The following is a 115,343-nucleotide window of genomic DNA, read 5'->3' as shown; positions in this document are numbered from 1 at the left end:
AGATCCTCAGTCTTGCCCCTAAGGGTGCATTTAATCTGCACGGCTCGCTGCTGCCGAAATACCGTGGTCGCGCGCCATTGAACTGGGTATTGGTCAATGGTGAAACCGAAACCGGCGTCACACTTCACCGCATGGTCAAACGCGCGGATGCTGGTGCCATAGTTGCCCAGCAGCGCGTTGCTATTTCACCGGATGATGTGGCGTTAACGCTGCACCATAAGCTGTGCCAGGCTGCGCGTCACCTGCTGGAGCAGACACTGCCGGCCATCAACGCAGGAAGTTACTCCGAATTCCCTCAACAGGATGCAGATGCTACCTGTTTTGGTCGCCGTACGCCGGAAGATAGCTTCCTCGACTGGAACAAACCTGCTGCGGAGTTACATAACCAGGTCCGTGCCGTCAGCGATCCGTGGCCGGGCGCATTTAGCTATGTTGGCACGCAAAAGTTCACCGTCTGGTCATCGCGCGTTTGCACAAACGACATTGCGGCCCAGCCGGGTACCGTCATCTCAGTGTCTCCTTTACTGATCGCCTGTGTCGATGGTGCACTGGAGATTATTACCGGACAAGCTGGCGATGGTATTGCAATGCAGGGTTCACAACTGGCGCAGGTTCTGGGTCTGGTGCCAGGTTCTCGCCTGAACAGCCAGTCAGTGACCACCAGCAAACGCCGTACTCGCGTACTGATCCTCGGCGTTAACGGCTTCATTGGTAACCATCTGACAGAGCGCCTGCTGCAAGAAGATAATTACGAAGTGTATGGACTCGATATTGGCAGCGACGCCATTGGGCGTTTCCTGCAACATCCGCGATTCCATTTCGTCGAAGGTGATATCAGCATTCACTCCGAATGGATTGAATATCATGTGAAAAAATGCGACGTTGTGCTGCCTCTGGTGGCGATCGCAACGCCTATCGAATATACCCGCAACCCGCTGCGCGTATTTGAGCTCGATTTCGAAGAGAACCTGAAAATCATTCGTTACTGCGTGAAATACCGCAAGCGCATCATTTTCCCGTCAACCTCCGAAGTCTACGGCATGTGTACCGACAAAGTCTTTGATGAAGACAGTTCGAATCTGATCGTCGGTCCGGTCAATAAACCACGCTGGATCTACTCCGTATCCAAGCAGTTGCTGGACCGTGTTATCTGGGCATACGGCGAAAAAGAGGGATTGCGCTTCACCCTGTTCCGCCCGTTTAACTGGATGGGACCGCGTCTGGACAGCCTTAACGCCGCGCGTATCGGCAGCTCACGCGCCATTACACAGCTGATCCTCAACCTCGTGGAAGGTTCACCGATCAAGCTGATTGAAGGCGGTAAGCAAAAACGCTGCTTTACCGACATTCGCGATGGTATCGAAGCCCTGTACCGCATCATTGAAAACGAAGGCGGCCGCTGTGACGGTGAGATTATCAACATCGGTAATCCACAGAACGAAGCAAGTATTCAGGAACTGGCAGAAATGCTGCTTTCCTGCTTTGATAAACATCCGTTGCGTAACCACTTCCCGCCGTTTGCCGGTTTCCGTGACGTCGAAAGCAGCAGCTACTACGGTAAAGGTTATCAAGACGTTGAGCATCGTAAGCCTAACATTCGCAATGCAAAACGCTGCCTGAACTGGGAACCGACCATTGAGATGCAAGAAACGGTAGAAGAGACGCTGGACTTCTTCTTACGCAGTGTGGATATCACGGAACACACATCATGACCAAAGTAGGCTTGCGCATTGATGTCGATACATTCAGGGGGACGCGCGAAGGCGTGCCCCGCCTGCTGGAGACATTAAACCGACATAACGTTCGGGCAAGTTTTTTCTTTAGCGTTGGGCCTGACAACATGGGACGCCATCTCTGGCGTCTTGTGAAGCCGCAATTTCTGTGGAAAATGCTGCGTTCAAACGCAGCATCGCTCTACGGATGGGATATTTTATTGGCGGGAACCACATGGCCGGGAAAAGAGATCGGCCAGGCCAACGCAGCAATCATTGCACAAACCGCCCAGATTCATGAAACCGGTTTGCATGCCTGGGATCATCACGCCTGGCAGGCGCGAAGCGGAAACTGGAATGACAAACAGCTGATTGATGATATTTCGCAAGGTATCACCGCACTTGAAGCCATCATCGGTCAGCCAGTCACCTGCTCTGCCGTTGCCGGATGGCGTGCCGACAACCGTGTCGTCCATGCCAAAGAAGCATTCCATCTGCGCTATAACAGTGACTGTCGGGGAACGTCGTTATTTCGTCCGGTGCTGGAATCCGGGAAAACGGGGACGCCACAAATTCCCGTCACCCTACCAACATGGGATGAAGTGGTTGGTCAGGAGGTCCAGGCGGTGGACTTCAACTCCTATATTCTCTCCCACATCCAGATGAGCAGAGGAACACCGGTGTACACCATTCATGCGGAAGTTGAAGGTATCGCCTTTCATCAGAATTTTGACGAGTTGCTCATTCGTGCTGCCGATATGGGGATGACATTCTGCCCGCTTGGCGAGCTGTTACCTGACGACATCAGTACGCTGCCGTTAGGACAGATAGTACGTGGAAAAATACCCGGCAGAGAGGGATGGCTCGGCTGCCAACAACCGGTGAGTGTGACACCATGAAACCTGCTGCCCGCTACACTCTGGCATTTATCGCTTTAATCGCACTGTATTTTATTTTACCTATCAACAGCCGTATGCTCTGGCAGCCTGATGAAACGCGCTATGCTGAAATCAGCCGGGAAATGCTCAACTCTGGTGACTGGATCGTTCCACACTTTTTAGGGCTGCGTTATTTTGAAAAACCAATTGCCGGATACTGGTTGAACAGCATCGGACAATGGCTGTTTGGCGCAAACAATTTTGGTGTCAGAGCGGGGGCTATTTTTGCCACTTTGTTGACCGCATTACTGGTAGCCTGGCTTGCCATGCGACTGTGGCATGATAAGCGTACCGCCGTACTCTCCTCCGCTATCTTTTTAACGTTTTTTTCGGTTTACAGCATCGGCACCTACGCGGTACTTGATCCCATCATAGCGCTTTGGCTGATGGCGGGCATGTGCTGTTTTTGGGAAGGCATGCAGGCCACCACCAGAACACGCAAAATCATCGCTTTTTTGTTGCTTGGGCTGACCTGCGGTATGGGTGTAATGACCAAAGGTTTTCTGGCACTCGCCGTCCCTGTGCTTAGCGTATTACCATGGGTTTTTGCACAAAAGCGTTGGAAAGACCTCATTCTCTACGGTCTGCTGGCGGTGATCGGCTGCATCGCGATCGTACTACCGTGGGGTATAGCGATTGCACAACGCGAGCCGGATTTCTGGCATTACTTCTTCTGGGTTGAACATATTCAGCGCTTTGCGCTGGATGATGCCCAGCATAAGGCTCCTATCTGGTACTACATCCCGATATTTGTGGCAGGCACATTACCGTGGCTCGGTCTGCTTCCCGGCGCGCTGCGTACGGGCTGGCGTGAGCGGGATGTTCCGCGCAGTGCTCTGTACCTGTTAAGCTGGATTATTATGCCAATCCTGTTTTTCAGCATCGCGAAAGGAAAACTGCCGACCTATATTCTTTCCTGCTTCGCGCCGCTAGCGATATTAACGGCGCGCTTCGGCCTGCAGGCTGCGGAAAAAGACTCAGCATCCCTGCGCATCAATGGCTGGATCAACGTGCTATTTGGTGTCGTCGGCATCGTCGCTACGTTTATTGTTTCCACGCTGGGACCATTGAAGACGCCGGTCTGGTCGCATATCGAAACGTATAAGGTTTTTTGTGCCTGGGGCATCTTTATCATCTGGACGCTTTTTGGCTGGTATACGCTAAATAACCGCGAGAAGAACTGGAAATTCGCAGCACTATGCCCATTAGGGCTGGCGCTGTTATTTGGCTTCTCCATTCCTGACCGGGTGATGGAATCTAAACAGCCGCAGTTTTTTGTCGAGATGACCAAAGAATCGCTGGAGCCGAGCCGTTATATTCTCACCGACAGCGTTGGCGTCGCTGCGGGACTGGCCTGGAGCCTGAAGCGCGACGACATCATGATGTACGGACAAACGGGCGAGTTAAAATACGGTCTCAACTACCCGGATGCTCAAGGCCGCTTTGTCAGTCGGGAGAATTTTGCCGACTGGTTAGCACAACATCGTCAACAAGGAAACATTACGCTCGTGCTCTCTGTCGGTAAGGATGAAGATATTAATCAGCTTGCCATCCCTCCCGCTGACTACATTGATAATCAGGGGCGTCTGGTCCTGATTCAGTATCGGCCCAAATGATCTGGATAGCCTTAGTCCTCGCCAGCCTGCTCAGCGTCTGCGGCCAGCTATGCCAGAAGCAGGCGACCCGACCGGTGTCTGTTCGTGCGCGAAAACGCTACATTACGCAATGGATTGGGCTTGCTCTGGCAAGCCTCGGTCTGGCCATGCTGCTATGGCTGGCGGTTTTACAAAACATTCCTGTCGGTATTGCCTATCCCATGCTGAGTCTTAACTTTGTATGGGTAACTCTCGCGGCCTGGAAAATCTGGCGCGAACCCGTCACAACCCGCCACTGGCTGGGCGTTGGGCTGATCATTACCGGCATATTTATTCTTGGGAGTGCAGTGTAATGGGCGTATTTTGGGGATTATGTAGCGTGATGATCACCTCCATCGCCCAGTTGAGCCTCGGCTTTGCAATGGATAATCTGCCGCCAATGCTGCAGCCGCTGGCGTTCATCTCCGCCGTATTCTCTGTCAGTATTGGTGCGTTTGCTTTATATGCCGGGCTGGCAGGGTATTTGCTGTCGGTTATTTGCTGGCATAAAGCCCTACACCAACTCGCGCTGAGCAAAGCCTATGCCCTACTCAGCCTGAGCTATGTGCTGGTGTGGGTTGCCTCAATGATCCTGCCCGGCTGGCAGGGAACATTTTCAGTGAAAGCGCTGGCAGGAGTACTGTGCATCATGGCAGGGCTAATGACGATTTTTCTGCCTTCACGCAAACACCGGTCCTGAGATTATTTATCTTTAGACAGTCGTAACAGACGTTCCCATTCATCACAGATGTACTGTCTGGCATCAATGATCTTAATCACCCGAGATGTATCGCGGTTAATACAATACTGAGCATCCTTCAGCGGCGAAAGAAGATCGCCTGGCTTAATCCGCTCAGATGATTGCGCCTGGGCAAGCATCTTGAGCGAACCACCGCTATCGCAAAGTACGATATAGAGCCTCCCTGCTTTTTTGTGACAGCAGGTCTTCTTCACATGCCATTCCATAGCGCACCTATTGTTAATAAATTTCACAATAGGTTACACATTAGCTCATAAACAAAAGGACAATAGCTGCGGAATGACAATAACGAGAAATACTATTAATGTTTTCTTAATGTTAATGATGAAGCACTTACCCAATCCAATAACGCACGGCGCGAAATTTTAATTCCTCCTGCTTTGAGCTCAGGCGGCAATGTTAGCCAACAAATCGGCTGCTGAAAGCGGGCTAGCTTATCTTTTACCCACTCTTCGAGATTAGTTTCTCCAGCATTAGCGTCATACTCAATGACAGCCACCGGGCGATGTCCAAACTCTTTGTCTTCTATCGGCACAATGAAGGCTTGTAGAACATGCGGATGAGCTGCAATCACGCGTTCCACTTCTTCCGGCTGTATACCTTCCCCGCCGCTAAAAAACAGATTATCCATACGACCGACAATCGTTAACTTGCCGTCCTTCAGCACGCCGCGATCGCGGGTTGCAAACCAGCCTTCCGTGTTCATTAAAGGAATAAGCTGTCCGTTACGCCAGTAACCTTGCGCCATGCTGGCGGCACGTAGCCAGACTTCATCATCAACGATTCTGACTTCTCTGCCCACCAGGGGGGAACCCACATCTGCCATACCATCTGCCTCTTTCGCACAGACCGTAGAAGCAAACTCCGTTAATCCGTAACCGCACCAGCAACGAATCCCTTGCTCGCGCGCTTGCTCCGTCAATTCAACAGGAATTGCTGCACCTCCCAGCAGTACCGCTTTGAGCGTGACCGGCGTGTTGTTGACCAGCAAGCGCCACAGCTGCGTGGGTACCAGTGAAGCGTGGGTACATCCAGCCAGCATTTGCTCCAGCGGCTGCTTGTCGCGCACGGTCATTCGCGCTCCGGCGAACAACCAGCGCCACAAAATACCCTGGCCGGAAACATGAAACAGCGGCAGCGAGAGCAGCCAGTCATCCTCAGCACCAAACGGCATTAATGACAGGACGCCCTGCGCGCTTGCCAGATGCGCCTGACAGGTATGAACAGCCGCTTTTGGCAATCCGGTAGAACCTGAAGTTAACGTCATCGTGCTCAAACGTTCAGGCGACCACGCCGCGGCGTGATCGCCTGGTAACGACCGCATCTGTAACGGACTGAGTTCCGGAAGTTCGATAGCGGCCTCCAGATCCAGCGCAAAACGTAGCGTTAAGTCCGGGATAAGCGCATCAAGCAGCGGCTGAGGCAACTGTGGGTTCACAGGTAAAACCCGCGCCCCACATTGCAGCAGCGCGAGCCAGGCCAGCAAAGCGCGCGGATGATTCCAGGCGCGAAGCAGAACACCATCGCCCTCTTCCACGCCCTGAGCGGCAAAACCGCAGGCCAGATAATCTACACGTGTGCAGAGATCGCTCCAGCTTAATACCTCATCGTTGAGGCGTAAGGCTGGCGCCTTCGCACGAACCTGTCGCCAGTGACGCCAAGGCCAGTCACTGAACTGCACCAGGCCCGATAAGATCACGCTATCGGGCATTTCCTCCTGGGTCATAGCAGACGTTCCAGCGCATCAACGTCGATACACGGCAACGTGCTACCCGGCCAGGTGCGTACCTGCTGGCACTGCATCAGACTCAGGGTATCCAGACCCGGAATGGTCTGCGGCGTTAACCAGGCGGCAATTCTCGCCAGCTGGGTTAAGCCCAGACTCGACTCGATTGACGAACTGATAACGGCAGTCAGACCAAGCGCATGCGCCGCAGCCACCTGTTCACGGACTTTATCGAGACTGCCGGTCAGCGTAGGTTTGATAACCACGGCCCTGACGCCCTCTTCGGCCTCGAAGGTGAAATCCGCTTCACGCAAACTTTCATCCCAGGCGATGGCAATGCCGGTTTCACGCGCGAAGGCACGAGAATCATCGCGGGTTTTGCACGGCTCTTCGAGGAAGGCAATGCGTCCACGATATTCCGGATTAACGTATTTCGCGAACTGCTGTGCTTTCAACGGCGTCCAGGCCCGGTTGGCGTCAAGTCGCAAATGCAGCTCCGGGATCGCCTCAAGCAGCAGATTGGCTACCATGCCGTCGCGGACCGCTTCATACAGACCGACCTTGATCTTCGCCACTTTTTCGCCCGGCATATCCGCCAGTTGTAGCACCAGATCGTCAGGATCGCCCGTGCACAGCGGCGCAGCACGATAGTCCGCGTCCTGTGGCAATACGCCAGCCAGTTCGGCCAGCGCACAGCTTACGCCAAAGGCGACCGAAGGCAGTTGCGGTAAGGAGTCATCCCCTTGCAACCAGCCTTTCACCCAGGCCAGCAGCTCGGTTTGCGCCTCTTCCCAGCTTTCCTGACTAAAGCCCGGCAGCGGGGAGATCTCTCCCCACCCTTCGCGCTCGCCGTCACGAAGACAAACGTACAGCCCGTCACGCGTTTTTAACCGCCTGTCGCGCAGAATCACCCCCGCGTCCATGGGGATCTGCCAGCGGTATACCTGCGCGCTACGCATTACGGATTCCGTTTGAATTTGCTGAAATCAGGCTGACGTTTCTGGTTAAAGGCGTTACGGCCTTCCTGACCTTCTTCCGTCATGTAGAACAGCATAGTGGCGTTACCTGCCAGCTCCTGCAGGCCAGCCTGACCATCACAGTCGGCGTTCAGTGCGGCTTTCAGGCAGCGCAGCGCCATTGGGCTGTTTTGCAGCATTTCACGGCACCAGCGTACGGTCTCTTTTTCCAGATCCGCCAGCGGAACCACGGTGTTGACCAGACCCATATCCAGCGCCTGTTTCGCATCGTACTGACGGCACAGGAACCAGATTTCACGCGCTTTTTTCTGACCGACGATGCGCGCCATGTAGGAAGCGCCCCAACCGCCGTCGAAAGAACCGACTTTCGGGCCGGTCTGACCAAAGATGGCGTTTTCAGCCGCAATGGTCAGGTCACACATCATGTGCAGCACATGGCCACCGCCAATGGAGAAACCTGCAACCATCGCGACTACCGGTTTCGGACAGGTACGAATCTGGCGCTGGAAGTCCAGTACGTTCAGGTGATGCACACCGGAGTCATCCTGGTATCCGCCGTAGTCACCACGCACTTTCTGATCGCCGCCTGCGCAGAACGCTTTGTCGCCAGCACCGGTCAGAATAATTACGCCGATGTTGTCATCATAGCGGGCATCCGCCAGCGCCTGGATCATCTCTTTCACGGTGACCGGACGGAAGGCATTGCGTACCTGTGGACGATTAATGGTGATTTTTGCGATACCGTCGGTGGATTTCTCGTAAAGAATGTCGGTATAGCCTTCAGAGCAATCGTGCCATTCTACCGGTGCGTAAAGCATTGTTTCATCAGGATAGATCATAAAATGTCCTATAGTCAGCGACGCAGAATCTGAGCCAGACAGTCCACTACACCCACGGGGTTGTCCCGATGCGCGTTGTGTCCGGCATTACGAATCACATGGTTTGGTACTGATATTTCCGCCGCCAGAGCGCGGAATTTTTCGTCACGTTCACCACATAAATAATAAAACGGAAATGTGCGCGTCGTGAGTTGCGCACGTAAATCAGGCTGTACGGCAAGCGAGGTGGCCTCCAGCATTGCCGCCAGCGTTTGCCCATTATTCTGGCTACGCAGAGCGACCAGCGCCTCTCTTTGTGCCGCGTTCAGCGAGGAAAAAACGGGCTGTTGATACCAGTCATTAAACACCTCACGTAGCGGCTCTGCGCGAAAACGTGCAGCCCAGCGGCCATCCGAGAGACGACGCTGAACGCGCGCCTCCTCGCTTTGCAAGCCGGGATGTCCGCCTTCAACCACCAGACCACAAAGCCCAGGCATCTCCTGACAGGCCGCCATCATGGCGACTCTGCCGCCAAGAGAGTATCCCACCAGCCAGTAGTTAAGCATGTTGTAACTAAGTAGAGTGTTACGCAGCAAAACGCTGACATCATCGAACCCACTCACGCCGATGTCAGCGGAGCCACCGTGTCCCGGCAAGTCGATGTATAGCCGCGAATAATCCTGAAACGCTTCGCCGACCGTCTGCCATTCCTGGCAATCGCCAGAGAAACCGTGCAGGAAAACCAGCCAGGGAAATCCCGTCTGCCCCTCTTTCGCCTGCGCATGCAGGATCATAGATGACTTACCTGCGCCAGCAGTTGCTGCAAGGTTTGCGCCCCGTCAGTTTCGTTCACCACCAGCTCAATCACCGTGGCCGCAGGTGTACGCCACGCGTTAGTCAACGCGCTCTCCAGCTGCTCCCAGTTTTCCGGGCGCTGGTATTTAAGGTTAAACATGGCGGCAGCATGCTCGAAATGTACGTTCTGCGGCATCAGATAGAACCGTTCGCGTTCGCTGGCTGGCGTCGGCAGCAGGGAAAAAATCTGCCCGCCGTTATTATTGACCACTATCAGGACAAACGGTGCAGAAACCTGGCGCAATAACGCCAGCGCATTCAGGTCATACAACGCAGATAAATCGCCAACAATCGCCAGCGTCGATTTCGCGCTGGCACGCTGTACGCCAGCTGCCGTTGACAGCAGGCCGTCAATACCGCTCGCGCCACGGTTGCTATAGACCGGGTAACCAGCCGGAAGCTGCGACAGCGCATCAATCAGGCGTACCACCAGACTGTTACCCACGAACAGCTGCCCCTGCTCCGGCAAGTAGTCGCGGATACGGTGGGCTAATTGCGCTTCACCAAACGCCTCACGACGGGCTTCTACCGCCTGCCAGGCCTGTTGCGCCAGATGAGGGATCTCAATACACCAGGGCTGACGTTTCTCCGCCGGATGCAGCTCCAGCCAGTCGCCAACTTTCGCCACCAACCTGCGGCCGCGATGATGGGCCGGATCGAGGCGGCCTTCGATATTATCGACAATCCAGTATTCCTGCGGATCGCAGCTGGCCTGCCATTGCAGCAGACGTTTTCCAGTCAGGCTGCTACCAAGCTGCACCACAATCTGCGCCTGCTGCAATTCAGCTACAGCTTTCGCATTTCCCAGCCACAGGTCGGCGCACGGCAGCGGTTGTCCGGTTTGCGACAGAACATCGCCAATCAGCGGCCAGCCTAACGTCTGCGCCCACTGCGCAACCTTCTGACCTTCTTCCGCGCTCATGCGGCCCGCAATGACTACGCCGCGTTTTTGTCGCCAGAAAAACCAGTCGCGTTGTTTGTCGCTTTCCAGCCGACGCGCTTCTCGCAGCCAGGGTTTATCGTCCTGCCACCAGTCGCCGAGGCGCTGCTGCCAGGCAATCCCCGTTTCGTCCATATCGCCATACAGCGGTTCCGCAAACGGGCAATTGATATGAACCGCCCCGCTATGCAGGGCAGCTAACGCATTATCAATCGTGGACACCAGCCAGCTTGCCGGAATGTCCTGAGTCGGACGCGGTAAAGAGAGCGTTTGCGATGGATGCGAGGCAAACATTCCGGCCTGACGAATCGCCTGGTTCGCGCCACAGTCGATAAGCTCTGGCGGTCTGTCAGCGGTAAGTAAAATCAGTTTTTCACCGGTCAGGCCCGCTTCAATCAACGCGGGATATAAATTCGCCACCGCGGTACCGGACGTCACAATCACGGCGACAGGCTGCCGGCTGACTTTTGCCAGACCTAAAGCCAGATGCCCAAGACCGCGCTCGTCAAAATGGGTGTGGTGGATGAATGCGGGGTTTTCCGCTGCCGCCAGCGTCAACGGTGTAGAACGAGAGCCAGGGGCAATGCAGACATGCCTGACGCCGTGGCGAGTGAGTGCTTCCAGAATGACCGCCGCCCAGCGTCGGTTAAATGCGCTTACTGACATGAGATTGTCCGGTATCAATATTGCGACACAGTATAGAGAATCGAATAAATGGATTTTTGATATGAATCGGAAATATACACGAAATCACTATCCTTCCATCTGTAATAAAGTACGTAACCCTGCCGCTTTATTGTCTATTTCTTGCCATTCCTGCTCAGGATCTGAGCCACGTACAATCCCTGCCCCGGCATACAGGCGTACCACGTTTGCGCTAATTTTCGCCGAACGCAATGACACGCAAAACTCGCTTTGGCGCAAAGAAAGATAACCCGCTGAACCGGCATACCACTCGCGTTCAAAGGGTTCATTTTGCTGGATGAATTCACGCGCCAGCTCACGCGGAATACCGGCGACTGCCGCCGTGGGCTGAAGCTGCATCAGGCAAAGCATATCGTCGGCCTGATTCAGTTCCGTCCAGATGCAACGGCGCAGGTGCTGCACTTTACGCAGCCTGAGCACCTGCGGTGGCAGCACATCGAGAGTTTGCGTACAGCCTTGCAGGCGCTGGCAAATATCTTCGACCACCAGCATATTCTCGCGCTGGTTTTTATCATCTTTCATTAGCCAGTCGCCCAATTGCCAGGCCCGATGATCCTCAGGGTGATTGGCCACGGTTCCGGCCAGCGCCTCGGTGCGCAGCGCCGTATCACGTCGTCGATACAGACGTTCAGGAGAAGAGCCAAGAAAAGCGGTGTCGGCGGAGAATGCCATAAAGAAATGGTAGCAGTTCAGATTTAAGCGACGGCTGGAAGCCATCACGGCAGCGGCATTAACTGACTGAGAAAATTGTAAATCGGTCGCCCGCGCCAGCACGACCTTATCGAGGTCTTCTCCTGCGATCGTTTGAGTGGCGAGTTTTATCAGGTCTATCCAGCCAGCTTTCTCCGGCCAGTGCTGTTCTCCCGTCAAATTCAAACGCAATGCAGGGAGCGGTTTTACGGGAGCAAGCGATGAGATGAAGGCGATCGCTTGTGTAGCGTCTTCACGTAGCGACACGTCGCTATAGAGATGTAAGCGTAAGCTCGCCACTCCGGCGCAACGTCGCCACTCCAGCCGCGGCAGCAGTAAATTGCCACGCAGAGGCTCAAAGGCATTCAGGCCCCAGATGCGCAGGTCGGGATGATTATCATGCTGATGTAAAAATTGCTGGGCTGATTCCAGCGAGGAAAATGCGGCGACGGCCCCTAATACGGCGGCTTCTTCATCGCCGTTACGCTGCTGCCAGTAAAACTGGGGCCAGACGGGTTGACTGGCCAGCCATCCTAAAGCGTCAAACGCATCATTCAGTGGGAAAGGTATATCGTAAATACGAATTCCAGGTGCTGCTGGCATCTCTTGCGATAAATGACGCATCAGACTTTCCAGCGCAGTAGTGATTGAATGCACGCGGACCTCTCCCTGTTAAAAACCTCTCATTATACGGGGTACTGAGCAGAAAAAGCAGTACCCCCAGTTAGGGAGTACGTACAAATGCGATGACAGAACGGAATTTATCGCCGTGCTAACAATAATCCCATCACTAAACCGACTGTGGCGCCAACGCCGATTCCGCGCCAGGGTTTTTCGTGCACATAGTCATCCGCCCGACAAACGGCTTTTTTCGCACGGTAATAATAGCTATCAGAAGCATGGCTGACGCGATTTCTCACCTCTTCTAACGCCCGCTCTGCCCGCGCTTTTAACTCAAGGTATTTTTGATCTGCTGGGTCGCCAGAAGAACGTAGCACCTCTTCCAGCGTTTCACTTAATAATTCCAGATCATCATCGATACGTGATTCATAAGAATGAAAAGACATTATATTCTCCCTTTCTATTGACGTACCCGCTAACTATAGACAACCTGGACTGATTGCGCCTGTTTACGCCTGATGTGCTTCCCGCGCCATTCCGACGTGTGGAATGCCATCTTCGTCATAGATATCCGTCACCGGAACAAAGCCAAAGCGTGCATAGAATGATTGCAGATGCGCCTGCGCGCCCAGATACAACGCCTTGTGTGGCCAGTGTTGCGCGCAGGATGCCAGCGTCTGGGCCATCAGCTGTTGCCCCAGTTTTTCACCACGCAGCGTTTTGCTTACAATCACCCGACCAATCACTACCGGCTCCAGCTCGTCATCGCTTTTCAGAATCCTCGCATACGCCACCAGCTCATCGTTATGCCAGCCCAGAATATGCCGATTCTCTCCAGCCAGGTCATCGCCATCCACATCCTGGTACGGACACTGTTGCTCAACTACAAACACCGCGCATCGTAGCTGAAGTAGTGCGTACAGTTGTTGGGTACTCAGCTTTGCATGGTGGAGATCTTGCCAGTGAATCATTGTCTGCCCCTATGTTGTGATAACCTGAACACCCTGCCTTATTGATGGCGAAAAGTGTAACGCAAAGATGGAATTACTATTTTTAGGCACGTCTGCGGGAGTCCCCACGCGCTCACGCAATGTAACGGCAATTTTACTGAATCTGCAACACCCGACTCAGGCGGGGCTGTGGCTTTTTGATTGCGGCGAAGGGACACAGCATCAGATGCTCACCACGCCTTTCAATCCAGGAAAACTCGATCGTATTTTTATCAGCCATCTGCACGGCGATCACCTGTTTGGTTTACCGGGGCTACTGTGCAGTCGCTCAATGGCCGGCAATGTCCAGCCACTGACGCTCTACGGGCCAAAAGGGTTGCGAGAGTTTACCGAAACCGCATTGCGTCTGAGCGGCTCCTGGACCGATTATCCGCTGGATATTGTAGAAATCACCGCGGGTGAGATTGTGGATGACGGCCTGCGAAAAGTAACGGCGTACCCGCTGGTGCATCCGCTGGAATGCTACGGTTTTCGCATTCAAGAGCACGACAAACCGGGTGCGCTTGACGCTAGCGCCCTGAAGGCGGCAGGCGTTAAAGCGGGCCCGTGGTTTCAGGATTTGAAAGCCGGAAAAAACATCGTGCTGGAGGATGGTCGAGCGATTAACGGTGCCGATTTTCTTTCCCCGCCCACCAGGGGAAAATCAGTCGCTATTTTCGGTGACACAGGACCCTGCGCATCCGCCATTGAACTGGCACGGGGTGTGGATGTGATGGTACATGAAACCACACTGGACGCCTCAATGGAGGAAAAAGCCAACAGCCGCGGACACAGCTCGACCCGACAAGCCGCAAAGCTGGCGCTGGAGGCCGGAGTGGGACGCCTGATCATGACCCACGTTAGCTCACGTTACGATGAAAAAGGCTGTCAGCGATTACTCGAAGAGTGCAAAGCAATATTTCCAGACACGGAACTGGCTCACGATTTCGCCATTTTCACCGTTTAACGCTCTATTTTTCCGCCTCAGTGCCGATAACAGTGGAAAGGCTGGCTTTCACACTGAGGACAGGATGAACAATTTCCAGAAAGATATTGATGACAGGACAAACCTAACCCTGTCTAACCGTTTTGAACTGCTGCTGTTTCGCCTCGGCAAATCTGTTGAGGAGCAGAAATCAGAGCTGTTTGGCATCAACGTATTCAAGCTGCGTGAAATCGTGCCGATGCCGACCTTTACGCGTCCGGCGGGTATGAAGGCCCCGTTACTGGGTATGGTTAACATTCGCGATCAGGTGATCCCGGTGATTGACCTGCCCGCCGTCGCGGGCTGTAAGCCAGAGACCGGACTCAATATTCTGTTGATCACAGAATATGCCCGCAGCGTCCAGGCTTTTGCGGTGGAGTCAGTGGAAAATATTATGCGCCTGGACTGGCAACAGGTGCATACCGCCGAGAAAGCCGTCAATGGTCGCTATATCACCAGTATCGCTTGCCTGGACGACAACAAAGAGACCAACAACCTGGCGCTGGTACTCGACGTTGAGCAGATCCTGTACGACATCGTACCGGCGAACCACGACCTGCGCGCAACCGATCTGAAAACCAATAAATTCAACATCACGCCGGGTGCGGTGGCGATTGTGGCTGATGATTCCAAAGTGGCCCGCGCAATGCTGGAAAAAGGGCTTAACGCCATGGAGATCCCGCATCTGATGCATGTAACAGGTCAGGATGCGTGGGAAAAAATACAGCAGCTTTCCGCAGAAGCGCTGGCGGATGGCAAGCCTGTCAGTGAGAAGATCGCTCTGGTTCTCACCGATCTCGAAATGCCGGAGATGGACGGTTTTACGCTTACCCGTAAGATAAAAACCGACGAACGTCTGAAGAAAATCCCGGTCGTTATCCACTCTTCGCTTTCCGGTAGCGCGAACGAAGATCACGTTCGCCGAGTAAAAGCAGATGGCTACGTGGCCAAATTCGAAGTCAATGAGCTTTCTTCAGTGATCCAGGAAGTGATGGATCGCACAGCGAAAGGCATCAGCGGTCCGCTGGTGAGCCGTCAGCTATTAAACTGACCGTATTTCACGCATAAAAAAACCCGCCAAGGCGGGTTTTTTCGTTTCCGTATTTCTTTTACATCAGCGGAGTCGCTAACTGCACAATGCTGATCAGCGGTTGCGGGTAAATACCCAGCACCAGTACCAGCAGAGCAGAAATCAGCACCACGATACCGCCCGCGCTGTACTGCCAGTTGGACGGCGCATCGCGGTTCAACTGCTGCGGTGCGCTCAAGTACAGGCTCACCGCAACACGCAGGTAGTAGTACAAACCAATCGCGGAACCGACCACCACCGCGGCAACCAGCCACCACAGGTTAGCCTGTACACCGACGGCCAGTACGTAGAACTTACCGATAAAGCCCAGCGTCATCGGGATACCTGCCAGAGACAGCATCATCACCGTCATCACTGCCGCGAGGATCGGACGATGCCAGAACAGACCACGGTAGGAGAACAGAGAGTCTGCATCCGGACCGCGGTACGGGCTGGACATCAGGCTGACCACACCGAACGCGCCGAGGCTGCTGAACAGGTAACCGGCCAGGTAAACGCCAACCGCTTCCATCGACATCTCGCCGCTCTGCAGAGCAATCAGCGCCACCAGCAGGTAGCCGAGGTGAGAGATAGAAGAGTAACCGAGCAGACGTTTAATATTGGTCTGGCTCAGCGCCATCAGGTTACCGAAGATGATGGAAGCAAAGGCAATCACGCCCAGTACGATACGTACCGCTTCGCTATCTCCTACCGGTGCGTACAGGAACAGACGCATCACCACGCCGAAGATAGCGATTTTGCTCGCCGTCGCCAGGAAGGTGGAAACCGGAGCAGGAGCGCCCTGGTATACGTCTGGCGTCCACAGGTGGAACGGAACCAGCGAGAGTTTAAAGCCGAGGCCAACAATCATCAGACCGAAGCCCGCCAGCAGCAGCGGTTCGTGCAGCATGCCGTCGCCGAGGCTCTTACCGAGTGCAACAAACGACAGATTACCAGACTGCGCGTACACCAGCGCCATACCGAACAGCAGGAAGGAAGACGCTGCGGCAGACAGAATGGTGTATTTGATACTGGCTTCCAGCGAACGTTTCTGACGGAACGCATAGCCAACCAGACCAAACAGCGGCAGAGAGATCAGCTCAATACCAAGGAACAGCGCCGCCAGATGGTTAGCGTTAGCCAGCAGAATACCGCCAAGTGCGGCAATCAGCACCAACAGGTAGAACTCTTCCCGGTTGTCATCGTAGCCTTCCAGCCACGGGTAAGCGAAGGTACAGGTGGCAAGACTCGCCAGCAGCACCAGCCCGGTGTAGAGCATGGCGAAACCGTCAACCCGCATCAGCGGGGTGACGTCCATGGCGCCCGCCTGGCCAACAAACCAGAGCGAAACCAGCGCGGCGTTAAGCCCAATGACCGACAGCGTGGCATTGAGGAAGTGATTGCGTCGCCACGCAATGGAGAGCATCACAACCACCACCGTCAAGCCGACGATCAGCAGCGGTAGCAGCGCAATCAGGTGTTGTGGAGTTATTGTCATGGCGATTTACGGCCTTGTAGTAGTAACGGAATTAACAAACCACTGCTGGATGTTGCTCATCGCAGAATGCGAGGTATCCAGAATCGGCTGCGGATAGAAGCCAAGCAGTACCAGAAGCACGACCAGCAACAGGATGATAAACAGCTCACGCAGCGACATCCCTGGCAGTTCAACACTGGCAATCTGGCTCTTCGCTTTACCGAAGTAAGCGCGATGCAGCATCGCCAGCGAGTAAACAGAGGCAAACACCAGACCAAAGGTCGAGATCACGGTAATGACCGGAACCACCTGGTAGCTGCCGAACAGAATCATAAATTCGCCAACGAAGTTACCTGTACCCGGCATACCCAGCGTACACACTGCGAAGAACATCGACAGCGCAGGCAACCATTTCATTTTGCCCCACAGGCCGCCCATCATACGCATATCACGCGTGTGCAGACGTTCGTACAGCTGACCACACAGAATGAACAGACCGGCTGCGGACAGACCGTGCGCAATCATCTGGATAACAGCACCCTGGTACGCCAGCTGGCTGCCGGTGTAGATAGCAATCAGTACGAAGCCCATGTGCGATACGGAGGTGTAAGCGATCAGACGTTTGATATCGTACTGATTAAAGGCCATCCACGCGCCGTAGAAGATACCGATAACGCCCAGCCACATTGCGATAGGTGCAAACTCAGCCGACGCGTTCGGGAACAGCGGCAGAGAGAAGCGCAGCAGACCGTAAGCCGCGGTTTTCAGCAAGATCCCCGCCAGGTCAACGGAACCTGCGGTCGGCGCCTGGGAGTGCGCATCCGGCAACCAGCCGTGCAGCGGAACTACCGGCATTTTCACCGCGAAGGCAATGAAGAAGCCCAGCATCAGCAGATATTCCACACCGTGGGACATCGGGGTATTCAGCAGCTCTTCATAGTTGAAGGTCCACACACCGGTCGCTTTATAGTGCACAAACACCAGCGCCAGGATGGCAATCAACATCACCAGACCACTCGCCTGGGTATAAATGAAGAACTTGGTCGCCGCCGTGATACGCGTTTTACCGTCAGAGGCTTTATGCCCCCACAACGCGATCAGGAAGTACATCGGCACCAGCATCATTTCCCAGAAGAAGAAGAACAGGAACATGTCGATGGCAAGGAACACGCCGATCACGCCGCCTAAGATCCACATCAGGTTCAGATGGAAGAAGCCCTGGTATTTTTCGATTTCATTCCAGGAGCAAAGTACCGCCAGAACACCGAGCAGACCGGTCAGCACTACCATCAGCAGCGACAGACCGTCGATAGCCAGATGAATAGAGATGCCAAAACGTGGGATCCACGGCAGGACAAATTCAGACTGCCACTGCGGAATGCCAGCGGATTGCGTCAGTGAATAGCCGCCCTGCAACCACAGTTGCAGGCCAAGCGCCAGCGTCAATCCCATGGTAATCAGCGCGATCCAGCGCGGCACCTTCACGCCAAAGCGTTCGGTCTGCCAGCACAGGAAGCCACCGATAAAGGGAATTAATATCAACCAGGGTAATAACATAGCTAAGTATGTCCCTTATATTTACTCCTGCTCAGGCTATCTCACTCGTCAGCCCAAATCCCGGCAGTGCTCGCAATCTTCACGTACTTCAGTACGCTCCGGTTGCTCTGCGCTGGCGGTCTCCGGTCTGACTTCGCCGATGACGCCTGTACATCAGGAACAGATTTTCAACGAATTCTAAAAATTATTTTTGGGTTTGTAGGCCGGATAAGCGCAGCGCCATCCGGCAATCGTTCATCCAGCCAACAAACTCAACGCAGTACCATCAACAGTGCCAGCACAACGACGGCGCCGATGCTCATTGATGCAACATACCAGCGCAGATAACCGTTCTCGCTCAACAGCAGGCCTTTACCTGCAAAGCGGGAAAGGATCGCCGGAATGTTCATCATTGAGTTGAGCGGATCGCGTTTCAGCAACCAGGCAACACCCAGGAACGGCTTAACGAACACTTTGTCGTACAGCCAGTCGAAGCCCCAGGCGTTATACCACCAGGTACCCAGCAGGCGGCCCGGCGCACTGTTCGCAATCGACGTCACCAGTGTGCGTTTACCCAGCCACAGCCATGCTGCGATCAGGATGCCCGCAATCGCTACGATACCGGAGGTAATTTCCAGCGTCATGACGCGACCATGCTCAAGCTCGGTCGTCGCAGGCAGTACACCCTGCAGTGGCGGCACAATCAGCGCGCCAACGAAGGTGGACAGGATCATCAGCACAATCAGCGGCAGATGATGGGTAATCCCCTTCCCTGCGTGGGCATGAATTTGTTCTTTACCGTGGAACACGATGAAAATCATACGGAAGGTGTACAGAGAGGTCATGAATGCACCGACCAGACCTGCAACCATCAGATTAATATGACCATTCGCCATTGCACCGGCCAGAATCTCATCCTTACTGAAGAAGCCAGCGGTAATCAGCGGCAGAGCCGACAGCGCCGCGCCACCGATCAGGAAGCAGAGATACACCAGCGGAATTGACTTACGCAGACCGCCCATCTTGAAGATGTTCTGTTCGTGGTGGCAAGCCAGGATAACCGAGCCGGATGCCAGGAACAGCAGCGCTTTAAAGAAGGCGTGCGTCATCAGGTGGAAAATCGCCGCATCCCACGCCTGTACGCCAAGAGCCAGGAACATATAACCAATCTGGCTCATGGTAGAGTACGCAAGAACGCGTTTGATGTCGGTCTGTACCAGCGCAGCAAAACCCGCCAGCACCAGAGTGATAGCACCGATAATCCCCACCAGGTGCAGGATTTCAGGCGTCATCAGGAACAGGCCGTGCGTACGGGCTATCAGGTAGACACCAGCGGTAACCATCGTCGCGGCGTGGATCAACGCGGAGACAGGCGTCGGACCGGCCATCGCATCAGCAAGCCAGGTCTGCAACGGCAGCTGTGCAGATTTACCGACCGCACCGCCCAGCAGCATCAGGGTTGCCCACATCAGCATGTTGTTACCGTCTGCAAAGTGCGCAGGCGCCAGTTCCACCATTTCGCGGAAGTTCAGCGTGCCCAGCTCGTTGTAGAGGATGAACAGCGCGAACGCCAGGAATACGTCACCAACGCGGGTTACCACGAAGGCTTTCATTGCCGCAGCGCCATTCTTCGGATCGGTGTAGTAGAAACCAATCAGCAGATAGGAGCACAGGCCCACGCCTTCCCAGCCGAGGTACATCAGCAGCAGGTTATCCGCCAGTACCAGAACCACCATGCTGGCGATAAACAGGTTGGTGTAGGCGAAGAAACGAGAATAGCCCTCTTCTCCGCGCATATACCAGGAAGCGAACATGTGGATCAGGAAACCAACGCCGGTCACCACGGAGAGCATGGTCAGCGACAGGCCGTCCAGCACCAGGTTAAAACCGATGTTGAAGTCACCGACTGACATCCACGTCCACAGCGGCTGGCTGTAAGCCTGCTGACCATTGGCAAAGAAATCAACGCCAACAAACGCAGTCACCAGCGCGGCCAGGCCGATCGAACCGACACCCACGGTAGCGGACAGATTTTCTGACCAACGACCACGAGAAAACGCCAGTAATACAAAGCCAATAAATGGCAGAATAATGGTTAAGGCAAGCATGTTCATCCACGCATCTCACTTACTGAATCGATGTTCAGGTTCTGGCGACGGCGATGAAGTTGCAGCAACAGCGCAAGCCCAATGCTCGCTTCGGCAGCCGCAAGGCTGATGGCGAGAATATACATCACCTGACCATCGGTCTGGCCCCAGTAGCTTCCGGCGACCACAAAGGCCAGCGCGGAGGCGTTAATCATGATTTCCAGCCCAATCAGCATAAACAGCAGATTGCGGCGGATAACCAGACCGGTTAAGCCCAGCACGAATAAGATCGCAGCGAGGATCAGTCCATGTTGTAAGGGGATCATGCGTGCTCCTCCGTTTTTCTTTTCGCGCGGTCGTCGGTGCGATTGCTCAGCACTTCACCAGAACGCTCTTCACGCCCCACATGGAAGGCCACAACCAGACCCGCCAGCAGCAGCATCGATGCCAGTTCAACCGCCAGTACATACGGTCCGAACAGGGAAATACCGACTGCTTTTGCGCTAATTGGCGTGCCGTCGATGCCCTGATCGTTAACGCCCAGAATGGCGTAAACAATAACCACCAGCATAATGGCCGACAGAATCGCCGGACCAATCCACACCTGCGGTTTCAGCCACTGACGTTCCTGTTCAATTTCAGAACCACCAAGGTTGAGCATCATCACCACGAACACGAACAGCACCATGATGGCGCCCGCGTAGACGATAATTTCCAGCGCACCAGCGAAGTAAGCGCCTAACGAGAAGAACACCCCAGAAATCGCCAGCAGCGAAATAATCAGGTACAGCAACGCGTGTACCGGATTGGTGTGGGTGATCACCCGCAAGGTTGCGAGAATGGCTATCAGGCCACAGATATAAAAAGCGAACTCCATTGCCCCTCTCCTTACGGTAACAGGCTCTTGACGTCGATAGGCTTAGCTTCGTTCTCTGCTTCGCCCTTATCTTTGCCGTCGATTGCCATACCTGCCATCCGGTAGAAGTTATATTCCGGGTATTTGCCCGGACCGGAGATCAGCAGATCCTCTTTCTCGTAAACCAGGTCCTGGCGCTTGTACTCACCCAGCTCGAAATCTGGAGTCAGCTGAATAGCCGTAGTCGGACAGGCTTCTTCGCACAGGCCGCAGAAAATGCAGCGTGAGAAGTTAATGCGGAAAAACTCCGGATACCAGCGACCGTCTTTGGTCTCTGCTTTTTGCAGAGAGATACAGCCTACCGGACACGCTACCGCACACAGGTTACAGGCAACGCAGCGCTCTTCACCGTCTGGATCACGAGTCAGAACGATACGACCACGAAAACGGGGCGGTAGATAGACCGGCTCTTCCGGATACATCTGCGTTTCGCGTTTCGCGAACGCATGCAGGCCGATCATCCAGATACTGCGTACCTGGGTGCCGAAACCTACGAACAATTCTTTTAAGGTCATGGTCTTTGTGTCCCTTATTGCGCCTGCCAGAGAATGACAGCCGCCGTTACCAGCAAGTTGACGAGCGTCAGCGGCAGACAGACTTTCCAGCCGAAGGACATTACCTGGTCATAACGAGGACGCGGTAACGACGCACGAATCAAAATGAACATCATCATGAAGAACGCGGTTTTCAGCGCGAACCAGACGAATGGCGGTAAGAACGGGCCATGCCAGCCACCGAAGAACAGGGTAACCATCAGTGCAGAAATGGTGACGATACCGATGTACTCACCCACGAAGAACAGACCGAATTTCATACCGGAATATTCAATGTGGTAACCGTCGGCCAGTTCTTGCTCGGCTTCTGGCTGGTCAAACGGGTGACGGTGGCACACCGCCACGCCCGCGATGGCAAAGGTGACAAAACCAAAGAACTGCGGAATAACGTTCCAGATATCAGCTTGGTTGTTGACGATGTCGGTCATGTTAAATGAACCGGCCTGCGCCACCACGCCCATCAGGGAAAGTCCGAGGAACACTTCATAGCTCAGCGTCTGCGCAGACGCACGCATCGCACCGAGCAGAGAGTATTTGTTGTTACTGGACCAGCCGGCGAACAGTACCGCGTATACCGCGAGGCCCGCCATCATCAGGAAGAACAGGATCCCGATGTTCAGGTCAGCAACCACCCAGTTCGGACTCACCGGCACGATGGCGAAAGCCAGCAGCAGCGAGGTGAAGGCGATCATCGGTGCCAGGGTAAAGATGACGCGATCCGAGAATTTCGGGATCCAGTCTTCTTTAAAGAACATCTTGATCATGTCCGCAACCAGCTGGAGCGAACCGCCCCAGCCAACACGGTTCGGTCCGTAACGGTTCTGGAACAGACCCAGCAGACGACGTTCGCCAAAGCTCATGAATGCCCCGCAGGTGACCACCACCAGCAGGATCACGACCGCTTTGAGAATGCTCAGCAGGATCTCAATCAGATCGGGTGTAATCCAACTCATTGTTGTGCCTCCTGCAGATCCTCAAGACGCGCACCTGCCAGAACCGGCGCGATGCCAGGCATACCCATCGGCAAACCAACCTGCCCTGCCGTTAATCCTTCAGCGATTTCAACCGGCAGCGTAACCGTGTTGCCATCGTAGCTGAAAGAAACGCGCGTACCGGCATTAACACCCAACTTCGCGGCATCAGCCGGGTTGAGTTTGATGTACGGCTGCGGCATACGGGTCTGGAAGACCGGCGCACGCTGGGACATTTCGTCGCTGCCAAACAGATGGTAGTACGGCGCGATACGCCACTGACCATCCTGAGCCTGGAAGCTCGCCGGAACGGTAGTGAAGTAATCCATACCATCTGCAGAAGCTTCGATCAGACGCACGCCCGGATCGCCATGACGCAGTTTACCGCCCACTTCATCCTGGAACTTGTTCCACGCCTGTGGGGAGTTCCAGCCCGGAGCCCAGGCAAACGGAATTTGTGAACGCGGCGCAGACGGTTGGTTGTTCCCTTCCATAGAGAAGGCGAACATAGTGTCTTTGTCCTGCGGCTGGCGCGGTTCGTGTACGCTGATGTTGGCGCGCATTGCGGTACGACCGCTGTAGCGGTGCGGTTCACGTGCCAATTTCTGTCCACGGATACGGAAGCTTGCGTCCGGCGCGGCATCTTTGATACCCGCCAGTTGCGGCAGCTTCTCAACAACCGCGTCAATAACGTGGTCGAGCTGCGTCCAGTCCACTTCTCGGCTCTGCACGGTGCTGTGCAGCGAGTGCAGCCAGCGCCAGCTTTCCAGCATCACGGTGTTACTGTCGTAGTAGGACGGGTCGTAGACCTGGAAGAAACGCTGAGCGCGGCCTTCGTTGTTAATCACCGTACCATCGCTTTCGGCGAAACTTGCGGCGGAAAGCACCAGATGAGCGTTTTCCATAATTGCCGTACGCTGATGGTCAATGACCAGTACCAGCGGCGCTTTCGCCAGCGCTGCGTTCACACGGGTTGCTGAAGCATGGCGATGCAGGTCATTCTCCAGCACCACAACGGCGTCAGCACGACCTGTTTCCAGCTCGGTCAGCGCATCGTCAAGGGAACCACCGCCAATCATACCCAGGCCCATGCTGTTAACAGAGCGAGCAATCATGGTGATGCCGACGTCTGCGCCACGGCCTTTCAGCGCCTTCGCCACGTTGGCAGCCGCCTGAATCACTTCGGCGCTACCGGCGTTGGTGCCGGAAATAATCAGTGGTTTCTTCGCCCCGGCCAGTGCCTGAACGATAACGTCAATTTTGTTTTGCAGGTCACGGTCGATACCGTCAACCGCCGGAGCGTTGTTATCCAGCGCATGAGCGATAGCGAAACCTAAACGCGCCTGATCTTCAACCGGTGCACGATAGGTCCATGCGGCGATGTCATCCAGACGGGTGTTATCGACGTTGGTAACGAACAGCGGGTGCTTAGCACGCTGGCCGATGTTAAGGATTGCTGCGATTTGCCAGTCAGCCACTTTCTGTGCCGCCGCCATTTCACGCGCTTTACCTTTCACCGCCTGACGCACTGCCAGCGCAACGCGTGCGCCGGTCTGGGTGACATCTTCGCCCAGCACCAGAACCGCATCATAAGATTCGATTTCGCGCAGTGCCGGAGTATGAATCCCGCCGTCACGCAGCACGCTCAGTGCCAGTTGCAGACGTTCCTGCTCGCCCTGGGCGATACCGGTATAGAAGTTATCCGCACCCACCAGTTCACGCAGCGCGAAGTTACTTTCAACGCTGGCGCGCGGGGAGCCGATACCAATTACTTTCTTCGACTGACGCAGAATATCTGCCGCGCCCTGCATCGCCTGCTCGGCGTTCAGCGTGATCAGGTCATCGCCACGACGCTGTACTGGCTGACGCGGACGGTCTTTCAGGTTCACGTAACCATAGCCAAAACGACCACGGTCGCAGAGGAAGTAGTGGTTAACGGTACCGTTATAACGGTTTTCGATACGACGCAGTTCACCGTAGCGTTCGCCCGGGCTGGTGTTACAGCCGATGGAACACTGCTGGCAGATGCTCGGCGCAAACTGCATGTCCCACTTACGGTTATAACGCTCGGAGTGCGTTTTATCAGTGAAGACGCCGGTCGGGCAAATTTCTACCAGGTTACCAGAGAACTCGCTTTCGAGCGTACCGTCTTCTGGGCGACCGAAGTAGACGTTGTCATGTGCGCCATAGACGCCCAGATCCGCGCCATCGGCGTAATCTTTGTAGTAACGTACGCAGCGATAGCAGGCGATGCAGCGGTTCATTTCGTGAGAGATGAACGGCCCCAGGTCCTGGTTACGGTGAGTACGCTTCGTGAAGCGGTAGCGACGGAAGCTGTGACCGGTCATGACGGTCATATCCTGCAGGTGGCAGTTGCCGCCCTCTTCACAGACCGGACAGTCGTGCGGGTGGTTAGTCATCAACCACTCCACGACGCTTTCGCGGAACTGTTTCGCTTCTTCGTCATCAATAGAAATAAAGGTGCCTTCGGTGGCCGGTGTCATACAAGACATCACCAGGCGACCACGCGTGTCTTCCGCGTTTTGATATTGCTTCACCGCACACTGGCGGCAAGCACCGACGCTTCCCAGCGCCGGGTGCCAGCAAAAGTACGGAATATCAAGGCCGAGAGACAGACAAGCTTCCAGCAGGTTGTCCGCTCCGTTGACCTCATATTCTTTGCCGTCTACATGAATCGTAGCCATAGTCAGCATGCTTCCAGTTGGCTCGGTCGTAACCGAGCGTTAATCGAATTTCTTATCGCGACACAGGGCTAACCCTGTAATCACCAGCGCTCTTTCAGCAGGTTCGGCTGAATACCACCAATCTGATGGGTATTGCTGAAGGACTGCTTGATGCCAGCTTCGAATTCTTCGCGGAAATATTTAATGGCGCTCTGCAGCGGTTCCACTGCGCCCGGTGCGTGTGCACAGAAGGTTTTACCCGGGCCGAGGAAACGACACAGTTGCTCAAGTGTCTCGATATCCCCTGGCTGGCCTTCGCCACGCTCCAGCGCGCGCAGAATTTTCACACTCCACGGCAGACCGTCACGGCACGGCGTACACCAGCCGCAGGACTCGCGGGCAAAGAACTCTTCGAGGTTACGCACCAGAGGAACCATGCCAATCTCGTGATCGACAGCCATGGCCAGCGCGGTGCCCAGACGGCTACCTGCTTTACCAATGCTTTCGAATTCCATCGGCAGATCGAGGTGTGCTTCGGTCAGGAAGTCAGTCCCTGCGCCGCCTGGCTGCCAGGCTTTGAACTTCAGTCCATCGCGCATGCCACCCGCGTAATCTTCGAGGATCTCACGCGCGGTAGTACCGAAAGGCAGTTCCCACAGGCCAGGATTCTTTACGCGACCAGAGAAGCCCATCAGCTTGGTGCCCGCGTCTTTGCTCTTCGAAATGTTCTGGTACCACTCCACGCCGTTCGCGAGGATAGCCGGTACGTTACACAGGGTTTCGACGTTGTTTACGCAGGTCGGTTTGCCCCATGCGCCAGAGCTTGCCGGGAACGGCGGCTTGGAACGTGGGTTAGCACGGCGACCTTCGAGGGAGTTGATCAGCGCGGTTTCTTCACCGCAGATGTAACGCCCTGCCCCAGTGTGGACAAACAGTTCGAAGTCGAAACCGGTGCCCATGATGTTTTTGCCAAGCAGACCGGCTTCGGTCGCTTCGGCGATCGCGCGACGCAGATGCACGGCTGCTTCGATATATTCACCGCGCAGGAAGATGTAACCACGGTACGCTTTCAGCGCAAACGCGGAAATCAGCATGCCTTCCACCAGCAGGTGCGGCAGCTGTTCCATCAGCAGACGGTCTTTATAGGTGCCCGGCTCCATTTCATCGGCGTTACACAGCAGGTAACGGATGTTCATGGATTCGTCTTTCGGCATCAGGCTCCACTTCAGACCGGTGGAAAAGCCCGCGCCGCCGCGCCCTTTCAGGCCAGCGTCTTTTACCTGATTAACGATTTCGTCCGGTGACAACCCGGTCAGGGCCTTACGCGCACCTTCGTAGCCGTTCTTGCTACGGTATTCGTCCAGCCAGACCGGCTGTTTGTCATCACGCAGACGCCAGGTCAGCGGATGGGTTTCGGGAGTACGGATAATGTCTTTCATTTATACCGCTCCAGTAGTTCGGGAATGCCTTCCGGGGTCAGGTGAGCATGAGTATCCTCATCGATCATCATGTTTGGCCCTTTATCGCAGTTCCCCAGGCAACAGGTCGGCAGCAGCGTAAAGCGACCATCAAAGGTCGTCTGCCCCGGCTTGATGTTGAGTTTTTTCTCAAGCGCGGCCTGGATCCCCTGGTAGCCGTTGATATGGCACACCACGCTGTCGCAATAGCGGATCACGTGGCGACCTACCGGCTGGCGGAAGATCTGGCTATAAAACGTAGCAACACCTTCTACGTCGCTTGCCGGAATACCCAGCACATCAGCGATCGCATAGATCGCCCCATCCGGCACCCAGCCACGCTGTTTCTGAACGATTTTCAGCGCTTCAATGGACGCCGCACGCGGGTCTTCGTAGTGGTGCTTCTCGTGCTCAATCGCTTCACGCTCAGCCGCACTCAGCTCAAAAGCCTCGGTTTGTGGTTGTTGATTCTCGTGCATAATTAGCGGTCCACATCTGACATAACAAAATCGATACTACCCAGATGGACGATTAAGTCGGACACCAGGCTGCCACGTACCGCTACCGGGATCTGCTGCAGGTGCGCATAGCTCGGGGTACGGATACGGGTACGGTAACTCATGGTGCTGCCATCGCTGGTCAGGTAGTAACTGTTGATACCCTTGGTCGCTTCCACCATCTGGAAGGACTCGTTTGCCGGCATAACCGGACCCCACGAAACCTGCAGGAAGTGGGTGATAAGGGTTTCGATATGTTGCAGCGTGCGCTCTTTCGGCGGCGGCGTCGTCAGCGGGTGATCCGCTTTGAACGGGCCTTCCGGCATGTTATTGAGGCACTGCTCAAGGATGCGCAGACTCTGGCGCAGCTCTTCAACTTTCAGCATCACGCGGGTATAGCAGTCAGAAACGCCGCCGCCAACCGGGACTTCAAAGTCAAAGTTTTCGTAGCCAGAGTACGGACGCGCTTTACGCACGTCGAAATCAATACCGGTCGCGCGCAGCGCAGCACCAGTACAACCCCAGTCCAGCGCTTCTTTCTTACCGTAAGCGGCAACGCCCTGCGAACGGCCTTTCAGGATGGTGTTACGCAGTGCGGCTTTCTCGTAAGAATCCAGACGTTTTGGCATCCAGTCGAGGAAGTCACGCAGCAGCTTGTCCCAACCGCGCGGCAGATCGTGTGCCACACCGCCGATACGGAACCAGGCCGGGTGCATACGGAAACCGGTGATCGCTTCCACCACGTCATAGATTTTCTGACGGTCGGTAAAGGCGAAGAATACCGGGGTCATCGCGCCGACGTCCTGAATGAACGTGGAGATGTACAGCAGGTGGCTGTTGATACGGAACAGTTCGGACAACATCACGCGAATCACGTTGACGCGATCCGGCGTGGTGATACCAGCCAGCTTCTCAACGGCCAGTACGTAAGGCATTTCGTTTACGCAGCCGCCGAGGTACTCAATACGGTCGGTGTACGGAATGTAGCTGTGCCAGGACTGACGTTCACCCATCTTTTCAGCGCCACGGTGGTGGTAGCCGATGTCAGGTACGCAGTCGACGATTTCTTCGCCATCAAGCTGCAGCACAATACGGAAAGCACCGTGAGAAGACGGGTGGTTAGGACCGAGGTTGAGGAACATGAAGTCCTCATTTTCGGTGCTACGCTTCATACCCCAATCTTCAGGTTTGAAGGTCAGCGCTTCCATTTCCAGATCCTGTTTGGCTTTAGTCAGCTCAAACGGATCAAATTCGGTCGCACGCGCCGGGTAGTCTTTACGCAGCGGATGACCTTCCCAGGTATGCGGCATCAGCAGACGCGTCAGGTGCGGGTGACCTTCGATATCGATGCCAAACATTTCCCAGGTTTCACGCTCATACCAGTTGGCGTTCGGGAACAGTTTGGTGAAAGTCGGTACGCGCAGATCGTTTTCAGACAAAGCCACCTTGAGCATGATATCGCGATTGCGTTCAATGGAGATCAGGTGATAGAAAACGGAAAAATCCGCGGCAGGTAACCCTTCGCGGTGCGTACGCAGACGTTCGTCCATGCCGTGTAAGTCAAACAGCATGACGTAAGGTTTCGGCAGTCTCTTTAAGAAATCGCCAACTTCCAGTAATTGTTCACGCTTGACCCAAACAACGGGTACCCCGGTGCGAGTCGCCTGAACGGTAAAGGCATCCGGCCCAAAACGGTTGCGCAGTTCGCCAATGACCGGGTCATCAAGGTGATCCCGTGTTTGCCATACGGCGTCTTGCGCGGTTAAGTCGGTCATATTGTTCACCATTGCAAATGGTCCGTGGTGGTCGGCAGTGCTTCGCGCTATTTATGTAGTGATAAGCGAAGGAAGTGCTGCTGCCGACAGGCGCAAATTAAATCTCGTCTGGTGTACGAAGATTCGTTACAGCAATACGTTCGCCGCGTTTACGCTCGCGTTCTGACTGCATATTGGCGCGATAAACGCCCTGATCGCCAACCACCCAGGAGAGCGGGCGGCGTTCTTTGCCAATGGAATCTTGCAGCAGCATCAGAGCCTGCATATACGCTTCTGGGCGCGGCGGACATCCCGGGATGTACACATCGACCGGAATAAATTTATCAACGCCCTGCACCACAGAATAGATGTCGTACATACCGCCGGAGTTGGCGCATGCGCCCATGGAAATAACCCATTTCGGTTCCAGCATCTGATCGTAGAGGCGCTGAATAACTGGTGCCATTTTGGTAAAGCAGGTTCCGGCTACGACCATCAGGTCAGCCTGACGCGGCGATGCACGCAGTACTTCCGCACCAAAACGGGCCACATCGTGCACGGCGGTAAACGAGGTCACCATCTCAACGTAGCAGCAGGAAAGGCCAAAGTTATATGGCCAAATTGAGTTTTTACGGCCCCAGTTAACCATGTCATGCAGTTTGCCCATGAACACGTTTTTGTTAACTTCTTGTTCCAGGGGGTCGGTTACGATCTCCTGTTTTTGCAGGGGGTAACGGTCGTTCTCACCGTTAGGATCTATGCGGGTGAGCGTATAATCCATCTTAATGCCTCGCGGTTAGCGTTGACGATTAGCGATACTGTTCGTTTCCGGGTTCATACGCTCGCGGCGTGAACGCGCGGGCGTCCAGTCCAGCGCGCCAATACGCACCAGATAAACCAGACCTGCCAGTAACACAAAAATAAAAATTGCAGCTTCCACAAAGCCAATCCAACCGCTTTCACGGATAGAAGTTGACCATGCGAACAGATACAGCGCTTCAACGTCGAAGATAACGAAGAACATGGCTACCAGATAAAACTTGGCAGACAGGCGCAGGCGGGCGGTGCCGACCGAGTCGATACCTGATTCAAACGGCACGTTTTTAGATCTCGCGCGTGCGCGACCCCCTAAAAACCAGCCGCCGACGAGCATCAGGCAGCACAGGCCAATGGCAACGATAAGAAAGATAGCGAATGCCCAGTGATGAGCGATGATTTCAGTGGATGTTGACATACTCATTGCTTACTCATCAAAAGTAGCGCCAAATTCTCTGCTCTTTTCGGCAGATGAACGCCACATCGATTCATGGGGAGGAATAAAAAAAACCTTACAATCACTGTGAAAAATCATTTTATACAGCTAATTGATGGGGTTTTTTACTCCTTTCTATAACCTTTTGTCAACTTTAACAAAAGTTTCCTCACATTATTTTACACTATTCCAACTTCATTAACATAAAGTGCTCTTTAGACCCATTTCGATTGCATCATCGGTCATTTTTAATGTTGTTGAATCGTGTCCGTAGTGAAGTAAAAAAGATAATACACGTCTATTTTGACAGGAATTCACCCAGATGCCTCCCCCTAAATGGGAGTATTTTCTTGATCTGTGACACGCTTTTGTTAATTCACCATAAAAAACAGCAACAATTTCTCTAGTTTTTTAACATGGAAACATTTAGCAACTCAGCTGATTATTTTTCATCCTATTGTCAGTCTGTTTTTTTACCTGCTGATTTTGTTAAGTTTTAGTATATGAATGAACAGAAAGCAGTAATATTTGCATAAAAAAAGAGCCGCTGGATGTTTTTTCATCATCAGTGGCTCTTTTTTACACTTACATTTTAAAACGTTTTTTTGTGACGCTTTACTCAAAGTCGCCTTCAACAATCAGCGAGTCATCTCCCCCTTCAGGGGTAAACTGATTGTATTGCCAAGGATTTTGATATGTCTGCATCGACTTAAAGATAACCTGAGCTAATTCATTTTGCGTGGCCGGATCGCTGCACAGCAGATACTCGGTATCAGGCAGAGGTGGCAATCCGTCTGCCGCACCCAGTACGCGTAAATCCGGGCTCATCATTTCGACAGGACGGGCAGTAACGCCCAGCCCTGCTTTTACCGCCGCGCGGACCGCAGGCAATGTTGAAGCGACATAAGCCAGACGCCACGGGATCTGTGCTGCATTCAACGTCGCCAGCACGATATCGCGAAACGGGCTGGGATCGTCCAGCAGAACTAACGGCACCGGTTCCCCTTTTTGCAGGATATATTCGGCTGCGCAATACCAGTGCGTCGGTGAAGTCCGCAAATTCAAGCACTCAAAATCGCCAGGTCGGTTAGTGGTGACCACTAAATCCACTTCTTGCGACTTAAGCATCTCCACCATGTAGGCGTTGCGTTTCACTCTGACATCCAGTGCAAGTTTCGGATAAACCGAACTTATACGGTTAAGCAGAAAAGGGAGTATGGTATCGGCGGATTCATCAGAAGCACCGATAGTTAACACCCCCTGAAGATTGTTAAACATCAATGATGAGCATGCCTCATCATTAAATCGCAGTATTTTCCTGGCGTAACCCAACAGCTGGATACCATGCTCGGTCAGCAGTTTGTTGCGTCCATGGCGCGCGAACAACTCTTTCCCCACAAGTTGTTCAAGACGCTGCATTTGCTGACTTACCGCAGACTGAGTTCGACATACCGCAGCTGCCGCAGCCGCAAAGGTATTCAGGTCGGCAACAGCAACAAAGGTTCTCAGCAGATCGAGGTCGAGGTTAATTATCGGACGATTTGCATTTATCATAGTTTTTCACTTACTCGCGGGTCATACCGGGTTAATGCTGTGCATTCAGAATCAAACAACTCCATTTGTAATGTGCCTCCCTTCAGTTTCGCTTAGTGTAACCAAGTGAAAATAAGGATGTATTTGGTTTAACAAACGAAACAATTCTCTTTCTGAGCTATTTTAATACCCGTGATATTCATCGGAATATAGCAACGAGAAAGAGCCGTATTTTTAGCTGCTGGATGATTCTGACTAATGGGAAACATGTAAATTTTGTAAATTTAAAAAATAGTTAACGAACAATAATTTACACATTAAAAACTAACTTTTCAGGATGTTAGGAACAACCAACAAACATTTGAATTATCGTAAAATTCGTACTACACACCATTTCATAGGAGTTATCTTAACCTAAAACCACTATATTTATAAGTGTTATCGCGAATAATTCCGGGCAAATTGGTGTTATGTCAGTGCAACGGTTTTCGTATTATTGGCCCACTCAATTTGATGTCGTTTAAATAATAAATAATAATTAATTAAGAATCTCTCAATTCATTAATTATGCTTAACAATGGATTCACACCGCATCACGCAGGGATCAGACCGATAACAGATTTCGCAGGCCAAACCTCAGTATTTTCGAATTACGCCATTCAGCTGAGATCTCAGCTACTTTTTCTTTACAGGCCTAACTTTTTTTGACCAGACAAATCACCATACCCACGCTAACAAATCAAAATATAAAACACAAAAAACACAACAATCCAGATTATTACTCTACAAAAATCACATTATTTAGTTATTAACAGTGAATTATAATCTTCCTGCTTTCCAAAATCTTCTACTAAAGACCCTTCAAAACTCACCGTCGTGGGAGTACATTGTGCTGGGCTGACTTCCACGGCAGGGAGTGGCATTCACAGCTAAAAAGGTCAACGTTCATGTCCCCCATTGAAAAATCCAGCAAATTAGAAAACGTCTGTTATGACATTCGCGGCCCGGTTCTGAAGGAAGCAAAGCGCCTGGAAGAAGAAGGCAACAAAGTTCTGAAACTGAACATCGGCAACCCTGCGCCTTTCGGGTTTGAAGCGCCAGATGAAATTTTGGTGGATGTGATCCGCAATTTGCCAACTGCGCAAGGATATTGCGATTCCAAAGGCCTTTATTCAGCCCGCAAAGCAATCATGCAGCATTACCAGGCCCGTGGGATGCGCGACGTAACCGTGGAAGATATTTATATCGGTAACGGCGTATCTGAATTGATTGTGCAGGCCATGCAGGCATTGCTAAACAGTGGGGACGAAATGCTGGTTCCTGCACCTGATTATCCACTGTGGACGGCGGCGGTTTCGCTCTCTGGTGGTAATGCCGTGCACTACCTGTGTGACGAATCGTCAGACTGGTTCCCGGACCTGGATGATATCCGCGCCAAAATTACGCCGCGTACCCGTGGGATCGTCATCATCAACCCAAACAACCCTACTGGCGCGGTGTATTCTAAAGAGCTGCTGATGGAGATTGTTGAGATTGCCCGCCAAAACAATCTCATCATCTTTGCGGACGAGATTTACGACAAAATTCTTTACGATGACGCCGAGCACCACTCGATTGCGGCAATGGCCCCTGACCTGCTGACTATTACCTTTAACGGCCTGTCAAAAACCTATCGTGTTGCCGGTTTCCGCCAGGGCTGGATGGTACTGAACGGACCGAAGAAACATGCCAAAGGGTATATCGAAGGCCTTGAGATGCTGGCTTCTATGCGCCTGTGTGCCAACGTTCCGGCACAACATGCCATTCAGACCGCACTGGGTGGATATCAGAGCATCAGCGAATTCATCATGCCAGGCGGACGTCTGTATGAGCAACGTAACCGCGCCTGGGAACTGCTTAATGACATCCCCGGCGTCTCTTGCGTAAAACCGCGCGGTGCGCTGTATATGTTCCCGAAAATTGATGCTAAACGCTTTAATATTCATGACGACCAGAAGATGGTACTCGACTTCCTGTTGCAGGAAAAAGTACTGCTGGTCCAGGGGACGGCATTCAACTGGCCGTGGCCGGATCATTTCCGCATCGTCACGCTACCGCGTATTGACGATATCGAAATGTCGCTGAGTAAATTTGAGCGTTTCCTGTCAGGGTATCGCCAGCTGTAACCACGCAAAGTGCTGCCGGGTTTGCATCCGGTAGCACTCTCTGCGCAAAATACCGTTACTGAAGTCACTGAGTAAGGGTCGTTATGAAGCAGAGCCACTTTTTTGCCCACCTCTCCCGTCTGAAACTCATTAACCGCTGGCCGCTGATGCGCAACGTGCGCACCGAAAACGTGTCCGAACACAGTCTGCAGGTTGCCATGGTTGCCCATGCGCTGGCCGCAATTAAAAACCGTAAATTTGGTGGTCAGGTTAATGCTGAGCGTATTGCCCTGCTGGCGATGTATCACGATGCGTCAGAGGTATTAACCGGCGACCTCCCTACCCCAGTGAAATATTTCAACTCTCAGATTGCTCAGGAATATAAAGCGATAGAGAAAATTGCCCAACAAAAACTGGTCGATATGGTTCCCGATGAGCTGCGCGATATTTTTGCGCCGCTCATTGATGAACATGCCTTAAGTGAAGAAGAGAGGTCGATTGTTAAACAGGCAGATGCCCTGTGCGCGTATCTGAAGTGCCTGGAAGAACTCTCTGCCGGTAACAACGAATTTTTGCTGGCGAAAACACGTCTGGAAAAAACGCTGGAGTCACGACGCAGCGAAGAGATGGACTACTTTATGGACGTGTTCGTCCCGAGTTTTCACCTCTCATTAGATGAAATCAGTCAGGATTCTCCATTGTAAGTTTGCGGCGACATTGCCTTTGTAGGCCGGATGAGGCGTTAGCCGCCATCCGGCACATAAAAATCAAAACGGAAACAGCATCGGGATCATCACCACGCACACCACCATCACAATAATGGTAAACGGCACGCCAATTTTTACGAAATCGCTAAAGCTGTAGTTACCCGGCCCGAGTACCAGTGTGTTTACCGGTGAAGAAACTGGCGTCATAAAGGCTGCGGAAGCCGCCATCGCAATCACCATCGCAAAAGGATACGGCGAAACGCCCATCGACTTTGCTGCCGCCAGCGCAATCGGCGCCATCAGTACCGCCGTCGCAGTGTTAGAGATAAATAACCCAATGGTCGCGCACAGCACGAACAGGCAGCCCAGCATCATATACGGGCCGTACCCTCCACCAACGTCCATTAGCCCTTTAACCACCAGATCAACACCGCCCGTTTTCTGTAATGCCAGCGCAAAGGGCATCATTCCGACAATCAAAATAATACTTGGCCAGTGAATGGCTTTATAGGCGCTTTCGGCATCGATGCAGCGGAATTTTCCCATCAGCAAACAGGCGATAATCGCGGCAACCGTATTAGGGATTTCATCGGTGAGCATTAACGCGACCATCAGCACCAGACAGAAAATCGCATGCGGCGCCTGGCTGTGCGCCGGAGAAGCTTCACTGACTTCCACGGGCATATTCAGCACCACGAAATCGCGCCCTTTTTGCCCCAACAAAGTGATGAGTTTCCAGTTACCCACTACCAGAATGATATCGCCCATCAGCAGTGGTTCATCCACCACCGCTCCGGCCAGTGCCGTACCATCACGCTTCAGTCCGACGACATTCAGGCCATAACGCGTACGAAAAGCGATTTCCCGTACCGTTTTGCCGATCAATTCCGATTCAGGGATCAATGAAATCTCGGCCATACCCACGTCAAGCGCCTGCTCGGAGAAGTATTCACCGCGCAGCACCATCGGCTCCAACAGTTGCTCGCTGCAAAATTCACGCAGGTCGACGTCGGCCGCTGACATATCGATCAGCAACACGTCACGGGCACGGAACTCAGAAACCCCGTTAACATCGACAATCACGCGGCGAAAACGCCGCCAGCGTTCAACACCAATCACGTTTGCCCCGTAGCGCTCACGCAATTTCAGGTCATCCAGACGTTGGCCAATCATGGGAGAACCCGGGCGAATCGCCAGGCGGCGGGCACGCCCTGTCAGGCGATATTCTTTGATCAGATCGCGAAAGGTCCGGCGCTTCCAGCCGTCTCCCGGCTGCCCGGAGTCTTCACCTTTCAGCATAAAACGCATCACCAGCATATAAATTATGCCGAGTACCAACACCACCAGTCCCAGTGGGGTTACGCTAAAAAAGCTAAAACCGTTAAGTCCTTCACGTAACAATTCACTGTTGACGACCAGGTTCGGCGGCGTTGCCACCAGCGTCATCATGCCGCTTATCAATCCGGCAAAGCTCAACGGCATCATCAGCCGTGAGGGGGAGATTTGCATGCGCATGGAAACGCTTAAGACAACCGGAATAAAGATGGCGACCACACCGGTCGAACTCATGAAGGCACCGAGTCCGGCTACGGTTATCATCAGCAACACCAGCATTTTGACTTCACTGCTGCCGGCGACCTTCACCAGCCAGGCACCCATTACCGTCGCCACGCCGGTACGCACCAGGCCGTCGCCGATAATGAATAAAGCCGCTATCAAAATAACGTTAGGATCGCTGAACCCGGAAAAAGCCTCTGTGATGCTCAATGTTCCGCTCAGAACAAAGGCAATAATGACCAGCAAAGCGACCGCGTCCATACGCACTCTGCCAGTTGCAAACAAGACGACGGCAATCGCCAGCAATGAGAGAACCCATATCAATTCACCGTTCACAACATATCCTTGTTAAATGAGAGGGATGGACTGATTCTGCCATAAAAAAGCCCCAACAATCTGGGGCTAAATCATGATCAGGTATTTCTTATAACGACCACATTTCCGTTGGGTTGTTTGGTCACAGAAATATGTTCCAGACTGGTCAGCGAAAAATCAACTTCGTCCAGACGCGGCGTATCCGCTGGCGCGTTAACCGCGATGACATGACACCCAGCAGCCAGTCCTGAGAGCACCCCGGCGGGGGCATCTTCCACGACTGCACATTCCTGCGGTGCCAGGCCCAGAAGCTGAGCACCTAACAGATACGCGTCTGGCTCTGGTTTCCCTCTTTTTACCCGCTCGGCGGTGACAAACACTTCAGGAGCAGGAAGCCCGGCAACACGATGACGCGCACGTGCGACTGGCATAGAACCGGAGGTCACAATCGCCCATGGAATACCTGCTTTATTGAGATGGTTGAGTAAATCAACTGCCCCCGGCAGCGCGGTGATCCCGGCGGTTTCCGTCGCTTCGATCTGCTCCAGACGGGTAAATTCCGCGGCGATCTCTGCCTCAGACTTGCCCACCATAAAGTGTCGCAGGGAGGTAATGGCCTGCTTACCATGAATAAAGCCGAGTACCTCGGCGTGATCGAGGCCGAAGCGATCGGCCCAGTTGCACCACGCACGCTCTACTGCGGGTAAGGAATCGACCAACGTTCCATCCAGATCAAACAGAAAACCTTTGCACTGCACGCTCGCCCCCTCAGGCATTAATGATTTGGTTAATTTCATTCGCGCTCAGGTGATACTGACGCGGGCAAGAGTGCCAAACATTCAGCATACGCTGATATTTTTCCCACATTGGGGTCTGGGCGTTGAAGCCATGCGTACCCGCATCAAAGTGGGTGTAACGACCTTCCACATTGACCATAAAACGAACGTACCCGAGGAAACGGGCTTCCGTTGCGGCGTCAAAACCGAGGAAGGTCACGCGACGCTCATCAATAGCCTGCGCATCCTTAAGATTAGTCCAGGACACATGTAATGCGTGATACATCTCCATAATATCGATAATCGTACGACAGGTTTCTTCCGTCAGTTCACCAAACTCACGATCCAGCTCACGCATCTGCAAGCCGTAACCGCGTTCAATAATCGTCTGCAAACGACGATAACGCTCGGCGTTAGTTGGATCGAGCATAGTCATCATTTTGTACTGATTCGACAAAATCAGACGTTGAGCGTTGGTCATTTCCATTTGGGACTCCTGTATCACTACTACTGCGATGAAAAAAAAGAAGGCATCTTGTGCCTTCTTTTATATGCGTAATCAGGGGTCAATTACAAATCATCAAGGAAAGTTTTATCCAGTTGTTTGAAGGCGCGCTTAAGCGTGTCAGCCAGCGCCTGGTAATCCGGCTTTCCTTCTACCGGAGAGAGCGCCTGCCCAGCTTCTTGCAATTTACCCCGAACTTCGTAGAACCAATTGAGAATTGAAGGCGGCAGCGGCGTTACAGAACGTTTTCCCAGCCACCACATCCCCTGCATCGGCAGGCTAAGCGCAAACAGCGCAGTCGCCACGGCCGGGCCCAACTGCCCCCCTAACGCAATTTGCCAACATAAGGTGAAGACGGCGATAGGCGGCATAAAACGAATCGCGTAACGCGTCATGCGGATCACGCGGTTCTCAACAAACACGGGCGCAAGGCGCTTTTCCATTGGCCACGTCTTTGCATAGTGCTGCCCCCGGCGAAACAAGCTGAAAAAATTGACGGAGCGATTATCCGGTGTCGACATGGCGGTTACCTCAACTTCACATATAAAAATTAAAAAATTTGTGCAAAACAACAACTACAAGGGACATCGTTCAAAACATTTTGTCTTTGATACCCACATTCAGGTATCCTGTGCCGGCCTGTAAAAGGCCTGTAGTCCAAAATCATTGAGTCGTCAAATTGGCATACATTATGCCATTGCCTGAAAAATACGCAAAATGACATAGACTCAAAGGTATTTATTCCATCGTGCCCAAAAAGACTATGGCGCATGATGTTAATCATAAACGTCGGTGTCATCATGCGCTACGCTCTATGACTCCCTGACGTTTTTTTAGCCACGTATCATAAATAGGTACTTCCATGTCGAGTAAGTTAGTACTGGTTCTGAACTGCGGTAGCTCCTCACTGAAATTTGCCATCATCGATGCAGTAAACGGTGAAGAATACCTCTCTGGTTTAGCCGAATGTTTCCATCTCCCAGAAGCACGTATCAAGTGGAAAATGGACGGCGGTAAACAAGAAGCGGCTTTAGGTGCAGGCGCCGCTCACAGTGAAGCGCTGAACTTTATCGTTAACACTATTCTGGCACAAAAACCAGAATTGTCTGCGCAATTGACCGCTATTGGTCACCGTATCGTACACGGCGGCGAGAAGTACACCAGCTCCGTGGTTATCGATGATTCCGTTATTCAGGGCATCAAAGATTCTGCCTCTTTCGCACCGCTGCATAACCCGGCTCACCTGATCGGTATCGCAGAAGCGCTGAAATCCTTCCCTAATCTGAAAGACAAAAACGTGGCTGTATTCGACACCGCGTTCCATCAGACTATGCCGGAAGAGTCTTACCTCTATGCTCTGCCGTACAGCCTGTACAAAGAACATGGCGTTCGTCGTTACGGCGCGCACGGTACCAGCCACTTCTTCGTCACTCAGGAAGCGGCAAAAGTGCTGAACAAACCGGTTGAAGAGCTGAACATCATCACTTGCCACCTGGGCAATGGCGGTTCTGTATCTGCTATCCGTAACGGTAAATGTGTTGATACCTCCATGGGTCTGACCCCGCTGGAAGGTCTGGTGATGGGTACGCGTTCCGGTGACATCGATCCGGCGATCATCTTCCACCTGCACGATACCCTGGGCATGAGCGTTGACCAGATCAACAAAATGCTGACCAAAGAGTCCGGCCTGCTGGGTCTGACCGAAGTCACCAGCGACTGCCGTTATGTTGAAGATAACTACGCTACTAAAGAAGACGCTAAACGTGCAATGGACGTTTACTGCCACCGTCTGGCGAAATACATCGGTTCTTACACTGCGCTGATGGATGGTCGTCTGGATGCAGTTGTCTTCACCGGTGGTATCGGTGAAAACGCAGCGATGGTTCGTGAACTGTCTCTGGGCAAACTGGGCGTTCTGGGCTTTGAAGTTGACCACGAACGTAACCTGGCCGCACGTTTCGGCAAATCTGGTTTCATCAACAAAGAAGGTACCCGTCCTGCGCTGGTTATCCCAACCAACGAAGAACTGGTTATCGCGCAAGACGCGAGCCGTCTGACTGCCTGATTTCACACCGCCAGCCTAGCTGGCGGTGCTGTTTTGTAACCCGTCTAAATTGGCGGTAACGAAAGAGGATAAACCGTGTCCCGTATTATTATGCTGATCCCTACCGGAACCAGCGTCGGCCTGACCAGCGTCAGCCTTGGCGTGATCCGCGCAATGGAACGCAAAGGCGTTCGTCTGAGCGTCTTTAAGCCGATCGCTCAACCGCGTGCCGGTGGCGATGCGCCAGACCAGACTACCAGCATCGTCCGTGCTAACTCTTCTCTGCCAGCCGCTGAGCCGCTGAAGATGAGCCACGTTGAATCTTTACTGTCCAGCAATCAGAAAGATGTGCTGATGGAAGAGATCATCGCGAACTACCACGCGAACACCAAAGACGCTGAAGTTGTACTGGTTGAAGGCCTGGTCCCAACCCGTAAACATCAGTTCGCGCAGTCTCTGAACTACGAAATCGCGAAAACGCTGAACGCGGAAATCGTCTTCGTTATGTCTCAGGGTACCGACACCCCGGAACAGCTGAACGAGCGTATTGAACTGACTCGCAGCAGCTTCGGCGGCGCGAAAAACACCAACATCACCGGCGTAATCGTTAACAAACTGAACGCACCGGTTGATGAGCAGGGCCGTACTCGCCCGGATCTGTCCGAGATTTTCGACGACTCTTCCAAAGCGAAAGTGATCAAAGTTGATCCGGCTAAACTGCAAGAATCCAGTCCGCTGCCGGTTCTGGGCGCGGTGCCATGGAGCTTCGATCTGATCGCTACCCGTGCAATCGATATGGCGCGTCACCTGAACGCCACCATCGTTAACGAAGGCGATATCAACACCCGTCGCGTGAAGTCTGTGACGTTCTGCGCACGCAGCATTCCGCACATGCTGGAGCACTTCCGCGCAGGTTCTCTGCTGGTGACTTCTGCCGACCGTCCTGACGTGCTGGTTGCAGCATGTCTGGCTGCTATGAACGGCGTAGAAATCGGTGCTCTGCTGCTGACTGGCGGCTACGAAATGGACGCGCGCATCACTAAACTGTGCGAACGTGCATTTGAAACTGGCCTGCCGGTATTCATGGTAAACACCAACACCTGGCAGACCTCTCTGAGCCTGCAGAGCTTCAACCTGGAAGTTCCGGTTGACGATCACGAGCGCATTGAGAAAGTTCAGGAATACGTTGCTAACTACATCAACGCTGACTGGATTGAATCCCTGACTGCAACCTCTGAGCGTAGCCGTCGTCTGTCTCCGCCAGCGTTCCGTTATCAGTTGACCGAGCTGGCGCGCAAAGCGGGCAAACGCGTTGTTCTGCCGGAAGGCGACGAACCGCGTACCGTTAAAGCGGCAGCCATCTGTGCTGAACGTGGTATCGCAACCTGCGTACTGCTGGGTAACCCGGATGAGATCACCCGCGTTGCAGCCTCTCAGGGCGTTGAACTGGGCGCTGGCGTAGAAATCGTTGATCCAGATGTGGTTCGCGAAAGCTACGTTGCTCGCCTGGTCGAACTGCGTAAAAACAAAGGTATGACCGAAACCGTTGCCCGCGAACAGCTGGAAGACAACGTGGTTCTCGGTACCCTGATGCTGGAACAGGACGATGTTGACGGTCTGGTTTCTGGTGCAGTACACACCACCGCGAACACCATCCGTCCGCCGCTGCAGCTGATCAAAACTGCACCGGGTAGCTCTCTGGTGTCTTCCGTGTTCTTCATGCTGCTGCCGGATCAGGTTTACGTTTACGGCGACTGCGCGATCAACCCGGATCCGACTGCAGAGCAGCTGGCAGAAATCGCGATTCAGTCCGCTGATTCCGCAATTGCCTTCGGTATCGAACCGCGCGTAGCGATGCTCTCCTACTCCACCGGTACTTCTGGTGCAGGTAGTGACGTAGAGAAAGTTCGCGAAGCAACCCGTCTGGCACAGGAAAAACGTCCTGACCTGATGATCGACGGTCCGCTGCAGTACGACGCCGCTGTTATGGCTGACGTAGCGAAATCCAAAGCGCCGAACTCTCCGGTTGCAGGTCGCGCTACCGTGTTCATCTTCCCGGATCTGAACACCGGTAACACCACTTACAAAGCGGTACAGCGTTCTGCCGACCTGATCTCCATCGGGCCAATGCTGCAGGGTATGCGCAAGCCGGTGAACGACCTGTCTCGTGGCGCGCTGGTAGACGATATCGTCTACACCATCGCACTGACCGCGATCCAGTCTTCCCAGCAGCAGCAGTAATCTGCCGAGTGTGCCGGATCTCTTATCCGGCAACACATCTGCTTATCAAACCGGAAATAGCTGATATTTCCGGTTTTTTTATGTCTATTTCCCTTTTGGCATAATCTGAAACATTTGCCTGGATGCGCTGCATCAATGAATAACTATTCTTCTGTTCGCATACTTACTCTCTTTTGCGTTGCAACAGGGATAGTCTTTCATGTCAGCAGTAACAGAATCACAGCCAGCTAAAAAATGGGCGATGCCCGATACGCTGGTGATTATTTTTTTCGTCGCCGTTTTAACCAGTCTGGCGACATGGGTTGTTCCCGTCGGGATGTTCGACAGCCAGGAAGTGCAGTATCAGGTTGATGGACAAACCAAAACCCGTAAGGTGGTTGACCCCCATTCCTTTCGTATTCTGACCAACGACGCAGGTGAAGAGCAGTATCACCGGGTGCAGTTATTCACCACCGGAGATGAACGCCCAGGCCTGATGAATTTCCCGTTTGAAGGATTAACCTCCGGCTCGAAATTCGGCACTGCTGTCGGCATCATTATGTTTATGCTGGTCATTGGCGGCGCATTCGGCATCGTTATGCGTACCGGTACCATTGATAACGGCATCCTGGCGCTCATTCGCCATACGCGGGGCAACGAGGTCCTGTTTATCCCAGTGCTGTTTATTCTCTTCTCCTTAGGCGGCGCGGTGTTTGGCATGGGGGAAGAGGCTGTTGCCTTTGCCATTATCATCGCGCCTTTGATGGTACGGCTAGGTTACGACAGTATCACCACCGTGCTGGTTACCTATATCGCGACTCAGATTGGTTTCGCCAGCTCATGGATGAACCCATTTTGCGTGGTGGTCGCGCAAGGTATTGCGGGGGTACCGGTGCTCTCTGGTTCCGGGCTACGCATCGTGGTCTGGGTGATCGCTACACTAATCGGGCTGACCTTCACGCTGGCCTATGCGGCGCGTATCAAAAAGAATCCGCTTTTGTCCCGGGTACATGAATCCGACCGCTTCTTTCGCGAGCAGCAGGACGAAGTCGTGGAACGACGCTTCACGCTGGGAGACTGGTTAGTGCTAGTGGTGCTGACCGCGGTGATGATTTGGGTTGTCTGGGGCGTTATCGTCAACGCGTGGTTTATTCCTGAGATCGCCAGTCAGTTCTTCACGATGGGTCTGGTGATTGGCATTATCGGCGTCGTGTTTCGGCTCAACGGCATGACGGTCAACATCATGGCCTCCTCATTCACTGAGGGCGCACGAATGATGATTGCCCCTGCCCTGCTGGTTGGTTTTGCCAAAGGCATTTTACTGCTGGTCGGTAATGGAGAGGCGGGTGAAGCCAGCGTGTTAAACACTCTGCTGCACAGCATTGCCAATGGCATCAGCGGGCTGGATAACGCCATCGCGGCGTGGTTTATGCTATTGTTCCAGGCAGTATTTAATTTCTTCGTCACTTCCGGCTCTGGTCAGGCTGCGTTAACCATGCCGCTACTGGCACCGCTGGGCGATCTGGTTGGCGTAAACCGTCAGGTCACAGTCCTGGCCTTCCAGTTTGGCGACGGATTCAGTCATATTATCTATCCGACGTCAGCATCTCTGATGGCTACGTTAGGCGTTTGTCGGGTGGATTTTCGTAACTGGCTGAAGGTAGGTGCTAAGCTGTTGGGACTGCTGTTTATTATGTCCAGCGTGGTGGTGATTGGCGCGCAGATGATGGGTTACCATTAAAAAGTGTGCGTCCGGCCTACTCGATTTCTCGACGCAGTAGGCCGGATGAACAGAGTTTACTCAGCTTCTTCCTGCTTTTCGGCTTTCGCCCCTTCATTCTTGGCGTTGCGGGTCATCCACAGCGCCAGGGCTTTCAGGGAGTCCGGTGTAAATTCGTCGCAGCGCGCGGTAATTTCTTCCGGCGTCAACCAGCAAACTTCACTGACCTCATCTTCCTGAAGCGCAAACGGTCCGTGGGAAACGCAGCTAAACAACCCGCCCCATACGCGACAGTTCTGATCTTCAAAGTAAAACTGACCATGCTCGGCAAACGGCACGCCCGCAATCCCCAGTTCCTCTTCTGCTTCACGACGCGCTGATTCCAGCATCTGCTCGTCAGCCTGAACCACACCGCCTGCGGTGGCATCCAGCATGCCGGGCAAAAAATCTTTTGTCTCAGTGCGACGTTGAACCAGAATTTTGCCCATACCATCATGCACAACGATATACGTTGCACGATGGCGTAAGCGTTGCGCCCGCATTTGTTCCCGGCTGGACTGTGCAATGACTTCGTTGTCTTCATTCACAATATCCACCCATTCAGTACTTGCCAAACGACGCTGTTCCACCATCAGGAAACCTTCTTTTTTCTGGCGCTCTTACGGCGCGTTTATGTTTGTGGGGTAAATTACGGATTAATCTCGACCTGTGCAATAACACTTTGATCATTGAGTGCCATTACGCTGAGAACATTATCATCCAGAATCCCGTAACTTGCCGCAAAGCCCCCTTTCGGGATGCTTACCGAGCCGGGATTGAAATGATAGATACCCTCGCGCCGCTCAGCAACCGGCAGATGAGTATGCCCATAGACCAGAACATCGCCCGCATTGAGCGCCGGCATATTTTGCGGGCCAAAAAGGTGTCCGTGCGTCAAAAAGAGTCGCTGGTTTTCTGTCAGAATTTGCTGCCACGGCGCAGTCATCGGAAAATGCAGGAGCATCTGATCCACTTCGCTGTCGCAATTACCACGCACCGCAATAATTCGCGATGCCAGTTCATTCAACCGTTCAGCAACCTGCGCAGGTGCATAGCCTTCTGGAAGCGCATTACGCGGCCCGTGGTTTAAAACATCACCCAATATCACCAGCCATTGCGCGCCGCTTGCAGCAAACCGTTCGAGTACGCGTTCCGTGGCTGGCAACGAACCATGAATGTCCGATGCGAACATCAGTTTCATCACTCACTCCTCGCTGAAAATTACCTTGTAATGATACTGGATTACGGCCCGTTTTTCAGCAGGAACGCTTCGCTGAAAGCGCGATAAAACGCTGTACTGAAGCGCGCTGCCACTGGAAGGTGGCGTATTCCGCAAGCGCTTCTGGAACCTCATCACCATTCAGGACCAGGCGATTAAGCATTAGCGCTAAATCACAGTCAGCGATACACCATTCGCCAAATAAATTCTGCTTACCGTGGCTCAGTAAACTGCTCGCAGTAGCGAACAGTTTTTCCGCACTGGCTTTTCCCGCTTCGCTTAACGGTCCTTTCTTCACGCCAGCAAAAACGACATCTGTTGATCGTTCCTCACGGATAGGCATTAAATCGCTGCGGATCCACGCCTGAACCTGGCGCGCCCGAGCGCGCTTTTGTACATCGTGTGGGTAGATACGCTCCCACTGTGGCGGTGCAAAGCTCTCTTCCAGGAATTCCGTAATCGCTGATGATTCGCTCAGTTCAAAACCATCGATCTCAAGAACCGGTACGCGGCGCGTCAAGGCGTAACCTTGCCATGAAGGATGCAAGTGTTCACCACTATTGAGATCAACGGTTTTCAGCGTGAAAGGTAGCCCCTTCTCTTGCAGAGCGACATAAACAGACAGCACGTAGGGGGAGAAAAAATTGGCATCTGACCACAGCGTAATTGCAGATTTGCTCATAATGTCCTCTGAAGTGTATTGGCTTGCTTTCAAAATATAGAGTCTTTCTCTCGCTGTCACTTGATGAAAACTCACGCACGCCAACAGGCTCTATACTTGTAATGACCCGGTTCATGACAAAACGGATGCTGAAAATGATCGATCTCTATTACACGCCATCGCCAAACGGTCACAAAATCACGCTGTTTCTTGAAGAGGCACAGCTGCAATACCGTCTGATTCATGTCGATATCAGCAAAGGCAGCCAGTTTCGCCCCGATTTTCTGCTGATCTCGCCGAACAATAAAATCCCGGCCATTATCGATCATGCGCCGGAAGATGGCGGAAGGCCCATCAGCTTGTTTGAATCCGGAGAGATTTTACTCTATCTGGCGGAGAAGAGCGGTAAGCTGCTCAGCGGTGAATTACGCGAACGCCACACCACGCTGCAGTGGCTTTTCTGGCAGGTCAGCGGTTTGGGCCCCATGCTGGGACAGAATCATCATTTCAGTCATTACGCTCCGCAAACGATCCCTTACGCTATTGAAAGATATCAGGTTGAAACCCAGCGCCTGTACAACGTGATGAATAAACGTCTGGAAACGTCACCCTGGCTGGGAGGCGATCACTACAGCATTGCTGACATTGCCTGCTGGCCGTGGATCCACGCCCATCAGCGTCAGCGCATCGACCTCGACAATTACCCGGCGGTCAATAACTGGCACGAACGCATCCGTACGCGTCCTGCCACGGAACGCGCCATGCAGCAAGCACTGAGTGAGAAGCGGTGACGCAATTCGGTTCTCGTGTATCATGCAGAGGTTCATACATGGAGGAAACCTGCAATGTCACAACCTGACGCTATTATTCGTATAAAAAACCTTCGTCTGCGCACCTTTATCGGCATTAAAGAAGAGGAGATCCTTAACCGACAGGATATCGTCATCAACATTGCCATTCACTATCCGGCAGACAAAGCGCGTACCAGCGAAGATATCAACGACGCGCTGAATTACCGCACTATAACCAAAAGCATCATTGCCCACGTGGAGGGTAACCGCTTCTCATTGTTAGAAAAATTAACTCAAGATGTGCTCGATATCGCACGCGAACATCACTGGGTCACTTATGCTGAAGTCGAGATAGATAAACTTCACGCATTGCGTTACGCCGACTCAGTATCAATGACGCTGAGCTGGCAGCGCTAAAACGTAACCCGGGAGGCGACATGCAGATTCTGATTACCGGCGGTACTGGCCTGATTGGACGTCATCTGATCCCCTGCCTGCTGGAACTGGGGCATCAGATAATCGTAGTGACACGTACCCCTGATAAGGCTCGTCAGATTCTCGACTCTCGGGTCACGTTATGGAAAGGACTGGAAGAGCGGCAACATCTCAATAATATTGATGCCGTGATTAACCTTGCCGGAGAGCCTATTGCAGATAAGCGCTGGAGCGCACAGCAAAAGGAACGCTTGTGCCAGAGCCGTTGGGGCATTACGCAGAAACTGGTCGATTTAATCAATGCCAGCGAGACGCCGCCCTCAGTGTTAATCTCCGGTTCCGCTACCGGTTACTACGGCGATTTGGGCGAAGTTGTGGTTACGGAAGAAGAGCCACCGCATAACGAATTTACCCACAAGCTGTGCGCCCGCTGGGAGCAAATTGCCAGCACTGCGCAAAGCGAAAAAACCCGCGTATGTATGCTGCGTACCGGCGTGGTACTGGCCTCAGCAGGCGGCATTCTGGCAAAAATGGTACCGCCGTTTCGTCTTGGCTTAGGCGGCCCGATCGGTAACGGACGCCAGTATATGGCCTGGATCCATGTTGATGATATGGTCAACGGAATTATCTGGCTGCTGAATAACGATCTACGCGGTCCCTTCAATATGGTTTCGCCATACCCGGTGCACAATGAGCAGTTTGCCCACGCGCTGGGTCACGCTCTGAACCGCCCTGCCATTCTGCGCGTTCCCGCCACCGCTATGCGACTGCTGATGGGGGAATCGTCAGTACTGGTCCTTGGTGGACAACGCGCATTGCCCAAACGCCTGGAAGCTTCCGGTTTTACGTTTCGCTGGTACGATTTAGAAGAAGCGCTGGCGGATGTCATCCGATAATCCCTATGCACTATTCACAGTCGCCGTTGTGGTGGTAAGGTTATAGACCAGATTTCCGCAATGGCGACGTTATGGCGATAATATCGACTCCCCGACTTACCCTCTCTTTGTTTCAATTTTCTGACTGGTCATTTTTCCAGAAACTCCGTGAATGTCCTGAAGTCATGCGCTATATGGGCAACATCGCCCCGGCGAAAGATACGCGGCTGTTATTCGCCAGACGTCTGGCCGCACAGCACACTTTCGTCATCCGCGAACATAACAGCCCGATGCCACTTGGCGATATTGGTCTGCAAATCAGCCATCTTTACCCGCAGGAAGCCGACCTCGGCTACGCCATCATGCCACAGGCTCAGGGGAAAGGTATTGCCAGCGAAGCCGTGCGCGCGGTGTGCCAGTATGCCTTCGAGCATGCAGGTGTGACGGCGATAAACGCATACGCGCTGGCGGATAACAAGGGTTCAATCCGTATTCTGGAAAAGACAGGCTTTGTACGTACGCAGGTACTGGAAAAGGCGTATGAGATTGACGGCATCGCCTACGACGACTGGGTGTTTCGGCTGGAGCGCGACGCGCTAAAATTGTAAGCCCGGAAAGCGTAGCGCCTCCGGGCTGTTGACTTACTTCAGCGATCCTTTAAGGAACTGTTGCAAACGCGGGCTTTGCGGATTACCGAATACCTGCTCCGGGTCGCCCTCTTCCTCAATTTTCCCCTGATGCAGGAAAATCACGTGCGTGGAAACATGACGAGCAAACCCCATTTCGTGGGTCACCACCACCATGGTTTTCCCCTCTTCAGCCAGCTGTTGCATAATGCGCAGCACTTCACCCACCAGCTCAGGATCAAGCGCCGACGTAGGTTCATCAAACAATAACACTTCCGGTTCCATCGCCAGCGCACGGGCAATGGAAACACGCTGCTGCTGACCACCGGACAGGTGCACCGGATATTTGCCCTGTGCGCGCTCATCAATGCCCACTTTAGCCAGATACTTCACCGCACGGTCGCGAGCTTCCTGCTTGCTCAGCCCCAACACCTGAATCGGCGCTTCCATGACGTTTTCCAGCACTGTCATGTGACTCCACAGATTAAAGTGCTGAAAAACCATCGTCAGACGCGTACGCAGCAGGCGTAGCTGATTTTTGTCCGCAACCTTCAACTGGCCGTCTTTGTCGCGCACCAGACCAATGTTCTGACCGCTGACGACAATCGACCCGGCACTCGGTTTCTCGAGAAAGTTAATGCAGCGCAGGAAGGTACTTTTACCGGAACCTGACGAGCCAATAATGCTGATAACATCACCCGCGTTGGCCTGCAGCGATACCCCTTTCAGCACTTCATGTTCGCCGTAGTGCTTATGTAAGTCGATAACGTTTAATTTATTTTCAGACATCGTGTTACTCGAATCATTTAGAGGATACATGCTGCAACCAGCGTTTTTCCGCTTTACGGAACAGACTGATCAGGACATACGAAATAATCAAATACAGCACAGCGGCAATACCGAAGGCGGTAAACGGCTGATATGTTGCCGAGTTGATATCGCGAGCGATTTTCAACAAATCTGGCACAGTGGCCGTAAATGCCAGCGCCGTGGAGTGCAGCATTAAAATGACTTCATTGCTGTATGCCGGCAGCGCAATACGCAGCGCGGAAGGTAAAATAATGCATCGATACAGTTTGAATGACGAGAAACCGTATGCGCGCGCAGCCTCAATCTCACCGTGAGGCACGGAACGAATAGCCCCGGCGAAAATCTCCGTGGTATAGGCGCAGGTATTCAGCGTCAGCGCCAGCACGGTGCAATTCAGCCCGCTGCGGAAAAACGCGTTGAGGAAGTCCGTGCCTTTAACTATCTCCAGCGTATACATCCCGGAATAAAACACCAGTAGCTGAACGTACAGCGGCGTCCCACGAAAAATATAGGTGAACAGCCAGATGGGAAACTGGATAAATTTATTACTGGAAACGCGACCAATCGCCAAAAAGAGTGCCAGTATTCCGCCCATCACTACTGACGAAATCAAAAGCCACAGGGTGATAGCGACGCCAGTGTAGCGATATCCGTCGGTCCACAGCAGGGACTTCCAGTATTCCTGAATAATCTCGATCACAGGTCAGCCCTCTTCACACCCACGGAATAGCGGCGCTCAAGGTACAGCAGCACACCATTAGAAACAGTGGTAAACACCAGATAGATGACCCCGCACACGACGGCAAAATAGAACGGCTCCCAGGTACTCTTCCCGGCAAGCTGAGTCGCTTTCACCACGTCTTCAAGTCCAAGCAACGATACCAGCGCCGTAGCCTTAAGAATAACCTGCCAGTTATTGCCGATTCCCGGTAAGGCATAACGCATCATCGCCGGGAACATAATGCGACGAAATATTTGTGAGCTGGTAAAGCCAAACGCCGTCGCGGCTTCAATATGGCCTTTTGGTACAGCCATAAACGCACCGCGAAAAGTTTCGGTAAAGTAGGCGCCGTAGATGAATCCAAGGGTGATAATGCCCGCAACCATCGGATCAATATCAATCTGGCCGATACCGATGGCATCGGTAATGGTATTCAGCGCGATTTGTAATCCGTAGAAGATGAGCAGCATTAAGACCAGATCGGGCACGCCGCGGATTAGCGTTGTGTACCCTTCGAAAATAAGCCCCATTGCCCGGCTTTGCGACAGCTTTGCTGCTGCGCCGACAAGACCTATCAGAACCGCCAGTACCACCGAGCTGAGTGCCAGCTCCAGCGTAACAATTGCGCCCTGTAAAATAACACCTGAAAAGCCATACAACATGCTGCCTGTCCTGTCGTGTGTGGTGGAGTAGTAAGCCTCTTTTGATTTCAGACTAACCGTTAAATGCCGGATGGCGGCCTTGCCTTATCCGGCCTACAAAATCACCGTAGGCCGGATAAGCGCGGTGCCATCGGGCATAAATTCAACGCGTCAAAAATCTACGGGCTTTATCAGCACCTGCGGTAATTAACCGCCGTAAACATCAAAATCGAAGTACTTTTTCGCCAGCTTCTCGTAAGTACCGTCAGCTCGCATTTCGGCAAAGGCTTTATTCAGCGCTTCGCGCAGTTCGTTATCGTCTTTGCGCAGCCCCATACCGGTACCCACGCCGAACAACTTCTCGTCTTTCACAGACGGGCCGCCGAATTTGTAATCTTTACCGACTGGCTGTTTCAGGAAGCCTTCGCTGGCCGCAACTTCATCCTGGAACGCGGCGTCAATACGCCCGGCAGTCAGGTCAGAATAGATATTGTCCTGCCCCTGATAAGAGACAATCTCAATACCTTTTGGCGCCCAGTGTTCGTTGCCGAACGTTTCCTGGGTAGTGCCCTGCAGCACACCAACACGTTTGCCTTTCAGCGACTCAATGGTCGGCTGAATAGCAGAATCTTTAGCGACAACCAGACGCGAATCGGCTGCATAAAGCTTGTCGGTAAATGCGATTTCCTGCTGACGTTTTTCAGTAATGGAAAGCGAGGACATGATGGCATCGATTTTCTTCGCTTTTAGCGAAGGGATCAGAGCGTCCAGCGGGTTTTCCACGAAGGTACATTGCGTATTGATACGTTTGCACAGCTCTTTAGCCAGATCGATATCAAAACCGACTAATTCACCCTGCGCATTCTTCGATTCGAACGGCGCATAAGTAGGATCGGTACCGATACGAATTTTTTGCGGAATGGCTGCAAATGCTGCGGTAGCACTGGAGAAAGCCAGAACCAGAGAAAGAGACAACACCAGTTTTTTCATAACTATCCTCAACAGACTGTCTTTTATAGGGGATCTTTACAGGACCAGGTGCAGTTATCGTGCCATTAATCAGGCCGACAAGGCAAAGCATTCTACCCTGTCGGCGGTATTTATTTGCATGAAAAGCGCTTAAGTATGCACTCATGCTTATTAAGTCAGCGATAAAAGCACCAAAACAGTGCACTGAATTTATTATGCACCGAAATGGTTACCCGCAATGGTGCAGTCAATTCCCCACGCCGCTGTATTAATCGCCGTAGACATTAAAATTAAAATATTTGCTCGCCATTTTGTCGTAGGTGCCGTCTTTACGCAGTTCGCCCAGCGCTTTGTCGAAAGCGGCTTTCAGCTCTGCATCATCTTTGCGCAAGCCAATCCCGGTTCCGTCACCAAAGTATTTTTTATCTTTCACCGACGGACCGGCAAAAGCGTAATCCTTACCAGCAGGCTGCTTCAGGAAGCCTTCGCTGGCCGCAACTTCATCTTGCAATGCCGCGTCCAGACGGCCTGCCGTCAGGTCAGAATAGATGAGGTCCTGGTTCGCATAGGCCACCACGTCCACGCCTTTACTGCGCCAGTTGTCATTGGCATAGGCTTCCTGAGTAGAGCCTTGCAGGACGCCAACGTGTTTACCCTTGAGGGAATCCAGAGTCGGCTGAATTGGGGAACCTTTCGCGGCGATCAGACGTGAGTCTGCAGCGTAAAGTTTGTCTGAGAACGCAATCTCTTGCTGACGCTTTTCGGTGATAGAAAGCGAGGAGATGATGGCATCAATTTTTTTCGCTTTCAGCGATGGGATCAGCGCATCAAAGTCACTGGCAACCCAGGTGCATTTGATCTGCATGCGCTTACACATCTCATTTCCCAGATCGATATCGAAGCCGACAAAGTCGCCTTTGGCATCTTTAGAGGAAAAAGGAGCGTACGTTGTATCTGTACCAATACGAACCGTCTGCGGAAGTGCTGCGTAGCTGGCCGCGGTGGCGGAGAGTCCTACCAGCAAAGACAAAGCAAGAACCGTCTTCTTCATACATAACCCTCAAGTGGCGTAATTTTATTATGTTTTACGTTGTGTTGTGTGTTTGCAGACTTTTTCATGCATGTCTTATGCCATTTTCACGTCGATGAGGATATTCGACGTTAAATATGTTAATAAAACGTTGCAATAATGTCCTGATTTTGAAGATAGCAGGTCTGGCGGTTGAACCGCAGCGTTTCGTTGAGTTTTAACGAATTAAATGTTGAGGATATGATCGCGGTTACAAAATTGCCCTGAAACAGGGCAACGGATGATTCTTTGCACGCTGATGGAACGGCTTACGCCCCTTGCCAGCGGGTGAACAGGTCCTGCGGAAGGGTAATATCAAACTGGTCAAGCACGCGATTAACCGTTTGATTAATCACATCATCGAGCGTTTGCGGACGATGATAAAACGCCGGGACAGGTGGCATAATTACCGCCCCAATTTCTGCCGCCTGCGTCATCAATCGCAAATGCCCCAGATGCAGCGGCGTTTCGCGTACACACAGCAGCAGCGGACGACGTTCTTTCAACACCACATCTGCCGCACGGGTAAGCAACCCATCGGTGTAACTGTGGACGATGCCAGAAAGCGTTTTGATTGAACAAGGCAGAATAACCATTCCGGCAGTCTGAAAAGAGCCGGAGGAGATACTGGCGGCGATATCACGGGTATCATGATTCACATTTGCCAGCGCCTGCACGTCGCGCACAGAGAGGTCCGTTTCCAGCGCCAGCGTCTGTCGGGCAGCGGCACTCATCACCAGGTGGGTTTCCACATCAGTGACGTCACGCAATACCTGCAACAGGCGCACGCCGTAAATTGCCCCGCTTGCACCAGAAATACCAATGATGAGTCGTTTCATGTGTAATCGCCCTTACTTGCTCAGGGCCGACTTTGCAGGAAATTACGGTTAGTTGCAAGCAAGGGTGCAGGTTGCGCCCTTGCTTGCGAGCAAACATTAACCTTCGTTGTGCATCTCAAGGTTTTCTGCTTCGTTCTGACGCAACACCGCTTTGGCATCGTCATTACGCAGGGAGTCGAGGAAATCGAGATATTGCTGGTCGACGTCTTTGGTAACGTACACGCCGTTAAATACTGAACATTCAAACTGCTGAATATCCGGGTTCTCAGCACGGACAGCTTCAATCAGATCGTTCAGATCCTGGAAGATCAGACCATCTGCGCCGATTATCTGGCGAATCTCGTCCACTTCACGACCATGCGCAATCAGCTCCGTCGCCGTAGGCATATCGATGCCATAAACGTTCGGGAAGCGAATTTCCGGGGCGGCAGAGGCCAGATACACCTTCTTCGCTCCGGCTTCACGCGCCATCTCGATAATCTGCTCAGAAGTGGTGCCGCGCACGATGGAGTCATCCACCAGCAGCACGTTTTTATCACGGAATTCCGCACGGTTAGCGTTCAGCTTACGGCGCACAGATTTACGACGCAACTGCTGGCCCGGCATGATAAAGGTACGGCCCACATAGCGGTTTTTCACAAACCCCTGGCGGTACGGCTTACCGAGAATACGGGCAATTTCCAGCGCGATATCACAGGAGGTTTCCGGGATTGGGATTACTACGTCGATGTCCAGATCTTCCCACTCACGGGCAATTTTTTCGCCAAGCTTAGTCCCCATATTCACACGGGCGCTGTAGACGGAAATCTTGTCGATAAAGGAGTCAGGACGTGCGAAGTAAACGTATTCAAACAGACATGGATTGCTCACCGGGTTATCGGCACACTGACGGGTAAACAGCTGGCCTTTTTCGGTGATGTACACCGCTTCGCCAGGTGCTACGTCACGCAGGAATTCAAAGCCCAGCGTATCCAGCGCTACGCTCTCAGACGCCACCATGTACTCGGTACGGCCATCGCCAATATCGCGTTTGCCCATCACCAGCGGACGGATACCGTTAGGGTCGCGGAAGGCAACCATACCGTGACCGATAATCATCGCCACGCAGGCATAGGCGCCGCGAATCTGGCGGTTGGTTGCCGCAATGGCAGCAAAAATATTGTCGGCTTCCAGCGGGTAATGACGGAAGTTATCCAGCTCGCTGGCGAAAATATTCAGCAGAATTTCAGAATCTGAAGTGGTATTGATGTGGCGGCGCTTTTCTTCAAACAGCTTTTTACGCAACTCATGCGCGTTGGTCAGGTTGCCATTGTGGGCAAGCGTAATGCCATACGGTGAGTTGACGTAAAAAGGTTGAGCTTCGGAGGCGCTGGAGCTGCCAGCCGTTGGGTAACGCACATGACCGATGCCCATATTGCCCTGCAAACGCTGCATATGGCGCGCTTCAAAAATATCGCTCACCATTCCGTTTGCTTTACGCAAGCGGAAGCAGTTGTTGGCATCAATGGTGATGATGCCCGCAGCATCCTGACCACGATGCTGGAGCACCGTTAACGCGTCATAAATCGACTGGTTTACCGGCATAACACCGGCGATACCGACAATACCGCACATACGTCTTTTCCTCGTTCAGCAACGACCCAAAGTTTATACTTTGGGCAAGAAACTTGACGAGCTTTGCAGATAGTCAAAGAACCATCTGATGATGAAACTGAACTGCGGGATCAGCTGTGACTTACCCCAGTCTTCACTTTTCGACAGACCGGTAAAGGTATCGAGAAAGAACAGTATGGCGGCGACGATCAACGCTCCACGCAAAGCACCGAAGCAGATCCCCAACACCCTGTCGGTACCCGACAGTCCTGTTTTCTCTACCAGTTGGCCTATCACAAAGTTAACGATAGCGCCGACGATAAGTGTCGCGATGAACAGTATCGCGATAGCAATCCCATTTCGAACCAGTTCGTCTTCAAAGCCCGTAAACCAGACAGACAGGTAAGTGTAGTAATGGCTGGCGACAAAGAAAGCACAACCCCAAGTCACCAACGATAATGCTTCACGAACAAAGCCACGGATCAGGCTAACCAGACAGGAAAAACCAATCACCGCGATAATGGCGTAATCAATCCAGACCATATGTGTCCCACGATTTTACGCCCTGTCGTCCTGTTCGGGGCGCATTCTAACAGAAAAAGAAAACGTTTGCGTAGGGATTTCCTTTCCACGCGTAAATAAAAATGGCGCTGAAAAAATCTTCAACGCCATACGATTTTATGCCTCTTCGGGCACTGCCGGATGGCGGTGTAAACACCTTGTCCGGCCTACATCAGCGCAACGTAACGCAATCCCTTAGTTAGGGGTATACCCCATCACCACCCCGCTCAAACCAGAGATCTTCTGCAGCTCGCCCAGCGAGTTCTTCAGCTTATCTTTGGAGGCGTCAGGCCCTACGAGAATGCGGGTTATTTTACCCTGCACCGGCGTTGACGGGGAAGTATATACCCGGAAGCCCGCGCCACGAAGTTTACCCACGATCTCATTGACCTTATCCGCGTTTTTCAGCGCACCGAGTTGTACAACGTACGCTTTGCCGGTTGGCGCTGGCGCTTCCTCAGCGGCCGGTTTCGGCGCTGGAGTCGGTGCCGGCGTTGGCGTCGGGGCGACAGCAACAGGCTGCGGTTTCGGTTTAGGTTTCGGTGGTTCCACAGGCGCAGGGACAGGATCTAACTCCGCACTGTTTGCCGTCGTCAAACGTGATGGATCCAACGATGGCGCGGCAGCATCACCCGCACGCACCTCTTCTGCCGCCCCTTCCGGCGGCTGAGTCGGCAGCGCCTGCGTTGCTGCTGGCATCATGTCTGGTTCATCGCGATCGCCGGGTTTAGGCACCAGTGGGATCGCTGCAAATTCATCCTGATAATGCTTTTTCTGGCCGTCAAGCAGCCCGGGAAGCACAATCACCCCGAGCGCGACCAGCACAATTGTGCCGACTAATCGATTCTGAAACTTACTCGCCACCGCTTCTCCCCACGTCTATTACTTCCATGACATGTGCGACAGTGTGAAACGATCCACACACCAACACGGTATCTTCTGGCTTCGCCTCAGCAAGTGCCGCAGCCCATGCCTGCGCCACGCTGTCATAAGCGTTGCCTTTGCCCAGGTGCTCCAGCAGCTGTTCTGCCGTTGCACCACGCGGCCCTTCCAGGGGCGCACAGTACCAGTCGTCAACCACGCTTTTCAGCCAGGCCAACGTACCTGCAATATCTTTATCATGTAGCATACCGATAACCGCAAGTACACGCCCGCTTTTCACTAACTTTTTCAGACGTCCGGTCAGATACTCCGCCGCATGCGGGTTATGGGCAACATCAAAAATTACCCGCGGCGACTCGCTCACAACCTGGAAGCGTCCCGGTAAAATCGCTTGTTCGATACCGTCACGAATGACCTGCTCGCTGACGTTAAGGCCGCTTGCGCGCAGTGCGGCCAGTGCGGTTGCAGCGTTAGGTTGTGGCACCTGCGGCAACGGCAGGTGCGCCAGCGTTCCATGAGCATCAGTAAACGACCAGTCGTTCTCCGTGACCGCATAGCGCCAGTCCACACCGCAACGTTGCAAAATCGCCCCGCACTCCTGAGCGACATCTGCGATGGTGTAAGGCATTTCCGGTTCGCCGACGATGGCCGGTTTCTCTGCGCGGAAAATCCCTGCCTTCTCACGACCAATACTTTCGCGATCCGGGCCCAGCCAGTCAGTATGGTCAAGCGCAATACTGGTGACTACTGCGACATCGGCATCGACGATATTGGTGGCGTCAAGGCGGCCGCCTAACCCCACTTCCAGAATAACAACATCCAGTTGGGCCTGTTTAAACAGCCAGAGTGCCGATAACGTACCGTATTCAAAGTAAGTCAGGGAAATGTCACCACGTGCGTCTTCAATCTCAGCAAACGAGGCGGTATGAGCTGATTCCGGCAGTTCACGCCCCTGCACGCGTACGCGTTCCGTGTAGCGCACCAGATGAGGCGAACTGTACACCCCAACTTTATAGCCTGCCGCAGTCAGCACAGATTCCAGCGTACGACAGGTTGTGCCTTTCCCATTGGTTCCTGCCACCGTAAAAACAAATGGCGCAGGTTTCAACACACCCAGTTTACGCGCCACCTGGCTGACGCGTTCAAGGCCCAGATCGATGGTTTTACTGTGCAGGTTTTCAAGATAAGAAAGCCACGACGCCAGGGGCGACGCGGCTTGAGGGATACGTTTATTGTCCATAATGCCTGTAGATTCTTTACGTTGAGAAAAGCAAAAGGGCAGCGCCAACCGGCCTGCCCTTTTTTACACGTCGTTTTCCACGTTGCAGATGTGTTGGCTGTACTCGCTCTCCCGAATCACTTAACGGTGTAAGTTCATTGGGATTAACACTCTTGTCGCCTGCCTGCAACCCGAAACCCATAGCGTAAACTATCAGGCCTCTGGTTCCTGATCGGGAACCGGAGGTACCACTTCGCCTTCACGCGGCTCATCCGGATTCGGCGCAGGAAGATTCATCAGCTTCGCCAGGATGCTTGCCAGTTTCAGGCGCATTTCCGGACGGCGGATGATCATATCGATAGCGCCCTTTTCAATCAGGAACTCGCTGCGCTGGAATCCCGGCGGCAGTTTCTCACGTACGGTTTGCTCGATAACACGCGGACCAGCGAAGCCGATCAATGCTTTCGGTTCTGCAATGTTGAGATCGCCCAGCATCGCGAAGCTTGCGGAAACACCACCCATTGTTGGGTCGGTCAGTACAGAAATATACGGTAAACCGCGTTCCTGCATTTTCGCCAGCGCAGCAGAGGTTTTCGCCATCTGCATCAAAGACATCAGCGCTTCCTGCATACGCGCCCCGCCAGAAGCGGAGAAGCAGATCAGCGGACAGTTGTCTTCCAGCGCCTGCTCAACGGCACGGACAAAACGCGCGCCGACCACAGAGCCCATGGAGCCGCCCATAAACGCGAACTCGAATGCCGCAGCAACGACCGGCATACCGTGAAGTGTGCCTTTCATCACCACCAGCGCATCTTTCTCGCCAGTTTCTTTCTGCGCAGAAGCCAGTCTGTCTTTGTATTTTTTGGAGTCACGAAACTTCAGCACGTCTTTCGGCTCAAGCTCGCTACCCAGTTCCACAAGAGAACCTTCATCTAACAGGCTATGCAGGCGATTGCGCGCCGACATGCGCATATGATGGTCACACTTCGGACAGACCTCAAGATTACGTTCCAGCTCAGCACGGTATAAAACCTGACCGCAGCTATCACACTTGGTCCACACCCCTTCAGGAATGCTTGCCTTGCGGGTGGGAGTAATGTTGCTTTTAATTCGTTCAATCCAGCTCATTGGTGACCTTTCTGCCTGAACCCTAGTCAGCTTTGTTATAAGGGGCGCATAATGCCATTTTTGCCCCTAACAGACCATGAATGTTGCACATTAAAACATAACAGCCCGAAACTTTGGATAAAAAAGTGGTCGAACCGCTGAGTTACTTTCTATTTTGCAGCCCGTGACGCAGCACGCTTATGGCGAATTACTTCAATCACCCCCGGCAATACGGAAAGGACGATAATCGCCACAATCAATAATTTCAGGTTTTCCTGGACGATCGGCAGATCGCCGAACAGGTAGCCTGCGTAGGTGAACAACAATACCCACAGCAATGCGCCTACGACGTTATACATCGCAAAGTGACGGTAGGACATATGTCCCATACCGGCAACAAACGGCGCAAATGTACGCACGATTGGCACGAAACGCGCCAGGATAATCGTCTTACCGCCATGACGCTCGTAGAACGCATGGGTTTTATCCAGGTAGCTGCGGCGGAAAATTTTGGAGTTCGGGTTACTGAAAAGTTTTTCCCCGAACAATCGGCCAATCGTGTAGTTCACCGCATCGCCCACAATCGCCGCCACAATCATCAGTGCCACCATCAGATGAACATTAAGATCGTTGGTTGGCAGCGCAGAAAGCGCACCCGCAACAAACAGCAGCGAATCCCCTGGCAGGAATGGTGTCACCACCAGCCCGGTTTCACAGAACAGGATCAGAAACAGAATGGCGTATACCCAGATACCGTATTCCGCAACCAGCTCCGCCAGGTGCACATCAATGTGCAGTATAAAATCGATAAGAAAGTAAATCAGGTCCATAGTTTTGCCTTTATACGACTCAAATTAGTCCGCCAGAAATAGCGGGCCCATAGGCGGTTTTGGCAGGTCGAACCGGTCCGGGTAATCTACCGCAACCAGATACAGTCCTTCCGCTTTCGCCGTTGCCGCTGCCAGCGTTCTGTCCTTTGCCGCTAACAGTTCTGCTATCCAGCTCTCCGGCTGGTTGTTGGCGCCAACTTCCATCAGGCTGCCGACAATATTCCTGACCATATGATGTACAAAGGCATTCGCTTTAATATCCACCACCACATATGCACCGAAACGTTCGACGTTAATGTGCATCACGTTTCGCCACGGCGTGCGCGACTGACACTGCACCGCTCGAAACGAGGTAAAATCATTTTCGCCAATCAGACACTGGGCCGCACGATGCATACGCTCAGCGTCCAGCGGTTCATAGTAATGGGTTACCCCTTTACCCAAAACAGCAGGGCGCAACCGATGATTGTAGATGATGTAGCGATAACGGCGAGCCGTGGCGCTAAATCGGGCATGAAAATCATCGGGTACAGCTTTAACCCAGCGCACGGCGATGTCACCAGGTAAATTCGCATTTACCCCCAGTGTCCAGGCCGCATCTTTACGCTGGGCAGTGGTTTCAAAATGCACGACCTGCCCAGTGCCATGAACGCCCGCATCCGTGCGTCCTGCACAAAAAACATTGATGCGTTCATTCGCCACCTGAGAGAGCGCTTTTTCCAGTTTTTCCTGAACGCTACGCACTTCGTTCTGGCGCTGCCAGCCATAATATTTGCTGCCGTCATACTCAATGCCCAGCGCAATTTTATGGGTTGACGGCTGTTGCTGGTCAGACATTAGTACAGGTACTCCTGCACCAGTTTTTCCGCTATTTTCACCGCCATTAACGCGCCGCCAAAGCGTACGTTGTCCGCCACAGACCAGAACTGAACCTGCTCTGGCATACCGTAATCATTATGCACGCAGCCAATAGAAAGGTGCGGCGTGCCCGATGCATCGCCAACCTGGGTCGGGAAATCGGTCTCTTCCGACAACACCACGTCTTCACCGCGTGAAAACGCATCGCGCGCTTCTTCCGCCGCCAACGGGCGCAGGGCCTCAAAATTCACCATCTGCGCGTGGCCATAAAATACCGGGGACTGCACGATGCTGGCAGAGATGAGCAGACCATCATCCTGCATAATTTTGCGCACTTCATCAACGATACGACGTTCTTCACGCACGCTACCTTCACGATCGGGCAGCAGCGGCAGCATGTTGAATGCCAACTGACGGCCAAAGAAATCATCTTCGTCAATCGGGATGCCGTTAAGCAGTTTTGCACTCTGTCCGGCCAGCGCATCCACCGCTTTTTTGCCATGAGCGGAAGCCGAGATAATATTGGTCACCGTAATACGCGAAAGCCCACCGTCATCAATCAACGGTTTCAGCGCAGACAGCAGTTGGCTGGTCAGACTGTTAGGTACCGCAATCACATTGCGGTTACGGTAATCCGCCAGCACGAACGGGTTAACGTCCGGAACCACCAGCGGAACGTCTGGCTCAAGCGCGAACAGACCGCTGCTGTCGATCACCAGGCAACCCGCATTAGTGGCTTCTTCTACCCAGGCGGCGGTGGCTTCAGCGCCCGCAACAAAAAATGCCAACTGTGCCTGCGTCCAGTCAAAGTCTGCAACGTCCTGCACTATGACCGATTTACCGTTAAAACGCAGATGTTCACCGGCGCTTTCATTACGCGCCAGCGCATAAATTTCACCGACCGGGAACTGGCGTTCAGCCAGCGTATCGAGCAGGGCTTCGCCTACGGCGCCCGTTGCGCCCAGAATGGCAATATTCCAGCCTTCAGACATGGTGATTTACTCCAAGAAATACGTAAGCGTCCCTGTCGCATTATTCGACAGGGAGCATTAAGAAGACATTAATGTGCCGGATGATGAACAGCGTTAAAACCCAGCTTACACAATAAGGCAGCAGCCGTTGCGTCGTCACACATCACATATAAAGACGACCATTCACGACGCTCAAGGTAATTTTTACGCAGTTTATCAAACTCACCCGGAATTCCAGCGACTTTGCGCAGCGGCGCATCATCGCGGCGCACATCATACACTAAATGCACCAGCCTTTTCAGCGTTGGCTGATCTAACGGGCCATGCAGGGTGATACGACCAAATTCCGGCGCGGGTAACAGGGTACTGAGCGCAACGTGCTGCTCGTGACCAATAAACTTACTATAGGCCTCAAAGACCTGCGTGGTACCACGGGCTTTTCCTTCGAGGGTATACCCGGCAATGTGCGCCGTGCCGATATCGACTTTCTCCAGCAACGCCACATTGAGATCCGGCTCTCCTTCCCAGACATCCAGCACAACGCTCAGCGACTGACCGGCATTCAATCGGTTCAGCAATGCCGTATTGTCGATGACCGCCCCACGGCAGGCGTTGATCAGAATAGTGCCCGGCTTCAACCGGCTAATCAGCGCGTCATCCGCCATGTGCAGCGTTTTGTACGGCCCGTCTTTAAACAGTGGGGTATGGAAAGTCAGCACATCGGCTTGCTCAACCAGTTCATCCAGCGAGCAGAAATTGCCTTCGTCACCGCGATCGGCTCGCGGTGGATCGCACAGCAGCGTGCGGATCCCCAGCGCTTCCAGACGCGCCTGCAAACGCCCGCCCACGTTACCCACACCCACAATGCCTACGGTGCGATCGCGTAACGCAAACCCGTCGCGCTCCGCCAGCATCAGTAACGCTGAAAAAACATATTCTACGACCGCTATTGCGTTACAACCGGGCGCGGCGGAAAAACCGATCCCCGCCTGCGCAAGCCAGGCGTCATCCACATGGTCTGTGCCAGCGGTTGCCGTACCGACAAATTTAACCGGTTTTCCGCCAAGCAGTGATTCATTTACTTTCGTCACCGAGCGCACCATTAAAGCATCCGCATCATCCAGTTCAGCAACGGGAATCGGACGACCGGGAACCGCTTTGACCTCCCCCAAACGACTGAACAGTTCGCGGGCATAGGGCATATTTTCATCAACGAGGATTTTCACGTCTTTCGCACCTGTTTGAGAACGAGAGTTAACCGGGCAAGTGTGCCATAATCTCGCCGCCAGGCATACTGCGAGACCTGGTCAGCACAGATTTAAGGAACAGAGATGATGCAGCCCATTTCAGGTACGCCCGCACGCCCTCCCGGCGAAGGCCAAAATGCCCCTTCCGCTGCGGGTGAACAACCGTTATCCACGCACCAACGTACTGTGCTGGAACGGCTAATTACCCGTTTGATTTCACTCACCCAGCAGCAAAGCGCTGAGGTGTGGGCCGGAATGAAGCACGATCTGGGCGTCAAAAGTGATACGCCGCTGCAGTCACGTCACTTTCCTGCCGCTGAGCAAAACCTTAACCAACGACTGGGGGTTGCTCAGCAAAATCATGTTAATCGTCAGGTGCTTTCGCAGCTCACTGAATTACTGAGCCAGGGAAATAATCGCCAGGCGGTGAGTGATTTTATCCGTCAGCAGTATGGGCAAACGGCGCTCAGCCAGCTCACGCCTGAGCAGTTGAAGAACGTGCTCACGCTGCTGCAACAAGGACAGCTGTCGATACCGCAGCCGCAGCAGCGCCCTGCTACCGATCGCCCGTTGCTCCCCGCAGAGCACAATACGCTGAACCAGTTAGTTACCAAACTGGCGGCGGCCACAGGAGAATCCGGGAAGATGATCTGGCAGTCTATGCTGGAGTTGTCTGGCGTAAAAAGCGGTGAGCTGATCCCTGCCAAACAGTTTACGCACCTGGTCACCTGGCTGCAGGCGCGCCAGACGCTCAGCCTGCAAAGCGCCCCTACGCTACAAACGCTCCAGGCGGCGCTGAAGCTGCCATTAGAGCCGAATGAGCTGACAGCGATAAAAGAATACGCACAGCAGACGTATCAGATCCAACCACAATCGATTCTGACCACGGTGCAGGTGCAGGACTTGCTCAATCAAATTTTCCTGCGTCGCGTGGAACGAGAACGTGAGCTCAGCGATCCGCGTCATCTGCAGCCCATTTACAGCCCGTTCGCGCCGATGATTGAAACGGTTAAATCTCTGTCGGCACGACCGGGACTGCTGTTTGTTGCGTTGATAATTGCGTTAGCCATTTTCTGGCTGGTCGCTTAACCTTTACGCAGCGTAAGCAACGTTACAATAATCCCCACCACGGCGGATATCGCCCCGGCAAGGAACACTGAAGGATAACCATACGCGGTGGCCAGCACCCCGGCTACCGGACCGCTTATGCCGTAGGAGATATCCTGAAACGCGGCGTAACCGCCCAGCGCCGTACCGCGAACCTGCGCGGGCACTCGCTTCACCACCTCGACGCCCAATGCCGGGAAGATAAGCGAACACCCGGCCCCGGTTAATGCCGCCCCGAGCAGCGCAATCCAGGCCGATGGGGCCTGCCACAGCAAAATCAGCCCCGCAGTTTCCACCAGCAAAGAGACAACGGCGACTTTCACACCGCCGAAACGGTCCGGCATCCAGCCAAACAGAATGCGCATCAGCACAAATGCCCCACCAAACGCAGTCAGGGTGAACCCCGCCATCGTCCAGCCGTTGCTGACAAAATAGAGTGAAATAAAGGTACCGATCACCGCAAAGCCAACGCCCTGCAGCGCCAGGCCCAGGCCCGGTTTCCAGATAAGCCCCACCACGCTCCATAACGAAGGACGTTCTCCTGCATGCGCAGGCACTTTACGCACGGTGCCGTTGAATGCCCATGCCAGCAGCGGTAATACCATCGTCGTTCCCGCCAGCGCCGCGAAGCCAAAGTGGCTGTGGATCAACAGGCCCAACGGTGCACCGGCGGCCAGCGCGCCGTAAATCGCCATTCCGTTCCACGACATCACCTTACCGGAGCGTGTTGGGCCGACCAGCCCCAACCCCCAGGTCAGCGTACCGGTGAGCAGTTGGCTTTCGCCAAAACCGAGGATCAAACGCCCGACGATTAACAACGCAAATTTTACGGGAACAGAAACAGGCAATAGCGCGGCTAAAAGCCACGCAGCGCCTGCCAGCCCACAGGCAAACATCCCCTGTAGCGCCGAGCGTTTAGCACCATATTGATCGGCTAAGCGCCCGGCGTAGCCGCGCGTTAATACCGTCGCCAGAAACTGTACACCTACGGCGATACCGACCATGGTGTTGCCATAGCCCAGTTCCTGATGCACAAACAGAGGAATCACGGGCAAAGGGAGACCGACCGTCATATAGGTCAGGAAAACTGCAAAAGCGATACGAAACAGCGAAAAGTTCGCCGAAGGTGTTTTTTCTTGTTGGGTTACAGCTGTCATGCGTTACTCCAAAATGCAGAGTAAGGCGAGGAATGCCCACGCCCCCTCTACCTGACTATCAGGATTAAGGTGCGTTGGATAACGTTAAACGCTTACGCATTATCAAGAGGATAATGTTGAAGCTGGAGTCTGCCTGTAAACCCGATCGATTGTCAACGATATAAAAAAGGGAGCCTGACGGCTCCCTTTACTGTACAGCATGAGCCGGATATAAGATCCGGCACACTGTCTTATGCTTTCAGCTTACGCATAACCAGCGTTGCGTTAGTGCCGCCAAAGCCGAAGCTGTTGGACATCACGGTAGTCAGCGCCTGCTCGGTCGGTTTGGTCACGATGTTCAGACCTGCCGCCTGCTCATCCAGCTCTTCAATGTTGATGCTCGGCGCGATAAAGCCGTGTTCCAGCATCAGCAGAGAGTAGATAGCTTCCTGTACGCCAGCTGCGCCCAGGGAGTGGCCGGTCATGGCTTTAGTCGCAGAGATTGCCGGGCTGTTGTCGCCAAACACTTCACGAATTGCCCCCAGCTCTTTCACGTCGCCTACCGGGGTAGAGGTACCGTGAGAGTTCAGGTAGTCGATCGGGGTGTCTACACCGTGCATCGCCATTTGCATGCAACGTACTGCGCCTTCGCCAGACGGAGCAACCATGTCTGCGCCATCGGATGTTGCGCCGTAACCGACGATTTCCGCATAGATGTGCGCGCCACGTGCCAGCGCGTGTTCCAGCTCTTCAACCACGACCATACCGCCGCCGCCGGCAATAACGAAACCGTCACGGTGTGCGTCATAGGTACGGGAAGCTTTTTCCGGTGCATCGTTGTATTTGGTAGACAGCGCGCCCATGGCGTCGAATTCACACGCCATTTCCCAGCACAGCTCTTCGCCGCCGCCAGCAAAAACGATGTCCTGTTTGCCCAGCTGAATTTGTTCTACCGCGTTACCGATACAGTGCGCAGATGTCGCACAGGCAGAGCTGATAGAGTAGTTTACGCCGTGGATTTTGAACGGCGTTGCGAGGCAGGCAGAAACGCCGGACGCCATCGCTTTGGTGACCACATACGGGCCAACCGCTTTCAGACCACGCGGGCTACGCATTGCGTCAGCACCGAACACCTGAAAACGCGGGGAGCCGCCGCCGGAACCTGCAATCAGGCCAACGCGCGGGTTGTTCTGGTAATCTTCTGCTGCAAGGCCGGCATCAGCCACTGCCTGTTCCATAGAAAGGAATGCATAGATGGATGCGTCGCTCATAAAGCGCACTACTTTGCGGTCAATGAGGCCAGTGGTATCCAGTTTTACGTTGCCCCAAACGTGGCTACGCATGCCGGAGTCCTTCAGCTCCTGAGAGAAAGTGATCCCTGAACGTCCTTCACGCAGAGATGCCAGGACTTCCTGCTGGTTATTACCGATGCTGGAAACGATGCCCAAGCCAGTAATCACTGCACGTTTCATTCAATACCTCTGTAAGTCGCACTATTTTAAAGTTTCGAGTGGCACAATAGCGTACACTTGTACGCCGAACAAGTCCGATCAGCCATTTAATGTGGAAATTTGCGCAGCCAGGCACTCATCGCTAAGATCGGGGCACAGCCTGCCAGACGAGTAACTTACGTGAAACAATACGCTATACAACCTGCAAACCTTGAATTCAACGCTGAGGGTACACCTGTTTCCCGAGATTTTGACGATGTCTATTTTTCTAATGATAACGGGCTGGAAGAGACACGTTACGTCTTTCTCGGCGGGAATCATCTCGCCCAGCGATTCCCTGCGCATTCACGTCCCCTCTTCGTGGTGGCAGAAAGCGGGTTTGGCACCGGACTTAACTTCCTGACGCTCTGGCAGGCATTTACCGATTTTCGCGATACCCATCCTGAAGCTACCCTGGAAAGATTACATTTCATCAGTTTTGAAAAATATCCGCTAACGCGTGAAGATCTCACCTTAGCCCATCAGCACTGGCCAGAACTTGCCCCATGGGCCACGGCGCTGCAAGAGCAATGGCCGCTGCCGTTGGCGGGATGCCATCGCCTGCTCCTTGATGAAGGACGCGTCACGCTGGATCTGTGGTTTGGCGATATTAACGAACTGACCAGTAAGCTCGATGACTCCCTGAATCAAAAAGTGGACGCCTGGTTTCTGGACGGTTTCGCACCGGCAAAAAATCCGGATATGTGGACGCCAACGCTGTTTAACGCAATGGCCCGTCTGGCTCGTCCGGGCGGTACGCTGGCGACCTTCACCTCAGCGGGCTTTGTGCGTCGGGGGTTGCAGGAAGCCGGGTTTACGATGCAAAAATGCAAAGGCTTTGGTCGCAAACGCGAAATGCTTTGTGGCGTCATGGAACAGACTCTGGCGCTCCCTTCATCGGCTCCGTGGTTCACGCGCACGGGCACAGATAAGCGCGAAGCCGCCATTATTGGCGGAGGCATCGCCAGCACATTGCTGTCGTTGGCGTTACTGCGCCGCGGTTGGCAGGTCACGCTCTATTGCGCAGATGCGAAACCTGCCGAAGGCGCATCGGGTAACCGTCAGGGCGCGCTCTATCCGTTGCTCAGCAAGCATGACGCGGCCATTAACCTCTTTTTCCCTACCGCGTTTACCTTCGCCCGCCGCCTGTATGACGCCCTTCCGGTTGCGTTCGCGCATGACTGGTGCGGTGTGACGCAACTGGCGTGGGATGAAAAAAGCCAGCAGAAAATCGCTCAAATGCTGTCCCTTGAATTGCCTGATGCGCTCGCCGTCAGCGTTAACGCAGAGCAGGTTTTACAAACGACCGGCGTAGAAACCGGATGCGGCGGGATTCAGTACCCTGCCGGAGGATGGCTGTGTCCGGCACAATTAACCGCCGCCGTATTCGACTACGCCGCAACGCTGGGATTACGCACCCGGTATCAACATACGCTGGCCTCGCTGTCTCGGCAGACAGAACACTGGCAATTGACGTTTGCCAGTGGCGAAACCGCCACTCACGCTGCGGTGGTTCTGGCTAACGGGCATCGCATTAACGGCGTTGAGCAGACGCAGTCGCTACCGGTCTACTCCGTAGGCGGTCAGGTGAGTCACATTCCTACCACGCCTTCGCTTTCAGCGCTGCGTCAGGTGCTGTGCTATGACGGCTACCTCACGCCGCACAACCCGCAAAACCAGCAGCACTGCATTGGCGCCAGCTATCATCGCGGAAGTGAAGAAACGGTGTATCGCGCGGACGATCAGCAGCAAAACCGTCAGCGCTTAATAGATTGTTTCCCGAATGCCTCGTGGGCAAAAGAAGTAGACGTTAGTGGCAATGCCGCCCGTTGTGGAGTGCGCTGTGCCACGCGCGATCACATGCCGATGGTCGGCAATGTCGCGGACTATGACACCACGCTCAGCCAATACGCCACGCTTGCCGAAGACAGAGTGCACGCCGTAAACGCCCCGGTGTATTCCGATTTATTTATGTTAGGTGCGCTGGGCTCGCGCGGGCTGTGTACTGCCCCGCTGTGTGCAGAAATTCTGGCATCGCAAATGAGCGATGAACCTATTCCTATGGATGCCAGTACGCTGGCAGCGCTGAATCCGAATCGTCTGTGGGTGAGGAAGTTATTGAAGGGTAAAGCGGTGAAATAAGATACCATCTCGCCATTGCCTGATGGCGCTACGCTTATCCGGCCTACAACCCCCGTCCGCGTAGGCCGGATAAGACGCCTTCGCGTCGCCATCCGGCACAATCCACTGCTATTATTATTGCGTTGCCTTCTGGAACAGTGTGTCCCACATCTCTTTCACTAACGCCTGGTCACGCGGCGAGAGTTCGCCTGCGCTGATGGCTTTTTCCAGGCTGCTGGTCACATTGGCGTACAATGCCTCAGCGGAATGGTCCTCGCCAGCATCCAGCTCAGCCACAGCCAGCGTCAGGTGCCCACGCAAATAGCCACTGGCAAACAACTCATCATCGCTGGCGTGCTCTACCATATCGTCGATTAATGCCAGAATGCGTGATTCAAACTCCGCGATCATCTTATTTCCTCATTGTAAACGTGGCAGCGGCTTCAGTTGAGCGCTTCGGGCCACGGGAATTGTTCCGCCGTAAGTTCAGGCGTGTGATAATAATTCTGTAACGCGTTAATGAAACGCGCCGGACGTTCAGGGATCCCCTTTTCCAGGTACTCCATCACCTGAGTATGAACACGGCGCTGGAATACCACGCGATCCGGTTCAAAGTCCCCTTCCAGGTTGTCGCAACTGACGTTAAACGGGTAGCCCGCCGCCATGCAAAACAACCAGTCAAACGCCTGCGGCTTCACTTCCACATCTTCAAACTGGCATTGTGTCTTCGCGTCGCGTCCGTCCGGGCAGTACCAGTAACCGAAATCGACCAGTTCACGACGGGCTTTACCGGCGATGCACCAGTGTGAAATTTCGTGTAACGCACTGGCGTAATAACCATGCGCAAAAACGATACGGTGATACGGTAATTCCGTATCCGCTGGAAGATAGATCGGTTCGTCGTCGCCTTTAATCAGACGGGTATTAAATTCATCGGCAAAGCAGCCGTTAAAAATCTCAATTAACTGTTCGTAGTGATGCGTATTATTCATTAGTTCATCCCCAGCCAGTGGAGAATCTCCTGTCCATGATTATCATAAAGTAGCTTGGCGCTCATCACGGCGGAGACAATAACGATCATTGGCCGAATGAGTTTTTGTCCTTTGCTGAGTACCAGTCGAGAGCCCATCCGTGCGCCAATAAACTGGCCAATGAGCATCACAAAACCTGTCGCCCAAATCACTTTGCCGCCGAGGGCAAACAGCAACAACCCACCGATATTCGATGTGGCATTTAATACTTTGGCGTGGGCCGTCGATTTCGCCAGGTTGTATCCGCACAGCATGACAAAAGCCAGCGCGTAGAATGACCCTGCCGCCGGACCAAAAAAGCCATCGTAAAAGCCGACGCAGCCCCCGGCCACCAGCGCGAAAGGCAAACCGTGCAGTCGGCGCTGTCGGTCCTCTTCCCCGATTTTCGGCATCAACAGAAAGTAAAGGCCAATACAGATAACCAATACTGGCAGGATCTGGCGCAGAACATCTGACTGCACGTGCTGAACCAACAGCGCGCCACTCATTGAGCCGATAAAGGTCATGAAGATATTGAGCTTCTGATCCGCCAGATTAACCACACCCCGACGAATAAAATAGAGGGAGGAAGAGATAGATCCCCCGCAGGCTTGCAGCTTATTGGTTGCCAGCGCTTGCGCAGGTGGCATCCCGGCCGCCATCAATGCCGGGATGGTGAGTAGACCACCACCTCCGGCCAGAGAATCAATAAAACCTGCCAGCATCGCCACAAAAAAAAGCACACCTAACAGCAGTGGCGACACCATAAACAGAGAGGCAAAATGATCCATTAGAGTACATGCTCGTCCAGTAGCGCCTGGCAGGAAGGCGGCAACGGCGGCGGTGTCTTCTTCTCAGGCTTGGTGGTTCCAGGTTTTGGAGGTTCGAACCAGCTTTGCAGCTCTGCGCCACAGCCGTCACCCGGTGGCGGTAACGGTTGATCTTCGCACTCAAGGCTGTCGGCAGGGCAACGTAACCGCACGTGCATATGCGCACGATGCTGGAACCACGGCCGCACTTTACGCAACCAGTCCCTGTCGGTCCCTGCATCCAGACAAAGTTGTTGCTTAATCGCCGGATTCACGAAAATACGCGTTACTTCATTATCTTTTGCAGCCAGCCTGATCAGGCTGAAAATCTCCGGTTTCCACAGTGACGGCACAACACGTTTACCATCCTGTGAGACCAGATCTAACGCCTGCGGCCGCAGCAGTTGCGACTGGGTCCAGCGCGTTTTCGGCAGTTGCAGGAAAATATCCACATCCAGTCCCGTCTGGTGGCTGGCGTGACCGCCATTGAATCGCCCACCGGCCGGCATACCCATATCGCCGATTAACACCGTGCCCAGTCCCTGACTATTGGCCTGATAACTCAGACGCTGGATAAACCTCACCAGATCCGGATGGCCAAAGTAACGACGCTGATCGGTGCGCATCACCTGATAATGTTCTGACTGTACAGGCAGCGTATCTGCACCAACAATACAGCCATTGGAAAACGCGCCGATAGACTGCGCGCTGCCCGCAACCGGATGGTTAATTTTCTGCCAGGGCGTCGCCGCCAGACAGGCGGTACTGGCAAACAGAGCCAGCGCCGCAAGTGCCGTTTTTTTCATCTCTTACCAGCGTGGAATATCGGTCTTCACGTCCGCATTTTGCGCCCGCTGACGCAGCAGGTGATCCATCAATACGATCGCCAGCATCGCCTCGGCGATCGGTACGGCGCGGATCCCTACGCACGGATCGTGGCGACCTTTAGTGATCATTTCGACTTCTTCTCCAAAGCGGTTAATAGTGCGCCCAGGAACGGTAATACTGGACGTCGGTTTCAGCGCCATATGAGCAATGATTTGTTGCCCGCTGCTGATCCCACCCAGAATGCCGCCCGCATGGTTACTCTGGAAACCTTCTTTGGTGATTTCGTCACGGTTCTGACTGCCGCGCAGCGCAACAACGTCAAATCCATCGCCAATCTCAACGCCCTTAACGGCGTTAATGCTCATCAGCGCATGGGCGATGTCAGCATCCAGGCGGTCGAATACAGGTTCGCCGAGACCCGCAGGTACACCGCGTGCAACAACGGTCACCTTCGCTCCGATTGAGTCACCTTCTTTCTTCAGCCCGCGCATCAGTTCGTCCAGCGCTTCGAGTTTATCCGGGTCCGGGCAAAAGAACGGGTTAAGTTCCACCTGGGACCAGTCTTTGATCTCCAGCGGAATATCACCCATCTGCGTCAGGCAGCCGCGGATCTCAACGCCGAATTTTTCCGCCAGATATTTTTTGGCTATCGCTCCGGCCGCCACGCGCATCGCCGTTTCACGTGCGGATGAACGTCCGCCGCCACGGTAGTCGCGCAGGCCATATTTTTGCTCATATGTATAGTCGGCGTGTCCCGGACGAAAAACGTCCTTAATCGCGCCGTAATCCTGTGAACGCTGATCGGTATTTTCGATCAGCAGGCCAATGCTGGTGCCTGTGGTAACGCCCTCGAACACCCCGGAGAGGATTTTCACCTGATCCGGCTCACGACGCTGCGTAGTGTAGCGCGATGTGCCCGGACGGCGTCTGTCGAGATCGTGCTGCAGGTCAGCTTCTGTCAGAGAAATGCCCGGCGGAACACCATCGACAATACAACCGAGCGCCAGCCCGTGTGATTCGCCGAAAGTGGTTACGCGAAAGAGTTGCCCAATTGTGTTTCCTGCCATCACGGCTCCGTTATGCGTGTTGTGTATGTGCGCGTGTAATTAGTCTTTATAAATACTGAAGTGCTCGCGAGCAGCAACTAACTGCTCTTTGGTCAGCATGAATACGCCGTCACCGCCGTTGTCGAACTCCAGCCAGGTGAACGGTACATCCGGATATTGCTCTATCAGATGTACCATGCTGTTTCCGACTTCACAAATCAGAATACCGTTATCTGACAGGTAGTCCGGGGCGTTCCCCAGAATGCGGCGGGTAAGTTTCAGCCCATCGCTGCCGGACGCCAGACCCAGTTCAGGTTCGTGACGATATTCGTTTGGCAGATCGGACATATCTTCTGCATCGACATACGGCGGGTTGGTCACAATCAGGTCATACTGGACTTTCAGCAGATCGCGGAACAGATCGGAACGGATCGGCGTGACGTGATGAATCAGGCCGTGTTCTTCAATATTGTGTTCGGTCACCGCCAGCGCGTCAGTGGAAATATCCACCGCATCCACTTCGGCTTCCGGGAAGGCATACGCGCAGGCAATGGCAATACAGCCGCTGCCGGTACACATATCGAGGATATGCTGCGGTTGCTCATTAATAAGGCCCGCAAAGCGGTTATTGATAAGCTCGCCAATCGGTGAACGTGGAACCAGCACGCGTTCATCAACATAAAACTCATGCCCGCAGAACCAGGCTTTGTTGGTCAGATAAGCAACCGGAATGCGCTCGTTGACGCGGCGAATCACGCGTTCAACAATACGATGACGCTCGCTGGAGGTCAGACGCGCGGTACGCATATCTTCTGGAATATCCAACGGCAAATAAAGTGACGGCAGGACCAGTTGTACGGCCTCGTCCCATGGGTTATCCGTGCCATGGCCATACCAGATGTTCGCCGCGCTAAAACGGCTGACCGCCCAACGCAACATGTCCTGAATGGTATGCAGTTCACTCACTGCTTCATCGACGAAAATTTTATCCACGTATTCCTCCAGGGCATGCTCGTATTAATTTCGGCGGCTAGTTTGCCACGAAGACGGCGATAAATCAGCATTCACACGGGGCCTGAACGCGAAAATTGCGTTTTAAGCGATCGGATGCCCGCCGAGTCGGGTTAAACTAACGGAAAATAAAAGTTGAGACTCTCGAATGAAAAAGAAAACATCGCTCAGCGAGGAGGATCAGACGCTGTTTCGCCAGCTGATGACCGGCACGCGTAAAATTAAACAGGACACCATCGTTCACCGACCTCCACGTAAAAAAATTGCCGAGGTTCCGGTTAAAAGACTGCTACAGGAGCAGGCTGATGCCAGCCACTATTTCTCGGATGAGTTTCAGCCGCTGCTGAATACGGACGGTCCGGTAAGATACCTGCGCGCCGACGTCAGCCATTTCGAACTGAAGAAAATGCGCCGTGGCGATTACTCTCCGGAGCTGTTTCTCGATCTGCATGGGCTGACCCAGCAACAGGCCAAACAAGAGTTAGGCGCGCTGATTGCCGCCTGTCGCCGTGAGCATGTATTTTGCGCCTGCGTGATGCATGGCCACGGAAAACATATTCTGAAACAGCAGACGCCGCTCTGGCTGGCACAGCATCCGCACGTAATGGCCTTTCATCAGGCACCGAAAGAGTACGGTGGCGACGCCGCGCTGCTGGTGCTGATTGAAGTGGAAGAGTGGCTACCGCCCGAACTTCCGTGATGCAGAAAAACAAAAAGAGCCGCATTTGCGGCTCTTTGATTTTCCGGGTGGCGGCTGTGCCTTATCCGGCCTGTTTAAATCGCTTTTGCCATTTTCAGGTTACACGGGCTCATCTGCCAGTTAAAAATACCCTTCCCGCTCTCATCAAGCGTAACGCTGGCAATCGCTGATGTGGTAAACATCGGCGGTGTTTCACCTGGGCAAAGCTCAGACACCAGATATCCCACTAAAGGCAAGTGAGAGATAACCAGTGCGGTGGCGATACCTTCATTGGCCAGAGCCTGTAAATAGGCGCTGACCAGACCGACATCGCCGCAGGGAGTCAGCTCCGGCAAAACATCAACACCGGTTGGCAGGTTCATACACTCCCCCACCACATCCAGCGTTTGTTCGGCTCGTAGGAACGGGCTCACCAGAACACGTTCGATATCCACTTTTTGACCTTTCAGCCAGTTCGCCATCAGGCGAGATTCGTCACAACCACAGGAGGTTAAGGGACGAACCGAATCACTGGCGGCATCGAGGGCCGCGTCGCCGTGACGCATGATAAAAACTTGCATATTGCACCGCTTTTGTTAACCAGAATCACCACTACCTTTATTCACAGCCCCTATTGGCTGTGGTAACGATATGGTGGCCGGCATTGTGCCTTATCCATTCACCGAATGAAACGCTGTTTTTTACCTCAACGGCGTAAGTATAGTCAATCTCTGTTTACATTTTGAGCGCGACCCATACATTCAGTGCGGATTCATCCTACCTTTGACCTCATGAATTCAGGTCAGTTTCCCCAATATTCCAGAATCTTTCACTGCGTTCCGCCATCTGCAATAACTGCTCACACGGTGTAAACCGCGAGCCGTACTGCGTGGTCAGCCGTTGCAGAACCGCAACCACTTCACCCGCGCCGAGAGAATCCATATACCGGAACGGGCCGCCGAGGAATGGCGGAAAACCAATACCAAATACAGCGCCGATGTCGCCATCACGTGCGCTGCGGACTATCTTCTCGTCGAAACAACGGGCTGCTTCATTGAGCATTAACATAACGCACCGCTCTGCTATCTGCGCAGCGGTAAGTCGGCCCTGACTCTGGACGCCAATAAGCGTATAAATTGCAGGGTCGACCTGTTTTTTGCTTTTACGCCCTTTCGCACCATAAAGATAGAAACCGCGACCATTTTTTCTACCTTTGCGATCGTCATTCAAAATTGAAGCAACAACATTTGCAGGCGCGCTAAAACGTTCTCCATATGCAGCCTCAAGCACTGGTATAATTTTAGTGCCCGTATCAATTCCGACCTCATCCAAAAGTTGGATTGGCCCAACTGGAAAACCAAACTTAACCAGCGCGGCGTCTATGGTTTCGACCCGCTCGCCTTCGGTCAACATGCGAATCGCTTCGTTAATATAAGGCGCTAAAATGCGGTTAACGTAAAAGCCGGCCTTATCTCTGACCACTATCGGCGTTTTACCCTGTTTTTTCGCTAACTTAACGGTAGTTGCAATCGTCTGCTCAGAGGTCGTGGCATGCGGGATCACTTCGACCAACGGCATTTTTTCCACCGGACTAAAAAAGTGTAAACCAATCACTTGTTCGGGCCTTGCAGCGTTCGCAGCAATATCGCCAATGGGCAAAGATGAGGTGTTAGAAGCAAAAATGGTATGAGGTGCGCAATTTTGCTCAACTTCTGTCACCATCCGTTGTTTTAGCGACAGATCTTCAAACACGGCTTCAATAATTAGATCGCGATGCGCAAAGCCACGGTAGTCGATTGATCCCGAAATCAGCGCCAGTTGTTTATCGCGTTCGCTGGCTTTGATATGACGGCGGCGAACCTTCGTTTCAAGCTGATCCCAGCTGTACTTCAGCGCGTGGTTGATTCCCTTAGCGTTTATATCTTTGATGCGCACAGGCAAGCCGCCTTTACAGGCCGTCACGTAGGCAATACCACCGCCCATCAGACCGCCCCCCAAAATACCTACGCTGTTTAGCGGGCCAGGTTTCGCATCACTTCCGGGATCTTTTTTCACATCGGTGTTGGCAAAAAAGATGTGCCGTAGCGCCTGAGACTGGGATGTCATCACCAGTTCACCAAACGCGCGGGCCTCAGCGTCGTAACCGCTACTGCTGCCTTGCGCTAGCCCGGTTTCGATGACCTCAAGGATACGTTCTGTTGCAGGGTAGTTACCTTGCGTTTTTTGCACCGTCTTTTTACTGGCCATGCGGAACAACAGCGCCCGCCCCAGCGGGCCCGCCAACACTCGCTCTCTCACGGGCAGTGTTCGATGCGCAGAACTGTCCTTTTTAGCCAGTTCAACGGCTGCTTCCAGCAAAATGGAATGCGGTACAACTTCATCCACTAAACCAACTTTCAGCGCCTGTTTTGCGCGTAATTGTTTTCCGGTGAGGATCATATCCAGTGCGGTACTGACGCCAATCAGGCGCGGCAGCCGCTGCGTACCACCGGAGCCGGGCAACAAGCCAAGCTGTACTTCCGGTAAACCCAGTACGGTTTTAACATCATCGGTACAAATACGGTTGTGGCACGCCAGCGCCATCTCCAGGCCACCGCCGAGGCATGCGCCATGAATCGCGGCGATAACCGGGATCGGCAAGGCATTGATTTCAGCCATCATCTGCTGCCCCTGACGGGCCAACGTTTCGGCTTCCTGCGCGCTGCGACAGCTACCAATCATGTTGATATCCGCCCCGGCAATGAAGTTATCGGGTTTAGCCGAAATAAACACCACGCCGCGCAATGCTCTGTTATCGCGAATTTGTTTCAGAATGGCCCGTACCTGAGAAGCAAACTCCGCTTTCAGGGTGTTCATTTTCTCTCCGGGCACATCAATGGTGACAACAGCAACGTTATCCAGACGTACGTTTAGTGTAAAAGCCGATGCCATTTCCATTATTCCGCCTCCAGAACCATAGCTGCACCCAAACCACCAGCTGCACAGGCGGTCACTAAACCAAAACCACCGCCACGACGTCGTAACTCATGGAGGGTTTGGGTAATCATGCGCGCACCAGTGGCGGCGAAGGGGTGTCCATAGGCAATCGATCCACCCAGCACGTTAAATTTACTGTCATCAACTTCGCCAGTGGCATGTGCTCTGCCCAGCACGTCGCGGGCAAAACGTTCGCTACCCAGCAACTGAATATTCGCCAGCGTTTGAGCGGCAAAGGCTTCATGCATATCGATTAGGGTTAAATCTGCCATGGTCAGACCCGCTCTCTCCAGGGCAAGCGGCGTTGACCACGCAGGTCCCAGCAGCATGTCCTGCCAGACATCGATGGCGGTAAAAGCAAAACTACGCAGGTATCCCAGCGGCACCAGCCCCAACTCTTTCGCACGCGACTCCGTCATCATGATCACGGCGGCTGCACCGTCCGTCAGTGGGGTACTGTTTGCTGCGGTGACAGTGCCGTGCTTGCGGTCAAACGCCGGACGTAGTTTGGCGTAATCGGCCAGCGTAGAGTTACCGCGAATATTGTTATCTTCTGAAAAAGGATCTTTAAACGGTGGCGCGTAGGTAGTCATTACCTCATCTGCCAGCTTTCCCTCAGCCCACGCCTGAGCGGCACGCTGATGAGAGCGGTGCGCCAGAGCGTCCTGCTGTTCTCGGGTAATACCATAGGTTTTGGCCATTTGCTCAGCCGTATCCCCCATACGCAAACCGGTGGAATACTCAGCGACGGCTGGCGGCACAGGCATCAGATCACGTAAACGCAGTCGGGAAAAGAGTTTAAGGCGTTGACCGGTAGTCCGGGCCTTATTGACATCCACCAGCACCCGCGCCAGCTTTTTACTAACGCCAATAGGCAAGACTGACGAGGAGTCCGCACCACCCGCAATTCCCGCACGAATAGACCCCGCCATCAGGCTTTCCGCGACATTCGCCACTGCCTGAAAACTGGTCGCGCAGGCTCGGCTTACGCTATAGGCATCCGTATGCACATTCATGCCGGTTCCCAGCACGATTTCACGAGCAATATTTGGCGCTTCAGGCATTTGCACCACCTGACCAAAAACCAGTTGCTCAATCACATCAGCAGGTATTTCGCTGCGCGCCAGCAGCTCACCGACGACCATTTTTCCTAAATCAACGGCGGGAATGCCATGAAACGCGGTAGCCTGACGAGCAAATGGCGTACGCAACCCACTTACAATGGCAATACGGTCGCCCTGGCGGGTAACCAGCGGTAAAGCCTGACTCATAACACTCCCCTGTAAAAAAATAAAATAAGTGGTCTGACCTGATCATAGTCTTAACCAATTTTTTACATTTAGCCAAGCGGAGAGAAAAGAAAGTGGGAGCTAAGACACAGTGAATAATCACTGACAGTTACGAAAAAGCCCTTGCTATCTGATAGCAAGGGCTTTTGCAGAGGGGGATTAACGCAGGCCCAGCTGGAAGATCAGCGTTTCAGCTTCACAGGCAAAAACAAAGTCGATATCCAGACGCACACCTTCTGACTCTTCAGTAAAGGTCGAGGTGATTTGGCAAGGCTCAGATTCCACGCCACGCGCCTTTTCGGTAAGAGCGGCCAGCGTTTCTTCTGCCTCTGCGCGATTCGCGAACACACGGCTGTAGGACGCGGTGCAATCGGAGTTGTCCATGATGGTGCCAACATCCATACAGCAGCAAACCGGGGTTTCATCAGCACTGCATTTACTCATTGTAGATTTCCTCTGTATTCGCACCTGAGGTGCCAGATAAACGATAGGGATATTTTACGCTCCCATTATTCGCCTCTCCAGTCGTTAATTGTATGAAATGCGATAAGTGACCGAAATCACACTTAAAAATGATCTAAAACAAAAATCGCCCAAACAGGTGAGTGCGCACCCCCGCAATTTTGCCAGCTGGATCGCGTTTCTCTGATCAAATTTGAAAATATTTATAAACATACTTGCAACATTCCAGCTGGTCCGACCTATACTCACGCCACTGGTCTGATTTCTAAGTCGTACCTCAGACCCTACACTTCGCGCTCCTGTTACGGCATGTAACATTGTTTGTATAAAAATAAATCTATGAGGTTATGGTCATGAGCCAGAAAACCCTGTTTACAAAGTCTGCTCTCGCAGTCGCAGTGGCAATTATCTCCACACAGGCCTGGTCTGCAGGCTTTCAGTTAAACGAATTTTCTTCCTCTGGCCTTGGCCGGGCATATTCGGGTGAAGGCGCAATTGCAGATGATGCAGGTAACGCCAGTCGTAACCCGGCACTAATTATGATGTTCGATCGCCCTACTTTCTCAGCAGGTGCAATTTTCGTTGACCCAGATGTAGATATTTCCGGTCGCTCGCGTATTGGCAATGACGCCAGCCAGGATAATATCGCCCCAACAGCCTGGATACCGAACGTGCATTTTGTTGCTCCAATTAACGATCAGTTTGGTTGGGGGGCCTCAGTCACCTCTAACTACGGCCTGGCTACGGAGTTTAACAATAATTACACAGCAGGCTCGATGGGCGGGAAAACCGATCTGGAAACGCTCAATCTAAACCTGAGCGGTGCTTATCGCCTGAACAATCATTTTAGCTTCGGTCTCGGTTTAAACGCCGTCTATGCAAAAGCGAAGCTTGAACGCTATGCTGGCGATTTACCACAGCAGATCGTTGCAGGCTCCGGGGGCAGAATCCCTCCATCACTGGCCGCGCAATATCCGGCAGATACACAGATTGCGCGCCTGAAAGGTGACGAGTGGGGCTTCGGTTGGAATGCTGGCCTTCTTTATGAAGTAGATAAAGATAACCGCTACGGTTTCACCTACCGTTCTGAAGTAAAAATTGACTTCAACGGTGATTACCGCAGCAATCTGCCATCAATGGACCGTATTCCTGCGCAGTTGCGTCCGGTGTTCGCCAGCCTGCCAGCAGGAACCAACGGCAGTACGATCGATGGTTCACTTGATCTGAACCTGCCAGAAATGTGGGAGTTTTCAGGCTATAACCGCGTTGCACCACAGTGGGCGGTTCACTACAGCATGGCTTATACCAGCTGGAGTCAGTTCCAGGAGCTGAAAGCAAAAGGCAACAACGGCCAAACCTTGTTCTATAAAGAAGAAGGCTTCAAAGACTCCTATCGCATCGCGCTCGGTACTACCTATTACTATGATGATACCTGGACGTTCCGTACCGGTATCGCCTTTGATGATAGCCCGGTTCCGGCAAACCGTCGTTCCATCTCTATTCCGGATCAGGACCGCTTCTGGCTGAGCGCGGGTACAACCTACGCCTTTAATAAGGATGCATCGTTGGATGTTGGTATCTCTTATATGCACGGTCAGAAAGTGAAATTCGAAGAAGGCCCATACTCCTTTGAATCTGAAGGGAAAGCCTGGTTGTACGGTATGAACTTGAACTACGCATTCTGATTTTCTTCAGACGTAAAAAAGGTGAGCTTTTTAGCTCACCTTTTTATTTGCCCAATTCCTTACTCAGAATCGATCTCTTTTAAATCATCCTGAATATCTTTCGCGTTCGGGTTTTCTTCTGGTTTGAGTTTCCCGCCGTTCGCAATAAAGTCATGACGCTGGAAGTAAGCTTCACGCACCATGATGTAAGGATCGGAAGACTGACGCAGCAGACCATCAGAGTCGAGCAATTGCGCACGAGTTTCAATCCCTTCAACCGTCCATTTGCCTATCGACAACGGCCAGGTCAGCCAGGACAGTACCGGATACAGCGTATCGACCATATCGCCGCCGTCATCACGCAGCGTGAAACTACCGTAGAACGGAAGCTGCATATACGGCCCGTAACCAACATCATAGTGGCCTAACGTACTGCCAAAGCGGTGTGGTTCAACGCGCTGCAACTTCGGATTAGCCATACCTGCCACATCGATAAAGCCGCCCATACCTAACAGGGTATTCAGGAAGAAACGGGTAAAGTGCACCATCCCCTGATAAGGATCGCCTTGCAGGAAATAGTTGACCATGACGGCCGGCTCTTCAAGGTTCCCCGTAAAGTTGCTTAAACCATTACGCGCCGGCTGCGGAACATAGTCACGCCAGGCAACAGCTACGGGTCTAACAACGTATGGATCTAAAACATTAAAGTTGAAGTTGTACATGGTGCGGTTGAACCCTTCAAATGGATCCGAACGCCCCTGCTGTTCAGTACCGGAGCTCGCACACCCCACCAAAAGTGTGGTTCCCAGCGCAAGCGCCGACAGGCGAAGCTTCATAAGTGTCTCCCTGTGTTTTATGGCTATCGCTGATTGCCATCCATGACGGAACGATGACGTATCCGCCTGTTTAGATGTGAGCGATTGTAACAGCACGTCAAATGATGTCTATATACCCTGTCTTACTGATTTGATCATAGCCTGGTAATGCGCACTCCGCGGCGGTTCTATTCTAACTAACCCGATAAAAACAAACGTTACTATTTTTGCTATCTCAGACTTTCTCCCGCTGATTTTCAGACAAAAGCCGCTACGCTTTAGCAATACGTGCTTATTCAGGATTCGGCCATGAATGACATCAAGAAAGATAAGATTGATCGACACAGCGACGAACTCGAGGTGGAAAGCGATGAAAAGCTAACAGGAAAAAAGATAGAGCTTGATGAGGACAGACTCCCCTCCCGCGCCATGGCAATCCATGAACATATTCGCCAGGATGGGGAGAAAGAGATGGAGCGTGACGCGATGGCGCTACTGTGGTCAGCCATCGCAGCAGGACTGTCGATGGGAGCCTCGCTACTGGCAAAAGGGATTTTTCACGTACAGCTGGAAGGCGTGCCAGGGGGATTTTTACTCGAGAACCTCGGTTATACCTTCGGCTTTATTATTGTCATTATGGCCCGCCAGCAACTTTTTACCGAAAATACCGTCACCGCTGTACTGCCGGTGATGCAAAACCCTACCCTCGGCAATTTTGGCCTGTTGATGCGCCTGTGGAGCGTGGTGCTGCTGGGTAATATTATTGGCACCGGGGTTGCCGCATGGGCCTTTGAACATATGCCGATTTTTGATGAAGAGACCCGCGATGCCTTCGTGAAAATTGGTATGGATGTGATGAAAAACACTCCTGTGGAGATGTTTTCCAACGCCATCATTTCTGGCTGGTTAATTGCCACGATGGTGTGGATGTTCCCCGCCGCCGGAGCGGCAAAAATTGTGGTCATTATTCTGATGACCTGGCTGATTGCGTTAGGTGATACCACGCATATCGTCGTCGGCTCGGTGGAAATTCTCTATTTGGTCTTTAATGGCACGCTGCACTGGAGTGATTTTTTCTGGCCCTTTGCGCTACCAACGCTCGCCGGGAATATCTGTGGCGGAACGTTTATTTTCGCGCTAATGAGCCATGCGCAGATCCGCAATGATATGAGCAACAAACGCAAGGAAGAAGCCCGGTTGCAAGCAAAGCGTGATGAGCAAACGCAGAAAAACCAGAAAAAACAGGCCTGAATGGTGACTGTTTGAGCAGTCGGGCGGCTTGAGACTTACCGTTGTGAGTAAAAAACGCTATACTCGTGCCGCTTCGTCCCCTTAGTTAAATGGATATAACGAGCCCCTCCTAAGGGCTAGTTGCAGGTTCGATTCCTGCAGGGGACACCATGAATTCTTAGGCATCCAGTCAAAATTCTTTCATTTACCAGTCAGTTCATCCCTGGGCCAGGCGGTAAAACGGCACATTCCTCACTGTTGCAGTAAGATTGTCGGACACCATTGTCTGCTTTGTCGCTATCCGCATCCCTGCTTTTCTCAGCCTCAACACATCAGCGGCAATACGCTGGCTGCCAAACCAGAAAAGCCCGTCCAGCGCAGTAACATCAAGGCCCGATTCCAGTGCCAGCTTCAGACGTTCACGCGGCGCTTTTACTGTTTTAGCAATCTGCTGATATGGCGCTTCGCTTGAACCTGCAGGACTAATGCGCCGGATGCGATGTGACAGGTGGTACTGAAATTCATCCGGGATCCCGCCGAGACTCGCTTTCAGGCTGTAAACACAGCCAAAGCGTTTGCCGTTAAAGATGACGTTTTTCTGACTAAGCTGCAGCTCTTCACGCACACTGGCAATCAGTTGCGGGGTACGGAGTAATAACAGGCGGAAAGGCAGCTCAAAGCTGGTCACGTAGTCCACATTCAATAAAGCAATACGCAGACGTTCTTGGGGCCCCGCCTTCATTTCCCGGCATTCAGCAATAACATCAGCCCACTGGCCGGTAAGACGGGAACACTCTCTCGCCTCAGTAAAACTGTATTTTTCAGCCTGATAATCAATACGCTCGGTCACACTGAATTCCCTTCTGGCCAGATTTCGGTATTGGTTGCTCACTTTACCACCGACAGGCTGCAGGCATTGTCAGTGGAATGAGAGAAACTTCTGCGGAAACGCTTCATTATTTGGTAAATCAATCATTAAAAATATTTTATGACTAAAATCAATTCACATGAATTATGACTATTGAAATATAGCTATGATTAATTTTTAGCCTACTCATCAGGGAAGCTACTCCCAAGCAGGCTGGTTAATACCGGTAACAATAAAAATTACCGGTGACATTGTCCGAAATGATTCATCGCCTAGAAAAAAGGAATTTATTCATATGATCAGAATCAAGACCTGTATCGCTACCTTGACCCTATGTACCTTACTAACTACTCCCGCATGGGGAGACACGCAATCGCCGATACGGCTGGTGATCCATGGTGGTGCCGGTACTATTACAAAAGATACCATCACACCAGAACAAGAAAAGCAGTATACAGAAAAACTCACTGAAGCTCTGAATGCTGGCTATGCCGTTTTGAATAAAGGCGGTAGCAGCCTGGAAGCCGTTCAGAAAGCGATTAATGTTATGGAGGATTCCCCTCTCTTCAACGCAGGTAAAGGCGCCGTGTTTACCCACGATGGCCGCAATGAACTGGATGCGTCCATTATGGACGGGAAAAGCCGAAAAGCCGGTGCCGTTGCCGGTGTAACCACTGTTAAAAACCCAATTAATGCGGCGTATGCCGTTATGACGCAAAGTCCACATGTTCTCATGGTCTCGACAGGCGCGGATACCTTTGCAAAAGAACAGGGACTCGCAATCGTTGATCCGGCTTATTTCAAAACTGATTTTCGCTGGCAGCAATTACAGAATGCAATTAAAAAAGAAAAAGTGCTCCTGGATCACGACGGAAAGAGCGCAGCTCTGTTTGCTGATCCGATGATGTATGACTATAAATATGGCACTGTCGGTGCTGTTGCACTGGATAAAGAAGGTAATCTGGCTGCCGGAACGTCTACAGGCGGAATGACCAACAAACGTTACGGACGAGTAGGAGATTCACCTATCATTGGCGCAGGTAATTATGCCGACAATGAAACCGTGGCGGTATCCGCAACCGGTTCAGGAGAAATGTTTATCCGCACGCTTACCGCTTATAACATTGCAGCCCAAGTGAAATACCGCAATATCCCTTTAAAGGACGCAGCACAGAATGCCCTGGATGAAGTTAAGGCGCTGAATGGCAGCGGTGGGGTTATTGTGCTTGATAAAGCAGGTAATTACACCATGTCCTTCAACTCTGAAGGGATGTACCGGGGAACCATAGGTAATGACGGAAAACCTGTTGTAGCCATTTATCGTTAATGATGTTTCCCCGCCATAAAGGCGGGGATGCTCTGTGACTCACGTCAGTCCCTTTCTCTTTTCAACAACCTCCCCTCGAATACCTACAGGAAGAAATTACCAGGATGACCGACGCCATAAGTTGCACTCCCTCCGGGCAACATAATAAATATTGATTGAACTCATATACTTGAGTGTATCCACACTGATAATCTCGCGAGATTCATTTGTTGGCAGAAAGGGGCACTGTGTTAGAAATCTTTTCTTAACCCACTGAAAAATATTTAAAAAATATTTTTCTCACATAAAAACGATGGTTCGTTCAAAACGGATCCGAATTTATTTGGGTTAAAAAAGGTATGGTATGAAAGTCACATGGACTGTCACCCCTGTCGGGTACCAGCGCATAGCTAAGCGTTGTCCAACATGTAATGTAAAACGCGAATTCGCACCTTCCGGAGCATTCAGAGTCAATTCGCAAAAGAAAGTGCTCGATATCTGGAGTATTTATAAATGCATCCACTGCGAATACACATTGAACATCTCGCTGTTTTCACGGCTTCACGTCAGCAAAATCAATCGCGAGCTGTATCATCGATTTATCACTAACGATGCCAGTACAGTTCACTATTTTGCCAATGATAAAGCGACCCTGAACCGGAATAATGCTGAGCTTGCAGGTAAACCTGATTTTCGTATTCAGGAACAGTGGCAGGTCAGCATCAACAGCGGCCAGAACGTCACCGTCAGCATCAAACTTTCCCATTCTTTTCAGATTAATGTGCTATCGATATTGAAGCGACAGCTTTTACTCAGCACTGCAGAGATAAAGAAACTGATAGATGAAGGTCATATTCGCGGTGTTACGATGAAAGAACTTAAATCCCGAAAACTCATGACAAGACAATTGGATTTTAAGCTGTCAGTAGTCATATTATGCGCTCAGCGAAAAGTTGTTCTGAGCCAGCGTTAACAGAACGCAACTTACAATAAGGCGATGAGACTTAACCGACCCGGTATGTTGTCCGGGTCGGTTAAAGGGCGTCACGTCAGACAACAAAACGGTTAACCAGATCCTTCATGGTTGCCGACAGATTGTCCAGCCGCTGGCTGTCGCTCGCAGCCTGAGATACCAACGCCGCATTTTGCTGTGTAACCTGCTCCATCGGTCGCAATGCCAGGTTTATCTGGGTTACCCCTTGTGACTGCTCCGTCGCCACACGAGCGATATCCGCAATATATTGCTTCATACTGGTGGTATTATCCGCCGCGGCTTCCAGCGCGGTAGCAGATGCAGTAACCCGCTCAACACCCTCACTAATTTTGACCATATTGTGCGCGACCAACTCACGGATTTGGTTAGCCTCTTTGGCGCAACGCTGCGAAAGATTTCTCACTTCACTGGCTACGACAGCAAACCCCCTGCCCATCTCTCCTGCCCGAGCAGCTTCCACTGCCGCATTCAGCGCCAGTAAGTTAGTCTGAAACGAAATATCATCAATCGAGGTCACAATATTCGAGATTTTCTCACTGGAAGCGCGAATATCCCCCATGCTCTGGTTCGCCGCACTGGCAACGTTACTGGCCTGTCGGACCTCTTTTTCCAGTCTGATTGTCAGATGCTCAGCTTCGCGGGCATTATCCGCCGTTTGCGTAATCGCAGTTGATAGCTGCTCCATGCTGGCCACAGCTTCTACTATTGATGCAGCCTGTTCATCTGTACGTTGAGCCAGATCCTGATTTCCCGCCGTAATACTGCTACTGGCATCGGACAAAACCACGGAGCCTTGCTTAATCTCCTGTACGATATGCTGAATACTTTCCAGCATCGTGTTATATGCACGATTAAGTGAGGAAAGCTCATCTTTGCCCGGGGTCGCCAGACGTTGAGTCAGATCGCCATTCATACCCGCAATCTTGCGTAGCGTGTCACTAAACTGACGGTGCATATTGATTGCGATGGCCCCAGCGAACGTCAATGATGCCAGGAGCGCTAACAGGCTAACAGCCATATATATTTGCCAGTTTTTTCGTGCATCCTGCGCGAGTTTTTCTGCATTCGCCAACAGACGATTCGCCGTCACATTTTCTATCTGCCGCATCACTTCAATACGCTGGGTTTGTACTTTAAACCAGACCGTAGGATCGACACCAAATCCACCGTTCTCGACATGGTTAAACGCGATCTCGCGAAATGAGAGGGCTTTTGACGCTTCTGCTGACTGTAAGCGGCTTTTCAACATGGCCGCCTGTTCCGGTGAACTCAGGCGTAACGATTCTGCCAACCAAACGTTCTGTTTACTGACGACATCACTGAGTTGATGTAACTGTCCGTCGGCGAAATGGCCGGAGGAAAAGATATTTGATAACAGCGCCCGTTCAATACCCGCTTGTTCTTTCAAATTCAGCAGGTTGTAGTAGGCGGCAAATGCGTTTGCCATCTCGCCAGAATCCGTCAACTGCCCCAATCTACCCACAAAATTCAGCACATCAGCAATGACGTTGGTATAAAACTTAACCACATCTGAAGCCGGAAGCCCCAACTGCGTGACGTTTTCGCGGATGGTAGCGAGCGAAAGAATATTTTTCTTAAACGCAGCGACAGAAGTGGCGACATCCCCTTCCGGTAAGGCAGTATCGGACAGTGACCGCACAAATATCTCGATCTCGCGATCGGTCAAAGTCCGCTGTGCGTTTAACTCATCTTTGAACGTCTTCCCTTCAGCCCCCAGAAACCCGACACTCATGCCGCGTTCTTTTTGCAATTCATGCACTACATTTCCGGCACTGCGTGCGAGCGCTGTCAGTTGGGCAATATTCTCCATCTGCCGTTCTGTCTCAATGCGCGTTAATATTCCTGAACCAGCAAACCAACATAACGCCAGTAATAATGGTTGTAGCGCAATTATTAACTTCATTTTCATCGGCATTCGATAAACCCACCACATGCCACTTCCCTCCATTATCCACATATTCATTACGGTTATCGGCGTAAAGAAGCGGCTCTTTAAATTTGAACAATGGGCAACCGTTTGTTTTTTAGATTAAATTTTTGCCAGAATAACTCTATTTAATTACTTCAATCAGAATAAAACCCTGACTAATACGGATTTGTAAACCTATAGTCCATTTTATTAACTTATTTGGCATATTATTTTTTATTAAAAAATCAGGTAATCATTAACTGATTCAAAAGAGAGAGAAGCACAGGACAGTGACAGCAGCCCGAGATAACAGCCATGGCGCGGCCATCATTCTGGCGTCCCGTCGAACGTTAAGGTTATAATCCTTACAACGATTTTTTGGATTAGAAGCGACAATGACAAAACTTACCCTACAAGAACAGATGCTTAAAGCGGGTCTGGTCAGCAGCAAAAAAATGGCGAAAGTGCAGAGAACGGCGAAAAAATCGCGCGTTCAGGCTCGTGAAGCCAGAGAAGCGGTTGAAGAAAATAAAAAAGCACAGGTCGAGCGTGATAAGCAGCTCAGCGAACAGCAGAAGCAGGCCGCATTGTCTAAAGAATACAAAGCGCAGATCAAGCAACTGATCGAGATGAACAAAATCACCATTTCCCGTGGCGATATTGGTTACAACTTTACTGACAATAACCTGATCAAAAAAGTTTATGTTGATAAGGTAACCCAGTCTCAGTTGATCAAGGGCCGTCTGGCCATTGCCCGCCTGACTGCTGAAAGCAGCAGCGAGAGCGAATACGCCATTATCCCGGCTGTTGTCGCCGACAAGATTGCCCAGCGTGATGCAAGCTATATTGTTCTCAATTGCGAACTGAGCCAGGAAGCGAAGGACGAAGACGATCCGTATGCTGATTTTGTCATTCCTGACGATTTGATGTGGTAAGAAAAACACCCCGATAATCACCCAGAGTTCCGTCGTGTATTTCGGTGAACGCTAGCGCCGCCACCGAAATACCGTCAACCGCTATTCTTCCCCACATGCCGTCTGCTAAAACTTATAGTGTTCCTTGCTCAGTCCGTATTTTCTCATGCGCAAATACAGTTTCTTACGCGGAATTTGTAAATACTCCGCCACTTCATTAATACGTCCCTGATGAATATTAAGCGCTTCGGTAATGATCTGTCGCTCGTACTCATCGACGCGACGATCGAGCGGTGTCGGTTCGGGCAAATGTAGCTGTGGATTCGCGGTTTCAGCCAGTGGCAATAACCCAACGGCAAAAAGCTCGGCGGCATTGGCCAGCTCTCGAACATTGCTTAACCACACGCGACGCCGCATTCCCTTTAGTAATTCCCCGTCAACCTCGGGCACGGGATGATTCAGGCGCAGACAGGCTTTCTGCAGATAATGGCGAAACAGCGGCTCAATATCATCCGGGCGCTGAGACAACGGCTGGCAAGCGATTTGCGTCATCGCGAAACAGTAATAAAGTTCGGCCACAATCTGGTTGGTTGCCGCCAGTTCCACCAACGAAGTGGCGCCAATACCAATTAAGCGAAACGGACGCCGCTCCTGGCTTTGCAAATGCACCAGCTGGTGCTGCTGTTCGCGCGTCAGGCACTCAATATGGCTCAGGACCAGCGTTCCCCCTTGCGCCTGGGCAATAAGGTCATTGAGTTGCCCCGCATTCTCTAACGTCAATTCCCCGCGGATAAACGGTCCTTCAGCGCTGCGCCCAAGCTGATGCAAATAACGGGCTCCGGTCATACGCCCCGTTCCCGGCTCGCCATAAAACCAGACGGCAATATCCGTTTCCGCCAGTTGCCGTAAGCGCTGGCGGTACTGATTAACCCAGTCGCTGTAGCCGACCAGTTCAACCTGGAGCTTTTGCTGGCAATAGTGACGACGTGCAATCACAGATTTTCTCTGCCGCAACGCATCCTCTACCAACACCAGCAGTTTGCCTGGATCAACCGGTTTTTGCAGAAAATCCCACGCACCTTTCTTCACCGCGTCCACCGCCATCGGGACATCGCCATGTCCGGTGATCAACAGGATCGGAAGCTGATTGTCATCCTGATGAAACAACGTCATTAGGTCGATGCCATTACAGCCAGGCATACACACGTCGCTCAGGACAATCCCTGGCCAGTCGGCCTGCAGCCAATTTCGGGCATCAAAAGGGTTACTGCATGCGAATACATGATATCCCTCCTGTTCAAGCAACAGGGTGTAAGCGTCAAGAACATCGGCATCATCATCAATAAGCAGAATAGAATATTCATCACTCAACATCGTTTACATCCGTCAGATTAAATTGCAGAACGACGCAGGCATTGCGCCCCGGGGTCGACGCCAGGCGCAGTTCGCCGTTCATTTGCATCATTAACGATACACAAATCGATAAGCCAATACCGAGGCCAACATCCTTACTGGTGGTAAACGGTTTTAACAGTGATGGTAATAATGCTCCAGGCCAACCGGGGCCGTTATCGCTGATAAATACGCACAACCGGCTGCCTTCGGTCTGCCAGTGAACCTCTATTTTCGCCGCAACCGGACAGGCATCCAGCGCATTTGCCAGGACGTTTACCAGCACCTGCTGGATACGCACTTCATCACCAGCCACCCACACGCCCCGGTCTGGGAGCGTCAGCGTACCCTGCTGTGGCTTGTGTCGCATGGCCAACAGTTCCCAGGCAGCGTTGAACGTTTGTCGGAGATCGACCGGATGCAGAGGCGTGCCAGGCTCGGCCCGGCGCGCAAACTGACGCAGTGAACGGATAATGGCATCGATGCGAGTAATCAGCCCCTCCGCTTTGGTTAATGTGCTTCTGGCCTGAGCGGGTTGCCCCTGTTCGATTGCCCTCCCTGCCGTAAACAGGTACATCGACAGCGCATTCAGCGGTTGATTAATCTCGTGCGCCAGCGTGGTCATAGTCTGGCCGACCACCGCCAGTTTTGCCGTCTGGATCAGCTCATCCTGCGTTGCGCGAAGATCGGATTCAATCTCCTTGCGTTCGGTCACTTCCTGCTCCAGCTGATTTTTTTGCGCACTCAACTGGCCCAGGGTATGACGCAGTAAGCCTGCAATACGCCCCAGTTCATCGCGTCCATATACCGGGATAGAGGCATCCGTTCTGCCAAGACCAATTTGCACCACGGCCTGGTTGAGCGCAGTAAAACGCTTCACCAGACGCGAGCGAATGAAGTAGTGGTTAAGCCCCCAGGCGAGAAGTAGCGCCAGCAGCGTCGCCAGCAGGATAAGTCCACCGCTGACGCGAACAATTTGTTCCAGCCGCTGGTTAAACGTCTGCATTTGCTGATGGCTACTCCCCAGTTGCGCTTCCAGCAGTGTTCGAAAGCGCCCAAGCGTAGCCTCTCTGGCATGACTGGCATCAACCAGCGCTTTTTGCGCTGCGACATAATCGCGCATCGTATCGGGCATTTTATTTTTCATCATCCCGATTTCCAGCAGCTCATCGATAGTTTGTCGCAGTGTGATAGTGCTGGGCCAGTCATCGAGGGTGCGGATATTTTCATCCGCCGTTTTCTTCAGATTTTCCAGGTAGCGGATGTGATTCTCCACCAGCATGCCATCGTCGCTACCCGATTTCAGTTCATTGAGCCTGTCGCGTAAATCATCAACGATCTGGTTTTCAATTCTTGCCAGGGTGTAGACCTGCTGCTGCTCGTTTTGCACCTCTCGGGCACGTTTGAGATACAGCGCCGCATCACCATTTTTGGCCTCGATTTGATCCAGCAACGTCCCCTGCTGCCAGGTAAAATCCTGCACCAGTGAATTCAGCTCAGTAGTAAAATCATCATGTAGCCAATCAATGCGCGCGGAAAGTTCGCTCACTTTTTCGCGGACAAGGAACATGTTGTAGAGCACCCGGTCCAGTTCCGCCATCAGCGCCCGGCTGTCCTGCAAAATCACCGCCAGTTGCTGCTGTTCTGCTGGTTGCAACCCCCTGCTCAGCACTTCGATTTTATCCAGATGCGAGATTATCTGATTGCGCAGTTGCAGCCTAACCGTCGTATTGGGAGCCAGCAGGAATTCATTCAGTTGGTCCACAACCAGGTTAAGATTTCCTTCAATCAAGAAAGCGGAATGCACGCGCGGGAAGTAATCATCAAGCGAATAGCGTATCTGCGAGCTCTGCTCATGCCAGGAGTATAAACTGACGCAGCTTACGCTCAACGTCAGTAATGCGCCCGTTAGAAAGGCTCCCCGCAGACTGCTGCTGATGCTGAGTTGGCGAAGGCGTTGCAGTATCGATCCACCTTTCATTTTAATTCTTCCAGTTTTGATATCGCCTGACGCTGGTTTTTAAGAAACCAGAGCTGCCACTCCATCATCTGCTGTTCGGCAACGCTTTTATTATCAAACTGCGCAAGCCAGGCTTCATCTTCACTACTTTTGGCATCTATCGGAACGCTGGTCAGTAAGGCTCTGATTTCGGGTAGCGGGCGTTTCAGGCGTGCTTCCGCACTGTATAGTGCCCGCCATGCATCCTTCAGTTGCGCAAGACGGAAACTGATGGCGGTATCAAACATCCGCTGGACTAACTGTTGTCGCTTAAGGATCAGCCGATAATTAAGCGGAGGCTGGTTCAGTAAAATAGCCTGCTGAGCAGCGCGGGGATTATCAGATGCGAGCTGCGTTACCGGATATTTCCCCGTATTCGCATCAGCAAGGATCCGCTGTCCCTCCGGGCTTAACAAATAGCGGATAAAACGACGCGCTTCATTGGGGTGCTGGCTGTTCTTGAGAACAGCAACATAGGTTGGCGATACCGCCGAGCGTGGAAAATAGGTAAAAGCCAGGTGAGGATCGTTAAGCAACAGGTTGGCATAATTATCAATGACCGGCCCCGCCACGCCCAGGCCACTCTTAATTTTGTCGGCTACGCCAAAACTGCGTGATGAAATCGTCACCAGATTTCCAGCACTCGCCAGCAGCGTCGCCCACCCCGCTTCCCACCCTTTTTGCTGTAGCAATGACTCAACCATCAGATGGTTGGTATCCGAACGCGATGGGCTACTCATCAACAGCGCGTTCTGATATTTGGGCAGCGTTAAATCCCCCCAGTCGGCAGGGGGCGACAGATGCCGTGCCACCAGAGCAGAACGATTAATCAACAGACCAAAACCAGATATCGCCACTGCCACGGAGGTCGAACGGATAGAGGCTGGCACCAGCCGCTGGCTTTCCGGCAACGCATTTTCGAAAGGCGCCAACTTCTGATGCTCCTGCAGATGCTGCAACAGCATAGGGGATGAGGTCAAAATCAGATCAACATTTTCCGCATTCGCGGTATCCAGCAGTTGCTCCAACGAACTGCTGGTCCGGTTTAACGTGCGAATCATCACCGACCCCGGTTCAGTCTGCCAACGCTGAATAATCCAGGCCGTTGCCCCAGGGGAAAAGGTTGTCGCCATTACCAGCTCTTTACCCTGCGCCAGGCAACTCACCGACAACGACATAAAACAGAGCGAGAACGCCCAACAACGCCCCCGGCCCAAAAGTCTGTTTGTGATCCCGTTCATAAATACCAACATATGCAAAAAATAATATTGAGACAAAACTTACCCGTTTATCACCGACTGGGGGAAGAATAAGGTTATTCGTAGAATAACCAAACGGAAAGTGACGACATCGGTAAAGAATACCCGAAAACGCAGTCTGAATTTGTTAATATCCGCACACGCCGATGATAAAAGCGTTCGTAAAAGAATGGAATTGAAAAGCCATTATTTAAAAAGAGTCAAAATCAGCCACGCAATCCACAAATTGTGTCAATAGTGACTCATTTCATCAACTTGAGTTTCTCTGCCGTCTATTTCACTCTTCACTGCGAAAAATCCTGATATTCACATCAATATAAATTTAGGTGATGATATGTTATCCATATTTAAGGCAGGGCCAGCGGCAAATAAAGTCCCGGCGGAGAAAGTCCAGGAAACTTATGGCCGATACCGCATTCAGGCATTACTCAGCGTATTTCTTGGCTATCTTGCGTACTATATTGTGCGTAATAACTTCACGCTATCAACACCGTACCTGAAAGAACATCTGGATCTCAGTGCCACGCAAATTGGTCTACTCAGCAGCTGCATGCTTATTGCCTATGGGATCAGTAAAGGCATTATGAGTAGTCTGGCAGACAAGGCCAGCCCTAAGGTCTTTATGGCATGCGGCCTGGTTCTGTGCGCCATCGTAAACGTCGGTTTAGGATTCAGTACCGGATTCTGGATTTTTGCCGCTCTGGTCGTTTTCAACGGTTTGTTTCAGGGAATGGGCGTTGGTCCTTCATTTATTACCATCGCCAACTGGTTTCCGCGTAAAGAACGTGGACGCGTCGGCGCATTCTGGAATATTTCTCACAACGTTGGCGGTGGTATTGTCGCTCCGATTGTTGGTGCCGCCTTTGCCATTTTAGGGAGCGAGCACTGGCAAAGCGCCAGCTATATTGTCCCGGCCGGTGTTGCCGTACTGTTTGCTTTTATTGTGCTGATTCTGGGGAAAGGTTCACCGCGCCAGGAAGGCTTACCGGCTCTGGAACAAATGATGCCGGAAGAAAAAGTAGTATTAAATTCCCGACACACTGACCAGGCGCCAGAAAATATGAGTGCCTTCCAGATCTTCTGCACCTATGTGCTGCGTAATAAGAATGCCTGGTATGTTTCACTGGTAGATGTCTTCGTCTATATGGTGCGTTTTGGCATGATTAGCTGGTTGCCTATTTATCTGTTAACCGAAAAACATTTCTCGAAAGAGCAAATGAGCATCGCTTTTCTGTTTTTTGAATGGGCGGCAATCCCTTCCACATTACTGGCGGGCTGGCTTACCGATAAACTGTTTAAAGGCCGTCGCATGCCGCTGGCCATGATTTGTATGGCGCTGATTTTCGTCTGTTTGATCGGCTACTGGAAAAGTGAATCCCTGCTGATGGTCACTATTTTTGCCGCCATTGTGGGTTGCCTGATCTATGTTCCACAGTTCCTCGCTTCTGTTCAGACGATGGAAATCGTCCCCAGCTTCGCAGTAGGTTCTGCAGTAGGACTGCGCGGATTTATGAGCTACATTTTTGGCGCATCGCTGGGCACCAGTCTGTTTGGCGTAATGGTCGACAAAATGGGGTGGCACGGCGGTTTCTATCTGCTGATGGGGGGTATTGTTTGCTGCATCCTGTTCTGCTACCTCTCTCATCGCGGTGCGCTGGAACTTGAGCAACAGCGAAAAAATGCTCAGCAAGAGGAAGCATCACTCCAGTTGGCGGATGCCCGGTAATTCATTTCGGTCTCACAAAAAAGTGCCAGCGATGCTGGCACTTCGATAAACTCAGATAAATAATAAATAACTCAAAGTGATAATTTATTGCTAAACGTAACATTGCAAATTATTGCTTACCATCCGCGACCATAAAGCGAATGATCAAACCACATGTCGGAGCAAGAAACAGGAATAATCCAGTTACCATTTCGTTACCATTGGTCAGCCGCATAGTAAAAACGTAAATTAATGCCGTAAGGATGGCCATGCCGAGAAAAGCGCTAATTGACGCCGCAGCGCCTATAACCTGCCAGATATAGCAACTGACGCACAGAATGCTCAGTATGAGAAAGGTCCAGAAATAGAGCATAGCGATACCTCCTGTCTGCCGTAAACTTAACGTAAGTCCTTACACTCCCTTAACTTTATATTCTAAGACAATTCCTATCTGCATGCAATTTGAGCAACATTTTATTCACAAAAATTATTCGACCGCTTACTATTACACTGTTTCTCCGTCGTTTATTTAATCATCATAAAAACAACGAATTATATATAGGCGAAATTTTGCCCTTAATCGCCCTAAAAACATTTACGAATCTTGAGTAATTATTTCTGGCTGACATTAATTTTCGGGTGTACATTGTGCGTCCGATCATTCATGCCCCCTCGTGGTTTTGTCCTGACTCAGTTTTACACTCTTTACAGGAACCAATGTCGTTCATGGCGGCCTAACGATCAGTGCTGAGTGTAAAGCGACAGGCAAAGAATCTTCGCGATACATCTATTTCGTATCAACAACAGGTGCTTATGTTCCCCCAATGTAAATTTTCACGCGCGTTTTTGCATCCGCGCTACTGGCTCACATGGTTTGGTGTTGGTGTGCTCTGGTTACTGGTACAGCTTCCCTATCCCGTATTGTGTTTTCTTGGTACCCGTACAGGAACGCTGGCTCGTCCATTTTTAAAACGCCGTGAATCTATTGCACGTAAAAATCTCGAACTCTGTTTCCCAAATCTGTCACAAGAAGAAAGAGACAAACTGGTCGATGAGAATTTCCGTTCGCTCGGCATGGGGCTGCTTGAAACAGGTATGGCCTGGTTCTGGCCGGACCGTCGGGTGCGCAAATGGTTTGATGTAGAAGGGCTGGATAACCTGAAGCGCGCTCAGATGCAAAATCGTGGCGTGATGGTCGTTGGCGTACACTTTATGTCGCTCGAGTTGGGTGGTCGCGTAATGGGGCTTTGCCAGCCAATGATGGCAACCTATCGCCCGCACAATAATAAGTTGATGGAGTGGATCCAAACCCGCGGTCGTATGCGCTCCAACAAGGCGATGATCGGCAGAAATAATCTGCGTGGTATTGTCGGCGCCCTGAAAAAAGGCGAGGCAGTGTGGTTTGCCCCCGATCAGGACTATGGTCGTAAAGGGAGTTCATTCGCCCCCTTCTTCGCAGTCAAAGACGTGGCGACCACCAACGGTACCTACGTGCTGTCACGATTATCGGGCGCAGCAATGCTGACCGTAACCATGGTGAGAAAAGCAGATAACACCGGTTACCGCCTGTTCATCACCCCAGAAATGGAGGGTTACCCGGCAGATGAAAGCCAGGCTGCGGCGTATATGAACAAAATTATCGAAAAAGAGATCATGCGTGCACCCGAGCAGTATCTCTGGATCCACCGTCGCTTCAAAACTCGCCCGATGGGTGAAGCTTCGTTGTATATCTAAAAAGAAAGGCCGTAAGGCCTTTCTTTTTTTCTACGGTTGAATTACTTAACGCCCCATTTGCTGTGCAGTTCAGCCATTCGCTCGCTGTAGTTGCGGGCGATGCAGGCTGATTTATCCTGTTCCTTCCAGCACTCGTTACGCCCTTTCACCCAACCGCGCTGCTCTGCTTTCAGCGTCGGGTTATTGCTCGATTTAACCAGCGCCTGCTTGTAGGCCCCGTTTAAGGCTAAATCCATTTCTGAGAGCGAAGGACTGTGGCAGATAATCTCTTCGATACTGCCCTTTGCTACCGCAGCGCAGGAATAAGAGGGTCCAGTGCTGGTCGATTTTTTGGCCCCAGAAAAGTCAATATTATCTTCAGGCAGGCATACCCCGTGCTTTCGATTCGGCCCACTCCAGGAAACGTCCGGATTCCCGTCATCTTTACGAGAAATAGAAACCGTATTGTTCCCGCTTTTGGCTTCCCAGTAATTTTCATTGAAGGCCTTCACCGTCGCCTTCGAGCCATCAATCCAAACATTGCCTTTGCCATCACTATTCACGCCGCCAATACTTGCGCAGCTGAAATTAAACGCCAACGGTGAGGCCGCCATCGACGTCAATGGCGTAAAAACGAGTGCTAGCATCATTAATCTGGTCATTTTTAACCTTTTCATTATCTCATTCCGCGAAAAATTAACCGCATTAACATCATGGCGATATGAGAATTCTCCGAGTAACCATTCCGTCGCTCAATGGCAATTTATTACCGGCAGAAATTAAACTGTCGCCGAATCACGACAGTTGTAAGTTATTAAAATTAAATAAAAAAATGCCTCTTGTCTCTCCTCATTTTTAGGCGTACATTAGCGCCGTCTGGAGCATTAAAGCTCAGAATTCTGAGGTGATGCAGCCAAGCAAATGAGGGGTATTCTCCCTTTCGTTTGCGAGTGCATCAGCTCTCTGTCAGGTAAGCATATGTTCATTTAGACGTACCCCAGGTACGCGGAGAGATGAAAAGTGAAATATTTCTTTATGGGCATTTCTTTTATGGTCATCGTTTGGGCCGGTACTTTCGCCCTGATGATCTAAATTAAAAGACGCAGCAAAAAAACAGGAGCCATCAGGCTCCTGTTTTGCATTTTGGGGGAACATTCTGTCAGTCGGTACTTTCAGAAGTCGATTTTGCACTGGTCGGTAACAGGCCATCTGCGCGAAACATCGCCTTGATGCCGCGAATAGCCTGGCGGGTACGGTCACGGTTTTCAATCAATGCAAATCGCACATGCGTATCACCATAATCACCAAACCCAATCCCTGGCGAAACGCATACCTTCGCTTCGTTCAGCAGCTTCTTGGCAAACTCAAGTGACCCCATCCCGGCGTATTGCTCTGGAATTTTCGCCCAAACGTACATTGAGGCCTTTGGCATCTCGACCATCCAGCCTGCTTCATGCAGTCCTTTGACCAGCACATCGCGACGACGTTTATATTGCTCAGCGATATCCCGTACACATTGCTGATCGCCTTCCAGCGCGGCAATTGCCGCAACCTGCAGTGGCGTAAAGGTCCCGTAATCGTGATAGCTCTTGATTCGCGCCAGCGCGTTCACCAGCGTTTTGTTGCCCACCATAAACCCGATACGCCATCCCGCCATGTTGTAGCTTTTCGACAGGGTGAAAAATTCAACAGCGACGTCGCGAGCGCCGGGTACCTGCATAATCGATGGCGCCTTCCAGCCGTCATAAACAATATCAGCGTAGGCCAGGTCGTGAACCACCAGCACGTCATAGCGTTTAGCCAGGGCCACCACTTTCTCAAAGAATTCCAGCTCGACGCACTGCGCGGTCGGGTTGGATGGGAAACCTAAGATCATCATCTTCGGCTTCGGGTAACTTTCGCGTATTGCGCGTTCCAGCTCATTAAAGAAGTCGACACCCTCAACCAGCGGCACTGAACGCACCTGCGCGCCGGCAATCACCGCGCCATAGATATGGATGGGATAACTTGGGTTGGGCACGAGGACCGTATCACCGTGATCGAGCGTTGCCAGCATCAGGTGCGCCAGCCCCTCTTTGGAACCGATGGTCACAATGGCTTCAGATTCAGGATCGATCTCAACGTCATAGCGTTCCTGGTACCAGCGGGAAATCGCCCGACGCAAACGCGGAATACCGCGTGAGGTGGAATAACCGTGAGTATCCGGGCGCTGAGCCACGGTACACAGTTTTTCGACAATGTGAGGAGGCGTGGCCCCATCCGGGTTCCCCATACTGAAATCGATAATATCTTCGCCGCGCCGACGCGCAGCCATCTTCAGTTCAGCGGTGATGTTAAAAACGTACGGGGGAAGGCGATCAATACGCGTAAAGCGACGTTCAGGGCGGGAGTCAGCCATAATATCCTCAGATTAACGTTAGCGCCCGGACCGTCCGAGCGACGCTGCCACGATGGTGGCACGTTTAGAAAATAGCCTGAATAATTTCCTTCTGTCGAGAGGCAAAACAAAATATTTTTTCCTGACGAAAAAGAGGAACAGCTGAGTAAAATGAGGAAATAACCATTTTCACAACCCGCCAAAAATTACCATCATTTAACATTTTGTTGTTAAATACATTACCTTGAACGCAGTGCTCACAGGACAGGTATTGTAAATACAACAATCATGCAACAATCCCCTTTTAATATTATGGTTGTTCCCCATTAGCTCTGAACTGCGGGGGTGCTGGTCATCCTGCCTCAGGTTACCTATCATAGTGGTTTAACCCTTGCGCAAGAGTCACCCGTGCACGAAATATTCAATATGCTGCTGGCGGTATTTGACCGGGCAGCACTGATGCTGTTCTGTCTGTTTTTCCTGATTCGTATCCGCCTGTTTCGCGAACTGTTGCACAAGTCAGCCCACTCCCCAAAAGAACTGCTCGCCGTTACCGCGATTTTCTCCATGTTTGCCCTGTTCAGTACCTGGTCAGGCGTACCGGTAGAAGGTTCTCTGGTCAATGTGCGTATTATCGCGGTCATGTCAGGAGGGATCCTGTTCGGTCCATGGGTTGGCATTATTACGGGGCTGATCGCAGGCACCCACCGTTACCTGATCGATATTGGCGGCGTAACTGCCCTACCCTGCTTTATTACCAGCATTCTGGCTGGCTGTATTGCCGGGTGGATCAACCGTAAGATCCCCAAAGCGCAGCACTGGCGCGCGGGTATTTTAGGCGGAATGCTGTGCGAATCACTGACCATGATACTGGTCGTCGCCTGGGCACCCACCACCGAACTGGGGCTGGATATTGTCTCAAAAATCGGTATTCCAATGATCCTCGGCAGCGTCTGTATTGGTTTTATCGTGATGCTGGTACAAAGCGTTGAAGGTGAGAAAGAAGCCAGCGCTGCAAAACAGGCTAAGCTGGCGCTGGATATCGCCAACAAAACGCTGCCGCTCTTTCGCCAGGTCAACAGCGAGTCGTTACGTCAGGTGTGCGAAATTATTCGCCACGATATCCACGCTGACGCGGTTGCAATCACCAATACTCAGCACGTTCTGGCCTATGTTGGCGTCGGAGAGATCAACTACCGCGATAACGATGACTTCGTCAGCCCTACCACGCAAGAAGCCATAAATCACGGTAAAATAATCATAAAAAACAATGATGAAGCGCATCGCACCCCGGAAATCCACTCTATGCTGGTGATCCCGCTTTGGGAGAAAGGCGTCGTGACCGGCACGCTGAAGATCTACTACTGTCACGCTCATCAAATCACTTCCTCGTTACAGGAAATGGCGATCGGTCTGTCGCAAATCATCTCCACCCAGCTTGAAGTCTCCCGCGCAGAGCAACTACGAGAAATGGCAAATAAGGCAGAGCTACGCGCGCTGCAAAGCAAAATAAATCCCCATTTTCTGTTTAATGCCCTGAACGCGATTTCATCGTCGGTACGCCTTAACCCGGACACCGCACGTCAGCTCATTTTTAATTTGTCGCGCTATCTTCGCTATAATATTGAATTAAAAGACGATGAGCAGATCGACATCAAGAAAGAGCTGTATCAAATCAAGGATTACATCACCATCGAACAGGCCCGCTTTGGCGACAAGCTGACCGTTATTTATGATATCGATGAAGAGGTAAGCTGTTTTATTCCCAGCCTGCTGATTCAGCCGTTGGTCGAGAACGCTATCGTCCATGGGATCCAGCCCTGCAAAGGGAAAGGTGTGGTCACTATCAGCGTTGCGGAGTGCGGCAACCGGGTACGGATTGCCGTACGAGACACGGGTCATGGTATCGACCCAAAAGTGATTGAACGGGTCGAGTCCAATGAAATGCCGGGCAATAAAATTGGTCTGTTGAATGTGCACCATCGCGTTAAGCTGCTCTACGGTGAGGGATTACATATCCGCCGTCTGGAGCCAGGCACAGAGATTGCCTTTTATGTACCTAATGTGCACTCGCCCGCAGCCGCGCCAACTACATTATTGCTTTAACCAGGAGTGAAGTCGTGAAAGTCATCATTGTTGAAGATGAATTCCTGGCCCAACAGGAACTGAGCTGGCTGATAAAAGAGCACAGCCAGATGGAGATTGTCGGCACGTTTGACGATGGTCTGGACGTGCTGAAATATCTCCAGCACAACCGCGTTGACGCCATTTTTCTGGATATTAATATTCCCTCGCTGGACGGCGTATTGCTGGCACAAAATATCAGCCAGTTCGCGCATAAACCCTTTATTGTGTTTATTACCGCATGGAAAGAGCATGCTGTTGAAGCCTTCGAACTGGAAGCTTTTGACTACATTCTGAAGCCGTACCAGGAATCACGCATTGTCAGTATGCTGCAAAAGCTGGAAGCCGCCTGGCAGCAACAGCAAACGGGAACGTCTCCTGTAAGTCCGGTGGCCCGCGAAAACGATACGATCAACCTGATCAAGGATGAGCGGATCATCGTGACCCCAATCAACGACATCTACTACGCTGAAGCGCATGAAAAGATGACGTTCGTCTATACGCGACGAGAATCATACGTCATGCCGATGAACATCAGCGAATTTTGCAGCAAACTGCCGGCTTCGCATTTCTTCCGCTGCCACCGCTCGTTCTGCGTAAATCTGAATAAAATCCGCGAGATCGAACCCTGGTTTAACAACACTTATATTCTGCGTTTAAAGGATCTGGAATTTGAAATCCCGGTTAGTCGGAGCAAAGTGAAAGAATTCAGACAATTAATGCATTTATAGTGCTGAAAAAGCGTGACGAATGGAAAGTACAGCGCACGCTTTCAGTCGTTTCCGCAACGAACGGGATAGCTGAACTAAGTTTGTAGTATATTGGTCGTCACTCTATTTTTTACAGGTGATGTCATGGCGAAGCTGAGCGAAAAATATCAACGTACATATCTACGCGAATACGCAAAAGAAGCGGAAAAAAATGCCCTGATATGGATAAGTACGGACGATTATTTAGCTGAGTGCCTGGATATTCATGAACAATGCCATCTGGATTATTCACTGCAACAACAGCTGAGTTCATGGCTTTTTATGCTGCGCATGAAGCGCAGCCCGGAGTTATTAGGATATAAAACCGCGATACAGTCAAATGATATGGAATCTCTACACTTATCCCTGCGACAGTCTGCGATGATTAAACATGTGACGCAGGGTGTGGACTCAGGCTGCGATCACAGTATTAATGTATGGACGACACTAGAGATTCTTGCCGCGGGTTTATTTGACCGAGTACCACTCTTATTGCCTGAAAAATTGGGTATGAGTGATAACGGTCACCCTGTTAACCTGGCCATGACGAATTTAATGATGGCGGTGTGGTACAAACGTGCAGACTTTGCAGTGGATGCCAGAAAAAGAGCGCAAAAGGTACTGACCATGAAGCAAACAGTAAGCGATATGTTCATCCTCCGCTTTCTGATGGCGCTCCTGGATGAGGATGTGACAGAAGCAGGTACGCAACTCGATTTATATTGTAAAAGCGTGTCCGCATTGAGAGAACCAGGGCTCACTAAGCTCCATAAAATGTTCTGGCCATACGCGCACGGGTTATACAACCTGGCTTATATTGTGTTGGGCAAAGATAAAGCCAGCGCGATGCCGAAACCAACCGCAGAGTGTTTTATGGACGATCTGGCGGAATGGCAAAATAAACATAACTATCGCCATGGCCCGCTATTTATAGAATACCCTAAACCAATTGACCTTATTAACACCCTGATCTCATGCACGCCGCCAGAATGTTGTTTGCATCAACCCTATCTGGATACCGATAAAAAATATAAAAACACAAGATACCTGCATGCCGATTTATTTGAACAACAGATGATCAAGATAATTTTAGAAAATATGAACAGCCAGAACGACAAGGCCGGAGAAGCGCTGAGCGCCATCCGGCCCTGACCTTACAAAATATGGCCCAGCGTCTGACGTAAATGCGCACCAGCGCCAAGTAGTCCAGGATTATCGTGCACGATCAGATACACCGGAATATCCTGCACGTAGGCTTTAAAACGGCCTTTATCTTCAAAACCACCGCGGAAGCCCGACGCTTTAAAGAAGTCGAGGAAGCGCGGCACAATACCGCCGGCGATGTACACACCGCCAAATGTGCCCAGCGTTAACGCCAGATCGCCACCAAAACGTCCCATGATGACGCAGAACAGCGACAGCGCACGACGACAGTCAATGCAGGAATCTTCCAGCGCCCGTGCGGTGATATCCTTCGGCTGCAGATTTTCCGGCAGGCGTCCGTCAGACTTGACGATCGCGCGATACAGATTCACCAGTCCCGGACCAGACAGCACGCGTTCTGCGGACACGTGACCTATTTCCGCGCGCAGAACCTCAAGGATAATTCCCTCTTCCTCGCTGTTAGGCGCAAAATCCACGTGGCCGCCTTCACCAGGGAGACTTACCCAGCGTTTATCCACGTGGACCAGATGCGCCACGCCAAGCCCGGTTCCTGCGCCATAAACCGCAATAGGTTTACCTTCAACAGGTTCCGCGCCACCAAACTGGATTAAATGCTCTTTTTTCAGCATCGGGATCGCCATCGACACAGCGGTGAAATCATTGATGATTTCCAGATGGCTGAAGCCCAGGTTTTTTTTCATCTCAGCAATAGAGAACGCCCAGGTATGGTTGGTCATTGCCACCCAGTCGCCGGTTATCGGACAGGCAATGGCAATACAACCATCTTCAACGCTAACGCTATGCTCATCCAGGTACACGCGCACCACCGCCTCCAGACTTGGATAATCCAACCCGGAATAGGTTTTTGCCTGCGAAATCTCGCCGCTGGCAATATCGCACAGAGCAAGACGCGCGTTGGTGCCGCCAACATCCCCTACTAAAGCATATTTTGTCATTCTTCCACTGCTCCGCTAAAGTCAGAATAAATCTTTGCCACACTGTAAATTCATGGGGACATAACAACAACGGTCTGAAGGCTGATGCCCGTGGAAAATCGATCCAGATCACACAATTACTTTATCGTTTCAGCACCATTTGCAGCGATGTCGTCAGGCAGGCTGTGCAAACTATGTCTATGACTCTGTTTTAAGGAATAGAAAATGCTCCATCCGCGAGCCAGAACGATGCTCTTGCTATCAACCCCAGCGCTAATCATTGGCATAGCGTCCAGCCTGGTGTTGATCGTTGTGATGAAAGTGGCTTCCGTTTTACAGCAGTTTTTGTGGGAACGTCTGCCTGTTAGCATCGGTATAGCCCAGGACTCTCCGGTCTGGATTATCGGTATGCTGACACTCACGGGGATCATGGTCGGGTTAGTTATCCGTTACAGCCATGGCCACGCAGGCCCGGATCCGGCCTGTGAACCGTTAATTGGTATGCCGGTGCCAACGTCAGCAATACCGGGCCTGCTGGCAGCGTTAATCCTCGGCCTCGCGGGTGGCGTCAGTCTGGGTCCGGAACACCCCATCATGACCGTGAATATCGCACTGGCAGTGGCACTTGGTAGCCGCATGTTTCCGCGCATTGCGAAGCTGGACTGGACCATTCTCGCCTCTGCCGGCACCATCGGCGCGCTATTTGGTACCCCCGTTGCCGCCGCGCTGATATTTTCGCAAACGCTAAATAGCTCAAACGATGTGCCCTTGTGGGATCGCCTGTTTGCACCGTTAATGGCCGCCGCCGCGGGTTCGCTAACCACCAGCCTGTTTTTTCACCCCCATTTTTCACTGCCCATCGCGCACTACACGCAGATGCACTTGATCGATATACTCAGCGGCGCGGTTGTTGCTGCCATCGCCATTGCCGCTGGGATGGTTGCCGTCTGGTGTCTGCCGCGTTTGCACCATTTAATGCATCGATTAAGACACCCGGTGCTGATCCTCGGGGCAGGCGGTTTTATCCTTGGTATTTTGGGTGTTATCGGCGGGCCGCTTACCTTGTTTAAGGGACTGGACGAAATGCAGCAAATGGCGTTTAGCCAAACGCTGGGGACATCAGATTATTTCATGCTCGCCGTGATCAAACTAACGGCATTGGTGGTTGCAGCGGCGAGTGGTTTTCGCGGCGGACGAATCTTCCCGGCGGTATTCGTTGGCGTCGCGCTTGGCCTGATGCTGCACGCCCATGTTGAAGCGGTGCCGGCTGCCATCACGGTTTCTTGCTCTATTCTCGGGCTGGTGCTGGTCGTCACCCGTGACGCCTGGCTGAGCCTGTTTATGGCAGCAGTGGTGGTGCCAGATTCCACCCTGCTGCCGCTGCTGTGCATCGTCATGCTGCCCGCCTGGCTGTTGCTGGCGGGCAAACCGATGATGGTCGCTGAGCGCCCTGATAAATAGCTATCCGCCGTTGCGAGATTCCAGCGCACGGGTCACCGTGCGCAATAATTCAGGAAGATCGGCTTTCGGTAGCACCACCTCAATTAACGACAGTCGTTGCGGATGGGACAACCGGGCCAGCACCTCCTCCAGCTGTACCGCCTGCTTCACCCGCCAACATTCGGCCTGACATTCACGACTAAACGCCTGCGGCACCGACGTCCAGCTCCAGGCGGCGATGTCGTTATAGCGCTGATTTGCCCCGTGTATGGCCCGCTCCACGGTATAACCGTCATTGTTGAGCAGTAAAATAACCGGCGATTGCCCGTCTCTGAGCATGGAGCCCAGCTCCTGAATGGTGAGCTGCGCCGCGCCATCGCCAATAATCAGGATCACCCGACGGTCCGGACAGGCCGTTTGCGCACCGAATGCCGCCGGGAGCGCGTAGCCGATAGATCCCCACAACGGTTGAACCAGTACTTCCGCCCCGCAAGGTAGTGAGAGCGCAGCCGCGCCAAAGGCGGCGGTTCCCTGATCGACGAGGATAATGTCATCAGGCTTCAGAAACTGCTGCACCGTGTGCCAGAAGTTTTCCTGCGTCAGTGGGCCCTTCTCAACCTGAACACGCCTAATTGGCGGACGTTCTGGCGGTAGAGAAAACGACATTTCCAGGCACAACTCACGTAATGTGGTGACCGCCTGCTCCATCGGGATGTTAAACCAGTGGGATCCAATTCGTGACGCATGGGGCTGAACGTCAATGGTGCGATCCTGCGGTAGCTGTTGTGTAAACCCAGCAGTGAGGGTGTCGACAAATTGTGTGCCGACACACATTATCGTATCGGCATCTTCTATCGCCTGACGTACATAATCGCTGCTGGCTCCAGCGCTGTACGTGCCAACAAACGCCGGGTGACGCTCATCAAACAGTCCTTTGCCCATCAACAACGTGGCATGAGCCATCGGCGTTTCCGCCATCCAGCGCTGTAAAACCGGCTGCAGACCAAAACGCAGCGCGAGGAAGTCGGCCAGCAACGCTACGCGTGGGCTGTCCAGCAATCGTTCACGGGCATGGTAGCGAAACGCCTCTATCACGCTGCTTTCCGGCTCGCTCAGAGGAACTCTCATAATATCATTCGGTGGCGTAGCAGGCTGTTTAGCCACATCAGCAGGTAGCATCAGATAGCCCGGCCTGCGCTCGCTGAGCATCATTCGCAACACACGGTCAATTTCATAGCAGGCATTTTGTTCATCCAGTATCGCGCTGGCCGTTGTTACTGCCTGCTGCATGCGGTAAAAATGCTGAAAGTCACCGTCACCCAAAGTGTGATGCATCAACTCTCCGCGACGCTGCGCGCCGCGACAGGGTGCGCCGACAATATGCAAAACAGGAACATATTCCGCGAAGCTACCCGCGATACCGTTAATTGCGCTTAACTCCCCCACACCAAACGTGGTGAGCAGCGCCCCAACCCCGGATACCCGGGCATAGCCATCTGCCGCATAAGCCGCATTCAATTCATTCGCACACCCGACCCAACATACGTTGGGATGTTCAATCACGCGGTCAAGAAACTGCAAATTATAATCGCCCGGCACACCAAAGAGATGGCCGACGCCACAGCCTGCCAGCCTGTCCAGCAGATAATCAGCAACGGAATACGGGGTTTGCATGACAGCTATCCTTCTGACGGTAACCTCATGTTGAGTATCGAAGAACTGTGATGACTGTCCAGGAAAGTCGCTGTGAGGGGGTGGAAAGCAGGATTTACAGTTTTGGCGGTAAAAATTCATTGAAGAATCGACGGTGTAACCGTATACACTGAAAGGCACACGCATTGTGGAAGGGGGGTGACATGGTTTATCACGCAGATGAAAATCGTTATCAGACAATGGAGTACCGCCGCTGCGGTCAGAGCGGCCTTAAGCTCCCGATTGTCTCTCTGGGTTTGTGGCACAATTTTGGCGATACCACACAGGTCGAGAACAGTCGCGCATTGTTACAGCGCGCATTCGATCTGGGGATCAACCATTTTGATCTGGCAAATAACTATGGTCCACCACCGGGTTCGGCAGAACGGAATTTTGGTCGGATCCTGCAGGAAGATTTTTTACCGTGGCGAGATGAGCTTATAATCTCCACAAAAGCGGGCTACACCATGTGGGAAGGCCCCTACGGTGACTGGGGTTCACGCAAATATCTGATTGCCAGTCTCGATCAAAGCCTGAAGCGTCTGGGGCTGGAGTATGTCGATATCTTCTACCACCATCGCCCCGACCCTGAAACACCGCTCAGAGAAACCATGCGCGCGCTGGATCACATCGTCCGTCAGGGCAAAGCGCTGTACGTCGGGTTGTCTAACTATCCGGCAGATCTTGCCAGGCAGGCGATTGAAATACTCGACGATTTAGGTACGCCATGCCTTATTCACCAGCCCAAATATTCCATGTTTGAACGTTGGGTCGAAGGTGGCTTGCTGTCACTATTACAGGAAAAAGGTGTCGGCAGTATCGCCTTCTCACCGCTGGCTGGCGGACAGTTAACCGACCGCTATCTGAACGGCATTCCTGCGGATTCTCGTGCGGCAAGCACCAGTCGCTTTCTAAATCCGGACCAGATCACTCCACAAAAGCTGGAAAAAGTGCGGGCGCTGAATGTGCTGGCAGAACGACGCGGGCAAAAGCTTTCCCAAATGGCGCTGGCATGGGTGTTACGGGATGACAAAGTCACGTCCGTGCTGATTGGCGCGAGTAAAACGGCGCAGATTGAAGACGCTGTCGGTATGCTGGCAAACCGTCACTTTACGTCTGAAGAGTGCGCGGAGATTGATGCTATCCTGAGTTGATTGAAATAAAGACACATTTATTAACAAAAAGTGCTCTCACTTGCGATTTAAGAGTTAAGGCGATGAAACGGGGCTTTACTGCCCCGTAATATTACGTTAACAGGCCGGCTACGGCTCGATCGTGAAGGAGAGAAAACATGTTCAGGTCACTGATTCTGGCGGCAGTCTTATTGGCTTTTACACCGCTGGCCGCGAACGCTGGCGAAATCACCCTGCTGCCATCAATAAAATTACAAATTGGCGATCGCGATAACTACGGTAACTACTGGGATGGCGGCCGCTGGCGCGACCGGGATTACTGGCACCATAACTATGAGTGGCGCAAAAATCGCTGGTGGCGTCATGACAATGGCTACCATCGTGGCTGGGACAAACGCAAAGCTTATGAGCGTGGTTATCGTGAAGGCTGGAACGATCGTGACGACCACCGCGGTCGCGGGCGTGGTCACAAACATCATCATTAATGTAACAAAAGGGCCAACAGGCCCTTTTGTTTTTACAAACCGAATGCGGTTCCTACCAACAGCCAGATATTGAGCGCCACCACCAGCAGAACAATCACCCAGCCTAACTGTTTTACCCAACGGGTATTCACCAAATCGCCCATCAGCTTACCGTCACTGGTAAAGATCAGTAGCGGCACCAGCGCCAGTGCAATACCAAAACTGAGCAATACCTGGCTCATCACCAGAATACGCGTCGGATCCAGTCCCATCAAAATCACAATAAATGATGGCATCATAGTGACGGTACGGCGTACCCAAAGCGGAATGTGAAAGCGGATAAACCCTTGCATCACCACCTGCCCGGCCAACGTACCGACCACGGTAGAAGAAAGTCCCGCAGCCACCAGGCTTAAACCGAATACCGTCGCCGCAGCGTGACTCAACAGCGGTTCAAGTGTCAAATACGCTTGATCGAGATCGGCAATACCGGTATGCCCGCTAAAGTGAAATGCAGCGGCAGCCGTCGCCATCATCGCCAGATTGACAAATCCAGCAATCGTCATGGCGATTGCCACATCCCATTTCGTGGCCGCATAGCGCTGTTGACGTGTTCCGCCGTGCAGATGCTGAGTTAAGGAAGAGTGCAGATAAATGACGTGTGGCATGATAGTCGCGCCGAGCACACCAGCCGCCAGGAACACCGCTTCAGAATTAGGCAGGCTCGGGATAACCATTCCCTTGCTAAGTTGCGCGAAGTTCGGCTGGGAAAAGATCAGTTCCACAATGTAAGCCGCAGCCACAAACAGCAGCAAGCCGCCAATCACTTTTTCCAGCGGTTTTTGCCCACGGCGCTGCAACATCAGAATCAAAAAAGTCGCGATACCGGTGAGCACGGCCCCCTGCAATAACGACACGCCGAGGATCAATTTGAAACCAATCGCGGCACCAATGAATTCAGCAAGGTCTGTCGCCATGGCGATAATTTCGGCCTGCACCCAGTAGAACCACACCACCGGACGAGGATAGTGATCGCGAATTTGCTCCGCCAGGTTTTTACCCGTGGCAATACCCAGCTTTGCCGACAGCACCTGAATCAGCATCGCCATCAGATTTGCCCAGACCACCACCCACAACAGTTTATAGCCAAAGCTGGCCCCTGCCTGGATGTTGGTGGCGAAGTTGCCCGGATCGATGTAGCCGATCGCCGCGATGAACGCAGGTCCCATTAATGCGAGCTTCAACTTGCGCGCTGCCCGTCCACTGCTACTCTCAACGCGATCGTTAGTCATTTTAGTGCCTCAGAAACATAGCCTTTGCTATGTTTCAAGCTACGCCTATTGAGAATGATTATCAAATTCATTTTAATGGGTGAAGTTGATTTCTCTGATAGCGTTTGTCTATGGATCGATAAGGATTCTGGAAATACCGGTGAGATGTTTAATTATTGTTATGAGATTAGCACAATGACATAACTTTTCACTTCCATACTAAACATAACAGAAGTGTATCACCGATCACTAATTTTGAATCTCGTCACAGGTCCTTATTATAGTGTGTGTTTGATCTCGTTTTCTTTATGGTTGTTACATAGAATGTGCACGAAAACTAAACCTGCCTCATATTTGGAGCAAATATGGACCGCGTTCTTCATTTCGTCCTGGCCCTTGCCGTGGTTGCGGTACTCGCACTGCTGGTAAGCAGTGACCGTAAAAAAATCCGCATTCGTTATGTTATTCAATTGCTTGTTATTGAAGTGTTACTGGCATGGTTCTTCCTGAACTCTGATGTCGGTCTGGGCTTCGTGAGAGGCTTCTCCGAGATGTTTGAAAAACTCCTCGGATTCGCTAATGAAGGGACAAACTTTGTCTTCGGCAGCATGAACGACAAAGGCCTGGCATTCTTCTTCCTGAAAGTGCTGTGCCCAATCGTCTTCATTTCCGCTCTTATCGGTATTTTGCAGCATATCCGCGTTCTGCCGGTTATCATCCGCGCGATTGGTTTCCTGTTATCCAAAGTGAACGGTATGGGCAAGCTGGAATCCTTCAACGCCGTCAGCTCCCTGATCCTGGGTCAGTCCGAGAACTTTATCGCCTATAAAGATATTCTCGGCAAAATGTCTCGCAACCGTATGTACACCATGGCTGCAACGGCGATGTCGACCGTTTCCATGTCTATCGTCGGCGCGTACATGACCATGCTGGAACCGAAGTACGTGGTTGCGGCGCTGGTTCTGAACATGTTCAGCACCTTTATCGTGCTGTCGCTGATCAACCCGTACACCGTTGATGCCAGCGAAGAAAACATTCAGATGTCTAACCTGCACGAAGGCCAGAGCTTCTTCGAAATGCTGGGTGAATACATCCTGGCAGGTTTCAAAGTGGCAATTATCGTTGCGGCGATGCTGATTGGTTTCATCGCGCTGATCGCAGCCCTGAACGCCCTGTTCGCCACCGTGACCGGCTGGTTTGGCTACAGCATCTCCTTCCAGGGCATCCTGGGCTACATCTTCTACCCGGTTGCATGGGTAATGGGTGTGCCGTCCAGCGAAGCGCTGCAGGTGGGCAGTATCATGGCAACCAAACTGGTTTCCAACGAATTCGTTGCGATGATGGATCTGCAGAAAATTGCCGCCACGCTCTCTCCGCGCGCAGAAGGTATCCTGTCCGTGTTCCTGGTCTCCTTCGCTAACTTCTCTTCCATCGGTATTATCGCCGGTGCGATTAAAGGTCTGAACGAAGAGCAAGGTAACGTGGTTTCCCGCTTCGGTCTGAAGCTGGTGTACGGCTCTACGCTGGTGAGCGTACTGTCTGCATCTATCGCCGCACTGGTGCTGTAAGCGTAAGATAACGTCGTATTGATAAGACCGGGGAGATTCTTCTCCCCGGTTTTTTTATGCCTGCTATTCAGCAAACCGAAGAGATACAGGGTAAGAACAGGTAGGATACAGAAACAAAAAACCCCCGCTTTTCAGCGAGGGTTTAAATTTTGGTGGAGCTAAGCGGGATCGAACCGCTGACCTCTTGCATGCCATGCAAGCGCTCTCCCAGCTGAGCTATAGCCCCACGATGCTATTACGTACGTACCAAATTTATTGGGATTAAATTTGGTGGAGCTAAGCGGGATCGAACCGCTGACCTCTTGCATGCCATGCAAGCGCTCTCCCAGCTGAGCTATAGCCCCACGATGCTATTACGTACGTACCAAATTTATTGGGATTAAATTTGGTGGAGCTAAGCGGGATCGAACCGCTGACCTCTTGCATGCCATGCAAGCGCTCTCCCAGCTGAGCTATAGCCCCATTACGTAAAGCTTGTCGAGTTGACGGGCGGCATCATATGAATTCCCTTCGCGTGTGTCAACGGCAAAATTAACTCATAGAATTCAATCGCTGAAAAAGCAGTCAAATGAAGAACATTGCGTAACAACTCGCATTCAGTAGTTAAACGCGTCACGGTTTCTACTAAAATGGTGCTATAAAATGAGCCACTAATTAACCCCACGACTATTCAGGGAATCGTTATGTTCAAGGAACGGATGACGCCAGAAGAACTTGCTAATCTGACCGGATACAGCCGACAGACCATCAATAAATGGGTGCGCAAGGAGGGTTGGGCTACATCACCAAAACCAGGCGTACAGGGCGGTAAAGCGCGTCTGGTTCACGTCACCGAACAAGTTCGTGAATACATTCGCAGTGCTGAGCGTTCAGCCGAAGGTTTATCAGATAATTTATCGTTATCCGGCGATACCTCTATCGAAGCTCTACTGATTAGGCTCGCCAAAGAGATGACTCCGTCAGAACAAAAAATGTTTACGTCACTGATCCTGCGTGAAGGCATTACGGGTTTGTTACAACGCTTAGGGATCCGCGACAACAAATAATATGAAAAAATTACGCAGCAAAATGACGACCGAAGAACTAGCGGAATGTCTCGGGGTTGCCAAACAAACCGTCAATCGTTGGATCAGAGAACAAAACTGGACCACCGAAAAGTTTCCCGGCGTTAAAGGGGGTCGTGCAAGGCTGATCCATATCGACTCCAGCGTCCGTACGTTTCTGCTCAATATTCCGGCTTTTCGCAAAGTCCCTGAAATTTATCAGGCTGAGGAACCGCTGGCAGAATACACCCACGTGGTGCGTAGCCACGCCTGTCGCCAGATAATTAGCGCACTGGACAACATGTCCCCAACGGAACAAGAAAAGCTGGCAATGTATATTTCGCGCGAAGGTATTCGCACTTTCCTTACCCGTCTGGGTATTGATGAGTCTGAATAACAGGCAAAAAAAACGGCAGGATGCGCTCCTGCCGTTGTTTCATAGCTCAACCGGTCTTACTGCTGGCTTTCACGCTCAGCAATAAACGCCAGCGCTTTATTAATACGCTCAATGCAGCGGGATTTACCAATCGCATGCACCGTGACGTCTAACGCCGGAGACTGACCCGCGCCGGTTACGGCTACGCGCAGCGGCATCCCAACTTTACCCATACCCACTTCCAGCTCATCAGCGGTTGCCTGAATCGCGTGGTGCACGTTTTCTGCCGTCCACTCGCTGATAGCAGCCAGCTTATCGCGAACCACTTCCAGCGGCTGACGCGCTACCGGACGCAGGTGTTTCTTAGCTGCATCCGCGTCGAACTCAGCAAAGTCTTCGTAGAAGTAGCGGCAGCTCTGCGCCATCTCTTTCAGCGTTTTGCAGCGCTCACCCAGCAGTTTAACCAGCTCAGACAGCTGCGGGCCAACGCGAGTATCGATATTTTCCTGCTCAATGTGCCATTGCAGATGCGTTGCCACATATTCTGGTGCCAGCGAATTAATGTAGTGATGGTTCAGCCACTGCAGTTTTTCGGTGTTGAACGCACTGGCAGACTTGCTCACCGCACCAAGGGAGAACAGTTTGATCATCTCTTCACGGGTGAAGATTTCCTGATCGCCGCTGGACCAGCCCAGACGCACCAGATAGTTCAGCAGCGCTTCCGGCAGGTAACCGTCGTCGCGATACTGCATAACGCTGACCGCACCGTGACGTTTAGAGAGTTTTTTACCGTCGTCGCCGTTGATCATCGACACGTGTGCATAAACCGGCACCGGCGCATTCAGCGCTTTCAGGATGTTAATCTGACGCGGAGTGTTGTTGATATGATCTTCACCACGAATAACGTGGGTGATTTCCATATCCCAGTCGTCGACCACAACACAGAAGTTGTAGGTCGGAGAACCGTCAGTACGGCGGATGATCAGATCGTCCAGCTCCTGGTTGCTGAATTCGATCGGCCCACGGATCTGGTCGTCAAAAATAACGGATCCATCCTGCGGGTTGGCAAAACGCACCACGCATGGTTCATCAGCAGCATGATGTTCATGTCCGTGGCGGCAGCGACCGTCGTAACGCGGCTTCTCACCGTTTGCCATCTGCTCTTCGCGCAGTGCGTCCAGACGCTCTTTGGAGCAGTAGCATTTATACGCGGTACCGGCTTCCAGCATCTCATCAATCACGGCGTTGTAGCGATCAAAACGTTTGGTCTGGAAGTACGGGCCTTCATCCCATTCCAGATTCAGCCAATTCATGCCATCCATAATGGCTTCAATAGCTTCCGGAGTGGAGCGTTCGAGATCGGTGTCTTCAATACGCAGCACAAACTCACCGTCATGGTTACGTGCAAAAAGCCAGGAATATAGAGCAGTACGCGCACCACCGACGTGCAGGTAACCTGTCGGGCTTGGCGCGAAGCGAGTTTTGATTTTCATGAAATGGCCTTACGTTTATAAAGATGCCGACAACCGGCAAATCCTGGAAAGATTATCAGGCTCGTATTCTATCACTGTGGTCTGATTCCTCAATGTTGTTCAGGTTGGAACATCACGCTTTGCCATTTTCGTATACAAATCATGCTGCATGGATTGATTTGCGATCGTTTTGTTTAAATTTACGACGAACGAACAAATTCTTTAGAAAATGCGTTGACTCATTTTCAACTCTCCCTATAATGCGACTCCACACAGCGGGGGTGATTAGCTCAGCTGGGAGAGCACCTCCCTTACAAGGAGGGGGTCGGCGGTTCGATCCCGTCATCACCCACCACTTCGGGTCGTTAGCTCAGTTGGTAGAGCAGTTGACTTTTAATCAATTGGTCGCAGGTTCGAATCCTGCACGACCCACCAATGTAAAAAGGCGCCCTAAAGGCGCCTTTTTGCTATCTGCGATTTATAAGATTCGAACCTGCATCGCCTGATGCGCTACGCTTATCAGGCCTACAGACAATACCCCACACGTAAGCCGGATAAGACGTTAGTCGCCATCCGGCACAGACAACACTACACGCGTAGGCCGGATAAGACGTCAGTCGCCATCCGGCACAGACAATACCGCACGCGTAGGCCGGATAAGACGTCAGTCGCCATCCGGCACAGACAATACCGC

General features: G+C 52.3%; 108 protein-coding genes and 6 tRNA genes (1 of these 114 cut by a window edge). 39 read left to right on the top strand and 75 right to left on the bottom strand.

Going from position 1 to position 115,343, the window contains the following annotated elements:
- The 5 genes in view from arnA to arnF are tightly spaced (each overlapping or abutting the next) and all read left to right on the top strand, a layout consistent with a single transcriptional unit that may run on beyond the window.
- Positions 1-1,712, top strand: partial view of a bifunctional UDP-4-amino-4-deoxy-L-arabinose formyltransferase/UDP-glucuronic acid oxidase ArnA gene (arnA, locus tag SK38_RS01430; protein WP_048234849.1) — the 3' portion only. It extends 271 nt beyond the left edge of the window; 1,712 of the gene's 1,983 nt are visible here — the last part of the coding sequence; the start codon falls outside the window, past its left edge; it ends in the stop codon at positions 1,710-1,712.
- A complete protein-coding gene (arnD, locus tag SK38_RS01425) occupies positions 1,709-2,611 on the top strand; it encodes a 4-deoxy-4-formamido-L-arabinose-phosphoundecaprenol deformylase (RefSeq protein WP_048234847.1) in 903 nt (300 codons plus the stop codon). Before arnA ends, arnD begins: the two co-directional genes overlap by 4 nt.
- Entirely contained in the window at positions 2,608-4,266 is a 1,659-nt protein-coding gene (gene arnT, locus SK38_RS01420) for a lipid IV(A) 4-amino-4-deoxy-L-arabinosyltransferase (protein WP_048234845.1), read from the top strand. Before arnD ends, arnT begins: the two co-directional genes overlap by 4 nt.
- Positions 4,263-4,598 (top strand): 4-amino-4-deoxy-L-arabinose-phosphoundecaprenol flippase subunit ArnE, encoded by a 336-nt coding sequence (gene arnE, locus SK38_RS01415; RefSeq protein ID WP_003834709.1) that lies wholly within the window; start codon positions 4,263-4,265, stop codon positions 4,596-4,598. The genes arnT and arnE overlap by 4 nt, the downstream gene beginning before the upstream one ends.
- Complete coding sequence (arnF, locus tag SK38_RS01410) at positions 4,598-4,984, top strand: 4-amino-4-deoxy-L-arabinose-phosphoundecaprenol flippase subunit ArnF (protein ID WP_048234842.1); 387 nt, start codon at positions 4,598-4,600, stop codon at positions 4,982-4,984. Before arnE ends, arnF begins: the two co-directional genes overlap by 1 nt.
- Before the next feature lie 2 nt (positions 4,985-4,986).
- On the opposite strand, the gene pmrD is transcribed toward arnF, so the two are convergent.
- The 9 genes from pmrD to SK38_RS01365 all read right to left on the bottom strand — a co-directional run bounded on the left by pmrD (position 4,987) and on the right by SK38_RS01365 (position 13,347).
- Positions 4,987-5,250: a signal transduction protein PmrD gene (gene pmrD / locus SK38_RS01405; protein WP_008785336.1), complete on the bottom strand. Its 264-nt coding sequence runs from the start codon at positions 5,248-5,250 to the stop codon at positions 4,987-4,989.
- 95 nt (positions 5,251-5,345) lie between these two features.
- Positions 5,346-6,770, bottom strand: coding sequence for an o-succinylbenzoate--CoA ligase (gene menE / locus SK38_RS01400; RefSeq protein WP_048234840.1), 1,425 nt, complete (start codon positions 6,768-6,770; stop codon positions 5,346-5,348).
- Positions 6,767-7,729, bottom strand: coding sequence for an o-succinylbenzoate synthase (gene menC, locus SK38_RS01395; RefSeq protein ID WP_048234838.1), 963 nt, complete (start codon positions 7,727-7,729; stop codon positions 6,767-6,769). The genes menE and menC overlap by 4 nt, the downstream gene beginning before the upstream one ends.
- Entirely contained in the window at positions 7,729-8,586 is an 858-nt protein-coding gene (gene menB, locus SK38_RS01390; protein WP_003027671.1) for a 1,4-dihydroxy-2-naphthoyl-CoA synthase, read from the bottom strand. The genes menC and menB overlap by 1 nt, the downstream gene beginning before the upstream one ends.
- 14 nt (positions 8,587-8,600) lie before the next feature.
- Positions 8,601-9,359: a 2-succinyl-6-hydroxy-2,4-cyclohexadiene-1-carboxylate synthase gene (gene menH / locus SK38_RS01385; protein ID WP_048234837.1), complete on the bottom strand. Its 759-nt coding sequence runs from the start codon at positions 9,357-9,359 to the stop codon at positions 8,601-8,603.
- Entirely contained in the window at positions 9,356-11,026 is a 1,671-nt protein-coding gene (menD, locus tag SK38_RS01380; RefSeq protein ID WP_048234835.1) for a 2-succinyl-5-enolpyruvyl-6-hydroxy-3-cyclohexene-1-carboxylic-acid synthase, read from the bottom strand. The genes menH and menD overlap by 4 nt, the downstream gene beginning before the upstream one ends.
- 87 nt (positions 11,027-11,113) lie before the next feature.
- Entirely contained in the window at positions 11,114-12,412 is a 1,299-nt protein-coding gene (gene menF / locus SK38_RS01375; RefSeq protein ID WP_048234833.1) for an isochorismate synthase MenF, read from the bottom strand.
- Positions 12,413-12,516: 104 nt separating this feature from the next.
- Positions 12,517-12,822 carry a stress response protein ElaB gene (gene elaB / locus SK38_RS01370; RefSeq protein ID WP_003027683.1) on the bottom strand — a complete coding sequence of 102 codons (306 nt, stop codon included), beginning with the start codon at positions 12,820-12,822 and terminating at the stop codon, positions 12,517-12,519.
- Positions 12,823-12,885: 63 nt separating this feature from the next.
- Positions 12,886-13,347 carry a GNAT family N-acetyltransferase gene (locus SK38_RS01365; RefSeq protein ID WP_048234830.1) on the bottom strand — a complete coding sequence of 154 codons (462 nt, stop codon included), beginning with the start codon at positions 13,345-13,347 and terminating at the stop codon, positions 12,886-12,888.
- A 67-nt stretch (positions 13,348-13,414) separates the two neighbouring features.
- Here SK38_RS01365 and rbn point away from each other — a divergent pair, with 67 nt between their 5' ends.
- Together rbn and SK38_RS01355 are read left to right on the top strand one after the other, a co-directional pair.
- On the top strand, positions 13,415-14,332 hold the full coding sequence (gene rbn, locus SK38_RS01360) for a ribonuclease BN (RefSeq protein ID WP_048234829.1): 918 nt from the start codon (positions 13,415-13,417) through the stop codon (positions 14,330-14,332).
- A gap of 64 nt (positions 14,333-14,396) precedes the next feature.
- Positions 14,397-15,401 carry a chemotaxis protein gene (locus tag SK38_RS01355; protein WP_048234827.1) on the top strand — a complete coding sequence of 335 codons (1,005 nt, stop codon included), beginning with the start codon at positions 14,397-14,399 and terminating at the stop codon, positions 15,399-15,401.
- A gap of 58 nt (positions 15,402-15,459) precedes the next feature.
- On the opposite strand, the gene nuoN is transcribed toward SK38_RS01355, so the two are convergent.
- The 14 genes from nuoN to lrhA all read right to left on the bottom strand — a co-directional run bounded on the left by nuoN (position 15,460) and on the right by lrhA (position 32,158).
- Complete coding sequence (nuoN, locus tag SK38_RS01350) at positions 15,460-16,917, bottom strand: NADH-quinone oxidoreductase subunit NuoN (protein WP_003027689.1); 1,458 nt, start codon at positions 16,915-16,917, stop codon at positions 15,460-15,462.
- Positions 16,918-16,923: 6 nt separating this feature from the next.
- On the bottom strand, positions 16,924-18,453 hold the full coding sequence (gene nuoM, locus SK38_RS01345; RefSeq protein WP_003027692.1) for an NADH-quinone oxidoreductase subunit M: 1,530 nt from the start codon (positions 18,451-18,453) through the stop codon (positions 16,924-16,926).
- 251 nt (positions 18,454-18,704) lie between these two features.
- A complete protein-coding gene (gene nuoL / locus SK38_RS01340) occupies positions 18,705-20,546 on the bottom strand; it encodes an NADH-quinone oxidoreductase subunit L (RefSeq protein WP_003834744.1) in 1,842 nt (613 codons plus the stop codon).
- Complete coding sequence (gene nuoK / locus SK38_RS01335) at positions 20,543-20,845, bottom strand: NADH-quinone oxidoreductase subunit NuoK (RefSeq protein ID WP_000612644.1); 303 nt, start codon at positions 20,843-20,845, stop codon at positions 20,543-20,545. Before nuoK ends, nuoL begins: the two co-directional genes overlap by 4 nt.
- Positions 20,842-21,396 carry an NADH-quinone oxidoreductase subunit J gene (gene nuoJ / locus SK38_RS01330; RefSeq protein ID WP_003028059.1) on the bottom strand — a complete coding sequence of 185 codons (555 nt, stop codon included), beginning with the start codon at positions 21,394-21,396 and terminating at the stop codon, positions 20,842-20,844. Before nuoJ ends, nuoK begins: the two co-directional genes overlap by 4 nt.
- Positions 21,397-21,407: 11 nt before the next feature.
- Positions 21,408-21,950, bottom strand: coding sequence for an NADH-quinone oxidoreductase subunit NuoI (gene nuoI, locus SK38_RS01325; RefSeq protein WP_003028062.1), 543 nt, complete (start codon positions 21,948-21,950; stop codon positions 21,408-21,410).
- Between the two features lie 14 nt (positions 21,951-21,964).
- Complete coding sequence (gene nuoH, locus SK38_RS01320) at positions 21,965-22,942, bottom strand: NADH-quinone oxidoreductase subunit NuoH (protein WP_003028063.1); 978 nt, start codon at positions 22,940-22,942, stop codon at positions 21,965-21,967.
- A complete protein-coding gene (gene nuoG / locus SK38_RS01315; RefSeq protein WP_032941985.1) occupies positions 22,939-25,665 on the bottom strand; it encodes an NADH-quinone oxidoreductase subunit NuoG in 2,727 nt (908 codons plus the stop codon). The genes nuoH and nuoG overlap by 4 nt, the downstream gene beginning before the upstream one ends.
- Before the next feature lie 80 nt (positions 25,666-25,745).
- Entirely contained in the window at positions 25,746-27,083 is a 1,338-nt protein-coding gene (nuoF, locus tag SK38_RS01310) for an NADH-quinone oxidoreductase subunit NuoF (RefSeq protein ID WP_003834753.1), read from the bottom strand.
- Entirely contained in the window at positions 27,080-27,580 is a 501-nt protein-coding gene (gene nuoE / locus SK38_RS01305; protein ID WP_003028069.1) for an NADH-quinone oxidoreductase subunit NuoE, read from the bottom strand. The genes nuoF and nuoE overlap by 4 nt, the downstream gene beginning before the upstream one ends.
- Before the next feature lie 2 nt (positions 27,581-27,582).
- Positions 27,583-29,385 carry an NADH-quinone oxidoreductase subunit C/D gene (gene nuoC, locus SK38_RS01300; protein ID WP_003834757.1) on the bottom strand — a complete coding sequence of 601 codons (1,803 nt, stop codon included), beginning with the start codon at positions 29,383-29,385 and terminating at the stop codon, positions 27,583-27,585.
- 85 nt (positions 29,386-29,470) lie between these two features.
- Positions 29,471-30,133, bottom strand: a complete 663-nt coding sequence (gene nuoB, locus SK38_RS01295) for an NADH-quinone oxidoreductase subunit NuoB (protein ID WP_003028075.1) — start codon at positions 30,131-30,133, stop codon at positions 29,471-29,473.
- Positions 30,134-30,148: 15 nt separating this feature from the next.
- Positions 30,149-30,592: an NADH-quinone oxidoreductase subunit NuoA gene (gene nuoA, locus SK38_RS01290; RefSeq protein WP_003028077.1), complete on the bottom strand. Its 444-nt coding sequence runs from the start codon at positions 30,590-30,592 to the stop codon at positions 30,149-30,151.
- A gap of 627 nt (positions 30,593-31,219) precedes the next feature.
- Positions 31,220-32,158, bottom strand: coding sequence for a transcriptional regulator LrhA (gene lrhA, locus SK38_RS01285; RefSeq protein ID WP_003834760.1), 939 nt, complete (start codon positions 32,156-32,158; stop codon positions 31,220-31,222).
- Positions 32,159-33,084: 926 nt separating this feature from the next.
- Between lrhA and alaA the strand changes: the two genes are divergently transcribed.
- Positions 33,085-34,302: an alanine transaminase AlaA gene (gene alaA / locus SK38_RS01280; protein WP_003028082.1), complete on the top strand. Its 1,218-nt coding sequence runs from the start codon at positions 33,085-33,087 to the stop codon at positions 34,300-34,302.
- 83 nt (positions 34,303-34,385) lie between these two features.
- Positions 34,386-34,985 carry a 5'-deoxynucleotidase gene (yfbR, locus tag SK38_RS01275; protein ID WP_003028083.1) on the top strand — a complete coding sequence of 200 codons (600 nt, stop codon included), beginning with the start codon at positions 34,386-34,388 and terminating at the stop codon, positions 34,983-34,985.
- 63 nt (positions 34,986-35,048) lie between these two features.
- On the opposite strand, the gene SK38_RS01270 is transcribed toward yfbR, so the two are convergent.
- From SK38_RS01270 to yfbV, 4 genes are all read right to left on the bottom strand, one after another.
- Positions 35,049-36,881 (bottom strand): SLC13 family permease, encoded by a 1,833-nt coding sequence (locus tag SK38_RS01270; RefSeq protein ID WP_032944084.1) that lies wholly within the window; start codon positions 36,879-36,881, stop codon positions 35,049-35,051.
- 77 nt (positions 36,882-36,958) lie between these two features.
- A complete protein-coding gene (locus tag SK38_RS01265; protein WP_008785348.1) occupies positions 36,959-37,636 on the bottom strand; it encodes a sugar phosphatase in 678 nt (225 codons plus the stop codon).
- Positions 37,629-38,123, bottom strand: coding sequence for a YfbU family protein (locus tag SK38_RS01260; protein ID WP_003028086.1), 495 nt, complete (start codon positions 38,121-38,123; stop codon positions 37,629-37,631). Before SK38_RS01260 ends, SK38_RS01265 begins: the two co-directional genes overlap by 8 nt.
- A gap of 83 nt (positions 38,124-38,206) precedes the next feature.
- On the bottom strand, positions 38,207-38,662 hold the full coding sequence (yfbV, locus tag SK38_RS01255) for a terminus macrodomain insulation protein YfbV (RefSeq protein WP_003028087.1): 456 nt from the start codon (positions 38,660-38,662) through the stop codon (positions 38,207-38,209).
- A gap of 341 nt (positions 38,663-39,003) precedes the next feature.
- On the opposite strand from yfbV, the gene ackA reads away from it, so the two are divergent.
- The 3 genes from ackA to yfcC all read left to right on the top strand — a co-directional run bounded on the left by ackA (position 39,004) and on the right by yfcC (position 44,146).
- Entirely contained in the window at positions 39,004-40,206 is a 1,203-nt protein-coding gene (gene ackA / locus SK38_RS01250) for an acetate kinase (protein ID WP_003834770.1), read from the top strand.
- Between the two features lie 75 nt (positions 40,207-40,281).
- A complete protein-coding gene (gene pta, locus SK38_RS01245; RefSeq protein ID WP_008785351.1) occupies positions 40,282-42,426 on the top strand; it encodes a phosphate acetyltransferase in 2,145 nt (714 codons plus the stop codon).
- Positions 42,427-42,625: 199 nt separating this feature from the next.
- Entirely contained in the window at positions 42,626-44,146 is a 1,521-nt protein-coding gene (gene yfcC / locus SK38_RS01240; RefSeq protein WP_048234825.1) for a putative basic amino acid antiporter YfcC, read from the top strand.
- A gap of 56 nt (positions 44,147-44,202) precedes the next feature.
- Here yfcC and yfcD read toward each other — a convergent pair whose 3' ends face one another.
- The 3 genes from yfcD to yfcF are packed head-to-tail and all read right to left on the bottom strand — an operon-like array spanning position 44,203 to position 46,065.
- Positions 44,203-44,757 carry an NUDIX hydrolase YfcD gene (gene yfcD, locus SK38_RS01235; protein WP_003834775.1) on the bottom strand — a complete coding sequence of 185 codons (555 nt, stop codon included), beginning with the start codon at positions 44,755-44,757 and terminating at the stop codon, positions 44,203-44,205.
- A gap of 56 nt (positions 44,758-44,813) precedes the next feature.
- Positions 44,814-45,365, bottom strand: coding sequence for a phosphodiesterase (gene yfcE / locus SK38_RS01230; RefSeq protein WP_048234823.1), 552 nt, complete (start codon positions 45,363-45,365; stop codon positions 44,814-44,816).
- 55 nt (positions 45,366-45,420) lie between these two features.
- Positions 45,421-46,065 (bottom strand): glutathione transferase, encoded by a 645-nt coding sequence (yfcF, locus tag SK38_RS01225; protein WP_003834778.1) that lies wholly within the window; start codon positions 46,063-46,065, stop codon positions 45,421-45,423.
- Positions 46,066-46,199: 134 nt separating this feature from the next.
- Here yfcF and yfcG point away from each other — a divergent pair, with 134 nt between their 5' ends.
- The 4 genes from yfcG (at position 46,200) to SK38_RS01205 (ending at position 48,753) form a co-directional block, all read left to right on the top strand.
- Complete coding sequence (yfcG, locus tag SK38_RS01220; protein WP_020996685.1) at positions 46,200-46,835, top strand: GSH-dependent disulfide bond oxidoreductase; 636 nt, start codon at positions 46,200-46,202, stop codon at positions 46,833-46,835.
- Positions 46,836-46,889: 54 nt separating this feature from the next.
- The gene (gene folX, locus SK38_RS01215) at positions 46,890-47,252 is read left to right on the top strand and encodes a dihydroneopterin triphosphate 2'-epimerase (RefSeq protein ID WP_003028107.1); all 363 of its coding nucleotides are present in this window, start codon (positions 46,890-46,892) and stop codon (positions 47,250-47,252) included.
- A gap of 20 nt (positions 47,253-47,272) precedes the next feature.
- On the top strand, positions 47,273-48,166 hold the full coding sequence (locus tag SK38_RS01210) for a TIGR01777 family oxidoreductase (RefSeq protein ID WP_048234821.1): 894 nt from the start codon (positions 47,273-47,275) through the stop codon (positions 48,164-48,166).
- Positions 48,167-48,237: 71 nt separating this feature from the next.
- Positions 48,238-48,753, top strand: coding sequence for a GNAT family N-acetyltransferase (locus SK38_RS01205; RefSeq protein WP_071692556.1), 516 nt, complete (start codon positions 48,238-48,240; stop codon positions 48,751-48,753).
- Between the two features lie 33 nt (positions 48,754-48,786).
- On the opposite strand, the gene hisP is transcribed toward SK38_RS01205, so the two are convergent.
- The 15 genes from hisP to pdxB all read right to left on the bottom strand — a co-directional run bounded on the left by hisP (position 48,787) and on the right by pdxB (position 63,067).
- Positions 48,787-49,560, bottom strand: a complete 774-nt coding sequence (gene hisP / locus SK38_RS01200) for a histidine ABC transporter ATP-binding protein HisP (protein WP_003028114.1) — start codon at positions 49,558-49,560, stop codon at positions 48,787-48,789.
- A gap of 13 nt (positions 49,561-49,573) precedes the next feature.
- Positions 49,574-50,281, bottom strand: coding sequence for a histidine ABC transporter permease HisM (gene hisM / locus SK38_RS01195; protein ID WP_003028116.1), 708 nt, complete (start codon positions 50,279-50,281; stop codon positions 49,574-49,576).
- Positions 50,278-50,964: a histidine ABC transporter permease HisQ gene (locus tag SK38_RS01190; protein ID WP_003028118.1), complete on the bottom strand. Its 687-nt coding sequence runs from the start codon at positions 50,962-50,964 to the stop codon at positions 50,278-50,280. The genes hisM and SK38_RS01190 overlap by 4 nt, the downstream gene beginning before the upstream one ends.
- A 186-nt stretch (positions 50,965-51,150) precedes the next feature.
- Positions 51,151-51,933, bottom strand: a complete 783-nt coding sequence (hisJ, locus tag SK38_RS01185; RefSeq protein WP_003028120.1) for a histidine ABC transporter substrate-binding protein HisJ — start codon at positions 51,931-51,933, stop codon at positions 51,151-51,153.
- Positions 51,934-52,180: 247 nt separating this feature from the next.
- Complete coding sequence (argT, locus tag SK38_RS01180) at positions 52,181-52,963, bottom strand: lysine/arginine/ornithine ABC transporter substrate-binding protein ArgT (RefSeq protein ID WP_006683634.1); 783 nt, start codon at positions 52,961-52,963, stop codon at positions 52,181-52,183.
- A gap of 287 nt (positions 52,964-53,250) precedes the next feature.
- A complete protein-coding gene (locus tag SK38_RS01175) occupies positions 53,251-53,820 on the bottom strand; it encodes a UbiX family flavin prenyltransferase (RefSeq protein WP_048234819.1) in 570 nt (189 codons plus the stop codon).
- 96 nt (positions 53,821-53,916) lie between these two features.
- Positions 53,917-55,434, bottom strand: coding sequence for an amidophosphoribosyltransferase (gene purF, locus SK38_RS01170; protein WP_003028127.1), 1,518 nt, complete (start codon positions 55,432-55,434; stop codon positions 53,917-53,919).
- Positions 55,435-55,467: 33 nt separating this feature from the next.
- Positions 55,468-55,956 carry a colicin V production protein gene (gene cvpA / locus SK38_RS01165; RefSeq protein WP_003028129.1) on the bottom strand — a complete coding sequence of 163 codons (489 nt, stop codon included), beginning with the start codon at positions 55,954-55,956 and terminating at the stop codon, positions 55,468-55,470.
- A gap of 213 nt (positions 55,957-56,169) precedes the next feature.
- On the bottom strand, positions 56,170-56,838 hold the full coding sequence (gene dedD, locus SK38_RS01160) for a cell division protein DedD (RefSeq protein ID WP_003834793.1): 669 nt from the start codon (positions 56,836-56,838) through the stop codon (positions 56,170-56,172).
- Entirely contained in the window at positions 56,828-58,096 is a 1,269-nt protein-coding gene (gene folC, locus SK38_RS01155; protein WP_048234817.1) for a bifunctional tetrahydrofolate synthase/dihydrofolate synthase, read from the bottom strand. Before folC ends, dedD begins: the two co-directional genes overlap by 11 nt.
- Positions 58,097-58,288: 192 nt before the next feature.
- Positions 58,289-59,203, bottom strand: coding sequence for an acetyl-CoA carboxylase, carboxyltransferase subunit beta (gene accD / locus SK38_RS01150; protein WP_048234816.1), 915 nt, complete (start codon positions 59,201-59,203; stop codon positions 58,289-58,291).
- A 149-nt stretch (positions 59,204-59,352) separates the two neighbouring features.
- Entirely contained in the window at positions 59,353-60,012 is a 660-nt protein-coding gene (locus SK38_RS01145) for a DedA family protein (RefSeq protein ID WP_003028140.1), read from the bottom strand.
- Between the two features lie 24 nt (positions 60,013-60,036).
- Entirely contained in the window at positions 60,037-60,849 is an 813-nt protein-coding gene (truA, locus tag SK38_RS01140; protein ID WP_003028142.1) for a tRNA pseudouridine(38-40) synthase TruA, read from the bottom strand.
- Positions 60,849-61,862 carry an aspartate-semialdehyde dehydrogenase gene (locus tag SK38_RS01135; protein ID WP_008785360.1) on the bottom strand — a complete coding sequence of 338 codons (1,014 nt, stop codon included), beginning with the start codon at positions 61,860-61,862 and terminating at the stop codon, positions 60,849-60,851. The genes truA and SK38_RS01135 overlap by 1 nt, the downstream gene beginning before the upstream one ends.
- Positions 61,863-61,930: 68 nt before the next feature.
- Positions 61,931-63,067 (bottom strand): 4-phosphoerythronate dehydrogenase PdxB, encoded by a 1,137-nt coding sequence (gene pdxB, locus SK38_RS01130; protein ID WP_048234815.1) that lies wholly within the window; start codon positions 63,065-63,067, stop codon positions 61,931-61,933.
- 108 nt (positions 63,068-63,175) lie between these two features.
- Between pdxB and flk the strand changes: the two genes are divergently transcribed.
- Positions 63,176-64,177: a flagella biosynthesis regulator Flk gene (gene flk, locus SK38_RS01125; RefSeq protein ID WP_048236385.1), complete on the top strand. Its 1,002-nt coding sequence runs from the start codon at positions 63,176-63,178 to the stop codon at positions 64,175-64,177.
- On the opposite strand, the gene SK38_RS01120 is transcribed toward flk, so the two are convergent.
- Entirely contained in the window at positions 64,174-65,352 is a 1,179-nt protein-coding gene (locus tag SK38_RS01120) for an MFS transporter (protein WP_003834805.1), read from the bottom strand. The genes flk and SK38_RS01120 overlap by 4 nt on opposite strands.
- Before the next feature lie 230 nt (positions 65,353-65,582).
- Positions 65,583-66,803: a beta-ketoacyl-ACP synthase I gene (fabB, locus tag SK38_RS01115; RefSeq protein WP_008785363.1), complete on the bottom strand. Its 1,221-nt coding sequence runs from the start codon at positions 66,801-66,803 to the stop codon at positions 65,583-65,585.
- 159 nt (positions 66,804-66,962) lie between these two features.
- Between fabB and mnmC the strand changes: the two genes are divergently transcribed.
- Entirely contained in the window at positions 66,963-68,963 is a 2,001-nt protein-coding gene (gene mnmC, locus SK38_RS01110) for a bifunctional tRNA (5-methylaminomethyl-2-thiouridine)(34)-methyltransferase MnmC2/FAD-dependent 5-carboxymethylaminomethyl-2-thiouridine(34) oxidoreductase MnmC1 (protein ID WP_048234813.1), read from the top strand.
- Positions 68,964-69,077: 114 nt separating this feature from the next.
- Here mnmC and SK38_RS01105 read toward each other — a convergent pair whose 3' ends face one another.
- From SK38_RS01105 to prmB, 6 genes are read right to left on the bottom strand one after another with little or no spacing between them, the layout of a single operon-like run.
- Positions 69,078-69,353: a YfcL family protein gene (locus tag SK38_RS01105; protein WP_003028163.1), complete on the bottom strand. Its 276-nt coding sequence runs from the start codon at positions 69,351-69,353 to the stop codon at positions 69,078-69,080.
- Between the two features lie 32 nt (positions 69,354-69,385).
- A complete protein-coding gene (locus SK38_RS01100; protein ID WP_048234811.1) occupies positions 69,386-69,934 on the bottom strand; it encodes an elongation factor P hydroxylase in 549 nt (182 codons plus the stop codon).
- A complete protein-coding gene (locus SK38_RS01095; RefSeq protein WP_003834821.1) occupies positions 69,934-70,743 on the bottom strand; it encodes a sulfite exporter TauE/SafE family protein in 810 nt (269 codons plus the stop codon). Before SK38_RS01095 ends, SK38_RS01100 begins: the two co-directional genes overlap by 1 nt.
- Entirely contained in the window at positions 70,743-71,567 is an 825-nt protein-coding gene (gene mepA / locus SK38_RS01090) for a penicillin-insensitive murein endopeptidase (protein WP_048234810.1), read from the bottom strand. The genes SK38_RS01095 and mepA overlap by 1 nt, the downstream gene beginning before the upstream one ends.
- A 3-nt stretch (positions 71,568-71,570) precedes the next feature.
- Positions 71,571-72,656 (bottom strand): chorismate synthase, encoded by a 1,086-nt coding sequence (gene aroC / locus SK38_RS01085; protein ID WP_003834825.1) that lies wholly within the window; start codon positions 72,654-72,656, stop codon positions 71,571-71,573.
- 39 nt (positions 72,657-72,695) lie between these two features.
- Positions 72,696-73,628 (bottom strand): 50S ribosomal protein L3 N(5)-glutamine methyltransferase, encoded by a 933-nt coding sequence (gene prmB / locus SK38_RS01080; protein WP_003028173.1) that lies wholly within the window; start codon positions 73,626-73,628, stop codon positions 72,696-72,698.
- A gap of 166 nt (positions 73,629-73,794) precedes the next feature.
- Between prmB and smrB the strand changes: the two genes are divergently transcribed.
- Positions 73,795-74,346 carry an endonuclease SmrB gene (gene smrB / locus SK38_RS01075; protein WP_003839296.1) on the top strand — a complete coding sequence of 184 codons (552 nt, stop codon included), beginning with the start codon at positions 73,795-73,797 and terminating at the stop codon, positions 74,344-74,346.
- 74 nt (positions 74,347-74,420) lie between these two features.
- Here the strand turns inward: smrB and sixA are convergent, their stop codons facing one another.
- The 4 genes from sixA to SK38_RS01055 all read right to left on the bottom strand — a co-directional run bounded on the left by sixA (position 74,421) and on the right by SK38_RS01055 (position 79,034).
- The gene (gene sixA / locus SK38_RS01070; RefSeq protein ID WP_048234808.1) at positions 74,421-74,906 is read right to left on the bottom strand and encodes a phosphohistidine phosphatase SixA; all 486 of its coding nucleotides are present in this window, start codon (positions 74,904-74,906) and stop codon (positions 74,421-74,423) included.
- 208 nt (positions 74,907-75,114) lie between these two features.
- On the bottom strand, positions 75,115-77,262 hold the full coding sequence (fadJ, locus tag SK38_RS01065; RefSeq protein WP_048234806.1) for a fatty acid oxidation complex subunit alpha FadJ: 2,148 nt from the start codon (positions 77,260-77,262) through the stop codon (positions 75,115-75,117).
- Complete coding sequence (gene fadI, locus SK38_RS01060; protein ID WP_008785369.1) at positions 77,262-78,572, bottom strand: acetyl-CoA C-acyltransferase FadI; 1,311 nt, start codon at positions 78,570-78,572, stop codon at positions 77,262-77,264. The genes fadJ and fadI overlap by 1 nt, the downstream gene beginning before the upstream one ends.
- Before the next feature lie 177 nt (positions 78,573-78,749).
- Positions 78,750-79,034, bottom strand: a complete 285-nt coding sequence (locus SK38_RS01055) for a YfcZ/YiiS family protein (RefSeq protein WP_003834838.1) — start codon at positions 79,032-79,034, stop codon at positions 78,750-78,752.
- Between the two features lie 371 nt (positions 79,035-79,405).
- Between SK38_RS01055 and fadL the strand changes: the two genes are divergently transcribed.
- Entirely contained in the window at positions 79,406-80,737 is a 1,332-nt protein-coding gene (gene fadL, locus SK38_RS01050; RefSeq protein ID WP_020996688.1) for a long-chain fatty acid transporter FadL, read from the top strand.
- A gap of 59 nt (positions 80,738-80,796) precedes the next feature.
- Here the strand turns inward: fadL and mlaA are convergent, their stop codons facing one another.
- Positions 80,797-81,552, bottom strand: a complete 756-nt coding sequence (mlaA, locus tag SK38_RS01045; RefSeq protein WP_003028190.1) for a phospholipid-binding lipoprotein MlaA — start codon at positions 81,550-81,552, stop codon at positions 80,797-80,799.
- A 288-nt stretch (positions 81,553-81,840) separates the two neighbouring features.
- On the opposite strand from mlaA, the gene SK38_RS01040 reads away from it, so the two are divergent.
- Positions 81,841-82,782, top strand: a complete 942-nt coding sequence (locus tag SK38_RS01040; protein WP_046670109.1) for a formate/nitrite transporter family protein — start codon at positions 81,841-81,843, stop codon at positions 82,780-82,782.
- 75 nt (positions 82,783-82,857) lie between these two features.
- Positions 82,858-82,932, top strand: a tRNA-Arg gene (locus SK38_RS01035).
- A gap of 46 nt (positions 82,933-82,978) precedes the next feature.
- Here the strand turns inward: SK38_RS01035 and SK38_RS01030 are convergent.
- Positions 82,979-83,611: an ECs1377 family protein gene (locus tag SK38_RS01030; RefSeq protein ID WP_048234804.1), complete on the bottom strand. Its 633-nt coding sequence runs from the start codon at positions 83,609-83,611 to the stop codon at positions 82,979-82,981.
- Positions 83,612-83,924: 313 nt separating this feature from the next.
- Here SK38_RS01030 and SK38_RS01025 point away from each other — a divergent pair, with 313 nt between their 5' ends.
- Entirely contained in the window at positions 83,925-84,956 is a 1,032-nt protein-coding gene (locus SK38_RS01025) for an isoaspartyl peptidase/L-asparaginase family protein (protein ID WP_048234803.1), read from the top strand.
- A 343-nt stretch (positions 84,957-85,299) separates the two neighbouring features.
- Positions 85,300-85,908: a DUF1062 domain-containing protein gene (locus tag SK38_RS23450; protein ID WP_075553021.1), complete on the top strand. Its 609-nt coding sequence runs from the start codon at positions 85,300-85,302 to the stop codon at positions 85,906-85,908.
- A gap of 76 nt (positions 85,909-85,984) precedes the next feature.
- Here SK38_RS23450 and SK38_RS01015 read toward each other — a convergent pair whose 3' ends face one another.
- Entirely contained in the window at positions 85,985-87,883 is a 1,899-nt protein-coding gene (locus tag SK38_RS01015) for a methyl-accepting chemotaxis protein (protein WP_048234798.1), read from the bottom strand.
- Between the two features lie 371 nt (positions 87,884-88,254).
- Here SK38_RS01015 and SK38_RS01010 point away from each other — a divergent pair, with 371 nt between their 5' ends.
- Positions 88,255-88,794 (top strand): DUF2058 domain-containing protein, encoded by a 540-nt coding sequence (locus SK38_RS01010; RefSeq protein WP_020996692.1) that lies wholly within the window; start codon positions 88,255-88,257, stop codon positions 88,792-88,794.
- Between the two features lie 105 nt (positions 88,795-88,899).
- Here SK38_RS01010 and pgtA read toward each other — a convergent pair whose 3' ends face one another.
- From pgtA to pgtC, 3 genes are read right to left on the bottom strand one after another with little or no spacing between them, the layout of a single operon-like run.
- Entirely contained in the window at positions 88,900-90,147 is a 1,248-nt protein-coding gene (pgtA, locus tag SK38_RS01005; protein WP_048234796.1) for a two-component system response regulator PgtA, read from the bottom strand.
- Entirely contained in the window at positions 90,137-92,131 is a 1,995-nt protein-coding gene (gene pgtB, locus SK38_RS01000) for a two-component system sensor histidine kinase PgtB (RefSeq protein WP_172111188.1), read from the bottom strand. Before pgtB ends, pgtA begins: the two co-directional genes overlap by 11 nt.
- Before the next feature lie 11 nt (positions 92,132-92,142).
- A complete protein-coding gene (pgtC, locus tag SK38_RS00995) occupies positions 92,143-93,342 on the bottom strand; it encodes a phosphoglycerate transport regulator PgtC (RefSeq protein WP_156183265.1) in 1,200 nt (399 codons plus the stop codon).
- Between the two features lie 415 nt (positions 93,343-93,757).
- On the opposite strand from pgtC, the gene pgtP reads away from it, so the two are divergent.
- Entirely contained in the window at positions 93,758-95,149 is a 1,392-nt protein-coding gene (pgtP, locus tag SK38_RS00990) for a phosphoglycerate transporter PgtP (RefSeq protein WP_048234793.1), read from the top strand.
- A gap of 109 nt (positions 95,150-95,258) precedes the next feature.
- On the opposite strand, the gene SK38_RS00985 is transcribed toward pgtP, so the two are convergent.
- The gene (locus tag SK38_RS00985) at positions 95,259-95,501 is read right to left on the bottom strand and encodes a DUF2545 family protein (RefSeq protein WP_008785383.1); all 243 of its coding nucleotides are present in this window, start codon (positions 95,499-95,501) and stop codon (positions 95,259-95,261) included.
- A 440-nt stretch (positions 95,502-95,941) separates the two neighbouring features.
- Here SK38_RS00985 and lpxP point away from each other — a divergent pair, with 440 nt between their 5' ends.
- Positions 95,942-96,862, top strand: a complete 921-nt coding sequence (gene lpxP / locus SK38_RS00980) for a kdo(2)-lipid IV(A) palmitoleoyltransferase (protein WP_020996694.1) — start codon at positions 95,942-95,944, stop codon at positions 96,860-96,862.
- A 41-nt stretch (positions 96,863-96,903) separates the two neighbouring features.
- On the opposite strand, the gene SK38_RS00975 is transcribed toward lpxP, so the two are convergent.
- Positions 96,904-97,518 carry a lysozyme inhibitor LprI family protein gene (locus SK38_RS00975; RefSeq protein ID WP_048234791.1) on the bottom strand — a complete coding sequence of 205 codons (615 nt, stop codon included), beginning with the start codon at positions 97,516-97,518 and terminating at the stop codon, positions 96,904-96,906.
- Positions 97,519-97,861: 343 nt separating this feature from the next.
- Here SK38_RS00975 and ypdK point away from each other — a divergent pair, with 343 nt between their 5' ends.
- Positions 97,862-97,933 (top strand): membrane protein YpdK, encoded by a 72-nt coding sequence (gene ypdK, locus SK38_RS24855; RefSeq protein ID WP_010723117.1) that lies wholly within the window; start codon positions 97,862-97,864, stop codon positions 97,931-97,933.
- A gap of 67 nt (positions 97,934-98,000) precedes the next feature.
- On the opposite strand, the gene alaC is transcribed toward ypdK, so the two are convergent.
- On the bottom strand, positions 98,001-99,239 hold the full coding sequence (gene alaC / locus SK38_RS00970) for an alanine transaminase (protein ID WP_008785386.1): 1,239 nt from the start codon (positions 99,237-99,239) through the stop codon (positions 98,001-98,003).
- A 387-nt stretch (positions 99,240-99,626) separates the two neighbouring features.
- Here alaC and SK38_RS00965 point away from each other — a divergent pair, with 387 nt between their 5' ends.
- The 3 genes from SK38_RS00965 (at position 99,627) to SK38_RS00955 (ending at position 103,243) form a co-directional block, all read left to right on the top strand.
- Complete coding sequence (locus tag SK38_RS00965) at positions 99,627-101,324, top strand: sensor histidine kinase (RefSeq protein ID WP_008785387.1); 1,698 nt, start codon at positions 99,627-99,629, stop codon at positions 101,322-101,324.
- 14 nt (positions 101,325-101,338) lie between these two features.
- The gene (locus SK38_RS00960) at positions 101,339-102,073 is read left to right on the top strand and encodes a LytR/AlgR family response regulator transcription factor (RefSeq protein ID WP_003834866.1); all 735 of its coding nucleotides are present in this window, start codon (positions 101,339-101,341) and stop codon (positions 102,071-102,073) included.
- A 123-nt stretch (positions 102,074-102,196) separates the two neighbouring features.
- Positions 102,197-103,243: a hypothetical protein gene (locus SK38_RS00955; protein WP_048234789.1), complete on the top strand. Its 1,047-nt coding sequence runs from the start codon at positions 102,197-102,199 to the stop codon at positions 103,241-103,243.
- Positions 103,244-103,245: 2 nt separating this feature from the next.
- Here the strand turns inward: SK38_RS00955 and glk are convergent, their stop codons facing one another.
- Positions 103,246-104,211: a glucokinase gene (gene glk / locus SK38_RS00950; protein WP_003028256.1), complete on the bottom strand. Its 966-nt coding sequence runs from the start codon at positions 104,209-104,211 to the stop codon at positions 103,246-103,248.
- A 204-nt stretch (positions 104,212-104,415) separates the two neighbouring features.
- Here glk and SK38_RS00945 point away from each other — a divergent pair, with 204 nt between their 5' ends.
- A complete protein-coding gene (locus tag SK38_RS00945) occupies positions 104,416-105,651 on the top strand; it encodes an ion channel protein (protein WP_032944118.1) in 1,236 nt (411 codons plus the stop codon).
- On the opposite strand, the gene SK38_RS00940 is transcribed toward SK38_RS00945, so the two are convergent.
- Positions 105,652-107,304: an alpha-keto acid decarboxylase family protein gene (locus SK38_RS00940; RefSeq protein ID WP_048234787.1), complete on the bottom strand. Its 1,653-nt coding sequence runs from the start codon at positions 107,302-107,304 to the stop codon at positions 105,652-105,654.
- A 182-nt stretch (positions 107,305-107,486) separates the two neighbouring features.
- Here SK38_RS00940 and mgrA point away from each other — a divergent pair, with 182 nt between their 5' ends.
- Both mgrA and ypeC read left to right on the top strand, forming a co-directional pair.
- Positions 107,487-108,476 carry an L-glyceraldehyde 3-phosphate reductase gene (gene mgrA, locus SK38_RS00935; protein ID WP_048234784.1) on the top strand — a complete coding sequence of 330 codons (990 nt, stop codon included), beginning with the start codon at positions 107,487-107,489 and terminating at the stop codon, positions 108,474-108,476.
- Positions 108,477-108,613: 137 nt separating this feature from the next.
- Entirely contained in the window at positions 108,614-108,940 is a 327-nt protein-coding gene (gene ypeC, locus SK38_RS00930) for a DUF2502 domain-containing protein YpeC (protein ID WP_003834889.1), read from the top strand.
- A gap of 32 nt (positions 108,941-108,972) precedes the next feature.
- Here ypeC and SK38_RS00925 read toward each other — a convergent pair whose 3' ends face one another.
- Both SK38_RS00925 and SK38_RS25360 read right to left on the bottom strand, forming a co-directional pair.
- The gene (locus SK38_RS00925; RefSeq protein WP_048234783.1) at positions 108,973-110,211 is read right to left on the bottom strand and encodes an Nramp family divalent metal transporter; all 1,239 of its coding nucleotides are present in this window, start codon (positions 110,209-110,211) and stop codon (positions 108,973-108,975) included.
- Entirely contained in the window at positions 110,208-110,282 is a 75-nt protein-coding gene (locus tag SK38_RS25360) for a hypothetical protein (RefSeq protein WP_418219455.1), read from the bottom strand. Before SK38_RS25360 ends, SK38_RS00925 begins: the two co-directional genes overlap by 4 nt.
- A 273-nt stretch (positions 110,283-110,555) precedes the next feature.
- Here SK38_RS25360 and nupC point away from each other — a divergent pair, with 273 nt between their 5' ends.
- The gene (gene nupC, locus SK38_RS00920) at positions 110,556-111,758 is read left to right on the top strand and encodes a nucleoside permease NupC (protein WP_003834893.1); all 1,203 of its coding nucleotides are present in this window, start codon (positions 110,556-110,558) and stop codon (positions 111,756-111,758) included.
- A 150-nt stretch (positions 111,759-111,908) separates the two neighbouring features.
- Here nupC and SK38_RS00915 read toward each other — a convergent pair.
- The 3 genes from SK38_RS00915 to SK38_RS00905 all read right to left on the bottom strand — a co-directional run bounded on the left by SK38_RS00915 (position 111,909) and on the right by SK38_RS00905 (position 112,220).
- Positions 111,909-111,984 (bottom strand) — tRNA-Ala (locus SK38_RS00915).
- A gap of 42 nt (positions 111,985-112,026) precedes the next feature.
- Positions 112,027-112,102, bottom strand: a tRNA-Ala gene (locus tag SK38_RS00910).
- A gap of 42 nt (positions 112,103-112,144) precedes the next feature.
- Positions 112,145-112,220: transfer RNA gene (locus tag SK38_RS00905), tRNA-Ala, on the bottom strand.
- A 221-nt stretch (positions 112,221-112,441) separates the two neighbouring features.
- Between SK38_RS00905 and SK38_RS00900 the strand changes: the two genes are divergently transcribed.
- Complete coding sequence (locus SK38_RS00900; RefSeq protein ID WP_003028277.1) at positions 112,442-112,804, top strand: YfeC-like transcriptional regulator; 363 nt, start codon at positions 112,442-112,444, stop codon at positions 112,802-112,804.
- A 1-nt stretch (position 112,805) separates the two neighbouring features.
- The gene (locus tag SK38_RS00895; RefSeq protein ID WP_003834896.1) at positions 112,806-113,198 is read left to right on the top strand and encodes a MerR family transcriptional regulator; all 393 of its coding nucleotides are present in this window, start codon (positions 112,806-112,808) and stop codon (positions 113,196-113,198) included.
- Between the two features lie 56 nt (positions 113,199-113,254).
- Here the strand turns inward: SK38_RS00895 and gltX are convergent, their stop codons facing one another.
- A complete protein-coding gene (gltX, locus tag SK38_RS00890) occupies positions 113,255-114,670 on the bottom strand; it encodes a glutamate--tRNA ligase (protein WP_048234782.1) in 1,416 nt (471 codons plus the stop codon).
- Positions 114,671-114,928: 258 nt separating this feature from the next.
- Here gltX and SK38_RS00885 point away from each other — a divergent pair.
- Positions 114,929-115,004, top strand: a tRNA-Val gene (locus SK38_RS00885).
- A gap of 4 nt (positions 115,005-115,008) precedes the next feature.
- Positions 115,009-115,084: transfer RNA gene (locus SK38_RS00880), tRNA-Lys, on the top strand.
- A gap of 32 nt (positions 115,085-115,116) precedes the next feature.
- On the opposite strand, the gene SK38_RS25135 is transcribed toward SK38_RS00880, so the two are convergent.
- Positions 115,117-115,343 (bottom strand): hypothetical protein (locus SK38_RS25135; protein WP_231587300.1); only part of this gene is annotated, 227 nt, incomplete at its 5' end.

This window comes from Citrobacter sp. MGH110, from assembly GCF_001037515.1.
In the GTDB taxonomy this organism is placed as follows: Bacteria; Pseudomonadota; Gammaproteobacteria; order Enterobacterales; family Enterobacteriaceae; genus Citrobacter; species Citrobacter portucalensis.
The sequence above is the reverse complement of the archived record's forward strand: the minus strand, read 5'-3'. Positions and strand labels throughout refer to the sequence as shown.

Coding starts and splice junctions, on each gene's coding strand:
- arnD (WP_048234847.1), top strand. CDS start 1,709: ATGACCAAAGTAGGCTTGCGCATTGATGTCGATACATTCAGGGGGACG.
- arnT (WP_048234845.1), top strand. CDS start 2,608: ATGAAACCTGCTGCCCGCTACACTCTGGCATTTATCGCTTTAATCGCA.
- arnE (WP_003834709.1), top strand. CDS start 4,263: ATGATCTGGATAGCCTTAGTCCTCGCCAGCCTGCTCAGCGTCTGCGGC.
- arnF (WP_048234842.1), top strand. CDS start 4,598: ATGGGCGTATTTTGGGGATTATGTAGCGTGATGATCACCTCCATCGCC.
- pmrD (WP_008785336.1), bottom strand. CDS start 5,250: ATGGAATGGCATGTGAAGAAGACCTGCTGTCACAAAAAAGCAGGGAGG.
- menE (WP_048234840.1), bottom strand. CDS start 6,770: ATGACCCAGGAGGAAATGCCCGATAGCGTGATCTTATCGGGCCTGGTG.
- menC (WP_048234838.1), bottom strand. CDS start 7,729: ATGCGTAGCGCGCAGGTATACCGCTGGCAGATCCCCATGGACGCGGGG.
- menB (WP_003027671.1), bottom strand. CDS start 8,586: ATGATCTATCCTGATGAAACAATGCTTTACGCACCGGTAGAATGGCAC.
- menH (WP_048234837.1), bottom strand. CDS start 9,359: ATGATCCTGCATGCGCAGGCGAAAGAGGGGCAGACGGGATTTCCCTGG.
- menD (WP_048234835.1), bottom strand. CDS start 11,026: ATGTCAGTAAGCGCATTTAACCGACGCTGGGCGGCGGTCATTCTGGAA.
- elaB (WP_003027683.1), bottom strand. CDS start 12,822: ATGTCTTTTCATTCTTATGAATCACGTATCGATGATGATCTGGAATTA.
- SK38_RS01365 (WP_048234830.1), bottom strand. CDS start 13,347: ATGATTCACTGGCAAGATCTCCACCATGCAAAGCTGAGTACCCAACAA.
- rbn (WP_048234829.1), top strand. CDS start 13,415: ATGGAATTACTATTTTTAGGCACGTCTGCGGGAGTCCCCACGCGCTCA.
- SK38_RS01355 (WP_048234827.1), top strand. CDS start 14,397: ATGAACAATTTCCAGAAAGATATTGATGACAGGACAAACCTAACCCTG.
- nuoN (WP_003027689.1), bottom strand. CDS start 16,917: ATGACAATAACTCCACAACACCTGATTGCGCTGCTACCGCTGCTGATC.
- nuoM (WP_003027692.1), bottom strand. CDS start 18,453: ATGTTATTACCCTGGTTGATATTAATTCCCTTTATCGGTGGCTTCCTG.
- nuoL (WP_003834744.1), bottom strand. CDS start 20,546: ATGAACATGCTTGCCTTAACCATTATTCTGCCATTTATTGGCTTTGTA.
- nuoK (WP_000612644.1), bottom strand. CDS start 20,845: ATGATCCCCTTACAACATGGACTGATCCTCGCTGCGATCTTATTCGTG.
- nuoJ (WP_003028059.1), bottom strand. CDS start 21,396: ATGGAGTTCGCTTTTTATATCTGTGGCCTGATAGCCATTCTCGCAACC.
- nuoI (WP_003028062.1), bottom strand. CDS start 21,950: ATGACCTTAAAAGAATTGTTCGTAGGTTTCGGCACCCAGGTACGCAGT.
- nuoH (WP_003028063.1), bottom strand. CDS start 22,942: ATGAGTTGGATTACACCCGATCTGATTGAGATCCTGCTGAGCATTCTC.
- nuoG (WP_032941985.1), bottom strand. CDS start 25,665: ATGGCTACGATTCATGTAGACGGCAAAGAATATGAGGTCAACGGAGCG.
- nuoF (WP_003834753.1), bottom strand. CDS start 27,083: ATGAAAGACATTATCCGTACTCCCGAAACCCATCCGCTGACCTGGCGT.
- nuoE (WP_003028069.1), bottom strand. CDS start 27,580: ATGCACGAGAATCAACAACCACAAACCGAGGCTTTTGAGCTGAGTGCG.
- nuoC (WP_003834757.1), bottom strand. CDS start 29,385: ATGGTGAACAATATGACCGACTTAACCGCGCAAGACGCCGTATGGCAA.
- nuoB (WP_003028075.1), bottom strand. CDS start 30,133: ATGGATTATACGCTCACCCGCATAGATCCTAACGGTGAGAACGACCGT.
- nuoA (WP_003028077.1), bottom strand. CDS start 30,592: ATGAGTATGTCAACATCCACTGAAATCATCGCTCATCACTGGGCATTC.
- lrhA (WP_003834760.1), bottom strand. CDS start 32,158: ATGATAAATGCAAATCGTCCGATAATTAACCTCGACCTCGATCTGCTG.
- alaA (WP_003028082.1), top strand. CDS start 33,085: ATGTCCCCCATTGAAAAATCCAGCAAATTAGAAAACGTCTGTTATGAC.
- yfbR (WP_003028083.1), top strand. CDS start 34,386: ATGAAGCAGAGCCACTTTTTTGCCCACCTCTCCCGTCTGAAACTCATT.
- SK38_RS01265 (WP_008785348.1), bottom strand. CDS start 37,636: ATGCCTGAGGGGGCGAGCGTGCAGTGCAAAGGTTTTCTGTTTGATCTG.
- SK38_RS01260 (WP_003028086.1), bottom strand. CDS start 38,123: ATGGAAATGACCAACGCTCAACGTCTGATTTTGTCGAATCAGTACAAA.
- yfbV (WP_003028087.1), bottom strand. CDS start 38,662: ATGTCGACACCGGATAATCGCTCCGTCAATTTTTTCAGCTTGTTTCGC.
- ackA (WP_003834770.1), top strand. CDS start 39,004: ATGTCGAGTAAGTTAGTACTGGTTCTGAACTGCGGTAGCTCCTCACTG.
- yfcC (WP_048234825.1), top strand. CDS start 42,626: ATGTCAGCAGTAACAGAATCACAGCCAGCTAAAAAATGGGCGATGCCC.
- yfcD (WP_003834775.1), bottom strand. CDS start 44,757: ATGGTGGAACAGCGTCGTTTGGCAAGTACTGAATGGGTGGATATTGTG.
- yfcE (WP_048234823.1), bottom strand. CDS start 45,365: ATGAAACTGATGTTCGCATCGGACATTCATGGTTCGTTGCCAGCCACG.
- yfcF (WP_003834778.1), bottom strand. CDS start 46,065: ATGAGCAAATCTGCAATTACGCTGTGGTCAGATGCCAATTTTTTCTCC.
- yfcG (WP_020996685.1), top strand. CDS start 46,200: ATGATCGATCTCTATTACACGCCATCGCCAAACGGTCACAAAATCACG.
- folX (WP_003028107.1), top strand. CDS start 46,890: ATGTCACAACCTGACGCTATTATTCGTATAAAAAACCTTCGTCTGCGC.
- SK38_RS01210 (WP_048234821.1), top strand. CDS start 47,273: ATGCAGATTCTGATTACCGGCGGTACTGGCCTGATTGGACGTCATCTG.
- SK38_RS01205 (WP_071692556.1), top strand. CDS start 48,238: ATGGCGATAATATCGACTCCCCGACTTACCCTCTCTTTGTTTCAATTT.
- hisP (WP_003028114.1), bottom strand. CDS start 49,560: ATGTCTGAAAATAAATTAAACGTTATCGACTTACATAAGCACTACGGC.
- SK38_RS01190 (WP_003028118.1), bottom strand. CDS start 50,964: ATGTTGTATGGCTTTTCAGGTGTTATTTTACAGGGCGCAATTGTTACG.
- hisJ (WP_003028120.1), bottom strand. CDS start 51,933: ATGAAAAAACTGGTGTTGTCTCTTTCTCTGGTTCTGGCTTTCTCCAGT.
- argT (WP_006683634.1), bottom strand. CDS start 52,963: ATGAAGAAGACGGTTCTTGCTTTGTCTTTGCTGGTAGGACTCTCCGCC.
- SK38_RS01175 (WP_048234819.1), bottom strand. CDS start 53,820: ATGAAACGACTCATCATTGGTATTTCTGGTGCAAGCGGGGCAATTTAC.
- purF (WP_003028127.1), bottom strand. CDS start 55,434: ATGTGCGGTATTGTCGGTATCGCCGGTGTTATGCCGGTAAACCAGTCG.
- cvpA (WP_003028129.1), bottom strand. CDS start 55,956: ATGGTCTGGATTGATTACGCCATTATCGCGGTGATTGGTTTTTCCTGT.
- folC (WP_048234817.1), bottom strand. CDS start 58,096: ATGGACAATAAACGTATCCCTCAAGCCGCGTCGCCCCTGGCGTCGTGG.
- accD (WP_048234816.1), bottom strand. CDS start 59,203: ATGAGCTGGATTGAACGAATTAAAAGCAACATTACTCCCACCCGCAAG.
- SK38_RS01145 (WP_003028140.1), bottom strand. CDS start 60,012: ATGGACCTGATTTACTTTCTTATCGATTTTATACTGCACATTGATGTG.
- truA (WP_003028142.1), bottom strand. CDS start 60,849: ATGTCTGACCAGCAACAGCCGTCAACCCATAAAATTGCGCTGGGCATT.
- SK38_RS01135 (WP_008785360.1), bottom strand. CDS start 61,862: ATGTCTGAAGGCTGGAATATTGCCATTCTGGGCGCAACGGGCGCCGTA.
- flk (WP_048236385.1), top strand. CDS start 63,176: ATGCAGCCCATTTCAGGTACGCCCGCACGCCCTCCCGGCGAAGGCCAA.
- SK38_RS01120 (WP_003834805.1), bottom strand. CDS start 65,352: ATGACAGCTGTAACCCAACAAGAAAAAACACCTTCGGCGAACTTTTCG.
- fabB (WP_008785363.1), bottom strand. CDS start 66,803: ATGAAACGTGCAGTGATTACTGGCTTGGGCATCGTTTCCAGCATCGGT.
- SK38_RS01105 (WP_003028163.1), bottom strand. CDS start 69,353: ATGATCGCGGAGTTTGAATCACGCATTCTGGCATTAATCGACGATATG.
- SK38_RS01100 (WP_048234811.1), bottom strand. CDS start 69,934: ATGAATAATACGCATCACTACGAACAGTTAATTGAGATTTTTAACGGC.
- SK38_RS01095 (WP_003834821.1), bottom strand. CDS start 70,743: ATGGATCATTTTGCCTCTCTGTTTATGGTGTCGCCACTGCTGTTAGGT.
- mepA (WP_048234810.1), bottom strand. CDS start 71,567: ATGAAAAAAACGGCACTTGCGGCGCTGGCTCTGTTTGCCAGTACCGCC.
- aroC (WP_003834825.1), bottom strand. CDS start 72,656: ATGGCAGGAAACACAATTGGGCAACTCTTTCGCGTAACCACTTTCGGC.
- smrB (WP_003839296.1), top strand. CDS start 73,795: ATGAAAAAGAAAACATCGCTCAGCGAGGAGGATCAGACGCTGTTTCGC.
- sixA (WP_048234808.1), bottom strand. CDS start 74,906: ATGCAAGTTTTTATCATGCGTCACGGCGACGCGGCCCTCGATGCCGCC.
- fadJ (WP_048234806.1), bottom strand. CDS start 77,262: ATGGAAATGGCATCGGCTTTTACACTAAACGTACGTCTGGATAACGTT.
- fadI (WP_008785369.1), bottom strand. CDS start 78,572: ATGAGTCAGGCTTTACCGCTGGTTACCCGCCAGGGCGACCGTATTGCC.
- SK38_RS01055 (WP_003834838.1), bottom strand. CDS start 79,034: ATGAGTAAATGCAGTGCTGATGAAACCCCGGTTTGCTGCTGTATGGAT.
- fadL (WP_020996688.1), top strand. CDS start 79,406: ATGAGCCAGAAAACCCTGTTTACAAAGTCTGCTCTCGCAGTCGCAGTG.
- mlaA (WP_003028190.1), bottom strand. CDS start 81,552: ATGAAGCTTCGCCTGTCGGCGCTTGCGCTGGGAACCACACTTTTGGTG.
- SK38_RS01040 (WP_046670109.1), top strand. CDS start 81,841: ATGAATGACATCAAGAAAGATAAGATTGATCGACACAGCGACGAACTC.
- SK38_RS01025 (WP_048234803.1), top strand. CDS start 83,925: ATGATCAGAATCAAGACCTGTATCGCTACCTTGACCCTATGTACCTTA.
- SK38_RS23450 (WP_075553021.1), top strand. CDS start 85,300: ATGAAAGTCACATGGACTGTCACCCCTGTCGGGTACCAGCGCATAGCT.
- SK38_RS01015 (WP_048234798.1), bottom strand. CDS start 87,883: ATGTGGTGGGTTTATCGAATGCCGATGAAAATGAAGTTAATAATTGCG.
- SK38_RS01010 (WP_020996692.1), top strand. CDS start 88,255: ATGACAAAACTTACCCTACAAGAACAGATGCTTAAAGCGGGTCTGGTC.
- pgtA (WP_048234796.1), bottom strand. CDS start 90,147: ATGTTGAGTGATGAATATTCTATTCTGCTTATTGATGATGATGCCGAT.
- pgtC (WP_156183265.1), bottom strand. CDS start 93,342: ATGTCGTTGTCGGTGAGTTGCCTGGCGCAGGGTAAAGAGCTGGTAATG.
- pgtP (WP_048234793.1), top strand. CDS start 93,758: ATGTTATCCATATTTAAGGCAGGGCCAGCGGCAAATAAAGTCCCGGCG.
- SK38_RS00985 (WP_008785383.1), bottom strand. CDS start 95,501: ATGCTCTATTTCTGGACCTTTCTCATACTGAGCATTCTGTGCGTCAGT.
- lpxP (WP_020996694.1), top strand. CDS start 95,942: ATGTTCCCCCAATGTAAATTTTCACGCGCGTTTTTGCATCCGCGCTAC.
- SK38_RS00975 (WP_048234791.1), bottom strand. CDS start 97,518: ATGAAAAGGTTAAAAATGACCAGATTAATGATGCTAGCACTCGTTTTT.
- alaC (WP_008785386.1), bottom strand. CDS start 99,239: ATGGCTGACTCCCGCCCTGAACGTCGCTTTACGCGTATTGATCGCCTT.
- SK38_RS00955 (WP_048234789.1), top strand. CDS start 102,197: ATGGCGAAGCTGAGCGAAAAATATCAACGTACATATCTACGCGAATAC.
- glk (WP_003028256.1), bottom strand. CDS start 104,211: ATGACAAAATATGCTTTAGTAGGGGATGTTGGCGGCACCAACGCGCGT.
- SK38_RS00945 (WP_032944118.1), top strand. CDS start 104,416: ATGCTCCATCCGCGAGCCAGAACGATGCTCTTGCTATCAACCCCAGCG.
- SK38_RS00940 (WP_048234787.1), bottom strand. CDS start 107,304: ATGCAAACCCCGTATTCCGTTGCTGATTATCTGCTGGACAGGCTGGCA.
- mgrA (WP_048234784.1), top strand. CDS start 107,487: ATGGTTTATCACGCAGATGAAAATCGTTATCAGACAATGGAGTACCGC.
- ypeC (WP_003834889.1), top strand. CDS start 108,614: ATGTTCAGGTCACTGATTCTGGCGGCAGTCTTATTGGCTTTTACACCG.
- SK38_RS00925 (WP_048234783.1), bottom strand. CDS start 110,211: ATGACTAACGATCGCGTTGAGAGTAGCAGTGGACGGGCAGCGCGCAAG.
- nupC (WP_003834893.1), top strand. CDS start 110,556: ATGGACCGCGTTCTTCATTTCGTCCTGGCCCTTGCCGTGGTTGCGGTA.
- SK38_RS00900 (WP_003028277.1), top strand. CDS start 112,442: ATGTTCAAGGAACGGATGACGCCAGAAGAACTTGCTAATCTGACCGGA.
- SK38_RS00895 (WP_003834896.1), top strand. CDS start 112,806: ATGAAAAAATTACGCAGCAAAATGACGACCGAAGAACTAGCGGAATGT.
- gltX (WP_048234782.1), bottom strand. CDS start 114,670: ATGAAAATCAAAACTCGCTTCGCGCCAAGCCCGACAGGTTACCTGCAC.